Annotated in this window: 116 protein-coding genes, 2 tRNA genes and 1 other RNA gene (2 of these 119 only partly in view); 67 read left to right on the top strand and 52 right to left on the bottom strand. The window is 68.6% G+C overall.

Annotation, left to right across the window (positions count from 1 at the left end; translation table 11 throughout):
- Window positions 1-341: the final stretch of a phytanoyl-CoA dioxygenase family protein gene (locus EV651_RS19540; RefSeq protein ID WP_133786623.1), read on the top strand. It extends 397 nt beyond the left edge of the window; 341 of the gene's 738 nt are visible here — the last part of the coding sequence; the start codon falls outside the window, past its left edge; it ends in the stop codon at window positions 339-341.
- On the opposite strand, the gene EV651_RS19535 is transcribed toward EV651_RS19540, so the two are convergent.
- Window positions 322-1,179: an aminoglycoside phosphotransferase family protein gene (locus EV651_RS19535; protein ID WP_133786622.1), complete on the bottom strand. Its 858-nt coding sequence runs from the start codon at window positions 1,177-1,179 to the stop codon at window positions 322-324. The two genes, EV651_RS19540 and EV651_RS19535, sit on opposite strands and share 20 nt — an antisense overlap.
- An 88-nt stretch (window positions 1,180-1,267) precedes the next feature.
- Between EV651_RS19535 and EV651_RS19530 the strand changes: the two genes are divergently transcribed.
- On the top strand, window positions 1,268-2,068 hold the full coding sequence (locus EV651_RS19530; protein WP_133786621.1) for a methyltransferase domain-containing protein: 801 nt from the start codon (window positions 1,268-1,270) through the stop codon (window positions 2,066-2,068).
- 413 nt (window positions 2,069-2,481) lie between these two features.
- Window positions 2,482-3,234, top strand: a complete 753-nt coding sequence (locus EV651_RS19525) for a hypothetical protein (protein ID WP_133786620.1) — start codon at window positions 2,482-2,484, stop codon at window positions 3,232-3,234.
- 146 nt (window positions 3,235-3,380) lie between these two features.
- Here the strand turns inward: EV651_RS19525 and EV651_RS19520 are convergent, their stop codons facing one another.
- The 3 genes from EV651_RS19520 to EV651_RS19510 all read right to left on the bottom strand — a co-directional run bounded on the left by EV651_RS19520 (window position 3,381) and on the right by EV651_RS19510 (window position 5,539).
- Window positions 3,381-3,704, bottom strand: a complete 324-nt coding sequence (locus EV651_RS19520) for a hypothetical protein (protein WP_133786619.1) — start codon at window positions 3,702-3,704, stop codon at window positions 3,381-3,383.
- Window positions 3,701-3,883, bottom strand: coding sequence for a hypothetical protein (locus tag EV651_RS19515; protein ID WP_130386859.1), 183 nt, complete (start codon window positions 3,881-3,883; stop codon window positions 3,701-3,703). The genes EV651_RS19520 and EV651_RS19515 overlap by 4 nt, the downstream gene beginning before the upstream one ends.
- Window positions 3,884-4,159: 276 nt before the next feature.
- A complete protein-coding gene (locus tag EV651_RS19510; RefSeq protein WP_202870401.1) occupies window positions 4,160-5,539 on the bottom strand; it encodes an MFS transporter in 1,380 nt (459 codons plus the stop codon).
- Window positions 5,540-5,602: 63 nt separating this feature from the next.
- Between EV651_RS19510 and EV651_RS19505 the strand changes: the two genes are divergently transcribed.
- The gene (locus tag EV651_RS19505; RefSeq protein ID WP_133786618.1) at window positions 5,603-6,016 is read left to right on the top strand and encodes a helix-turn-helix domain-containing protein; all 414 of its coding nucleotides are present in this window, start codon (window positions 5,603-5,605) and stop codon (window positions 6,014-6,016) included.
- Here EV651_RS19505 and EV651_RS19500 read toward each other — a convergent pair.
- On the bottom strand, window positions 6,003-7,175 hold the full coding sequence (locus tag EV651_RS19500) for an MFS transporter (protein WP_166658663.1): 1,173 nt from the start codon (window positions 7,173-7,175) through the stop codon (window positions 6,003-6,005). The two genes, EV651_RS19505 and EV651_RS19500, sit on opposite strands and share 14 nt — an antisense overlap.
- Before the next feature lie 62 nt (window positions 7,176-7,237).
- On the opposite strand from EV651_RS19500, the gene EV651_RS19495 reads away from it, so the two are divergent.
- The 5 genes from EV651_RS19495 to EV651_RS19475 all read left to right on the top strand — a co-directional run bounded on the left by EV651_RS19495 (window position 7,238) and on the right by EV651_RS19475 (window position 12,033).
- A complete protein-coding gene (locus tag EV651_RS19495; protein ID WP_133786616.1) occupies window positions 7,238-7,642 on the top strand; it encodes a helix-turn-helix domain-containing protein in 405 nt (134 codons plus the stop codon).
- Window positions 7,643-7,712: 70 nt separating this feature from the next.
- Window positions 7,713-8,489 (top strand): GNAT family N-acetyltransferase, encoded by a 777-nt coding sequence (locus EV651_RS19490; protein WP_133786615.1) that lies wholly within the window; start codon window positions 7,713-7,715, stop codon window positions 8,487-8,489.
- A 176-nt stretch (window positions 8,490-8,665) separates the two neighbouring features.
- Entirely contained in the window at window positions 8,666-9,040 is a 375-nt protein-coding gene (locus EV651_RS19485) for a hypothetical protein (RefSeq protein ID WP_133786614.1), read from the top strand.
- A 110-nt stretch (window positions 9,041-9,150) separates the two neighbouring features.
- Window positions 9,151-11,415, top strand: a complete 2,265-nt coding sequence (locus EV651_RS19480; RefSeq protein ID WP_133786613.1) for a hypothetical protein — start codon at window positions 9,151-9,153, stop codon at window positions 11,413-11,415.
- A 429-nt stretch (window positions 11,416-11,844) separates the two neighbouring features.
- Window positions 11,845-12,033 carry a hypothetical protein gene (locus tag EV651_RS19475; protein WP_133786612.1) on the top strand — a complete coding sequence of 63 codons (189 nt, stop codon included), beginning with the start codon at window positions 11,845-11,847 and terminating at the stop codon, window positions 12,031-12,033.
- Between the two features lie 100 nt (window positions 12,034-12,133).
- Here EV651_RS19475 and EV651_RS19470 read toward each other — a convergent pair whose 3' ends face one another.
- A complete protein-coding gene (locus EV651_RS19470; protein ID WP_202870400.1) occupies window positions 12,134-12,721 on the bottom strand; it encodes a TetR/AcrR family transcriptional regulator in 588 nt (195 codons plus the stop codon).
- 37 nt (window positions 12,722-12,758) lie between these two features.
- On the opposite strand from EV651_RS19470, the gene EV651_RS19465 reads away from it, so the two are divergent.
- Both EV651_RS19465 and EV651_RS19460 read left to right on the top strand, forming a co-directional pair.
- Complete coding sequence (locus EV651_RS19465) at window positions 12,759-13,139, top strand: nuclear transport factor 2 family protein (protein WP_133786610.1); 381 nt, start codon at window positions 12,759-12,761, stop codon at window positions 13,137-13,139.
- Window positions 13,136-13,336 carry a heavy-metal-associated domain-containing protein gene (locus EV651_RS19460; protein ID WP_133786609.1) on the top strand — a complete coding sequence of 67 codons (201 nt, stop codon included), beginning with the start codon at window positions 13,136-13,138 and terminating at the stop codon, window positions 13,334-13,336. Before EV651_RS19465 ends, EV651_RS19460 begins: the two co-directional genes overlap by 4 nt.
- On the opposite strand, the gene EV651_RS19455 is transcribed toward EV651_RS19460, so the two are convergent.
- Complete coding sequence (locus EV651_RS19455; protein WP_133786608.1) at window positions 13,318-13,875, bottom strand: dihydrofolate reductase family protein; 558 nt, start codon at window positions 13,873-13,875, stop codon at window positions 13,318-13,320. The genes EV651_RS19460 and EV651_RS19455 overlap by 19 nt on opposite strands.
- A 58-nt stretch (window positions 13,876-13,933) precedes the next feature.
- Window positions 13,934-16,399, bottom strand: coding sequence for a Tex family protein (locus EV651_RS19450; protein ID WP_133786607.1), 2,466 nt, complete (start codon window positions 16,397-16,399; stop codon window positions 13,934-13,936).
- 146 nt (window positions 16,400-16,545) lie between these two features.
- On the opposite strand from EV651_RS19450, the gene EV651_RS19445 reads away from it, so the two are divergent.
- Complete coding sequence (locus tag EV651_RS19445; RefSeq protein WP_133786606.1) at window positions 16,546-16,962, top strand: hypothetical protein; 417 nt, start codon at window positions 16,546-16,548, stop codon at window positions 16,960-16,962.
- A gap of 6 nt (window positions 16,963-16,968) precedes the next feature.
- On the opposite strand, the gene EV651_RS19440 is transcribed toward EV651_RS19445, so the two are convergent.
- Complete coding sequence (locus EV651_RS19440) at window positions 16,969-18,456, bottom strand: DHA2 family efflux MFS transporter permease subunit (RefSeq protein WP_133786605.1); 1,488 nt, start codon at window positions 18,454-18,456, stop codon at window positions 16,969-16,971.
- A 59-nt stretch (window positions 18,457-18,515) separates the two neighbouring features.
- Window positions 18,516-19,133 (bottom strand): DUF624 domain-containing protein, encoded by a 618-nt coding sequence (locus EV651_RS19435; protein ID WP_238157072.1) that lies wholly within the window; start codon window positions 19,131-19,133, stop codon window positions 18,516-18,518.
- 76 nt (window positions 19,134-19,209) lie between these two features.
- Here EV651_RS19435 and EV651_RS19430 point away from each other — a divergent pair, with 76 nt between their 5' ends.
- From EV651_RS19430 to EV651_RS19415, 4 genes are all read left to right on the top strand, one after another.
- Window positions 19,210-20,292, top strand: a complete 1,083-nt coding sequence (locus EV651_RS19430) for a substrate-binding domain-containing protein (protein ID WP_133786603.1) — start codon at window positions 19,210-19,212, stop codon at window positions 20,290-20,292.
- A 134-nt stretch (window positions 20,293-20,426) separates the two neighbouring features.
- Window positions 20,427-21,689, top strand: coding sequence for an extracellular solute-binding protein (locus EV651_RS19425; RefSeq protein ID WP_238157071.1), 1,263 nt, complete (start codon window positions 20,427-20,429; stop codon window positions 21,687-21,689).
- Entirely contained in the window at window positions 21,686-22,624 is a 939-nt protein-coding gene (locus EV651_RS19420) for a carbohydrate ABC transporter permease (RefSeq protein ID WP_133786602.1), read from the top strand. Before EV651_RS19425 ends, EV651_RS19420 begins: the two co-directional genes overlap by 4 nt.
- Window positions 22,617-23,519: a carbohydrate ABC transporter permease gene (locus tag EV651_RS19415; protein ID WP_133786601.1), complete on the top strand. Its 903-nt coding sequence runs from the start codon at window positions 22,617-22,619 to the stop codon at window positions 23,517-23,519. Before EV651_RS19420 ends, EV651_RS19415 begins: the two co-directional genes overlap by 8 nt.
- 251 nt (window positions 23,520-23,770) lie before the next feature.
- Here the strand turns inward: EV651_RS19415 and EV651_RS19410 are convergent, their stop codons facing one another.
- Entirely contained in the window at window positions 23,771-24,304 is a 534-nt protein-coding gene (locus EV651_RS19410; RefSeq protein ID WP_238157070.1) for a TetR/AcrR family transcriptional regulator, read from the bottom strand.
- Window positions 24,305-24,450: 146 nt separating this feature from the next.
- On the opposite strand from EV651_RS19410, the gene EV651_RS19405 reads away from it, so the two are divergent.
- On the top strand, window positions 24,451-25,302 hold the full coding sequence (locus EV651_RS19405) for a nitroreductase/quinone reductase family protein (protein WP_370353016.1): 852 nt from the start codon (window positions 24,451-24,453) through the stop codon (window positions 25,300-25,302).
- Here the strand turns inward: EV651_RS19405 and EV651_RS19400 are convergent.
- Genes EV651_RS19400 through EV651_RS19385 form a run of 4 tightly spaced genes read right to left on the bottom strand, consistent with a single transcriptional unit; the run spans window position 25,279 to window position 29,540 of the window.
- Window positions 25,279-26,034, bottom strand: coding sequence for a bifunctional 2-polyprenyl-6-hydroxyphenol methylase/3-demethylubiquinol 3-O-methyltransferase UbiG (locus tag EV651_RS19400; protein ID WP_133786599.1), 756 nt, complete (start codon window positions 26,032-26,034; stop codon window positions 25,279-25,281). The two genes, EV651_RS19405 and EV651_RS19400, sit on opposite strands and share 24 nt — an antisense overlap.
- 14 nt (window positions 26,035-26,048) lie before the next feature.
- Window positions 26,049-26,513 carry a nucleotidyltransferase domain-containing protein gene (locus EV651_RS19395; protein WP_133786598.1) on the bottom strand — a complete coding sequence of 155 codons (465 nt, stop codon included), beginning with the start codon at window positions 26,511-26,513 and terminating at the stop codon, window positions 26,049-26,051.
- A gap of 13 nt (window positions 26,514-26,526) precedes the next feature.
- Window positions 26,527-28,842 carry an ABC transporter permease gene (locus tag EV651_RS19390; RefSeq protein ID WP_133786597.1) on the bottom strand — a complete coding sequence of 772 codons (2,316 nt, stop codon included), beginning with the start codon at window positions 28,840-28,842 and terminating at the stop codon, window positions 26,527-26,529.
- Window positions 28,839-29,540, bottom strand: coding sequence for an ABC transporter ATP-binding protein (locus EV651_RS19385; RefSeq protein WP_133786596.1), 702 nt, complete (start codon window positions 29,538-29,540; stop codon window positions 28,839-28,841). The genes EV651_RS19390 and EV651_RS19385 overlap by 4 nt, the downstream gene beginning before the upstream one ends.
- A gap of 141 nt (window positions 29,541-29,681) precedes the next feature.
- On the opposite strand from EV651_RS19385, the gene EV651_RS19380 reads away from it, so the two are divergent.
- The 3 genes from EV651_RS19380 (at window position 29,682) to EV651_RS19370 (ending at window position 32,074) form a co-directional block, all read left to right on the top strand.
- Entirely contained in the window at window positions 29,682-30,470 is a 789-nt protein-coding gene (locus EV651_RS19380) for a sensor histidine kinase (protein ID WP_133786595.1), read from the top strand.
- Entirely contained in the window at window positions 30,467-31,126 is a 660-nt protein-coding gene (locus tag EV651_RS19375) for a response regulator transcription factor (protein WP_202870399.1), read from the top strand. Before EV651_RS19380 ends, EV651_RS19375 begins: the two co-directional genes overlap by 4 nt.
- Before the next feature lie 66 nt (window positions 31,127-31,192).
- Window positions 31,193-32,074 carry a bifunctional 2-polyprenyl-6-hydroxyphenol methylase/3-demethylubiquinol 3-O-methyltransferase UbiG gene (locus EV651_RS19370; RefSeq protein ID WP_133786593.1) on the top strand — a complete coding sequence of 294 codons (882 nt, stop codon included), beginning with the start codon at window positions 31,193-31,195 and terminating at the stop codon, window positions 32,072-32,074.
- Between the two features lie 84 nt (window positions 32,075-32,158).
- Here EV651_RS19370 and EV651_RS19365 read toward each other — a convergent pair whose 3' ends face one another.
- Window positions 32,159-32,722: a GNAT family N-acetyltransferase gene (locus EV651_RS19365; RefSeq protein WP_166658662.1), complete on the bottom strand. Its 564-nt coding sequence runs from the start codon at window positions 32,720-32,722 to the stop codon at window positions 32,159-32,161.
- A gap of 183 nt (window positions 32,723-32,905) precedes the next feature.
- A tRNA-Ser gene (locus EV651_RS19360) sits at window positions 32,906-32,993 on the bottom strand.
- A gap of 70 nt (window positions 32,994-33,063) precedes the next feature.
- On the opposite strand from EV651_RS19360, the gene EV651_RS19355 reads away from it, so the two are divergent.
- Entirely contained in the window at window positions 33,064-33,576 is a 513-nt protein-coding gene (locus tag EV651_RS19355; RefSeq protein WP_133786591.1) for a GNAT family N-acetyltransferase, read from the top strand.
- On the opposite strand, the gene EV651_RS19350 is transcribed toward EV651_RS19355, so the two are convergent.
- Window positions 33,565-34,380, bottom strand: coding sequence for a TIGR03620 family F420-dependent LLM class oxidoreductase (locus EV651_RS19350; protein WP_133786590.1), 816 nt, complete (start codon window positions 34,378-34,380; stop codon window positions 33,565-33,567). The two genes, EV651_RS19355 and EV651_RS19350, sit on opposite strands and share 12 nt — an antisense overlap.
- 45 nt (window positions 34,381-34,425) lie before the next feature.
- Window positions 34,426-34,761, bottom strand: coding sequence for a DUF3140 domain-containing protein (locus tag EV651_RS19345; protein ID WP_133786589.1), 336 nt, complete (start codon window positions 34,759-34,761; stop codon window positions 34,426-34,428).
- Window positions 34,762-34,855: 94 nt separating this feature from the next.
- Here EV651_RS19345 and ffs point away from each other — a divergent pair.
- Both ffs and nadE read left to right on the top strand, forming a co-directional pair.
- Window positions 34,856-34,952: signal recognition particle sRNA small type (ffs, locus tag EV651_RS19340), an RNA gene on the top strand.
- A gap of 34 nt (window positions 34,953-34,986) precedes the next feature.
- Window positions 34,987-35,805: an ammonia-dependent NAD(+) synthetase gene (nadE, locus tag EV651_RS19335; RefSeq protein ID WP_133786588.1), complete on the top strand. Its 819-nt coding sequence runs from the start codon at window positions 34,987-34,989 to the stop codon at window positions 35,803-35,805.
- 1 nt (window position 35,806) lies between these two features.
- On the opposite strand, the gene EV651_RS19330 is transcribed toward nadE, so the two are convergent.
- A complete protein-coding gene (locus EV651_RS19330; protein ID WP_133786587.1) occupies window positions 35,807-36,211 on the bottom strand; it encodes a hypothetical protein in 405 nt (134 codons plus the stop codon).
- Between the two features lie 2 nt (window positions 36,212-36,213).
- A complete protein-coding gene (locus EV651_RS19325; protein ID WP_133786586.1) occupies window positions 36,214-36,690 on the bottom strand; it encodes a MarR family winged helix-turn-helix transcriptional regulator in 477 nt (158 codons plus the stop codon).
- A gap of 163 nt (window positions 36,691-36,853) precedes the next feature.
- Between EV651_RS19325 and EV651_RS19320 the strand changes: the two genes are divergently transcribed.
- Window positions 36,854-38,479, top strand: coding sequence for a long-chain fatty acid--CoA ligase (locus tag EV651_RS19320; RefSeq protein ID WP_166658661.1), 1,626 nt, complete (start codon window positions 36,854-36,856; stop codon window positions 38,477-38,479).
- A gap of 6 nt (window positions 38,480-38,485) precedes the next feature.
- On the opposite strand, the gene EV651_RS19315 is transcribed toward EV651_RS19320, so the two are convergent.
- On the bottom strand, window positions 38,486-39,301 hold the full coding sequence (locus EV651_RS19315) for an aminoglycoside 6-adenylyltransferase (protein WP_133786585.1): 816 nt from the start codon (window positions 39,299-39,301) through the stop codon (window positions 38,486-38,488).
- 40 nt (window positions 39,302-39,341) lie between these two features.
- On the opposite strand from EV651_RS19315, the gene EV651_RS42990 reads away from it, so the two are divergent.
- The 5 genes from EV651_RS42990 to EV651_RS19290 all read left to right on the top strand — a co-directional run bounded on the left by EV651_RS42990 (window position 39,342) and on the right by EV651_RS19290 (window position 45,507).
- Window positions 39,342-42,320 (top strand): DNA polymerase III subunit gamma and tau, encoded by a 2,979-nt coding sequence (locus EV651_RS42990; RefSeq protein WP_370352957.1) that lies wholly within the window; start codon window positions 39,342-39,344, stop codon window positions 42,318-42,320.
- A gap of 676 nt (window positions 42,321-42,996) precedes the next feature.
- A complete protein-coding gene (locus EV651_RS42440; protein ID WP_238157065.1) occupies window positions 42,997-43,623 on the top strand; it encodes a YbaB/EbfC family nucleoid-associated protein in 627 nt (208 codons plus the stop codon).
- A 1-nt stretch (window position 43,624) separates the two neighbouring features.
- Window positions 43,625-44,224, top strand: coding sequence for a recombination mediator RecR (gene recR / locus EV651_RS19300; RefSeq protein WP_130386913.1), 600 nt, complete (start codon window positions 43,625-43,627; stop codon window positions 44,222-44,224).
- Window positions 44,217-44,861, top strand: coding sequence for a DUF5063 domain-containing protein (locus EV651_RS19295; RefSeq protein ID WP_133786583.1), 645 nt, complete (start codon window positions 44,217-44,219; stop codon window positions 44,859-44,861). Before recR ends, EV651_RS19295 begins: the two co-directional genes overlap by 8 nt.
- A 4-nt stretch (window positions 44,862-44,865) precedes the next feature.
- The gene (locus tag EV651_RS19290; protein ID WP_133786582.1) at window positions 44,866-45,507 is read left to right on the top strand and encodes a hypothetical protein; all 642 of its coding nucleotides are present in this window, start codon (window positions 44,866-44,868) and stop codon (window positions 45,505-45,507) included.
- On the opposite strand, the gene dinB is transcribed toward EV651_RS19290, so the two are convergent.
- Window positions 45,504-46,706 (bottom strand): DNA polymerase IV, encoded by a 1,203-nt coding sequence (dinB, locus tag EV651_RS19285; protein ID WP_133786581.1) that lies wholly within the window; start codon window positions 46,704-46,706, stop codon window positions 45,504-45,506. The genes EV651_RS19290 and dinB overlap by 4 nt on opposite strands.
- A gap of 91 nt (window positions 46,707-46,797) precedes the next feature.
- On the opposite strand from dinB, the gene EV651_RS19280 reads away from it, so the two are divergent.
- On the top strand, window positions 46,798-48,009 hold the full coding sequence (locus tag EV651_RS19280; protein WP_238157064.1) for an MFS transporter: 1,212 nt from the start codon (window positions 46,798-46,800) through the stop codon (window positions 48,007-48,009).
- On the opposite strand, the gene EV651_RS19275 is transcribed toward EV651_RS19280, so the two are convergent.
- Window positions 47,892-48,479 carry a dihydrofolate reductase family protein gene (locus tag EV651_RS19275; RefSeq protein WP_133786579.1) on the bottom strand — a complete coding sequence of 196 codons (588 nt, stop codon included), beginning with the start codon at window positions 48,477-48,479 and terminating at the stop codon, window positions 47,892-47,894. The two genes, EV651_RS19280 and EV651_RS19275, sit on opposite strands and share 118 nt — an antisense overlap.
- A 31-nt stretch (window positions 48,480-48,510) precedes the next feature.
- Complete coding sequence (locus tag EV651_RS19270; RefSeq protein WP_133786578.1) at window positions 48,511-48,831, bottom strand: helix-turn-helix transcriptional regulator; 321 nt, start codon at window positions 48,829-48,831, stop codon at window positions 48,511-48,513.
- 161 nt (window positions 48,832-48,992) lie between these two features.
- Between EV651_RS19270 and EV651_RS19265 the strand changes: the two genes are divergently transcribed.
- Entirely contained in the window at window positions 48,993-50,261 is a 1,269-nt protein-coding gene (locus EV651_RS19265; RefSeq protein WP_131292797.1) for an aspartate kinase, read from the top strand.
- Complete coding sequence (locus tag EV651_RS19260) at window positions 50,258-51,364, top strand: aspartate-semialdehyde dehydrogenase (protein ID WP_202870398.1); 1,107 nt, start codon at window positions 50,258-50,260, stop codon at window positions 51,362-51,364. Before EV651_RS19265 ends, EV651_RS19260 begins: the two co-directional genes overlap by 4 nt.
- Window positions 51,365-51,491: 127 nt before the next feature.
- Here EV651_RS19260 and EV651_RS19255 read toward each other — a convergent pair whose 3' ends face one another.
- Window positions 51,492-52,481 (bottom strand): helix-turn-helix domain-containing protein, encoded by a 990-nt coding sequence (locus EV651_RS19255; protein WP_130386921.1) that lies wholly within the window; start codon window positions 52,479-52,481, stop codon window positions 51,492-51,494.
- 580 nt (window positions 52,482-53,061) lie between these two features.
- Between EV651_RS19255 and EV651_RS19250 the strand changes: the two genes are divergently transcribed.
- The 17 genes from EV651_RS19250 to EV651_RS19170 all read left to right on the top strand — a co-directional run bounded on the left by EV651_RS19250 (window position 53,062) and on the right by EV651_RS19170 (window position 71,714).
- Window positions 53,062-53,325: a hypothetical protein gene (locus EV651_RS19250; RefSeq protein ID WP_133786577.1), complete on the top strand. Its 264-nt coding sequence runs from the start codon at window positions 53,062-53,064 to the stop codon at window positions 53,323-53,325.
- Window positions 53,326-53,676: 351 nt separating this feature from the next.
- Window positions 53,677-54,543, top strand: a complete 867-nt coding sequence (locus EV651_RS19245; RefSeq protein ID WP_133786576.1) for an ABC transporter permease — start codon at window positions 53,677-53,679, stop codon at window positions 54,541-54,543.
- Between the two features lie 16 nt (window positions 54,544-54,559).
- Complete coding sequence (locus tag EV651_RS19240; protein WP_133786575.1) at window positions 54,560-55,348, top strand: ABC transporter ATP-binding protein; 789 nt, start codon at window positions 54,560-54,562, stop codon at window positions 55,346-55,348.
- A 3-nt stretch (window positions 55,349-55,351) separates the two neighbouring features.
- On the top strand, window positions 55,352-56,464 hold the full coding sequence (locus EV651_RS19235; protein WP_133786574.1) for a glycosyltransferase: 1,113 nt from the start codon (window positions 55,352-55,354) through the stop codon (window positions 56,462-56,464).
- Window positions 56,461-57,783, top strand: a complete 1,323-nt coding sequence (locus EV651_RS19230; protein WP_238157062.1) for a glycosyltransferase — start codon at window positions 56,461-56,463, stop codon at window positions 57,781-57,783. Before EV651_RS19235 ends, EV651_RS19230 begins: the two co-directional genes overlap by 4 nt.
- Entirely contained in the window at window positions 57,780-58,538 is a 759-nt protein-coding gene (locus EV651_RS19225) for a hypothetical protein (RefSeq protein WP_133786573.1), read from the top strand. The genes EV651_RS19230 and EV651_RS19225 overlap by 4 nt, the downstream gene beginning before the upstream one ends.
- Window positions 58,538-59,731, top strand: coding sequence for a hypothetical protein (locus EV651_RS19220; RefSeq protein WP_133786572.1), 1,194 nt, complete (start codon window positions 58,538-58,540; stop codon window positions 59,729-59,731). The genes EV651_RS19225 and EV651_RS19220 overlap by 1 nt, the downstream gene beginning before the upstream one ends.
- Window positions 59,728-60,339: an acyltransferase gene (locus tag EV651_RS19215; RefSeq protein ID WP_133786571.1), complete on the top strand. Its 612-nt coding sequence runs from the start codon at window positions 59,728-59,730 to the stop codon at window positions 60,337-60,339. Before EV651_RS19220 ends, EV651_RS19215 begins: the two co-directional genes overlap by 4 nt.
- A complete protein-coding gene (locus EV651_RS19210; RefSeq protein ID WP_202870413.1) occupies window positions 60,336-61,427 on the top strand; it encodes a DegT/DnrJ/EryC1/StrS aminotransferase family protein in 1,092 nt (363 codons plus the stop codon). Before EV651_RS19215 ends, EV651_RS19210 begins: the two co-directional genes overlap by 4 nt.
- A 1-nt stretch (window position 61,428) precedes the next feature.
- Window positions 61,429-62,430, top strand: coding sequence for a Gfo/Idh/MocA family protein (locus EV651_RS19205; RefSeq protein ID WP_133786569.1), 1,002 nt, complete (start codon window positions 61,429-61,431; stop codon window positions 62,428-62,430).
- Between the two features lie 2 nt (window positions 62,431-62,432).
- Entirely contained in the window at window positions 62,433-63,485 is a 1,053-nt protein-coding gene (gene wecB, locus EV651_RS19200) for a non-hydrolyzing UDP-N-acetylglucosamine 2-epimerase (RefSeq protein ID WP_133786568.1), read from the top strand.
- 4 nt (window positions 63,486-63,489) lie between these two features.
- Window positions 63,490-64,698, top strand: a complete 1,209-nt coding sequence (locus tag EV651_RS19195; protein WP_133786567.1) for an acyltransferase — start codon at window positions 63,490-63,492, stop codon at window positions 64,696-64,698.
- A 25-nt stretch (window positions 64,699-64,723) separates the two neighbouring features.
- Window positions 64,724-66,025: a nucleotide sugar dehydrogenase gene (locus EV651_RS19190; RefSeq protein ID WP_133786566.1), complete on the top strand. Its 1,302-nt coding sequence runs from the start codon at window positions 64,724-64,726 to the stop codon at window positions 66,023-66,025.
- The gene (locus EV651_RS19185) at window positions 66,022-68,646 is read left to right on the top strand and encodes a glycosyltransferase (protein ID WP_133786565.1); all 2,625 of its coding nucleotides are present in this window, start codon (window positions 66,022-66,024) and stop codon (window positions 68,644-68,646) included. The genes EV651_RS19190 and EV651_RS19185 overlap by 4 nt, the downstream gene beginning before the upstream one ends.
- Entirely contained in the window at window positions 68,647-69,804 is a 1,158-nt protein-coding gene (locus EV651_RS19180; RefSeq protein WP_133786564.1) for a glycosyltransferase, read from the top strand.
- A gap of 67 nt (window positions 69,805-69,871) precedes the next feature.
- Entirely contained in the window at window positions 69,872-70,798 is a 927-nt protein-coding gene (locus EV651_RS19175; RefSeq protein ID WP_133786563.1) for a hypothetical protein, read from the top strand.
- 1 nt (window position 70,799) lies between these two features.
- Window positions 70,800-71,714 carry a hypothetical protein gene (locus EV651_RS19170; RefSeq protein WP_238157060.1) on the top strand — a complete coding sequence of 305 codons (915 nt, stop codon included), beginning with the start codon at window positions 70,800-70,802 and terminating at the stop codon, window positions 71,712-71,714.
- On the opposite strand, the gene EV651_RS19165 is transcribed toward EV651_RS19170, so the two are convergent.
- From EV651_RS19165 to EV651_RS19155, 3 genes are all read right to left on the bottom strand, one after another.
- Entirely contained in the window at window positions 71,690-72,157 is a 468-nt protein-coding gene (locus EV651_RS19165) for a hypothetical protein (protein ID WP_133786562.1), read from the bottom strand. The two genes, EV651_RS19170 and EV651_RS19165, sit on opposite strands and share 25 nt — an antisense overlap.
- Window positions 72,158-72,273: 116 nt before the next feature.
- Entirely contained in the window at window positions 72,274-73,149 is an 876-nt protein-coding gene (locus tag EV651_RS19160) for an NAD(+)/NADH kinase (protein ID WP_133786561.1), read from the bottom strand.
- The gene (locus EV651_RS19155) at window positions 73,146-74,138 is read right to left on the bottom strand and encodes an SPFH domain-containing protein (protein ID WP_133786560.1); all 993 of its coding nucleotides are present in this window, start codon (window positions 74,136-74,138) and stop codon (window positions 73,146-73,148) included. The genes EV651_RS19160 and EV651_RS19155 overlap by 4 nt, the downstream gene beginning before the upstream one ends.
- Before the next feature lie 78 nt (window positions 74,139-74,216).
- On the opposite strand from EV651_RS19155, the gene EV651_RS19150 reads away from it, so the two are divergent.
- Window positions 74,217-74,900 carry an NUDIX domain-containing protein gene (locus tag EV651_RS19150; RefSeq protein ID WP_133786559.1) on the top strand — a complete coding sequence of 228 codons (684 nt, stop codon included), beginning with the start codon at window positions 74,217-74,219 and terminating at the stop codon, window positions 74,898-74,900.
- Here EV651_RS19150 and EV651_RS19145 read toward each other — a convergent pair whose 3' ends face one another.
- Window positions 74,901-76,850, bottom strand: a complete 1,950-nt coding sequence (locus EV651_RS19145; protein ID WP_133786558.1) for a hypothetical protein — start codon at window positions 76,848-76,850, stop codon at window positions 74,901-74,903.
- Between the two features lie 85 nt (window positions 76,851-76,935).
- Window positions 76,936-77,844, bottom strand: coding sequence for a carbohydrate kinase family protein (locus EV651_RS19140; RefSeq protein WP_166658660.1), 909 nt, complete (start codon window positions 77,842-77,844; stop codon window positions 76,936-76,938).
- A gap of 76 nt (window positions 77,845-77,920) precedes the next feature.
- On the opposite strand from EV651_RS19140, the gene EV651_RS19135 reads away from it, so the two are divergent.
- Complete coding sequence (locus EV651_RS19135) at window positions 77,921-79,183, top strand: lipase (protein ID WP_133786557.1); 1,263 nt, start codon at window positions 77,921-77,923, stop codon at window positions 79,181-79,183.
- On the opposite strand, the gene EV651_RS19130 is transcribed toward EV651_RS19135, so the two are convergent.
- The 9 genes from EV651_RS19130 to EV651_RS19090 all read right to left on the bottom strand — a co-directional run bounded on the left by EV651_RS19130 (window position 79,173) and on the right by EV651_RS19090 (window position 85,981).
- On the bottom strand, window positions 79,173-79,802 hold the full coding sequence (locus tag EV651_RS19130) for a CoA transferase subunit B (protein ID WP_133786556.1): 630 nt from the start codon (window positions 79,800-79,802) through the stop codon (window positions 79,173-79,175). The genes EV651_RS19135 and EV651_RS19130 overlap by 11 nt on opposite strands.
- 1 nt (window position 79,803) lies before the next feature.
- Entirely contained in the window at window positions 79,804-80,592 is a 789-nt protein-coding gene (locus tag EV651_RS19125; protein ID WP_133786555.1) for a CoA transferase subunit A, read from the bottom strand.
- A gap of 112 nt (window positions 80,593-80,704) precedes the next feature.
- The gene (locus EV651_RS19120) at window positions 80,705-81,646 is read right to left on the bottom strand and encodes a tetratricopeptide repeat protein (protein ID WP_133786554.1); all 942 of its coding nucleotides are present in this window, start codon (window positions 81,644-81,646) and stop codon (window positions 80,705-80,707) included.
- Window positions 81,647-81,680: 34 nt separating this feature from the next.
- Complete coding sequence (locus EV651_RS19115; protein ID WP_133786553.1) at window positions 81,681-82,379, bottom strand: carbohydrate-binding family 9-like protein; 699 nt, start codon at window positions 82,377-82,379, stop codon at window positions 81,681-81,683.
- Window positions 82,372-82,857: a hypothetical protein gene (locus tag EV651_RS19110; RefSeq protein WP_133786552.1), complete on the bottom strand. Its 486-nt coding sequence runs from the start codon at window positions 82,855-82,857 to the stop codon at window positions 82,372-82,374. The genes EV651_RS19115 and EV651_RS19110 overlap by 8 nt, the downstream gene beginning before the upstream one ends.
- 9 nt (window positions 82,858-82,866) lie before the next feature.
- Window positions 82,867-83,496: a lipoyl(octanoyl) transferase LipB gene (gene lipB, locus EV651_RS19105; protein WP_133786551.1), complete on the bottom strand. Its 630-nt coding sequence runs from the start codon at window positions 83,494-83,496 to the stop codon at window positions 82,867-82,869.
- A 4-nt stretch (window positions 83,497-83,500) separates the two neighbouring features.
- Complete coding sequence (locus EV651_RS41900; RefSeq protein ID WP_202870397.1) at window positions 83,501-84,877, bottom strand: J domain-containing protein; 1,377 nt, start codon at window positions 84,875-84,877, stop codon at window positions 83,501-83,503.
- A 67-nt stretch (window positions 84,878-84,944) separates the two neighbouring features.
- Window positions 84,945-85,021: transfer RNA gene (locus EV651_RS19095), tRNA-Pro, on the bottom strand.
- Between the two features lie 24 nt (window positions 85,022-85,045).
- Window positions 85,046-85,981 carry a metallophosphoesterase gene (locus tag EV651_RS19090; RefSeq protein ID WP_133786550.1) on the bottom strand — a complete coding sequence of 312 codons (936 nt, stop codon included), beginning with the start codon at window positions 85,979-85,981 and terminating at the stop codon, window positions 85,046-85,048.
- A gap of 26 nt (window positions 85,982-86,007) precedes the next feature.
- Between EV651_RS19090 and EV651_RS19085 the strand changes: the two genes are divergently transcribed.
- The gene (locus EV651_RS19085; RefSeq protein WP_133786549.1) at window positions 86,008-86,475 is read left to right on the top strand and encodes a GatB/YqeY domain-containing protein; all 468 of its coding nucleotides are present in this window, start codon (window positions 86,008-86,010) and stop codon (window positions 86,473-86,475) included.
- Window positions 86,476-86,479: 4 nt separating this feature from the next.
- Here EV651_RS19085 and EV651_RS19080 read toward each other — a convergent pair whose 3' ends face one another.
- The 4 genes from EV651_RS19080 to EV651_RS19065 form a co-directional block, all read right to left on the bottom strand.
- Window positions 86,480-88,882 carry a transglycosylase domain-containing protein gene (locus EV651_RS19080; protein WP_133786548.1) on the bottom strand — a complete coding sequence of 801 codons (2,403 nt, stop codon included), beginning with the start codon at window positions 88,880-88,882 and terminating at the stop codon, window positions 86,480-86,482.
- Window positions 88,883-89,015: 133 nt separating this feature from the next.
- A complete protein-coding gene (lon, locus tag EV651_RS19075) occupies window positions 89,016-91,367 on the bottom strand; it encodes an endopeptidase La (protein WP_133786547.1) in 2,352 nt (783 codons plus the stop codon).
- 198 nt (window positions 91,368-91,565) lie between these two features.
- Window positions 91,566-92,684 (bottom strand): ArsA family ATPase, encoded by a 1,119-nt coding sequence (locus tag EV651_RS19070; RefSeq protein WP_133786546.1) that lies wholly within the window; start codon window positions 92,682-92,684, stop codon window positions 91,566-91,568.
- Entirely contained in the window at window positions 92,681-93,631 is a 951-nt protein-coding gene (locus EV651_RS19065; RefSeq protein ID WP_133786545.1) for an ArsA-related P-loop ATPase, read from the bottom strand. The genes EV651_RS19070 and EV651_RS19065 overlap by 4 nt, the downstream gene beginning before the upstream one ends.
- A 49-nt stretch (window positions 93,632-93,680) precedes the next feature.
- On the opposite strand from EV651_RS19065, the gene EV651_RS41410 reads away from it, so the two are divergent.
- The 5 genes from EV651_RS41410 to EV651_RS19045 all read left to right on the top strand — a co-directional run bounded on the left by EV651_RS41410 (window position 93,681) and on the right by EV651_RS19045 (window position 97,103).
- Window positions 93,681-93,842 carry a hypothetical protein gene (locus EV651_RS41410; RefSeq protein WP_165553378.1) on the top strand — a complete coding sequence of 54 codons (162 nt, stop codon included), beginning with the start codon at window positions 93,681-93,683 and terminating at the stop codon, window positions 93,840-93,842.
- Window positions 93,839-94,300 (top strand): RidA family protein, encoded by a 462-nt coding sequence (locus tag EV651_RS19060; protein ID WP_133786544.1) that lies wholly within the window; start codon window positions 93,839-93,841, stop codon window positions 94,298-94,300. Before EV651_RS41410 ends, EV651_RS19060 begins: the two co-directional genes overlap by 4 nt.
- 6 nt (window positions 94,301-94,306) lie before the next feature.
- Entirely contained in the window at window positions 94,307-95,248 is a 942-nt protein-coding gene (locus EV651_RS19055) for an NUDIX hydrolase (RefSeq protein WP_238157059.1), read from the top strand.
- Window positions 95,245-96,012, top strand: a complete 768-nt coding sequence (locus tag EV651_RS19050; RefSeq protein ID WP_133786543.1) for an MBL fold metallo-hydrolase — start codon at window positions 95,245-95,247, stop codon at window positions 96,010-96,012. Before EV651_RS19055 ends, EV651_RS19050 begins: the two co-directional genes overlap by 4 nt.
- A gap of 155 nt (window positions 96,013-96,167) precedes the next feature.
- Entirely contained in the window at window positions 96,168-97,103 is a 936-nt protein-coding gene (locus EV651_RS19045) for a type IV toxin-antitoxin system AbiEi family antitoxin domain-containing protein (protein WP_133786542.1), read from the top strand.
- A 225-nt stretch (window positions 97,104-97,328) separates the two neighbouring features.
- Here EV651_RS19045 and EV651_RS19040 read toward each other — a convergent pair whose 3' ends face one another.
- Entirely contained in the window at window positions 97,329-98,006 is a 678-nt protein-coding gene (locus EV651_RS19040) for a Crp/Fnr family transcriptional regulator (RefSeq protein WP_130386963.1), read from the bottom strand.
- A gap of 243 nt (window positions 98,007-98,249) precedes the next feature.
- Between EV651_RS19040 and nth the strand changes: the two genes are divergently transcribed.
- From nth to EV651_RS19010, 6 genes are read left to right on the top strand one after another with little or no spacing between them, the layout of a single operon-like run.
- A complete protein-coding gene (gene nth, locus EV651_RS19035) occupies window positions 98,250-99,014 on the top strand; it encodes an endonuclease III (protein WP_133786541.1) in 765 nt (254 codons plus the stop codon).
- The gene (locus EV651_RS19030; RefSeq protein ID WP_238157056.1) at window positions 99,011-99,634 is read left to right on the top strand and encodes a TlpA disulfide reductase family protein; all 624 of its coding nucleotides are present in this window, start codon (window positions 99,011-99,013) and stop codon (window positions 99,632-99,634) included. Before nth ends, EV651_RS19030 begins: the two co-directional genes overlap by 4 nt.
- Window positions 99,631-100,401: a CoA pyrophosphatase gene (locus tag EV651_RS19025; RefSeq protein WP_133786540.1), complete on the top strand. Its 771-nt coding sequence runs from the start codon at window positions 99,631-99,633 to the stop codon at window positions 100,399-100,401. Before EV651_RS19030 ends, EV651_RS19025 begins: the two co-directional genes overlap by 4 nt.
- Window positions 100,398-101,579 (top strand): MarP family serine protease, encoded by a 1,182-nt coding sequence (locus tag EV651_RS19020; RefSeq protein ID WP_133786539.1) that lies wholly within the window; start codon window positions 100,398-100,400, stop codon window positions 101,577-101,579. The genes EV651_RS19025 and EV651_RS19020 overlap by 4 nt, the downstream gene beginning before the upstream one ends.
- Before the next feature lie 42 nt (window positions 101,580-101,621).
- A complete protein-coding gene (locus EV651_RS19015; protein ID WP_238157055.1) occupies window positions 101,622-102,128 on the top strand; it encodes a SigE family RNA polymerase sigma factor in 507 nt (168 codons plus the stop codon).
- A 1-nt stretch (window position 102,129) separates the two neighbouring features.
- On the top strand, window positions 102,130-102,828 hold the full coding sequence (locus EV651_RS19010) for a hypothetical protein (protein ID WP_133786537.1): 699 nt from the start codon (window positions 102,130-102,132) through the stop codon (window positions 102,826-102,828).
- On the opposite strand, the gene EV651_RS19005 is transcribed toward EV651_RS19010, so the two are convergent.
- The 4 genes from EV651_RS19005 to EV651_RS18990 form a co-directional block, all read right to left on the bottom strand.
- A complete protein-coding gene (locus EV651_RS19005; RefSeq protein WP_238157086.1) occupies window positions 102,770-103,639 on the bottom strand; it encodes an alpha/beta fold hydrolase in 870 nt (289 codons plus the stop codon). The two genes, EV651_RS19010 and EV651_RS19005, sit on opposite strands and share 59 nt — an antisense overlap.
- Before the next feature lie 50 nt (window positions 103,640-103,689).
- Window positions 103,690-104,127 (bottom strand): phage holin family protein, encoded by a 438-nt coding sequence (locus EV651_RS19000; RefSeq protein ID WP_133786535.1) that lies wholly within the window; start codon window positions 104,125-104,127, stop codon window positions 103,690-103,692.
- A 53-nt stretch (window positions 104,128-104,180) separates the two neighbouring features.
- Window positions 104,181-105,395, bottom strand: a complete 1,215-nt coding sequence (gene nhaA / locus EV651_RS18995) for a Na+/H+ antiporter NhaA (protein ID WP_133786534.1) — start codon at window positions 105,393-105,395, stop codon at window positions 104,181-104,183.
- Between the two features lie 85 nt (window positions 105,396-105,480).
- On the bottom strand, window positions 105,481-106,143 hold the full coding sequence (locus EV651_RS18990; protein ID WP_133786533.1) for a haloacid dehalogenase type II: 663 nt from the start codon (window positions 106,141-106,143) through the stop codon (window positions 105,481-105,483).
- 50 nt (window positions 106,144-106,193) lie between these two features.
- On the opposite strand from EV651_RS18990, the gene EV651_RS18985 reads away from it, so the two are divergent.
- Entirely contained in the window at window positions 106,194-106,775 is a 582-nt protein-coding gene (locus EV651_RS18985) for a TetR/AcrR family transcriptional regulator (RefSeq protein WP_133786532.1), read from the top strand.
- Here EV651_RS18985 and EV651_RS18980 read toward each other — a convergent pair.
- Window positions 106,768-107,715: a glutathione S-transferase family protein gene (locus EV651_RS18980; RefSeq protein ID WP_133786531.1), complete on the bottom strand. Its 948-nt coding sequence runs from the start codon at window positions 107,713-107,715 to the stop codon at window positions 106,768-106,770. The two genes, EV651_RS18985 and EV651_RS18980, sit on opposite strands and share 8 nt — an antisense overlap.
- A 200-nt stretch (window positions 107,716-107,915) precedes the next feature.
- Between EV651_RS18980 and EV651_RS18975 the strand changes: the two genes are divergently transcribed.
- Window positions 107,916-108,674, top strand: a complete 759-nt coding sequence (locus tag EV651_RS18975) for a GntR family transcriptional regulator (protein ID WP_133786530.1) — start codon at window positions 107,916-107,918, stop codon at window positions 108,672-108,674.
- A gap of 520 nt (window positions 108,675-109,194) precedes the next feature.
- On the opposite strand, the gene EV651_RS18970 is transcribed toward EV651_RS18975, so the two are convergent.
- Window positions 109,195-109,869 (bottom strand): sugar isomerase domain-containing protein, encoded by a 675-nt coding sequence (locus EV651_RS18970; RefSeq protein WP_133786529.1) that lies wholly within the window; start codon window positions 109,867-109,869, stop codon window positions 109,195-109,197.
- A gap of 45 nt (window positions 109,870-109,914) precedes the next feature.
- Window positions 109,915-110,547, bottom strand: coding sequence for an NAD(P)-dependent oxidoreductase (locus tag EV651_RS18965; protein ID WP_133786528.1), 633 nt, complete (start codon window positions 110,545-110,547; stop codon window positions 109,915-109,917).
- 73 nt (window positions 110,548-110,620) lie between these two features.
- On the opposite strand from EV651_RS18965, the gene EV651_RS18960 reads away from it, so the two are divergent.
- Window positions 110,621-110,965: a helix-turn-helix domain-containing protein gene (locus tag EV651_RS18960; protein WP_133786527.1), complete on the top strand. Its 345-nt coding sequence runs from the start codon at window positions 110,621-110,623 to the stop codon at window positions 110,963-110,965.
- 50 nt (window positions 110,966-111,015) lie between these two features.
- Window positions 111,016-111,235: the beginning of a MarR family winged helix-turn-helix transcriptional regulator gene (locus tag EV651_RS18955; protein ID WP_133786526.1), read on the top strand. 221 nt of this gene lie beyond the right edge of the window; only the first 220 of its 441 coding nucleotides appear in the window; its start codon is at window positions 111,016-111,018; its stop codon lies beyond the right edge, outside the window.

Here is a 111,235-nt window from a genome sequence, read left to right as displayed (position 1 = left end):
ACGGCGATATCGAGCCGGGCGGTGGCGGGACTCCGCAGGTCGCGGGCTCGCACAAGGTGATCGAGCGCTTCTTGACCACGACCGACGAGCGCGAGTTCAAGGCGGTTCGCGATCAGGTGCTGCGGTCGGATCCGTGGTTCCGAAACCTGACGTCGGAGCAGCGCACGGTGGACCCGATGGAGCCGGCCGACCTCGACGGACTGCCGGTCCGCGTCGTCGAGCTCACCGGTCAGGCCGGCGACGTGTACCTGACGCATCCGTGGATCCTGCACTCGATCGCGCCGAACGCGGCCGACACTCCCCGGATGATGCGCAGCCGGTTCATCTGGAAAGCTCAGTGACCAATCGCGCGCACCGCACCGGGTCCTCGGTGAGGCCGACGGACAGTCCCCAGAGCCAGTAGTCGACGGTTCGCCAGATCACCCAGTCGCGCGCTCGGTCCCGGTCGAGACCCGCTTCCCGGACCGCGATGTCGAAGTACCGGACGATGTCGTCCATCTTGTCGAGGTCCCACCACAGGACCCGGCCGAGGTCGTACTCGATGTCCCCGCGGAACAGCACAGGGTCGACGGCCAGCCACTCCTCACGTTGCCCGGCGAGCACCTGACCGGAGTGGAAGTCGCCATTGACCGCGAGCGTCGAGGTGGTCTCGGACGGCGCGACGTCGAGCGCCTCGCGCAGGATCGCGGCGTCGAACGGGCGGCCGAGTCGCTCCCACTCCGGCTCCAGTTGCGCCGATCGCTTGGTCACGATGTCGGCGGTCGACCGTGCGTCGGCCGGAGCCGGTACGGCGAGTCTGCGCATCAGTTGCCCGAGTACGGCGACCGCCTCGTCGACGGGCCGGCTGGTCAACGGTGTGGACAACCGCTCCAGCAACATCGCGCCGGCCTCGACGTCGACGTCGTACAGCTGGGCCATGCCCCGACCTGCCCACCAACGGAGCGCCCAGGTCTGCTCGGTCACCTCCGCTCCGGGCGGCGACATCCGCAGTACGAACTCCTCGCCGCCCCGCGCGACCGGTACGACGACCGCGTTCGACCCGTGTGCAACCGCTCCCACGACCGTCAGATCCCACCGCCCGCACTGCCGCTCGACCGCCATCGGCAGCTCCCGCAACCACTCCCCGCCCTCGGTCCACCACCGCGGCATCCGCAGAAACTCCTCAGGCAACTCGATCACCCGGTCACCGTAGCGGGGCAACCCGGGGCATTCATCCGATTTGGAAATGCCCTCCCCGGCGGCGGGATCGAGGATCATGATGTTGGGCATGGGCGGAGAGGTTGACCAGGACGGGTTGCAGTTCGACGCGGGAGTTTCCCGGCAGATCGAAGCGGTCTACACCACGTCGGACGTGGTCGAGCAGCGTCGGGCGGTGCGGGCGGCACTGGCGTTGCGGCCCGGCGACCGGGTGCTGGACGTCGGTTTCGGGCCGGGGCTACTGGCCGCTGAGATGGCCGGCGAGGTGGGACCGAACGGGCGGATCTGCGGGATCGACGTCAGCGAGAGCATGCTGGCGATCGCCCGGACCCGCGCCGAGGTCCCCGGCGGACCGCCCCTCGAGCTCGAACTCGGCTCGGTCGCGCGGATCCCGCACCCCGCGGAGAGCTTCGACGTGGTGGTCTCCACCCAGGTCTTCGAGTACGTCGACGACGTCGCGGCCGCACTGGACGAGGTACGGCGGGTGCTCCGGCCGGCGGGTCGCGTCGTACTGCTGGACACGGACTGGGGTTCGGTGGTGTGGCGATCCAGTGACGACGAGCGGATGGCCCGCGTACTGACCGCGTTCGAGGATCACTTGGCGGATCCGCATCTGCCCCGGAGGCTGGCCGACGTACTGGCGAAGACCGGTTTCACGCCGACGCATCAGCAGGTGGTGCCGATCCTCAACACGGCGTACGACCAGCGCACGTACAGCGGCGGACTGATCGACATCGTCTCGGATTTCGTCCCCGGTCATGCCGGCGTGACGGAGGAGGAGGCGCTTGCCTGGGCGGACGATCTGCGCGGTCTCGGCGCGAGCTACTTCTTCAGCCTGAACAGGTACTTGTTCGTCGCGTCGGCGCTTTGAACTTTCCGGACCTCGGCGGGCGCATCCTGGGAGAGACACACCCGCCGGGCCGGTCGTTCTCCCGCCCCTCAGTGGGAGAACTCGCGGCTCGGTGAACACCACCCATGCCCGAATGGCACTGACCGAACCGCGGGACCACCTACAGGTACCCCACTTCGCGGGCCCGCACACACCCCGGCACGCGATCCGGTCGGAAAACTTCACGTTCCTCAAACCTTCGCCCGTCGTAGCTGACCTGACAGCGGCCTAGGCTGGTTCGCGATTTTCGCGGTGCGCGGACACCAAGGGGGAAGGAACAGCAATGCGGGAAGTGTTCGACGACGAGTTGACCGAAGAGCGGCTGGACGAGTTGGAGGCGCTCGGCGCGGCCGAGGACGCGGAGCGGATCCTCGGGTCCGGGTCCGGTGGAAAAGATGCCTGAGGCAAGGATTTCCTGGCGCGGCTTCACGATGAACAGGCGCACCGTGGCGATGGCCGAGGCCGCGGAGCGGCTGTACCACTCGAAGTTCGCGATCCTGCAGGGGTCGTACAACGCCGGCGGCGTGGACGCCTCGGCCGGTACCCACGACGGCGGTGGCGCGGTCGACGTCGACGTACGGACGAAGAGCGCCGCGCAGCGGGTCGCCGTGGTGAAGGCACTGCGGCAGGTCGGGTTCGCTGCCTGGTTGCGGACGCCCGCGCAGGGCAACTGGCCGTACCACGTGCACGCGATCGCGGTCGGCGACAAGGACCTGTCCCGCGGCGCCGCGCACCAGGTGGCGGAGTACCACCGGAAGCGGAACGGGCTGGCCGATCGCGGTCCGGACGACGGACCTCCCGGGTACTACGGGATGACCTGGGAGCTCTACCTGAAGGCGCACCCGCCGAAGGAGCCCGTGCCGGACTCGACGATCTCGCTGGCCGCGATGGAGTACGCGCGCACGCACGACGCGATGACCGGCGTGTGGGGCGCGGACCGGGCCCGGGTGATCGCCTGGGCGGCACACCCGCGGGTCGGTGCGATCACGAAGGCCGAGACGGTGCCGGCGGCCGGCGTACCGTGGCACCTGCATTTCCAGCGGGTGATCCGGAAGGTGCAGCTGCACTTCAAGCTCGAGGTGACCGGGATCTTCAACACCTCCGTGGCCAACGCGATGAAGCGCTACGGCTACACGATCGTGGCTTGAGCATGGACAAGGCCCCACCGGTAGCAGCCGGTGGGGCCTTGGTGGTCCACTACCGCCCGGGCATCCCCGGTGCAGCTGTGGAGGTGGAGAGCGGAACCGACGCCGATGCAGGGGTCAAGACGTCAGCTCCGCTTGCCTGTGTGGAGTTATCTCGAGTCGGCCGCCCAGACGTGCGCCTGGTGGAACTCGAGGTGCTGCCGCATCGCCGCCGGAGTACCGCCGCTGCTGCCGAACCCGAGGTGGCTCATGGTCGGTACGACCACAGCGTGGACCTCGGACCGCTTCACCTCGTCGAGCAGTGCGTGGAACGCCGCCGACTCGGCCGCATCGCGCTCGGTGTAGACGGTCCCGAGGGTGAACCCCTCGGCGCTGGCGAAGGCGACGAGTGAATCGGTCGCCGCGGCCAGCTCCTCCGCGCAGCTCAGCGCGTCGGCCCGTACGTACCCGAGCAGCGTCGGCCGGGTAGTCATCGCTCTGCGTCCACCAGCACCGGCTCGCTCGTCACCCGGAGGGACGCGAACCGGCGGCGCATGGCTTCCTCGTACTGCACTGCCTGCTCCGCCATGGCGGTGTGATCCGCGATCGGGTGAGCGCCGAACCAGACCCGCACGCGACGGTGCGTTGTGGGGGTCTCCAGCGTCTCGGTCATCGCAGTTCCTTCGGCAGTCTAGGTCGTAGGCCGAACGGCTTTGTCCGGCGTTGAGATAAAGAACACCTCACTGGTGGGCACCTTCGGAACAGTTTGGTAGGGACCTTTACAGAGGCCTAACGCAGAGTAGGGAAACCCTACGAACGCGCAGGTCAACGCCCTCTCAGCCGGATCGTCAGGCGGGCCGGAAACTCTGTCAAGAATGGTTGCAGCTATTTGCAGATAACGATTCGGCGTCGCGAATTGTTCGACGGGCAAAGAAATGTGGATGTCCTGCTAACTGTTTGCATTGGCGCGCTCACGCACCGGAATGCATGCCGTCACAACACCGAGCACAGCGGCCGCCAGGGGTACTGCGAGCCCGGTGCGGAATCCGCCGGCAGTCAGTTCGTCGCCCGCCGCCAGGACTGCCGCCACCGCGGCCAGCCCGAGTGCGGACCCGAACTGGAACGACGTCGTCAGTACGCCGCTCGCCAGCCCCTGCTCTTCCTCGGCGACCCGCTCGGTCGCGGCGATCGTCAACGGCCCATAGGCAAGCGCGAAGGCAAGCCCGAGCAGCAGGAACGCCGGAAGCATGGCCGCGAACGTCGTTCCCAGCGGCAGGAACGCTGTGTAGGCGAAGGCGGCGAGCACGAATCCGCCGAAGACCACGTGGCCGTTGCCGAATCGGGTCACCAGCCACGGCGTGAGGGTCGGGGCGAGTACGGCGTCGATGCCGATCACCATCAGGGCCAGTCCGGTCTCCAACTCGGACCAGCCACGCAATTCCTGCAGGTAGAGCACCGCGATGAACTGGAATCCGACGAATGATCCGACCAGCAGGATCGCGCCGAAATTTGCCCGGATCAGGGCGGCGTTCCGCAAGAGTCCGAGCCTGATCAACGGCGCGTCGACCCGCCGCTCGATCGTCACGAAGGCCCCGAGCAACACGAGCCCGGCGGCAGCGGTTGCCACTGTCTGTGCCGCCGGTATGTCGGGCGCCCGCACTACGGTTGCCACCAGCAACAACATCGATCCGGTCAGGGCGACGGCACCGGCCAGGTCGAAGCCTCCGCGGTGCGCGGTCGGCGCGGTTTCCCGGGGGATCAGCGCGACGGCGCCGGCCAGGATGGCGGCCGAGACGATCACCGGCGCGAAGAAGACCCATCGCCAGTCGATCGCGGTGAGCAGTCCGCCCGTGACCATGCCCAGCGAGAAGCCTCCGGCCGCGGTTCCGGCGTACACCAGCAAAGCCTTGTTGCGTTGCGGTCCCTCCGGGTAGGTCGTGGTGATGATCGACAGGCCGGCCGGGGTCATGAACGCGGCCGCGATCCCGGTGACGAAGCGGGCCAGGATCAGGACCCAGCCCTCGGTGGCGAACCCGCCGAGGCCGCTGAACAGCAGGAACACCACCAGCCAGCCGACGAACATTCGGCGCCGGCCGAGCAGGTCGGCGGCGCGACCGCCGAGCAGCACGAATCCGCCGTAGCTGAGGGCGTAGGCGCTGACGACCCATTGCAGTTCGCCGGTGGTCAGGCCGAGCTCGGCGCGGATGGACGGCAGCGCGACGCCCATCATCGAGACGTCGATGCCTTCCAGGAAGATCGCGCCGCAGAGGACGAACAGAACGGCCCAGGCGCGGCCGGTCAGCCGCTCCGGGGTGACGGTTGATGACACGTGAGACTCCCTCTCATGGTTACCTCTTGTAACTGACCCCATCATCAGGAACCATGAGGGATTGTGGAAGAAGGCACTTCAGAGGAACCGAGTCACTCGTGCTGCACCGAGGACGCGTTCCAGTGGGACACGCGAGAGGACTGCGACGTACGCCAGATCCTGGACCGGATCGGCGACAAGTGGTCCCTGCTGGTGATCGCGCTGCTGGACAACCGCTGCATGCGGTTCACCGAGCTGAAGAAGACGATCGACGGCATCAGTCAGCGGATGCTCACGGTGACGCTGCGCCAGCTGGAACGGGACGGCCTGGTCAACCGGACCGTGTACCCGGTCGTGCCGCCGCGCGTCGACTACGAGCTCACCGCGCTCGGCGTCACGTTGCACGCGACGATCCAGTCACTCGTCACGTGGACCGAGACGCATCAGTCGGAGATCGCCACTGCACGGGCCAGGTACGACGCGCTCAGCTCCTCGTGAAACCTGCTGGATGCCTTGGTACGACGAGCAGCGTGAGCCCTGCGGCGCAGACAGCAAGTCCCGCGATGACGTTGAGCGTGACCGGCAGACCGAGCGCAATCGTCGTCGCGGGCGCGGCCAGTGCGCCGATCAGCAGTGCGAGTGAGTCGGCGGCGAAGAAGATCGCGCTCACGCTCGCGAGCACTTCCCGTGCGGCGGCGCGCTGGATGGTGGTCTGGGCAGTAATGAGGAGGATGCTGCCGGGGAGGCCGATGAGGGCCGCGCCGATGATCGCGATCGGGATGTTCGGGGCGTTGAAGAGTCCGAAGTACGCCGCGGCGGTGGCGAGTTGGGTCAGGGTGAGGAGTTCGCGGACTCCCAGGAGGCGGGCGGCTTTCGTGCTCAGGGCGGCGCCGATGAGGTAACCGGCGCCGAGGCCGGAGATCAGGTAGCCGACGACGTACCCGGGCGCTTGCAGGCGGTTGACGGTGAACGGTACGAGGAGTGCGGTCAGGCCGGCGTTCGCGGTGAGGAAGACCGTCTGGCCGACGAGGATGCCGCGCAAGGCGCGGTGCCGGATCGTGGCGCGGAATCCTTCGAGCGGTCGTGGCGGTGCGCCCGTGGTCGAGTGGCGGCGGGTGCGGACCGTCGCGATGGTTGCTGCTGACAACAAGTAGCTGACGATGTCGACGGCGAGCACGAACTTGATCCCGGGGCCGGCCAGCAACAGCGCGCCGAGCGGTGGTGCGGCCAGGCGGATCGCGCTGCTGGTGACGGCGTTGATCGCGTTCGCTTTGGCCAGTTCCTTGCCGGTTCCGACCACGGCCGGGAGCAATGCGCGGGCGGCCGGACGGAAGACCGTCGTCGCGGTGTTCTCGAGGAGGATCGCGAGGTAGATCGGCCAGACGTGGTCGCGGTCGGCGAACAGGATCAGTCCGACCGCCGCCGCGCTGACGAGATCGGCGATCCACATCGCCCGCGCGAGGTTCCAACGGTCCAGCAGTACGCCGGCCCATGGGCCGATGAGGAGCGCAGGAAGGGCCTCCAACGCCAAGGTCAGCCCGGTTGCCACCGCCGACCCGGTCAGCGCGAACACGTGGAACGGGATCGCGACCACCAGGAGCCAGGACCCGATCCCTGAGATCGCGCCGCTGAACCAGAGCCGCCGGAAGTCCCTCACGCCGCCGGAATCTATCTTGTCGAGATAGACAACGGCAAGAATGTTCTGTGAAGATAGGTCATATGGAGCTTGGTGACGTCCTGCGCGATCGGCGGAAGGCGGCCGGGCGGACGATCGCGTCGGTCGCCGTCGACGCCGGCCTGTCCGTGCCGTACATCGCGAACCTGGAGAACGGGCGCGGAAATCCCACGATCGCCGCGCTGGACCGGCTCGCCACTGCGCTCGGGGCGCGGCTCGACGTACGCATCGGCGACGAGCCTCCTTCACCGTCACCGTCGGTCGGCGCCGAACTGGTGGCGGGCTCCGAGCGGGTCGACAAGATTCTCGCCGGGGTGGCCGGTGGGAGGTCGCGGGCCGCCACCCGGCGCGAGTTGATCGCGACTCTCGACGCGCTCGCCGTACTGCTGGGCCGTCCGCCGGGGCCCGCTGACCTGAGCCGGCTTCTCGATCTGGTCCAGCTCGCGTGACCCGTTCGCGCTGTCTCGTTCGCGCTGTCTCGGTCGCGCTGGTTTATCGAGGGGTCGTAGGGTCCTGGGTATGGAGATCGGTGCGCGGATCGCCGCGGCTCAACTGACCGGAGCCGCACGATCGAAACGACAGGTGGTCGCCGGGCCCCTCGCCGGTCTGCTGCACGACAAGGACGACTGGTACTTGTCCGGCCTGCTCGCGGCCGAACCTGGCCAGCCGTTCTCGCCGGACGACCTCCCGTGGGCGCTCGACACGATCCGCCAAGCGTTCGCGGCCGAAGGTCGCTGGCTGAGCGCGGAACTGGTCGAGGAGGCGAACCCCGGTCTCGCCGAGGCGCTCGCGGCGAACGGGATGACGCTCGTGTCTCGCCTGCCGCTGCTCGTCGTCTCACCGGCCGAGTTGGTCGTTCCAGAACTCCCGTCCGGCGTGACCGTGCGGGTCGTGGCGTCGGACGAGGATCAAGAGGTCGCGAACGCGGTGTCGGCGGAGGCGTACGAGATGGATACCGCCGGCTCCGCGTTCAAGCCGGATCCTCTTGATGGTGGAGCAGTTCTTGTGTATGCCGACGACGTACCGGTCGCGACTGCAGCGTGGACCGCGGTCGCCGACGAGGTGTCCGAGGTTGCTGGGGTCGGGACGGTTCACAGTCATCGACGGCGCGGGTTCGGTGGCATCGCGACGGCGTACGCGACGTTGAAAGCGTGCGAAATGGCCGGGGTGACGCTCGCTTGGCTGACACCGGGGGACGACGGCGCGGACCGGGTGTACCGGCGCCTGGGATACGGGCCCAAGGCAACGGCTGTGCACCTTGGCGATCCTGGTGGTCATCTGGCCGACTTGCGCTGATCATGACGGTGCGGGCGGAGATTGTCGCCGAGGACGGCTCGGGGTGGCTCCGGCTTTGCGAGGGCCTGTCCGATGAGCAGGTGGGTCGGCTTGTCGAGCTTTGGGTGGGGGAGGCCGTGCCGCCGCGGGCGTCTGTTGAGCGTCTGTTGGCCGGCGACAGGAGTGTGTTCGGTGGGGTGCGGTTGATCGATGCCGGAGCGCGGGTCGATCCGGGGTGCTGCCTGCTGCTGGAGGACTGGCGCAGTTGGGTCGGGGTCGAGAGCGGCGGTTGGCCGGACGTCGGGCACGACGGTCCATGGCTGGAACGCGACGCTCTCGGGCTGACGATCTGGCCTCGCGGTGCGGAGGACTGGCGTTCGGAACCGGTGCGCGAAGGCCGGCCGGTGCGGGTCCTGTACGGCGAGGTGCCTGAACTGCGCCGCTCGCTCCAGACCGACCTCCTCGGCTTCCGCGACAGCCTCCGACGCTGGGCCAACACCCACTGCCCCGACCGCGCCGCTGCCCTGGTCGCGCACGCCGACCACGTCTTCGCAATCACCGCCCCGGCCTAGTTGACTCCCTGCTTACACGTTTCCTGGCACGCCGATCATGTGATGTTTCCCCTTGTGGATAAGGGAAAACAGCCTGGCAGTTCACCTCCACGAGATATAGAATCGAACGCATGTTCGAGGTAGATCTGGAGTCGCTCGCGACCCGTGACCTGCTGGAGCGGGCCGCCGAATGCCGCGCCGTCGCCAGCCGGGCCGACGCGCGGTTGCTGGAATGCGCCCAGACCTACGCCGACCGCTTCCACCCCTCGACCTGTCACCCCCGCCCGACTCGCCGCGCCCACGACGGCCGCGAACGCGCCGTCGTGCTGGGCGGTGACGGCTGCCCAGAAATCGCCGAGTTCGCGATCGCCGAATTCGCCGTCGTCCTCGGTGTCTCGCCCGGCGTCGGCCGCGACCTGCTTGCTGATGCGTTGGCGTTGCGGCACCGGTTCCCGCGCACCTGGACCCGCATCCAGGCCGGCGAAGCCATTCCCTGGAAAGCCCGCCAGATCGCCCGGGCCTGTCAGAGCCTCGACCACGCCGCCGCGGAGTATGTCGACCGCAAGGTCGCCGCGATCATCGACACCATCTCCCCGTACCGGCTGGAAAAGATCGTCCGCGCCGCCCGCAACCACGCCGACCCCACCCGCGCCGCCGCCGAAGCGGCCGAGGCCGCCGACGACCGCGGCGTCTACGTCGGCCGCGGTGACGGCCACGGCAACAAAACCCTCTACATCAAAGCCCCCGCCGCAGCCGTCAACCGCTGCAACGCCACCATCACCGACATCGCCGAAGCACTGAAGAAGTTCGGCGACGCCCGCCCCGTCCAGCACCGCCGCGCCGACGCCATCGACATCCTCTCCGACCCCCGCTTCACCCAAGAACTCCTCGAACAAGCCCGCCAGCAACCCCACCCAACCCCGCGCGACACCCCACCAACCATCCCCACCAAACCCCAGCCAGACCCCAACTACCAACCGCCCACCAACCACGAACCGCACACCCTCACAACTCCCGACAACCCAACGACGCCGAAGGACGCGGCGGCGCAGGACAACCCGGTGGTGCAGCATCCACTGGTGCGGAACGACGCGGTAGCGCAGCACGAAGCGGCGGTGCCGAACGGTGCGGTGGTGCATGGCAACCCGGCGGTGCAGGACAGCCCAGCGGTGCAGGACAACGCGGTGGGGCATGGCAACCCGGCGGTGCAGGACAGCCCAGCGGTGCAGGACAACGCGGTGGGGCATGGCAACCCGGCGGTGCAGGACAGCCAAGCGGTGCAGGACAGCCAAGCGGTGCAGGACAACGCGGTGGCGCCCAAGCCAGCGGACTCGCTCGAGCCACCGGGCTCTCTCGAGCCACCGGGCTCTCTCGAACGTCCGGGGTCGTTCGAACCACTGGACGTGCCGGGGTCGCTCGATCTGGTGGAGCCGGCGGGTCCGCTGGACGATCCGTGGCTGGAAGCCGCAGCGCCGTACGACCCCGACCCACCAACCGACCCGTTCGACCGACGGACGCCAGCCGAAGTTGCCCCCGTTCGCGACGAACCCGGCGATGGTCAGGCGATGGATGCTGCCGCGCTGCGGTCACTCCGCGCCCGGCTCGCGCAGATCAAACAGGACGCCTACGCCAACCCGAGCTACCTCATTCACCCGAGCTACCCCAACCACCCCAACGCCCAGAGCGGTCAGCCCGAACCAGGCGGTCCGCATGGCCTAGGCAGTTCAGGCGACCCGGGCAGTTCAGATGACTCGGGCACCTCAGGCGAGCCCGCGCGCCCAGAGACTCCAGCGGGACCGGTCGGCGGGACCAAGGAACAGCTGCGCCCGGGGATGGCGCGGGCAGGACGGGCACGTGCAGGACAGGTACGGGCAGGACAGGCGCGTCCGGGGCAGACCGAGGTGGTCGTGCATCTCACCGACCACACCCTGGCCACCGGAACTGGCGTGCTGCGTGCCGAAACCATCGGACCGCTGCTCGCGACTCAATTGGCCGAGGTCATCGGCTACGGTCCCTACACCGTCAAGCCGGTGATCGACCTGAACGATGCGGTCAGCGTCGACGCGTACGAGATTCCCACCCGCATCCGCGAACGCGTCAAACTCATCCACCCAGCCGAACTCTTCCCGTACGGCACCCGCGAAACCACCAACACCATCGACCTCGACCACATCGAGCCGTACGACCCTCACGGGCCCACCGGGCAGACGAGCACCACGAATCTCGCGCCTCTCGGCCGCTTCGGGCACCGGGTGAAGACCCACGCCCGCGGCTGGACCGTCCACCGCGTCGACTACAAGACGCTCGAATGGACCACACCCCACGGCTTCACCTTCCACGTCGACCCCACCGGCACCCACCGAGTCGACCCACCCGAGTCGCCGCGTCCCACCTGAGTCACCCGCGCCGACGCGGACAACCCAGGGGGCAGGACGCCGCGCCGAATGGTGCGGCCCCCCGACGCCGTCGGAGCGCCCTTCGAGCCGCTGGTAGGGCGCCCCGCTCTCCGGGTGAGTCGCCCGCGCAGGCCCGGACAACCCAGGGGGCAGGACGCCGCGCCGAATGGTGCGGCCCCCCCGACGCCGTCGGAGCGCCCCTCGAGCCGCTGGTAGAGCGACCGCTCCCCGGATCAGGCACGGGTCGACCCCGGATGAGGCGCCCGCGCTGACCCGGATGCGTGCGTGCGTGGAGCGGCGTGAAGCCGGGCAGGTGTTATGCGGGGGCGAGGCAGCGGCGGGCTCCGCGGTGGGGCACGGGACTGCTGCCGGCCACCTCGCCCTCCAAGCCGACGATGCCTCACCGGTAGCGGGTGCGGCGAGAGTGTGGTGCGGCGGGACGTCGCACGGGACGGGTTGCTCGCGGCGGGCAAGCGGCGTGGGGGCAGCGCGATGCCGCACGGCGTGGCGGCGTGGGTGGGCGTGACGTGGGCAGGTGTGATGCGAGCCTGGGGCGGCGTGGGTGGTGTGACGTGGGGCAGGTGTGATGCGGGGGTGTGGGGCGGCGCGGGGGTGTGACGTGGGGGTGTGGGGCGGCGCGGGGGTGTGACGTGGGGCAGGCGTTATGCGGGGGCGGGACGGCGCAGGGGCGTGACGTGGGGGCGGGTTTCTTGCGGGTTCAGGTTGGTTGTAGGAGGCGGGTGATGGTTGTGTGGAGGGTTTTGTTGGCGGTTCGGGTGGTGAGGCGGCCGGTGGCTACGGATTCGCCGGCGGCGTGGCCGAGGGTGATGAGGGTGGTGACCAGCCAGTGGGCGGGGAGGTCGCGGGTGATCTCGCCGGCGCGTTGACCGCGGCGGATCAGGCGCTCGAAACGGTCCGCCACCGGGTCGTGGCGTTCGTCGTGAGTGCGGCCCGGCGGCGTGTTGTGGGGTAGGTGTAGCAGGAGCGGGTGGCGTTCGAACGTTCGCCAGGCCAGGTCGATGAGGCGTAGGACGTTGCCGAGCGCCGGGCCTTGGTCGAGGTCGAGAGCGTCGATCGCTTCGAGCGTCTCGGCGGTGAGTTCGTCGAGTGCGGCATTCAGCAGTACGTCGCGGGACGAGAAGTGCGCGTACACGGTCTGCCTGGTGACGTTCGCCGCCTCGGCGATCCGTTCCAGGCTCGCGTCGGGCTGCTCGTCGAGCAGGACGATCGCCGCGGCCAGGATCGCCGTACGGCTTCGGTTCGCGTCCGCTCGGCGCCGGCGTCGTACCGGCTTGTTCTCTGACACCTTGTCAAGGTTAGTGGATCGACTTATCTTTGACAGCATGTCAGATTTAAGCGCACGGGAGTTCGTGGCGGACTTCTTCGAATCGTTCACCCGGGAGGTCGTCGCAGGGGGCGACGCAGCGACGATCGTGGACCGGTACTACACGCCGGACATCGAGCAGGTCGCCGACGGCATCACGCTCGACCGGCAGCGGTTGATCGACCATCTCCGACCGGTGCGGAAGAACGTGGTGTCTTGCTCGTACGACGTGCACGAGGCGATCCGTACGAGTGATCGGGTGGCCGCGCGATTCACGATCCACGCGGAGCTGCGGCGCGGGCGGAAGATCGCGACCGAGGTGTACCTGTTCGGCGAACTGGCCCCGGACGGCCGAATGCGCCGTACGACGCAGGCGACCCGCGACGTGAGTGCGTCATGACGACGTTTCGGGTGCTGGGGATGACGTGCAGCCACTGCGTCGGGTTCGTCACCGAGGAGCTCGAGACGCTGCCCGGTGTCGAGTCGGTCACGGTGGATCTGCCGACCGGAATGGTTGCCCTGGTCACCGATCGGCCCGTGGACCCAACCGCGATCTGGAACGCGGTGGAAGCGGCCGGCTACGAAGTCGAGGGGTGACGAGTCGCGCGACGGTAGGTGAGTAGGGCGACGCCGCTCGGGAAGGACCGGGAGTCGGTCAACGTCAGCGGCAGTGGTGAGTTGTCCGGGAAGAGGCGGCGGCCGGCGGCGATGACGGTGGGGTAGACGAACAAGCGGTACTCGTCGACGAGCCCCGCCGCGATCAGTTGATGGGTGACGTCGATGCTGCCCGTGCAGATGATGTCTCCGCCGGTGGTGTCCTTCAGGCGGCGTACGTCGTCCAGCCCGCGAAGAACTGTGGTCGGTTCCCATCCCGGATCGTCCAGTGTCGAGCTCACGACGTACTTCTGGACTCGGTTCAGGTACGCCGAGATGCCGGACGAATCGTCCGTCTGGGCAGGCCAATACTCACGCATCTGCTCGAACGTCACGCGGCCGGTCAGGAACGCGTCCGCTCGCGTCATCTGTTCGCGAAGCGCGTCGAGTACCTCCGGTCCGCCGTCGGCCGGTCCGAACCAGTCACCCGCCTCGATCACACCGTCGACGGTGACGTTCTGGGTGACGATCAGGTCGCGCATCAGGATCCTCCTTGCTCGATTCCCCCGGTACGTCGGAGCCGATCGTCACCCTTCGACGTCAGCGGACCGTGAAACCGGCCTTGCGGAACGCGTCGGCGAGCGAGGTCTCGTCCATCGGGGTCTCGGACTGGTTGCCGCGACCACCAGACCCCCGGTTGCCGCCGCGACCACCCTGACCACCCGAGCCACCGGCCCCGCGCCCCTGACCGCCCTGACCGCCAGACCCACCCGGGCCGCGACCCTGACCACCTGATCCGCCAGCCCCACGCCCGCGACCGCCGCCCTGAGCACCTTGGCCGCCCTGCCCACCTTGGCCACGGCCTTGGCCGCCCGCCTGACGTCCGCCCGAGCCGAGCTCGTCGTCCAGGCGCAGCGTGAGGGAGATCCGCTGGCGCGGGATGTCGACCTCGAGCACCTTCACCATCACGATGTCGCCCGGCTTGACCACCTCGCGCGGGTCCTTCACGAAGTTCTTCGACAGCGCCGACACGTGCGCCAGCCCGTCCTGGTGCACACCGATGTCGATGAACGCACCGAACGCGGCCACGTTCGTGACCTGGCCTTCCAGCTTCATCCCCGGCTTCAGGTCCGCGATCTTGTCCACACCCTCGGCGAACACCGCGGTCTTGAACGCCGGCCGCGGGTCCCGGCCCGGCTTCTCCAGTTCGGCCAGGATGTCGGTCACCGTCGGCAGACCGAACATGTCGTCGACGAAGTCCGCCGCCTTCAGCCGCTTCAGCTCCGCCGACCCGATGAGCGACTTCAGGTCGGAGCCGGTCGCGTCGAGGATCCGCCGTACGACGGGATAGGCCTCCGGGTGCACGCTGGACGCGTCGAGCGGGTCGTCGCCGTCGGGGATCCGGAGGAACCCGGCCGCCTGCTCGAACGCCTTCGGTCCGAGCCGCGGGACCTCCTTCAGCGCCGTACGCGACGTGAACGGGCCGTTGACGTCACGGTGCTGGACGATGTTGTCCGCCAGACCGGGCGTGATGCCGGAGACCCGGGTGAGCAGCGGCGCGGACGCCGTGTTCAGGTCGACGCCGACCGCGTTCACACAGTCCTCGACGACCGCGTCGAGCGAGCGGGACAGGGAGTTCTCCGGGAGGTCGTGCTGGTACTGACCGACGCCGATCGACTTCGGGTCGATCTTCACCAGCTCGGCCAGCGGGTCCTGCAGCCGGCGCGCGATCGAGACCGCGCCGCGCAGCGAGACGTCCATCCCGGGCAGCTCCTGGGACGCGAACGCCGACGCGGAGTACACGGACGCGCCGGCCTCGGACACGACGGCCTTGGTGAGCTTGAGCTCCGGGTGCTTGGCGATCAGCTCGGCCGCCAGCTTGTCGGTCTCGCGTGACGCCGTACCGTTGCCGATGGCAATCAGCTCGACGTTGTGCGCGGCCGCCAGCGCGGCCAGGGTGGCGATCGACTTGTCCCACTGGTTCTGCGGAACGTGCGGGTAGATGACGCCGGTGTTGACGACCTTGCCGGTCGCGTCCACGACGGCGACCTTCACGCCGGTGCGGAAGCCCGGGTCGAGACCCATCGTGGCGCGGGTGCCGGCCGGGGCAGCCAGCAGCAGATCCCGCAGGTTGGCCGCGAACACCCGGATCGCCTCGTCCTCGGCGATCTGCCGCAACCGCATCCGCAGGTCGATGCCGAGGTGCACGAGGATCTTCGTCCGCCATGCCCAGCGGACGGTCTCCACCAGCCACTTGTCGGCCGGGCGGCCCTGGTTCTCGATGCCGACCTTGCGGGCGATGGTGGTCTCGTACTCCGTCGGGCCGTCCGCCTCCACACCCGCGGGCAGGGGCTCGACGGTGATCGTCAGCACGTCTTCCTTCTCGCCGCGGAACAGCGCGAGGATCCGGTGCGACGGCATCTTCGTGAACGGCTCGTCGAACTCGAAGTAGTCCGAGAACTTCGCGCCGTCGGTCTCCTTGCCCTCGCGGACGGTGGAGGCCAGCCGGCCCTGCTGCCAGAGCCGCTCGCGCAGCTCACCGATCAGGTCGGCGTCCTCGGCGAACCGCTCGACGAGGATCGCCCGCGCGCCGTCGAGCGCGGCCTGCGGATCGGGTACGTCGGCGTTCACGAACACCGCGGCGGCGGCAATCGGCTCGACGTCCGGGTCGGCCATCAGCCCGTCGGCGAGCGGCTCGAGGCCGTTCTCGCGGGCGATCATCGCCTTGGTGCGGCGCTTGGGCTTGAACGGCAGGTAGATGTCCTCGAGGCGCGACTTCGTGTCGGCCTCCAGGATCGACGCCTTCAGCGCATCGTCGAGCTTGCCCTGGCTCTCGATCGAGTCGAGCACGGTCTGCCGGCGCTCCTCGAGCTCCCGCAGGTACCGCAGGCGCTCCTCGAGGGTGCGCAGCTGGGCATCGTCCAGCATCCCGGTGACCTCTTTGCGGTACCGCGCGATGAACGGGACCGTCGACCCCTCGTCCAGCAGCGCCACCGCTGCCCGCACCTGGTTCTCACCGACCTCCAGTTCGCCGGCGATCCGCTGCTCGATCGACTGCACCACCACGTTCGATTCCCCTCTACCGACAACAACCACCGAGCATTCTGCCCCGGTCAGGCCCCATATCCTTCCCCATCCCACCCCCCACCCCGAAACCGCATCTCATCCACCTGTGGACAACCCATGCGATCATCCTCTCGGGGAGGGAACACATGAGCCAGTTCAGCAAGTTCGTCGAGCGCAGCTTTACGCCGCCGCCGGCAGCGGCCCGGATCATCAACGTGCTCTTGCTGGTGGGCGTGACTGTTCAGGCGGTGGGGACGCGTCGCTTGCAGGACCTCCTGCTAGCTGTCTTCCTGTTCGGGATGTTGGTGCCTGCAGGCATCAGTGCAAAGGGCTTCACCTGGCTGATCGGACGCATGCAGGCCCGCCCGGTCCTGGGCTCGGTGTACTCGGCCCTGCTGCTGACCTGCGGGGGCTTTGCGCTCCTGGCCCACGTCCTGCCTCGGCGGACGAGTCTTCTGGTGGCTATCGGGCTGGCGTTGTCGTCCGTGGTCGTCGCTGAGATCCGGCGCCGCTGGCGCGCCGCGAGCTCCCCGCGACCGGATGGGCGCGGGGAGCTCGGATAGTAGGGCTCAGGCGGCTTCGAGGACGAGGTCCTCGTTGTCGGACTGCTCTTCGGGCTGCCGCTTCGCGGGCCGCATGACGATGGCGGCGATGGCTACGGCGGCGGCGACGATTGCTGCGGCGATGGCGAAGGAGAGGTGGTAGCCGTCGGTCAGGGCGTCCAGGGTGGGCTTGGTGTCGGCTACCGCGGCGGTGCGGGTGGCGGACAGGGTGGCCAGGACGGCAAGGCCGAGGGCGGCGCCGACCTCACCCATGGTGCCGATGAGGCCGGAGGCCAGACCGGCGTCCTCAGGCTTCACGTCCGACATCGACAGGCCCATCAGAGCCGGGAAGCAGATGCCGCCACCCAGGCCCAGCAGCACCAGCACCGGCAGGACGTGGACGAAGTAGTTGCCACCGACCGGGGCCTGCGTGAACAGAGCCAGTCCGACCACGATCAGCGACAGCCCGAAGATCAGCGGGCGGCGCGGGCCGAAGCGCATCACGAGCTTCTCGGAGTACCGCACCGACAGCAGCCCCATCACCACGGTGGTCGGCAGGAATGCCAGTCCGATCTCGAGAGCGTCGTACCCGAGCACGCGCTGCAGGTACAGCGAGCCGAGGAAGAAGATGCCGAACATCCCCGAGCTGGACAGTGCCTGGACCAGGTTCGCGCCGGTCAGGGTACGGGAGCGGAAGATCCGCAGCGGCACCAGCGGGTTCGCGGCGGTCGCCTCGCGGACGATGAATCCGGCCAGCAGCACCAGCGTCACCGCGGTGAGCACCAGCGTCCGCGGAGCGGTCCAGCCGAGCTCAGCAGCCGGCTTGACGATGGTGAACACGCCGACCATCAGCGCCGCGGTGATCAGCACCGCACCCGGTACGTCGGTGCCCTTGCCGATCCCCAGGCCCTTGTCCTTCTCGATCAGTTTCACGGCGAAGACGACGGTCAGTACGCCGATCGGCAGGTTCACGAAGAAGATCCAGTGCCAGCTGATCGCCTGCGTCAGTACGCCGCCTGCGAGCAGGCCGATCGATCCACCGGCGGACGCGACGAACGCGTACATGCCGATCGCCTTGGCCTGCTCCCGCGGCTCGGGGAACAGCGTCACGATCATGCCGAGGATGACTGCGGAGGTCAGTGCGCCGCCAACACCCTGGATGAACCGGGCGATGACCAGCACCTCCTGCGACCCGGCCAGACCGCAGAGTACGGAGGCGGCGGTGAAAACGACCAGACCGGCGGTGAAGACGTTCCGCCGACCGAGGAGGTCGCCCAGCCGACCGGCCAGGAGCAGGAGGCCGCCGAACGCGATCAGGTACGCGTTCACGACCCACGCGAGGGAGGAGCTCGTGAAGCCCAGGTCGTCCTGGATGGCCGGCAGGGCTACGTTCACCACGGTCACGTCGAGCACGATCATCAACATGCCCGCGCAGAGGGTGTAGAGCGCCAGCCAGCGCGAGCGGCCGCCCTGCGCAGCCGGCGCAGTCGCCAGGGTGTCGGTCGTCGCGTACATTCCGGTTCTCCTTGAGTTCGTCGTAGTGGCCTTACACCTCTACGTCGAACCAGGAGGGGTCAGATTGACACGTCTTCAGAAGTTTTTTCTCGAGGCCCTCGAGACAGCGCGTACGCCGTGAGTGCGGGGACCAGTCCGGACCCCACAAGGAGCAGTGTCGGCACCTGCGACGCCAGCGCGAACCAGGTGAGCAGTACGACGACCCCGCCGGCCACCGGGAGCGGTCGGCGCAGCAGGAACAGGTTGGCGGACCGGAACAGCGACTTGAACGTGGACGTCTGCGGCGCCGCGGGCAGGATCGCCAGACCGCTCAGGTACAGCCCCAGGATCATTCCGGTGAGCGGGACCAGGACGGCGAGCGCGAAGATCCGCACCGGACCGTGCGCGTTCGCCCAGAAGGAGAGGCCGAACGCCAGCAGCACTCCGCCGACCCACAGCCCGAACGCGGGCAGCCAGAACTGCTTCATCGCCCAGCGGAACTCCCGGAAGAACTGCCGCATCAGCTTCGGCTTCTCCTGGCTGATCGCGTCCGGCACCACCCGCTGCATAGCGAACGCGGCCGGGAACAGCGTCAGGATGCCCAGGCTGATCACCACGAAGACCAGTTGCAGCATCAGCAGGTCGCCGACGACCGCGAGCCTCGAGAGCACGCTGGTCGTCCGGTTGGCCTTCTCCACCGATCGTCTCCTCGTTCCGTACGGGCGGGTCCTGATCGTATGATCACGAACAATCACGTAGAGACCAGGGGACTGCATGCTTGCACAGGAGCGCCACGAGCTGATCCTGCGGAGCCTGCGCCGGCACGGCCGGCTCCGGGTGGCCGACCTGGTCGCCGAGCTGGGCGTCTCCGCGATCACAGTACGCCGGGACCTGGCCGAACTGGACTCAGCCGGCCTGCTCCGCCGGGTGCACGGCGGCGCGATCGGCACCGGGACCGCCGACCAGGGGACGCACGGGAGCCGCCTGACGATCGGCATCGTCGTACCGAGCCCGACGTCGTACTACTCCGACGTGATCCGCGGCGCCGAGGCGATGGCCGACCGGTACGGCGCGCGCCTGGTCCTCGGCGTCTCCGGGTACGACGTGGCAACCGAGCGCGAGCGGCTCGACAAGGTGCTCGGGATCGGGGTCGCCGGCCTGCTGATCAGCACCGCCCTCGGCGACGGCGACGCGGACCGGCTCGACTCGCGGCTGGACGACATCGACGTACCGGTCGTGCTGATGGAGCGCGCGTTCGGGTTCCCCCAGGTGGCCCGCGAGTACGACCACGTCCGCACCGATCACGCGTACGGCGCGATGCTGGCGCTGCGGCACTTCGTGGCGCTCGGGCATCGCCGGATCGCAATCAACCTGCAGGCCACGGTCACGGCGTACTGGCTGCGCCGGGGGATCGAGGCGGCGGCGAAGGCGCTCGGCGTCGAGGTGTTCCTCTCCCCGGTCGACCTGCCGATGCGCGGCGACGACCCCGGGGCGGTCGCCCAGTTGGACGCGTTCCTCGCCGAGTGCGAGTCGTTCGGCAGTCGCGCCGTACTGGTCCACTCCGACGAGCACGGCGCCCGCCTGGTCGAGCGCGCGATGGAGCGCGGCCTTCGCGTGCCCGAGGACCTGGCCGTCATCGCCTACAACGACGTCACCGCCGCGCTGGCCGTCGTCCCGCTCACCGCGGTCTGCCCGCCGCGCCATGCCCTCGGCGAAACCGCCTGCGACCTGTTGCTCCGCAAACTCCAGTCGCCGGCGATGCCTGTGCAGCACCTCAGCCTGCTTCCCACGCTCAACATCCGGACCTCCTGCGGGACCGCGGCGACGGAACAGAATCCAGCCGTGTTCCGGTTCTGATCGAATGTGATCATTCGAGCGCCAAGGTATTGACGAGGAAAGCCCTTTCCCATACTTTCGCTGCACTTGGGGTCGCGGGCCCCGGCTGAACAAGTCAGCGAAGGAGTTCCCCTGTGAGACCGGTGAGACATGGCGTGGGACTGACCCTGCTGGCCGCAGCGCTCAGCGTTCTGGTCAGCAGTTGTGGCAACGGGGTGATCGACAAGAGCACCGACGGGGTGCCGCCGGCCGAGGCGACCGGGACCCTGCGGGTGCTGGTCCCGTCGTTCCCGCCCAGCACCAAGGGCCGGGAGGCGTTCCAGAAGGTCGTCGACGACTTCCACAAGACCTATCCGAAGATGAAGGTCGAGCCGGACTTCGCGACGTACAAGAACCTCAACGAGAAGATGTCCACCTCGATCGCGGCCGGAATCCCGTACGACGTGATGGTCACCGGTGTGGGCTGGGTGCAGCCCTTCGCCTCGAAGAACATCTTCGAGGACCTCGGCAAGTACGGCGTGACGCCCGACGTCATCAAGGAGAAGAGCACCCCAGCGCTGATCCCGGCGGTGACGTACGACAAGAAGCTGTACGCGTACCCGCTGGTCGCGGACGCCCGCGCCGTCGCGCTCCGCAAGAGCGCCTTCCGCGAGGCCGGTCTCGACCCGGACAAGCCGCCGACGTCGCTGGCCGAGATCAAGGTCGCCGCCGAGAAACTCACCAAGCGGGACAAGAGCGGCAACATCACCCGCAGCGGCTTCGACCTCGCCTCGGCGACCGGCTTCCGGCAGTCCTTCACCACCTTCCTCGCGTCGACCGGTACGCCGCTGTACGTCGGCGGCGAGCCGAACTTCGACAACAAGGCCGGCCTGGACACCCTGCTGTGGATCAAGTCGATGATCAACAACGTCCAGCCGTACGGCCAGACGAACGCCGCTCAGCAGCCTCTCGTGCTCACTGGTGAGGCCGCGATGGGCATCGTCAACGGCGGCGTGGACTGCTCGGCCGACGGCATCGGGCAGAAGAACTGTGACGACCTGAAGTTCTTCCGCTTCAACAGTGGCAAGGAGATCGAGTACGTCGGCGGCGACCTGGCGTCGATCGGGTCGCGCAGCCGGCACAAGGACGCGGCCTGGTCGTTCATCCAGTCCATGACCAAGCCGACGAGCCTGGACCTGATCGCCAAGCTGAACAAGAAGGTCCCGGCGTACAAGGACGCGAGCAACTCGCCGCAGGCGAAGTCGAACCCGTTGAGCCAGTTCGTCGCCGACGGGTTGGTCTACGCGGTCAACGAGAACGAAGTGCCGTCCAACTGGCTCGAGATGCGCGGCAACTTCGACATCCAGCTCACCCAGGCGGTCCTCGGACAGAAGGATCCCGCCAAGGTGCTGCACAACCTGGCAGGACAGTCCCGATGAGTACAACTCTTGAACGTCCCGCGCTCGCCGCGCCCCGCAAGGTGACGTCGTCCAAGGACAGCCGGACCCTGATCCGCAGCCAGGCGCGGGCCGGCTGGGCGCTGCTCGCGCCCGCGTTGCTGCACTCCGCGGTCTTCATCGTGATCCCGGTGATCGCGGTGCTGGTCCTCAGCCTGACCGACTACAGCTTCGGCGACACCTGGTCCTGGGTCGGGTTCGGCAACTACGCCGACCTGTTCCGCGACGTCGACTTCCTGGCGTCGCTGTGGCACACCGTGCTGTACGCGATCGTGGTGATCCCGATCTCGATGGCCATCTCGCTCGCGGTCGCGATCGGGCTGAACCAGAAGATCCGCGGCCTGGGGTTCTTCCGGACCGCGTTCTACATCCCGACCGTGACGGCGACCGTCGCGGTGGCGACCATCTGGCTGTGGATCTACAACCCAGGCTCCGGCCTGGCGAACGGGTTCCTCAGCCTGTTCGGGTTCGCGCCGAACCGCTGGCTGGCCGATCCGGCGACCGCGCTGCCGTCGCTGATGGTGGTCGGCATCTGGCAGGGCCTCGGGACCAAGATCATCATCTACCTGGCCGCGCTCCAGGGCGTTTCCCGGGATCTGATCGAGTCGGCCGAACTGGACGGCGCGGGCCGCTGGCAGCGGTTCGCCAACGTCACCTGGCCGGCCATCGGCCCGGTCCAGTTCTTCGTCCTGATCACGTCGATCGTCGGCACCTTCCAGGTGTTCGACCTGGTGTACGTGATGACGCAGGGCGGTCCCGGCTCGGAGACCCGCGTGCTGGTGATGGACATCTATCAGAACGCGTTCCAGGACCTGAAACTCGGCTACGCGTCCGCCGAGACCGTGATCATGATGATCGTGATCGCGCTCTTCATCGGCGTCGGACGCCTGCTCCAGAAGGCGGATGCCAATGACTAGCGCTACGTTGCCGGCGGCGGCCGCGGCCAAGCCGTCCGTACTCCGGCCCGGCCGGATCCTGCTGTACGTCGTCCTCACGGTCGGCGCGATCCTGATGATCACGCCGTTCGTGTGGATGCTGCTGACCGCGTTCAAGAGCAACCTGGAGATCGCGAAGTTCGGGTGGCTGCCGTCGGAGCTGCGCTGGCGGAACTTCGTCGAGGCGATGCAGACCGCGCCGTTCCTCAGGTACTTCCGCAACAGCCTGTTCATCGCGGTCGGCGAGACCGCGTTCACGCTGGCGGTCTGTACGACGGCCGGCTACGCGTTGGCGAAACTGCCGATCCGCGGCGGCAGGACGCTGCTGAACTACTTCATTGTGCTGCTGCTGGTGCCGTTCCAGATCATTCTGGTGCCGCTGTTCCTGATCGTGAAGTCGATCCCGCTGTTCGGCGGCAACAACATCATCGGGCACGGCGGGATCGGCTGGCTGAACTCGTGGTGGGGCCTGATCATCCCGCTCGGCGCGGCGCCGTTGTTCACGTTCCTGGCGCGGCAGTTCTACGTCTCGCTGCCGGACCAGCTGGCGCAGGCGGCGCGGGTCGACGGGCTCGGCGAGTTCGGGATCTTCTGGCGGATCATGACCCCGCTGATCAAGCCGGCGCTGATCACGATCGCGGTCTTCCAGATCGAGGCCGCCTGGAACGGGTTCCTCTGGCCGCTGATGATCACCACGTCGGACGACCTGCGGCCGCTGCAGCTCGGGCTGGCGATCTTCTCCCAGAACCCGGCGGAGATCCAGTGGCCGTACCTGATGGCCGGTACGGCGCTCGCGACGCTGCCGATGATCGTGTTGTTCGTGTTCGCCCAGAAGCGGTTCGTCGAAGGAATGGCGAACGTGGGGATCAAGGGCTAGCGGATCCGGGGGCAGATCCTCGAACAGGTGCTCACCCCGCCCCGGGTGAGCACCTGCGAGGCCCCCTCCACATGCGGTGGTCCCGAAGAAACACCGGAACTTCCCACTAGGTCCCCCCTGCTGGGTCGTTCACCCGTTTATCGGCGGAGTGTGCCGCCCGTTACAGCATTCGTGAGGATTTTTCGCCGGTTCCCCAAATGATTTCCCGAAGCCGGCAGGAAGTACGACGTATCGCGACGACCTGTACACAATCAGTGCATATGGCTGTGGACGACGTACCGGACGATCGGCTCGAGGTTCGTCGTACCGAGGAGTTCCAGGGCGTTGGTGGCGCGGAGCGTGGCGAGGCCGTGGATGTTCGTCCACAGGGCGGTGGCGCGGAGGCCGGCGTCGTCGGGGTGGATCCGGGCGACCAGGTCGCCGAAGTTCTGGAACAGCGGGAGCGAGGTCGCGCGAAGGTTGCCGCCGGCGCCGGCCAGTAGGTCGTGGCGGAAGATCAGGTCGAACATGCCGGGGCGTTCGGCGGCGAACTCCAGGTAGTTCCTGGCAGCCGCTACCAATTGTTCTTCGGGCGGTCCGTCGGTCGTCTCGAGCCGGGCGGCGAGATCCTGCAGTCCGGTGGCGGCGATCGCGGCCAGCAGCGCGCCGTGGGTGGGGAAGTAGCGTCGCGGTGCGCCGTGCGAGACACCCGTACGGCGGGCTATCGCGCGCAGCGTGAGGTCGGCGAGGCCGTCCTCCTCGAGGAGTTCGACCCCGGCCTGGACGAGCCGGTCGGGCAGTGCCACGTAGACATTGTCTCCTGCTGGGGTTGGCCCTGCGGTCCGGGTACGATCTCGGACGTGACTGCCGGGTCGGCCTTGCGCCATTCACGAGTTGGGTCCCCGGCTGCGCGCTGAGCGCCGCGCGGGCCCCGCCGCCCGCTTCTCTCTGTCTGCAAACCCTTTTTCACGACACCAGAGAGAAGAGAATCCTGAACGATTTCACCGCACAACTCATTGCGGAGTTCAAGGCGAACGACGGGCGCGTCGGCGGGCCTTTCGAGAATTCCAGGTTGTTGCTCCTGACAACCACCGGCGCGCGGACCGGGCAACCGCGCACCGCGATCCTCGGCTACTACCCCGACGGTGACCGCGTCCTCGTCGTCGGTTCGGCCGGCGGCAGTCCGAAGCATCCGGACTGGTACCACAACCTGCGCGCTAATCCGGAGGTCGGCGTCGACCTCGGGCTCTTCGACTATCGGGCGACGGCCGTCGTGCTGTCTGGCGCCGAGCGGGACGAGGTCTTCGCCCGACTCGTCGAGGCCGAGCCGGGGTGGGGCGACTACCAGAAGCAGACGACCCGGACCATTCCGGTCGTGGCGCTGGTCCAGCAACCGGGACCGCCTGCTGCCCGCGGGTCTTTTGCTGAGATGTTGAAGACCATCCACTCCGCGTTCCGGCGGGAACTGGCCTTGATCCGGCACGAGATCGCGACCTCCGGGAAGTTGGGCGCGCAACTCCGCATCAACTGCCTGACCGTCTGCCAGGGCCTGCATTACCACCACACCGGCGAGTCGACCGGGTTGTTCCCGGCCCTGGTCGAGCAGCACCCGGAGCTGACCGACGTCATCGCCGTACTGCAGAAGGAACACGACCAGATCGCAGTACTGCTCGCTGAGCTCGAGCAGCTGGTCGATGCAGACGTCCTGGACCAGGTGGACGAGCTGATCGCTCAGCTCAACGCCCACCTGGACCGCGAAGAGGCGGCACTCCTGCCTTATCTAGAGGGGCCTCTGCGCCAGTAGTGCGTAGGAGTTGGGGAGTTGGCCGGACCACGCAGCGGCGTTCGTGTCGTCCTGGGGCCGCCAGAACGGTTCGGCGTACTCCTCGAGGACCTGGAGGTGTAGGCCGGCTTTGCTGACCGCGGTGACGATCTGGCCTAGGGTCCACTGCCACTCCTGGGCGCCGTTGCCCGGGAACGTGTCGTTGACGTGCGACTCGGCGAAGTAGCTCCGGTCCGGCCGGATCCGCGGCTCGTCCTCGTCCCAGGTCCACAGCGGTACGGCCGGGTGGCTCTCGTACACGAAGAGATGTCCACCCGGCCGCACCACACGCGCCGCATCGCGTGCCCACGCGTCGATGTCGCGCATCCAGATCAGCGCGCCCTTGCCCGTGTACACGAGGTCGACGGACGCGTCCCGGACCGGTACGCCGGGAACCTCGGCGACGACGTACCGACAGGCGACCCCCACCTCCTGCGCCCGCCGCTGCGCCGCGCCGGCCGCCACGGAGCTGTAGTCCACGCCTAGGACGCTCTTCGCCCCTGCCTTCACCAGCGCGACGTCATCCAGACCGTGCCCGCTCTGGAAGTGCACCACCACGGGCCCCTCCGCCAGCACGGGCCCCAACAACTCCCGCTCCCGCGCGAACAGTTGCTCGTCGCCGCGGGCCTCCTCCAGCAACTCGTCGTACTCGTGGACGTGCTTCTGAGAAGCCCGCTCCCACACCAGCCGATTGCCCGCGACCACCTCGTCCATGCCCTAAGTCAGCCTCACCCGAGCTGTTCCAGCAACCGCATATCGTGCAGATCCACCGGCCGTAGCTCGTAGCCCTGGTGCGCCCGGAGTTGCGCACTGATCGGCATACACCGCACCACCCGCCCACCGATCCGGCCCTCGACGGCGGGCGGTATGAGATACGTGTTCCCGTCGAAGTCGAGCTGCTCGGTCCCACCGCCGGCGACCGGCGTACTCGGATGCAGGTCCACCCGATGCCCTTCGACGGCATGTGCCAGCTGCACCGTGACCTGCACGAACCGTGCGTCCGTCACGGCGTACCCCAGCCCTTCCAGCACCTCCACGACCTGGTCCAGCTGCGGCCTGACCACACCCAGGTCCAGGTCCCCGTGCGGGCGCGTCTGGCGCCCGACCAACGCATCCACGCCCCATCCGCCGTCCACCCAGACATCCAGCGGCTCCAGTGCGTCGAGCAGTTGCAGTACTCGCTCCGGCGTCACCGTGCGCCTTCCTTTATTCGTTGTGGAGGACCTCGGCGATCGTGGTGCGAGCCGCGGTGCGGGCCGGGAAGTAGGCGCCGGCGGCGGAGATCACGATGCCGGCAAGGACCAGCAGGGCGAGCAGGCCTGCAGGGTATACGTCGAGCATGAAGTCCGGCAGGTCAATTTGAGCTCCGTTGGCCATCGCGGGCACGACCAGGCGGTGGGCGAGGATGCCTACCGGGATGCCTAGCAGGCCGCCGACGGCTCCTAGCGCGATCATCGAGGAGACGACCATCAACGTGACCTGTGCGGGCGTCATGCCGATCGACTTGAGCATGCCCAGGTCGCGGCGACGCTCGCGGGTGTTGAGTACGACGGTGTTGAAGACACCGAGCGCAGCCACGGTCCCCAGCATCAGCGTGAGGAGTACGACGGTCGCGAGTACGACGGCAACGAACGTGCCGGCGTCCTGCCCGTCCGCCTCCTGCAACCCGGAGTCCTTCGCCTGCACGGCTTTGACCACCGCGTCCAGGTCCGTCCCGGGCTTCACATTGACCTCGTAGATGTTCGCCCGCAGGTCAGGTGCGATCAGCGCGAGTGTCGCCCAGTTGGACAGCACCTCGTCGCCGGAGTTGTACATCGCCTTCCCGACGATCTGCGCCCGTACGCTCTTGCCCTTCGACTGCAGCGTGATCGTGTCGCCGACGGCCAGACCGCGTTGCTTCAGGAAGCGTTCCGACACCACCACCTGTCCCGGACCGTCGAACCAGCGCCCGGCGAGCATCCGATAGCCGACCTGCTCGAAGTCCCCGCGGTAGAACGACACACGGAGGTCCGCCTGCGTACCGGCCAGCCGCATCTCCAGGTCAGCCATCGCCGCCACCGACGTGACGCCAGGCGCAGAACGCAGTACGGCCTCGTCCTCGGCATCGGTCAGCTTCGCACCAGGCGGTGCACCCGGTCCTTCGGGCCCGGAGCCGTTCGGACCAGCGAAGATCGCCAGGTCAACAGCACCCGCTCGACTCGCAGCTGTCTGGTACGTCGTCATTGACTTCCCAAGGCCCACGGCCAACGTCACGCTGGTGACGCCGAGCACCACGGCCGCCAGCGTCAACGCCGTACGTCCAGGACGAGCGAACGGCAGCCCCAGCCCCAGACTGACCGACCGGGGCAGCCGGGTCCCGCTCAGCATCCGCTGCACCCGTAGGCCTCGCCCAGCTCGCGGTGCGCTCCCAGCACTGATCGCCTGCGCCGCTGACAGGCTCCGGGCCTTGAGCGCCGGTAGGAATGCAGAGAGTGCAACAAGCGCAGGTACGCCGAGCAGCGTGGCTACGTCGACCCAGATCGGGACGCTGGTCCCGCCGGCACCGTAGTTCTCGAAGGCCCGTGTCAGTAGGGATGTGGCGAGTATGTTGCCTAGGACAACACCACCGGCGCATCCGACGACAGCAGGGATCGAAACCATCCCGAGGTACACGGTCAGGACCTGTGTCGGTGTGAACCCCAATGACTTCAGCACACCGATGTGCTTGAACCCTGCGACCACGGCACCACTGACGACGTTGGCCACGATCAGTACGGCGACAGCGAGCCCCAGCCACCCGAACACCATCAGGAAAGGTATGAAGGTGTTCGGCTGACCCGCTGTGAGCGCCCGCAGCGCCAGGTACGACTGGGTGCCGATGAGCGCATCGCTCGGTAGACCAGCCGTCACAGCCTTCTGCCCAGCTGCGAGCTCGGCGTTGGTGGCGGCGTTGGTGAAGCGGTAGAGCATCTGCGTCGACGTGGGATGCAGTGCGATCAGCTGCTCTGGCGTGACCCACGCGTCGGCCGACTGACTCACGCTGTACGCGAACCCGACGATGGTGAGGGTCTGACCGCCGGCGGACAGTGTCCCGTTCAGCTGCGGCGTACCGCGACCACTGGATTCGGTCGGGTTCCGGTTGAGCACGATCTCGCCGGGTTTGGTCGCCCAGCGGCCCTTCCACACGTTGAGCCGATCGACAGCGCCACCGGGATCCGCACGCCCCACAGCTACCAGTGACCCCATCATCTGAGGCTGAGCGAGGTCGAGCGTCACCTGCGGGAACGGTCCGCCGACAGCCGCCGCACTGCGCGCCGCCTCTGTCAGCTGTGCATCAGTCACCTTGCTGCGGTCGTACGAGGCAGTCAGCTGCGAACCGCTCTGTTTTGCGTACGCACGGTCGAACGGACCGCTCGACGCAGCCAGCAGGCCTAGTGCGACGACGATCATCGTGGTGGAGAGCAGTACGACGACGCCGATCACCACGGTCTGCACACGACGACGCCGTACAGCGGCTCGCGCCACAGGCCACACGGCGCTCACGCCGTACGCTCCAGGCTGCGCTCGCCGGCGATCTGCCCGTCTACGAAGTCGATGACCCGGCTCGCGCAGCGTGTCGCAAGTTGCTGGTCATGTGTCACCAGCAGGAGCGTCTGGCCGATCTGGTTGAGGTCCAGGAGCAGGTCCATCACCTGCTCGCCGGCACGAGTGTCGAGTGCACCTGTCGGTTCGTCGGCGAGGAGGATGGCTGGGCGGTTCATGAGCGCACGTGCGACCGCGACTCGTTGCCGCTCGCCACCACTCAGCTGGGAGGGGTAGGTGTTGCGGCGACCGGCTATGCCCAGCTCCTCGAACAGCTCGAGTGCGCGCTTTCGTGCGTGTGCGGCCGACGTACCGGTGAGCTGTGCGGCCAGTGCGACGTTGTCGAGCGCGGACAGGTCGTCCAGCAGGTTGAAGAACTGGAAGATCATCCCGATCCGCCGGCGCCGGAACAGCGCCAGCCCCTTCTCGTCCAGCGTCCCCAGGTCGTCGCCGTGCACCACGACGGACCCTGACGTCGGCCGGTCCAGCCCGGCAACCATGCTGAGCAGGGTCGACTTGCCACTACCGGACGGCCCCATCACCGCGACCGCCTCACCGGCGTGGATCTCCAGCGACACTCCGTCGAGTGCGGCGGATTCGCCGTACTCCTTGCGTACGGCGGTGAGCTGTACGACTGCCTGTCCGTTGTCGTCCGTCATGCTGCTCACGCTAGGGCCGACAGGCGATCGCTGACGTCACCCTGCCGAGGTAACGTCCGCGCGCTGTCATCCTGGAGATGTACGGCGTGCGTCTGGCGGATGATGCGCTTGGGAGGACGGCTTGGGACAGTGGACCTCGTGATGTGGTTCCTTGTGGCGTTGCCGGCCGTGGCCGCTGGTTCGCTCGCGTTCGCGTATGTGCGGGCGCGGCGTGCCCACACACGGGCGCTGGAGGAGCGCGGGTGGTTGCTGGAGCGCGAACGGGAGACAGCGGCGCGGAACGCGGTGGACGCGGAGCGGGCCCGGATAGCGCACGACCTGCACGACATCGTGAGCCACAACGTCAGCGTCATGGTCATCCAGACCGGTGCGGCCCGGCAGGTGCTGGCAACCGAGCCGGAGCAGGCTGAGGCGGCTCTTCTCGCAGTAGAAGCGGCAGGTCGCGACACCATGGCTGAGCTGCGGCACCTGCTCGGGCTACTTGCACCGAAGGCCGACGGCTTCGAGGACGACGCCCTGACTCCTCAGCCGAGTCTGACTCGTCTGAGCGAGCTGATCGACCGGATCGCGTTCGCCGGTCTCCCTGTCGAGGTGCGGATCTCCGGGGATCCGTACCCGCTCCCGACCGGCTTGGACGTCACGGCGTACCGCATCATCCAGGAGGCGCTGACCAACGCGCTCAAGCACGGCGACGCCGTCAAGGCCGAGGTGACCGTCCGCTACGCGCAGCATGCGTTGCGGGTCGAGGTCCTCAACTCCGGCCCGAGCGTCCTGACCGGTAGCGGTCGTCCAGTGGGAGTCGACGGTGAAGGCCGCGGGCTCCTCGGCCTCAAGCAACGCGTCGCCGTATACGGCGGGCAGCTCGACGCCCGCCGTCGCCTCGGTGGCGGCTTCCGTGTCCGCGCCAAGCTCCCGCTGGAGCGCCCGTGACCACGCGCGTGGTGATCGCGGACGACCAGGCCCTGGTACGCACCGGCTTCCGAATGATCCTCACCGCCCGCGGCATCGAGGTCGTCGGTGAGGCCGCGGACGGTGCCGAAGCAGTCGACGCCGTACGCCGTCTGCACCCGGACGTCGTCCTGATGGACATCCGCATGCCCACCATGGACGGCCTGGAAGCCACCCGCCGTATCCTGGCCACCCCGACCGACTGCCGCGTCCTGATCCTCACCACATTCGACCTGGACAGCTACGTGTACGCCGCACTCGCCGCCGGGGCCAGCGGCTTCCTCCTGAAGGACGTGACGCCCGAACACCTGGCCGCAGCCGTCCGCCTGGTCACCACCGGCGACGCCCTGTTGTCACCCTCCATCACCCGCCGCCTCGTCGAACGCTTCGCCACCCCCGCAGCCGCCCAACCCGCCATCCACCGCGACCTGTCCAACCTCACACCCCGCGAACTGGAAGTCCTCACCCTGATGGGCCAAGGCCTCTCCAACGGTGAGATCGCCACCACCCTCACCCTCAGCGAAGCCACCGTGAAGACCCACGTCGCCCGAATCTTCGCCAAACTAGCCCTCCGAGACCGCTCCCAAGCCGTGGTCCTCGCCTACGAAACCGGCCTGGTCACTCCCGGAGACCGGTAACCCTTGCTGATGACTTCCGGGTGAACTAGATTCGCCATCTTCTCAATCGCGGGGGACGGGACAGCCATGCGTGACGAATCAGTATGCATTCTGTGTGCGGCGCAGGGACCTTTCCGCCCTCGCTTCACCAAGGACGGTTACGGCATCGCCGAGTGCCTGACGTGCGGCCTCGTTCAGCTCCAGCCCACGCCGACACCGGAAACCCTCCGCGCCCTGTACGAGACAGACTCGTACTTCGGCGGCGAGGGCTCCGGCTACTCGGAGTACGAGAGCCAGGAGCAGGAGTACCTCGCAACCTTCCGGGAGGACGTCCGCCGGATCGCCGAGTTCGCCCCGTCCGGCAAGGTGCTGGAGGTGGGCTGCGGCTACGGCTACTTCCTGCAGTGCGCGCTGCAGGCCGGGTACGACGCCTACGGGATCGATCTCTCACCGACCGCAGTCAAGTGGGCGTCGGAGCGGCTGCCGAACCGGGTCTACTGCGGTTCGCTGGAGGAGGTGCCGGAGATCCAGGGACAGCAGTACGACGTGATTTTCGGATCGCACCTCATCGAACACCTCACCGAACCAGGCGCGTTCCTCGAGCGCGCCGCCGGCCTGCTCCGGCCGGGCGGTCTGCTCGTCCTGGTAACCCCCAACATCGCAAGCCTGCTGTCACGGGCGTCCGGCCGACGATGGGTGTCCTACAAGATCCCCGAACACGTCAGCTACTACGACCCCCGCACAATCACAGCTCTCCTGGACCGCGCCGGCTTCTCCGTCCGCGCCGTCGACAGCGCCTACCAGTACTACGCACTCCCGTTCGTAGCCACCCGCATCCGTGAACTCCTGGCCCCCGTCTCCCGCCTCGTCCCGCCCATCGAACGCCTCCGCCCCCTGAACACCCGCCGAATCCGAGTAACCAGCGGCTCAATGCGAGTCATCGCAACCCGAAACGCCACAACCCTCTGACGCAACCTCGCCCAGCAGAAAGGCCCACCGCAAAAGGTGGGCCTGTCAACAACCGCCCTCTCAGGCTTTCAGCTCATGGCTCGGTTACCACTCGTCGGCTACACGCATTGGATGCTTGCGCAGGGAGGCTCTGAATGCGGCGCTGCGAGGACCGACCGATCGTGTCAGGAGGAGGTCGTCGGAGATCCAGGTGCTCCCATCCGCTCCGGCCAGGATCGTCGCACCGGGGGCAAGCTCCCAGCCGGCCCGACTGTAGAACTCGACAAGGTGCGGGCCACAAGTCAGGACTCCCACATCTGCTTGGCCGGCGTCGATGCGGGCAACCGCAGCGGCGACCAGCCGCCCGGCCCAGCCCTCACCTCGAAAGGCAGGAAATGTCATCACCGCTGTCGGGCTCTGCACCACGTAGTGCTCTCCGCCAACTGAGACGGTTGTAGTGATGATCTCAAGGTGGCTCACGAGCTGGGAACCAGCCGCGTACAGCAGGTGGTGAGGCCTCAGGTCAGGATGCGAGGTCCAGTCACGGAACCGGTTCGGTCCGGTGAATCCCTCCGGCCAGATGATGCGCAGGAAAGACAGTACCTGCGCCTTGAGAACCTCCGGCAGATGTTCGTCGGCACACTCGCGGAGTTCGATGTCTGTCTGCACGTCGGCAGGGTCTGGCCTCAGGGCACGCTTCGCAACTCGTTTACGGTGTGGAACGTGCCTGCGCAGGCTGAGACGGAACGACTCCGGGGCGGCTCCCAGATTGGGAGCCGCCCCGGCTGTTGTCGTTCTCCCGAAGGACCAAAATCACGCTCTGACCTGCGGTTTCTCTTCACTCTGGGGGAGTGGCGGAGGATACGAGATTCGAACTCGTGAGGGGTTGCCCCCAACACGCTTTCCAAGCGTGCGCCCTAGGCCTCTAGGCGAATCCTCCAAGCGGAGAGAATACCGAGGCGCAGCGGGAATCCGAAATCGGGGCGTACTCGGACCTTAAGGTCGGTGGTATGGGTGACTTGCTGTTGCGGGCGATCGGCGTGGGGGAAGTGGATGGGCTGCAGGAGTTGATCGAGTCGGATCCGGGGTACACCGAGCGGATCACCGGGTATCCGCCTGGGGAGTCGGATGCGCAGAGTCTGTTGATGATGCGGCCAGAGGGGCTGGCTGAGGACGCCAAGGTTGTGTTGGGGGCGTTCGCGGGGCAGGAGCTCGTTGCGGTCGTTGATCTGCTCAGGGGCTTCCCGAACGAGCGCACCGCGTTCATCGGTCTCCTTGAGGTGCACTCGGGCCACCAGGGGCGCGGCCACGGCAAGGCGACGTACGAGCTTGTCCAGCGGTACGTCGAGACCACGTGGCCCGAGATCCGGACGATGCGGCTGGCCGTGGTGGACACGAACGCACAGGTCGCTACCGGGTTCTGGCAGCGGCTGGGGTTTGAGGCGACTGGTGAGGTGCGTCCGTACCGCTACGACAAGCTCGAGTCGAGCGCGCGCCTGTACGAGAAGCAGCTACCCGAGTAAGGCAGGAGCTAGGGCGCGCCACTGGTCGGTCGGCTGGGGGCCTGTGACTCCGGTGATTACGTTGACGGCCACGTGGTCCGCGCCGGCGTCGAGGTGCTCGGTCAGCTTGGCCTTGATGTCTGCGGGCGTGCCCCAGGCGGCGAGTGAATCGACCATGTGGTCAGGTAGCTCGGACAGGTCGCTCTCACTGAACCCTTGCCGCTTTAGCGAGGCGGCGTACCCAGGGATGCGCGGGAAGAAGCTGATGGTGTCCCGTGCGATCGCCCGAGCCCGGTCCGCGTCTGTCTCCAGTACGACGAGGTGGCTGACGGCCAGGAGCTTGTCCGGACCCAGGACCTTCCGCGCCTCAGCGGAGTACGCCGCACTGGTCAGGAACGGGTACGCACCGGCGGACCGGTCTGCGGCGAGCTTCAGCATCCGCGGACCGAGCGCAGCGAGCACGCGACGCTCCACGGGTACGTCCAGCTCGTCCAAGTACGCGTTGAGCGTGGCAATCGGTTTGGCGCCGTGCGCCCCACCCAGACCGACGGTGAACCGTCCCGGCGCGGATGCCTCCAGCTGGGCGTACGTCGTACTCACGTCGGCCGCGCTGTACTTCACCACCGCCAGGATCCCGCTGACGAACTTGATCGCCGTCGTCGCGCTCACCAGATCGGTGATCGTCTGCAGCCCGGGCAGCGGACCGCCCGACAGCCAGATCGCCGGGTACCCGAGTTCTTCGGCCGCCCGCGCCGCCGCAATGGACTCCGCACTGCTGTCGAGCCCGGTCGTGATGCCGAAGGGCCCGAATTGATGATCCGTCACTGAACCAGAGTGATCCTGATCCGGTCCGGCCGCCAGGGTGTTCGCTCAGAGCGTTCGCAAGGGATCGTGGCCCACCGACATCAGCCGGTGCCGCCAGTGCGCGTCGCCGGCCGTGGGCTCCGGTTCGTCACCGCGCTGCTGACGAACCCGCCGTACGACGCGTTCCATCGCCGCCATGTCGTCGCCGGTGAGATCGGCTCGCCGCTTGCCGAGGATGTGCACCATGTGCTCCCCGAGCTCGTGGCCCGTCTCGTCCGGCGTCGGCTCGGTCGCCTCGCCCGCGGCATCCGTCCGCAGCCAGTCCTCGAGCTCCCTCGACGTCATGTTCACCAGTTGGTGGAATTCGTTCCACAGGTCATCGCTGACCCGGTTCTCGGCCATCACTACCTCCTCCGTAGGCGGGTACCCACAGCAGCAAGCCGAAATCAGACGCCGGCCGATTCCCGGTTGGCGAGGGGGATCCCGTACACTTCTTGCTGGTTCCCCGCGTGGCGGTATCTCGCCCAATCCCCCCAGGGCCGGAAGGCAGCAAGGGTAAGTGAGCTCTTCCGGGTGCGCGGGGAATCCTCATGTCTAGGCTTGGTCCTCCCGAGACAGAGGAGCGCGATGAACCCCGAGAGTCGTTACCTGCAGGAACTGATCATTGCGGAGCTCGGTGTGCCCGGGGCGTTCGAGGTGGACAACGAGATCGAGCAGCGGGTCGAGTTCCTCGCGGACCGACTCCGGCGGACCGGCGCGACGGCGTACGTGCTCGGGATCAGCGGCGGCGTCGACTCCGCCACGGCCGGCCGCCTCTGCCAGCTCGCGGTGGAGCGGGTCCGGTCGGAGGGCGGTCAGGCGACGTTCGTCGCGATGCGGCTGCCGTACGGCGTGCAGGCCGACGAGGCGGACGCCCAGCGCTCGCTCGAGTTCATCAAGCCCGACGAGACCCTCGTGGTCGACGTGAAGCCGGCCACCGACGCCATGGTGGAGGCGGTGCGGCACTCCGGTCTTGGCGACCGTGAGGACTTCCACGTCGGCAACATCAAGGCCCGTCAGCGCATGGTCGCGCAGTACCTCGTGGCCGGCGCCCGCGGCGGTCTGGTGGTCGGCACGGACCACGCGGCGGAGGCGGTGATGGGCTTCTTCACCAAGTACGGCGACGGCGCCTGCGACCTGACGCCGCTGTCCGGGCTCACCAAGCGGCGCGTCCGCGCCGTCGGCGAGCGGCTCGGCGCGTCACCGGACATCACCGGCAAGGTGCCGACCGCGGACCTGGAGACGAACAACCCGGGCGTCCCGGACGAGACTGTGCTGGGCGTGACGTACGACGAGATCGACGACTTCCTCGAGGGTCGCGACGTGGACGAGAAGGCCGCGAGCACGATCATCGCGACGCACCGCCGTACCGCCCACAAACGAGCTGTGCCCCTCGCCTTCAGCTGAGTCAGGCGGTGTGAGCGAGCTGTAGCTGGCGGACGCGGTTGGCGAGGCGGGCCAGGCGGATCGTGGCGATGTTCCGGTACGCCGGGCGTAGGACCGTCGCGAGCGGGCCTGACTGCTCGAACGTGTGGGTGACGCGGCTGTCCGCCCCGATGGTCCACACGCCGACCTCGCGGAACCCGGGGACCTGCCAGACGATCTCGACGCGGTCCGCCTCGACCACGGTGTACTGCAGCTCGCCGGAGAAGCCTGGACGCACGCGGAGCGCGTAGCGGGTCCCCGGGTTCGTCTCGCGGGGCCCGTCGATGGCGATGAACGCCTCGTTCCACTCCGGCAGGCCCAGGGCGTCCAGCAGCACCTGCCGGATCGCCGCCTGGCCGGCGTGGATGGTCTCGGTGGCCTGTTCCATGACTAGTTCTCCTGGTGGGCGAGTGCGGGACCCCGACGGCGGGCCAGGGCAGCCCCGGTCGGGAAGGCGTCGGCGAGCGAGCGCAGGGTCGAGATCGTCTCGTCGAGCGGCTGGCCGGCGAGACGGTCGTCCATGGTGCGGTGCAGCCGGTTCTCCGCGGTGATGATGCGGCGGTGCAGCGCGCGGCCCTGCGGAGTCAGGCTGAGCGCGAGATAACGCCGGTCGATCTTGTCGATGCCTCGTTTGACCAGGCCCTGCGCGACGAGCCGGTCGACGAGCCGGCTCGGACTGTTGCCGGTCTCGCAGACGAGCAGCCCGCCAAGAGCGTTCAGCGTCAGTGGGCCGTGGTCGCGGAGCACGCGCAGAACCTCTGCCTGGGAAGGCGTTATGCCGAGCGGGCGCAGCTCCGCCGCGAGCAGACGGTTGCCCTCACGCTGGATCGCCAGCACGAGATAACGAAGCTCCTCGACAACCTTCATGGCAGATATATTACACGACACGTGTGTCATGTCATCTGTTGGTCGTGAGTGTCTCGGTGCTTGTTGCCTGAGGCGACAGTTCCGGATGAGTTCCGGGAGAGTGCCGGAGAAAGTCCGGTTGAGGTCATGGTCAAGGTGACATCGCGACTGGCACAGTGTCTGCATGAAGGGTCTGATGCAGAGTTACCAGCTGTCCCTGGACACGATCTTCCGGCGGGCTGAGCAGTTCTACCCGGACAAGACCGTCTACACAGGCGGTCCGGCACCGACGAACGTGACGTACGGCGAGTGGGCGGACCGGACCAGACGCCTGGGCGGGGTTCTGGACACGCTCGGCATCAGCTCGGACGGCCGCGTCGCCACCTTCGCGTGGAACTCGGGACGACACCTCGAGCTGTACTTCGCCGCGCCCTGCACCGGCCGGGTGCTGCACACGCTGAACATCAGACTCTTCCCCGATCAGGTCGTGTACATCGCGAACCACGCCGAGGACGAGGTCGTGTTCGTCGACCGCTCGCTGCTCGGGTTGTTCCTGCCGTTGCTGGAGCGGCTGCCGGAGGTTCGCCACGTCGTCGTGATGGACGACCTGCCGGCGGGGGCGCCGTCGGCGGAGATCCCGGACGACCCGCGCTTCCACGACTACGAGGAACTGGTTGCCGCGGCCCAACCGGTGGAGTTCCACGTCGAGGACGAGAACCAGGCCGCCGCGATGTGTTACACGAGCGGTACGACGGGAAACCCGAAGGGCGTCGTCTACTCACACCGGTCCACCTGGCTGCACTCGATCGGTGTGCTGACCAACGCCGGGATCGGGCTCGCCGAGACCGACACCGTGATGCCGGTCGTGCCGATGTTCCACGCGAACGCCTGGGGCCTGGCGCACGCGGCGCCGATGGCGGGTGCGTCGCTGGTGTTCCCGGGGCCGGACATGAGTCCGCAGGGGATTCTCAAACTGCTCCAGGAGCAGGAGGTCACTCTGTCGGCGGGCGTACCAACGATCTGGCAGGGTTTGCTGCCGCTGCTCGACGGGGTGGAGTTGCCGAAGTTGCGTCGGATCCCGTGCGGTGGGTCCGCGGTGCCGGAGGCGCTGTCGGAGGCGTTCCGTAAGAAGTTGGGCCGGCCGATCCTGCAGGCGTGGGGGATGACGGAGACCAGCCCGGTGGCGACTGCGGCGCACGTTCCCGAGCGGAACAAGGACCTTCCGGAGGAGGAGCAGGCGCATCTGCGGGCGCGGGCGGGTCTGCCGTTGCCGGGTGTCGAGGTGCGGATCGTCGAGCCCGGTTCGATCACGCCGTTGCCGTGGGACGACGAGACGACCGGCGAGCTGCAGGTGCGTGGGCCGTGGATCGCCGCGGAGTACTACCGGCCGGACGACGGGGTGCAGCTGAACACGGAGGACGGGTGGATGAAGACGGGAGACGTCGCCGCCATCGATCAGTACGGGTCGGTGCGGATCGTCGACCGGACGAAGGACCTGGTGAAGTCCGGCGGCGAGTGGATCAGCTCGGTCGAGCTGGAGAACCTGCTGATGGCCCATCCCGCGGTGAAGGAGGCCGCGGTGATCGGCGTGCCGCATCCGAAGTGGGACGAGCGGCCGCTGGCGTGTGTCGTTCTTCAGGAGGGTGCGAGCGCGACGGGCGAGGAGATCCTCGAGTACCTGCAGCCGTTGGTCGCGAAATGGTGGCTCCCCGATGCGGTCGAGTTCATCGACGAGGTCCCGAAGACGTCAGTCGGCAAGTTCTCGAAGAAGGACCTCCGCAGCCGCTTCGCCAACTACCACTTGAAGTAGGGGTGATCAGGCGAAGCTGACGTGGAAGTGGTTCTGGAGGTGCGCGAGGGTTACGTCCACGAACTCTTGAGGCCACTCGCCGCCGGTTCGTTCGGCGAGGGCGGTGCCGCGGGTGATGAACTGGCGGCAGATGTACTGGTTCGCCGCGATGATGTCGGCGAGCTCGGTGCCGGCGGCCGGGATGGACTCCAGAGCGGCGCGTTGCTCGTCGGACAGGAAGGCGTTCAGGCGCTTGGCTCCGCCGTTTCGGCGTACGCCGCGTTCGGCGAGCATGAGCGCTATGAGCTGGTCGCGGACGACGCCGACGCCCTGGTTGCCGACGATCCGCTCGTCCCGCCCGAGGACCGTGACCAGATTTCCGAGGAAGTAGAAGAAGAGGTTCACGGTGGCGGCCGGCCAGTACGGTTCCCCGGGCCGCCCACCCTTCGGTGCGAGATCGCCCTCCGGGAACAGGGTCCCGTCCCGGTCGAACAGCACCCGCACGCCGTCGTACTGGAACCGGTCGAACGACGCGAGCGGATGCACGATCAGATCGACATGCAACCAGTCCGCCGTGATCCCGACCCCGCCGATCATCCCCGGCAGTCGATCCGCCAGCACGGTCGGCCCGACGAGCTCCCGCAGTACGTCGTCCCAATGCTCCGTGAACCATTCGGTGCTGTCGTCCGTCACCACCAGATGTACGTCGACATCGCTGAACCGATCAGATGCGCCTGTCGCGTAACTGCCGATCAGGTACACCGCCAGGACCCGCTCGTCGCCGCGCAGTACCTCTGCCGCGCGCGCGATCACTGCCTGCTGCCGCTCGTCCCCAGTCGTCACCGGACCACCCTAGGACGCTCACCAGGGCGGGGGCGGGGAATTGTCCGCGGGCGGCGCTAGGGTTGCGGGCGTGGAAGCGCCCCTTGCCTTGTACCGCCGGTACCGCCCGGACACGTTCGCGCAAGTGATCGGGCAGGACCACGTCACCGCGCCGCTGCGGAACGCGCTGAGCAACAACCGGGTGAATCACGCCTACCTGTTCTCCGGGCCGCGCGGGTGTGGAAAGACCACCAGTGCGCGGATCCTCGCCCGGGCGATCAACTGTGAGAAGGGACCGATCGCCGAGCCGTGCGGGGTGTGCAAGTCCTGTACCGACCTGGCGCGTGGCGGGCCCGGCAGCATCGACGTGATCGAGATCGACGCGGCGTCGCACGGCGGTGTCGACGACGCCCGTGACCTGCGCGAGCGGGCGTTCTTCGCGCCGGTCGAGAGCCGCTACAAGATCTACATCATCGACGAGGCGCACATGGTGACCACGCAGGGCTTCAACGCCCTGCTGAAGCTGGTCGAGGAGCCGCCGCCGCACCTCAAGTTCATCTTCGCCACCACCGAGCCCGACAAGGTGATCGGGACGATCCGGTCGCGGACGCACCACTACCCGTTCCGCCTGGTGCCGCCGAAGGTGCTCGCGGACTACATGGCGACCCTGTGCGAGTCCGAGGGTGTGTCGATCGAGCCGGCCGCGCTGCCGCTGGTCGTGCGGGCCGGCGCCGGGTCGGTGCGTGACTCGCTGAGCGTGCTCGACCAGTTGATCGGCGGCGCGGGGCCGGCCGGGGTGACGTACGAGCTGGCGGTCGCGCTGCTCGGGTTCACGCCGGACTCGCTGCTCGACGCGTGTGTGGACGGGTTCGCGGCGCATGACAGCGCGGCGGTGTTCGAGACGATCGAGAAGGTCATCGAGACCGGTCAGGACCCGAAGCGGTTCGCCGAGGACCTGCTGCGGCGGCTGCGGGACCTCGTCATCCTGTCCGCCGTACCGACGGCTGTGACCTCCGGTCTGATCGAGGCCGCCGAGGACCAGGCGGAGCGACTGCAGACGCAGGCCGCTGGGATCGGTCCGGCGGAGCTGACGCGGGCGGCGGACATCGTCGCGGAGGGTTTGCTGGACATGCGTGGCGCGACCGCGCCCCGTCTGCAGCTCGAGCTGATCTGCGCGAAGGTACTCCTTCCAGGGGCGGACGACTCCACGAATGGCATCCAAGCTCGCCTCGACCGCATGGAACGCCGCCTCACGATCGGAGTCCCCGCGGGCTCGACGGATGCTGCGGCGGTCAGCGCAGGTACGCCGGACGTCGCCCAAGCACCTGCTGGTACGCCGGGCGCTGCCGCCACGAGCAGAGCAGCCGCACGAGCCGCCGCAACTACAGGCAACCGCCCGGGCTCCACCGAGCCGCCCACTGCGCCGCCGGCCCAGGCTGGCCCAGATGTGGCAGCTGCTCCGGGCAGCACGGCCGGTGCGAGTGATGGGGCTGGCGGTGGTCAGTCGGCGGGCAGCGGTGCGGAGGGCGCGTCCGGTGGTGACACGGCTGTGGCTGCTGCGTCCGGCGCTGGGGCTGGTGGCGATGTGGCTGCGGCTGCTGTGTCCGGTGGTGGGGTTGGTGGCGACGAGGTCAGGCGGTCTGGAGCCGGTGCCGGCTCTACGGCGCGGGGCTCTGGTGGGGGTGACGGCCCCGCGGCGCACGGCTCTGGTGGTGGGGCGCGTACCGGTGCCTGGGGTGACGAGCCTGCTGCACAGGCCAGTTCACCTGCACAGTCCAGCGCCCCGGCGCAGCCCAGTAGCCCGCCACAGTCCAGCACTCCGGCACAGTCCAGTGCGCCTGGGCAGGCTGCGGTTGGTGGGGTCGGGGCCGTTGGGTTGGGGGATATTCGGCGGTTGTGGCCTGAGGTTTTGGAGGCTGTGAAGGCGCAGCGGCGGTTCGCTTGGATCATGCTGAGTCAGAACGCTCAGGTGATCGCGATCGACGATCAGACGCTCACTCTGGGGCTGGTGAATGCTGGTGCCCGGGAGAGCTTCGCGCGTTCGGGAAGTGACGAGATTCTTCGCCAGGCGATGATCGACACCATTGGCGTCGATCGACGGGTCGAGGCCGTCGTCGACCCGTCGACCGACCCGGGAGCGGGGGGCGGCTCCACTGGGCGCTCTGGCCCGCAGACCGGCGGACCGGGTCACTCGGGCGGTTCCGGCCCACAGCCCGGTGGCACCGCAGGCTCCGGCAGCCCTGGCGCTACAGGCCCCGGCGGCCCTGGGGCTGCGGGTCCCGGTAGCCCGACCGCCGATGCGGGCGGCGCAGGCTCCGGCGGTCCAGGGGCAGGCGGACCGAGTGCAGGCGGCGCAGGCACGAGCGGTCCCGGTGCAGATGGGCCGGGTGCAGGTGGGCCAGGAGCGAGCGGTGCCGGTGCAGGTGGGCCGGGAGTGGGCGGTCCCGGTGTAGGTGGATCGGGTGTGGGTGGGCCGGAGACGGACGGGCCCGGAGGGTCGGGGGCAGGTGGTCCCGGCATGAGCGGTCCGGGCGCAGGCGCTTCAGGTGCGGGCGGTTCCGGTGTGGGTGCGGGTGGATCGGGTGCGGCTGCAGTAGGCCGAGTAGGCGCGGGCGGGGCTGATTCTGGGGCGGCGGGGGTTGCGGCTCGGGGGACTGTGGATGAGGGGCGGACCGGGCAGTGGGGGGATGGGCCTGGGGCGGTTGCTTTGCAGGAGCCGCCTGATTCTGAGTTCGACGTACCGCCGGAAGATCCTTGGATGGACGGGCCTGCCACACGGCCTGCGAGGCAGCAGTCTGCGGCGGAGCGGCGGGAGCAGGCCGGGAGTAAGCGTCGGGCGGCTGAGGCGGCGGTTGCCGCTGAGCAGGCGCGGCTGGCAGCTTCTGCGGCCGCGGCCGCTCCTGAGGTGCCGCTGACTCCCGAAGAGGAAGCCGACTCGATCGGCGAGGACGACATCGTGCTGGAAGAGGACTCCCGTTCGCACACGGACCTCCTCCGAGAAACCCTCGGAGCCCAGATCATCACCGAAGAACCCAACTAACCCCACCCGAAACACCACCACCGCCCACCGCGAGCACCAAACCGCCCGCCCCGAGCACCAAACCGCCGCCCCGGGCACCGCCACCGCCCGACCCGAACGCCGCCACCGCCCGCGCCGAGTACCAAACCGCCCGCGGCGAGCACCAAACCGCCCGCCCGGGCACCGCAACCGCCCGACCCGAGCGCCGCCACCGCCCGCGGCGAGCACCAAACCGCCCGCGGCGAGCACCCCAACCGCCCGACCCGAGCGCCGCAACCGCCTGCGGCGAGCGGCAGGGCGGTTCTGCGCGACACGCAGGGACGGGGTTCGTGGGGGATGGTCACGTGACCGACGCGCATGTTGCAGGTGTGTACGACGAGTCGCGGAACCCGACCGGCGCAGCACACGAGCGGATAACCCCTCGTGTTCAGGGTTCTCCCGTTCTGTATTAGCAGAGAACCCCTCACACGAGGGGATAACGGCTGGTCTTCTGGTTGGTGTGCCGGCTGGGTGGAGTCAGGTGCGTTGTGCGGGGAAGTCCACAGTGGGTGGGGATCGGTTGCGGAGGGTGTCCACAGGATTCACCGGCGTGTGGACGAAGCTGTCCACAGGGGTGTGGACAAACTGGGGAGACTGGTCGGTTTCTGGGGGTGGGTGGGCTTGTCCGCGGGACCGGCTAGTGTTGAGGCTCGGGTTGTTGGGCGGTTCGGACGAGGAGATCGCAGTGTTCGACGGTGGCGGTGCTGGGGGCTTCGATATGTCCAACCTGCTCGCGCAGGCACAGGCGATGCAGAACCAGTTGATGGAAGCGCAGGCCGACCTGGAGGGTCAGGAGATCGAAGGATCCGCCGGCGGCGGTCTGGTGACCGCCCTGGTGTCGGGCACCGGCGAGCTTCTCAGCTTGGACATCAAGAAAGAGGCCGTGGACCCGGACGACACCGAGACGCTGGCCGACCTGATCGTCGCCGCGGTCCGGGACGCCTCGGAGAACGCGAAGCAGGCCGCGGCCGCCGCGATGGGACCGCTGGCCGGTGGGCTGGGCGGCGCGTTCGGGGGTGAGGGCGGCTTCCCCGGCTTCGGTGGCGCGCCCGGCGGCGGTTCGTCCGCGCCGGCCGGCTTCGGCCTGCCCGGCGCACGGCCCGCGGTCGAGTCGGGCGACGACGCCGACGAGAACGACGCCACCCAGACCGACCGGCCGAGCGGCCCCGCCACCCCGGGCCCGGCCAACGAAGGTCAGGCACGCCCAGGCGCGGACGACCGCGGTGGAGTCGGGTTCGTGAACCCGGGCAGCGCGGCCGGCGAGCCCGGCCAGAACCCGGGCTGACGTGTACGAGGGGGCCGTTCAGGATCTCATCGACGAGCTGGGGAGGTTGCCTGGTGTGGGGCCGAAGTCCGCGCAGCGGATCGCGTTCCACCTGCTGGCGGCCGACGAGACCGACGTACGGCGGCTCGCGCATGTGCTCGTGCAGGTGAAGGAGAGGGTCAAGTTCTGCGAGATCTGCGGCAACGTCTCCGAGGAGACGCAGTGCCGGATCTGCCGGGACCCGCGCCGCGACCTGAGCCTGATCTGTGTGGTCGAGGAGGCCAAGGACGTGGTCGCCATCGAGCGCACCCGCGAGTTCCGCGGCCGGTACCACGTGCTCGGCGGGGCGATCTCGCCGATCGAGGGCATCGGGCCGGACGAGTTGCGGATCAAGGAGCTCATGCAGCGGCTGGCGAGCGGTGAGGTGACCGAGATCATCCTGGCCACCGATCCGAACCTCGAAGGTGAGGCGACCGCAACGTACTTGAGCCGCCTGCTGCGGCCCATGGGGTTGCGCGTCACCCGATTGGCTAGTGGACTTCCAGTAGGCGGTGACCTCGAGTACGCCGACGAGGTGACCCTCGGACGGGCGTTTGAAGGGCGACGATCGATCGATGACTGAACCAACAGATATTGCAGAGCGGGCACTGAGCACGGACTCCGAGGACCTCGAGGAGTTCGCCGAGCAGATCGCCGACCAGGTCCGGAGCTTCCTGATCTCGGTCCGCGACATCGCCGCGCAGCCGGACGAGGACGGGGTCGACGAGGGCCTCGCCTCGCTGCCGTACCTGCTGCTCGAGGTGAGCCAGTTGCTGCTCGCCGGCGGCCGGCTCGGCGCGTTCGAGGACTTCGTGCCGGAGGAGCGCTTCGAGAGCGACGCCGGCCCGGACCCGGACCTGGACGCGATGCGGGACCGGCTCGCGGCGCTGTTCGAAGGCCTGGACGAGTATGCGGAGGTCTTCGATCCGTACGCCGCTCCGCCGGAGATCACCGTCAACCGGCTCTCCGACGACCTGACCGCGATCGCGACCGACCTCGTGCACGGCCTCGCGCACTACGAGGACGGTCGGGTGGTCGAGGCGCTGTGGTGGTGGCAGTTCTCGTACGTGTCCACGTGGGGTGCCGCTGCGAGCGCCGTACTGCGGGCCATCCAGTCGCTGATCGCGCACGACCGGCTGGAGCCGGCGCACGACGCGGAGACCGAGGCGACCGACCGTGAGCTCGTCGAGGTCGCCGAAGAGGTCGTGCAGCGCCGCTGACGCGATGTCTGTTCTCGAACTCGTACGGCGGTTGCCCGAGCCGGCCGTCGTACGGCGGGTGAGCCGGGCGCTCGCCGTACTCGATCTGGTGCTGAACGACGACGCGTCGACCCGGTACTACGAGTTCGACGCGCGCTGGTCCGGGACCGAGGAAGCTGCCCTGATGCGGGACGGGTCGGGGAACGAGTACTCGATCGTGTTCTCGCCGGACGGGACGTTCGCGTACGGATTCGATCACGAGTCGCCGATGTCGCCGTACGTCAACGGGATGAAGCCCTGGCCCGGGCTGCTGGACGGCGTACCCGAGGTGTTCCACGCGCAGCGGGACGACAAGGCGTTCTGGGACGAAGCGCCGCGGGCGACGGTGTGCTTCTGGCGTACGACGGACGACACCGCCTGGCGCTGCGGTCCGGTGGAAGGCAACGACGGGGCGGACTGGCTGTTCGAACTGGTGGCCGACGGTCGTCCGGAGGCGTACCTGACCTTCGCCGAGGACTACTACGAACAAGCGCTGGACCTCGAGGCCGTCCGGCACGTGTACGCGCTGATGCCACTGACGGAGTACGTCGTCACGTCGCTCAATCGCCAGCGCCGCTTGGCCGATCTCAAAGAAGCCATCGCCGAGATCGGCTACCCGCGTAGTTAGTCCGGCAGCATCGGCATCTCCAGGCCCTGGGACTTGCCGAGGAGGATGCCCCGGGTGATGGCGTTGGTGCCGAACTTGTCCTTGACCTGGTCGAGCGCGGAGTCGAGCTCGTTGTTGGCGGCCTTGTCGAAGGGGAGCGCCAGCTGGAGCGCGGCCTCGTTCTCCAGGTTGCCGACGGAGATGCCGATCATGGTGAGGCCCTGGGCGGTGATCAGCGGATGGGCCGCGCGGAGCAGCGCTCGGGCGGTGATCAGGATCGCCCTCGTCTGATCTGTTGCCTGCGGCAACGTGTGGGAGCGGGTGGCCCGGGTGAAGTCGTCGAAGCGCAGCCGCAACGTCACCGTCCGCCCGGAGCGGCCCGCGGAGCGCATCCGCCGACTGACGCGATCGACGAGACCTGCGAGTACGGCGTCCAGCGTGGCCGGCGACTTCGGTGAACGGCCCAAGGCCCGCTGCGATCCGATCGACCGGCGTCGTCGGCCAACCTCGATCGGACGCGGGTCCCGGTTGTGTGCGAGGGCGTGCAGATGCCGCCCGGAGGCCCGGCCGAGCATCGCGACCAGCGCGGCCTCGGGCAGCATCGCGACATCGCCCACCTTGGTCAGCCCGCGATTCCGCAGCTTCTCCGCCGTCACCTCGCCGACGCCCCACAGCCGGGAAACATCCAACGGGTGCAGGAACTCCAGCTCCCGGTCCGGCGCGACCTCGAGCAGGCCGTCCGGCTTCGCGACGCCGCTCGCGACCTTCGCCAGGAACTTCGTCCGCGCGACCCCGACCGTGATCGGCAGCCCGACCCGCGACAGCACCTCCGCACGGAGATGTCGCGCGATCTCCAGCGGCGTACCACGGATCTTCCGCAGGCCGCCAACATCCAGGAACGCCTCGTCGATCGAGAGCCCCTCGACCAGCGGGGTGGTGTCCTCGAAGACCTTGAACACCGCCTTGCTGGCCTCGGAGTACGCCGACATCCGCGGCTCGACCACGATCGCGCCCGGGCACCGGCGCAACGCCTGCCCGCCGTTCATCGCCGTCCGCACCCCGAACGCCTTGGCCTCGTAGCTGCAGGCGAGCACGACACCGGCGCCCACGATCACGGGCCGGCCGCGCAGGCGTGGGTCATCGCGCTGCTCGACCGATGCGTAGAACGCGTCCAGGTCGGCATGCAGGATGGTCGCTGCCTGCGATTCGGGCACGAACATATGTTCGCATAGACCGTGGACAAGATGGGAGAAGCAGGATAGGGAGAATTCCCGAGGCGGCGGACATCGATGTCAGGAAAGAATGAGCTTTATGGACCTGACGGCATACCGCGATCTCTGGAAGACCCAGGGCGTGATGGCGCTGCTCGCCTCGGCCTTGATCGCGCGGTTGCCGGTGCTGGCGACGATGGTCCCGCTGGCGTTCCTGGCCAAGGACGCGGCCGGCAACTTCGGCTGGGCCGGTGTGGTCGCCGGCGCCTATTCGGTCGGTACGGCGGTTGCGAGCGTCGTCTGGTCCCGGATGGCGGACCGTAAGGGCGCACGCAAGGTAGTGATCGGCACCGGGATGGCCTGGGGTGTCTGGATGGCAGTGCTCGCCTTGCTGCCGTACAGCTGGTACCGGCTGTTTCCGATCGCGGCTGCGCTGGCTGGTGTGTTCGTCGCGCCCGTCACGTCCGCACTGCGCGCAAACTGGCCGCGGATCGTGCACGGCTCCCGCCTGCGTGCGGTCTACTCACTGGACGCCACGGCACAGGAGCTGCTGTTCGTCTTCGGTCCGATGCTCGGCGCGGTCATGGTCAGCTTCGCGAGTCCGCGGGCCGGTCTGCTGGCCTGTGCGGTCACGGCGGCGGCAGCGATCTGGTGGTTCGGTCTGAACCAGCAGTCCGGCGTACCGCACAACGAGGGCGCCGGTCCGCGTCCCACTGCCTGGCAGTTGGTGTTCCATCCGCACCGTACGCCGATCCTGTTCGCCTGGGCGTGCCTGGTGATGGGGTTCGCGTCGATGTCGCTCGGCATGGTCGCTGTCGCGGACGAGCACGGGAACCGGCTGATCGCGGGCATCCTCGAGACCGTCGCAGCGGTCGGCAGCGTGACCGGCGGTGTGATCAACGGTGCCCTGCCCGGCGGACGTACGTCGGCCGTGTGGCGGCGGATGCTGTTGTTCGCCGGACTGGTCGCCGCCTGCATCTTCGTGACGTCGTCCGTGGTCGCGCTGGCGATCGGGATGTTCGCCGCCGGCTGCATGATCGCTCCGACGGTCGCGGCGCTCTACGAACGCGTCGGCGCACTCACCCCGACGTCAGCGCACACCGAGATCTTCGGGTGGACGCAGAGCGGCGGAATGGTCGGTTCGGCCATCGGCTCCGCCGTCGCGGGCGCGGTGGTCGAGGCGTTCGGCGTTCGCTACGCGTGGGTCCTGACGGCAGGCCTCACCGTACTCGCGACCCTGTCCCTGCTCCGGGTTCCGCCCCATCGGCCGGTCGACACCAGTGCCGTCGACGGCGCCGCGGTCGCGGCGTAGCGCACGCGGTAGTCCGCCTCCAGTACGCCGCCGTCGCGGGCGCACATCGAGATCAGTTGCAGGTGGCGCCGGTCCAGGAGCATGCCGCGACCCGCGGCGACCGGGTGGATGAGCAGGGAGATCTCGTCGACCAGGCGCCACCGCAGCAGCGCGCGGACCAGCGTCAGGCTGCCGATCACGCGCAGATCGTCACCGGGCACGGCCTTGAGGGCGGACAGCACCCGCCGGGTGTCGCCCTGCAGTAGCTCGGTGCCCGGGCGCGCGACCACGGGACGGGATCCGACCACGAGGTTCCGGGTGTGCTCGAGTCCTTCGAGCGAACCGGCGTACCGCTCGAACGTACGCCGTCCCCACAGCACGGTCCCGCTCTCGGGCAGCAGTTGCTCGATCGCCGGCCGCGCCAGCCATTGCTCCGGCCGCTCGACGATGCCGTCCTCGGACATGCACAACCTGGCCACGATGTTCCGCATACCAACTGAGATGCAGGTAATGCCCCGAAGGTTATGCCCGGCGGCCGCGGTGCAGTTCGGTCTCCAGGGCGTCGAGCCGGTTCGTCCAGAACTTGCGGTATCGGTCCAGCCAGCTGTCGATCTCCCGCAGCGGCTCGGGATCGACGGCGTACAGCCGCCGCGTGCCGTCGACGGTCACGGTCGCGAACCCGTTGTCGCGCAGCACCCGCAGGTGCTGGGACACGGCCGGCTGGCTGATGCCGAACTCCGCGCCGATCGTGCCGGCGATACTGCCGGCCGGCAGCTCGCCGTCGGCGAGCAGCTCCAGGATCCGGCGCCGGACCGGGTCGCCGAGAATGTCGAACGCGTGCACCGGTACAGTATTTCAGCGATGACTTATATGGACAAGTGCGGCTGACCGGTTGCTGGTCAGCCGGTAGGCAACGGTCAGGTCACGGCTAGAATGATCGACGAGACTACGCCTGGTGCAACGCCGCACGGCGTACCGCAACCAGTGGTTTGAGGAGAAACACTGTGGGACGCGTCGTACACAAGTACGGCGGTTCTTCGGTCGCCGACGCCGATTGCATCAAGCGCGTGGCCCAACGGATCGTCGCGACAAAGAAGGCCGGGAACGACGTCGTGGTGGTCATCTCCGCCATGGGCGACACCACCGACGAACTGATGGACCTGGCCCAGCAGGTCTCTCCGCTGCCCCCGCCGCGCGAGCTGGACATGCTGCTCACCTCCGGTGAGCGGATCTCCGCCGCGCTGCTGGCGATGGCGATCGCCAACCTGGGGTACGAGGCCCGGAGCTTCACCGGCTCGCAGGCCGGCGTGATCACGACCGCCGCGCACGGCAACGCGCGCATCATCGACATCACGCCGGGCCGGATCGAGGACGCGCTGGGTGAGGGCCACATCGCGATCGTGGCCGGTTTCCAGGGCGTCGCCCAGGACACCAAGGACATCACCACGATGGGCCGCGGCGCCTCCGACACCACCGCGGTCGCGCTCGCCGCCGCGCTGGAGGCCGACTACTGCGAGATCTACACCGACGTGGACGGCATCTTCACCGCGGACCCGCGGATCGTGCCGGCCGCCCAGCAGATCCCGAAGATCTCCTACGAGGAGATGCTCGAGATGGCTGCCTGCGGCGCCAAGGTGCTGCACCTGCGCTGCGTCGAGTACGCGCGGCGTTACAACGTCCCCGTCCACGTGCGTTCCTCCTTCTCGCAGAAGGAAGGCACCTGGGTCGTCGATGCGAAGGAACTGGATCAGATGGAACAGGCGATCATCTCCGGCGTCGTGCAGGACCGCGGCGAAGCCAAGATCACCGTGGTCGGCGTGCCCGACAAGCCGGGCGAGGCGGCCCGGATCTTCGAGACGGTCGCCGGTGCCGACACCAACATCGACATGATCGTGCAGAACGTGTCGGCGGTCGCCACGAACCGCACCGACATCTCGTTCACGCTGCCCCGCGCCGACGGCGCCCGGGCGATGTCCGCGCTGGCGCGGATGAAGGACGAGGTCGGCTACGAGCAGTTGCTGTACGACGACCAGATCGGAAAGGTCTCCGTCGTCGGAGTCGGAATGCGCTCGCACCCGGGCGTTTCCGCGAAGTTCTTCTCCGCGCTCGCCGACGCCGGCGTGAACATCGAGATGATCTCCACCTCGGAGATCCGGATCTCGGTGGTCGTGGACGAGAACCTGGTGGACGCCGCCGTGACCGCGGCGCACACCGCATTCGACCTGGACGACGAGCACACCCAGGCTGTCGTGTACGGAGGAACGGGACGGTGACCCCTGTGAGCGCTGTGGAGAACACGATCGAGGACCGGGCGGGTCTGCCCTCCCTGGCGGTGGTCGGTGCGACCGGCGCCGTCGGGTCGGTGATGCTGACCTTGCTCTCGACCAGGCAGAACGTCTGGGGAGAGATCCGGCTGATCGCCTCCGAGCGCTCCGCGGGCAAGCGGCTCAAGGTCCGCGGCGAGGAGGTCGAGGTGGTCGCGATCAGCGACGCCGCCTTCGACGGCATCGACGTGGCGATGTTCGACGTACCGGACGAGGTGTCGGCGCACTGGGCGCCGATCGCGGCCGCCAAGGGCGCCGTCGTGGTGGACAACTCCGGCGCGTTCCGGATGGACCCGGACGTGCCGCTGGTGGTCCCGGAGGTGAACGCCGAGGCGGCCCGGAACCGGCCGAAGGGCATCATCTCCAACCCGAACTGCACGACGCTGTCGATGATCGTCGCGATGGGCGCGCTGCATCACCGCTACGAGCTCGAGGAGCTTGTCGTGGCGTCGTACCAGGCCGCGTCGGGTGCCGGGCAGTCCGGGATCGACGCGTTGTACGACCAGCTCACCAAGGTGGCGGGCAACCGCGAGCTGGGGAGTACGCCGGGTGACGTGCGGCGCGTGGTGGGCAACGACCTCGGCCCGTTCCCGGCTCCGTTGGCGCTGAACGTCGTACCGTGGGCCGGCTCGCTGAAGGACGACGGCTGGTCGTCGGAGGAGCTGAAGGTTCGCAACGAGTCCCGGAAGATCCTCGGGCTGCCGGATCTGAAGGTGTCCGCGACGTGTGTGCGGGTCCCGGTCGTCACCACGCACTCGCTGTCGGTGCACGCCCGGTTCGTCCAGGAGGTCGACGCCGACGGCGCTCGTGAGGTACTGCGGGACGCTCCGGGTGTGCTGCTCTTCGACAACCCGGCGGAGGGCGAGTTCCCGACGCCGGCTGATGTTGTTGGCACCGACCCGACGTGGGTGGGGCGGATCCGGAAGTCGCTCGACGACCCGAACGCGCTGGAGCTGTTCGTCTGCGGCGACAACCTCCGCAAGGGCGCCGCCCTGAACACCGCCCAGATCGCCGAAGTCGTCGCCAAGGAGTTCAGTCCCGCCAAGGCCTGACCTGGCACTCAGGCCTGCCCAGCGCACCGTCGTCGGCCCCCAAACCGGTTCGGGGAGTTCTACTGGTCGTTTCGGGCGGGTAGCACTCCCCAAACCGGTTTGGGGCGCCTCTGCGGCAGACGCGTTTTTACAGCCAGTTTTCTCGGGCGGCGTGTAGGGCCAACTGGAAGCGGGTGCTGGCGCCTGTGCGGTTCATGAGGCGTTCGAGGTAGCGGAAGAAGGTTCGGCGGCTGATGCCTAGGGTGCGGGCGATGGTGTCGTCCGCGGCGCCGGTTGCCAGCAGGGCCAGGAGGCGGCGCTCGATCGGCTCCAGGCGGTCGTCTTCGGCGCCCACCGACGCGTGCAGCGGCAGCGCGTTGCGCCAGCACAGCTCGAACATCCCGATCAGCGCGGACAGCAGGCTGCTCGGCCGGATGATCAGCAGCGACCGGTTCACGTCAGTGTCGCGCGCGGACATCGACACGAACGCGATCGCCCCGTCGATGATCGTCAGCTTCGCCGGTACGTCGGGTAACACCCGCGCCTGCTCACCGGCCTCCACGCAGGGCAGGATGTTCTCGGTCAGGTACCCCGGCACCTCGACCGACTCCGGCGAGTACACGACCCGGTAGGACACGCCGCGGCGGAGCTGGTCGATCTCCTCCTGGTTCGGTCCGCCGATGTAGTACGGCGGGGAGTCGATGGCCAGGATCTCGCGCTGTACGCCGCTCTTGATCTGGTGGATCCGCTCGACGATCGCGCTGCCGGTGACGACCTCGATCAGGTGCGTGGTCGACTCGTTGTGCACGGTCCGGCGGAACTCGTCGTACGCGTTCAGGACCTCGATCCGGGCCTGCTTCAGCTCGGACTCGCGGCGCAGCGTCATCGCCTCCAGGCCGGCGTCCGGCGGCACCGGCAGGTAGCGCGAGTGGTCCGAACCGGATCGCCGCGCCAGCCCGGCCTGCACCAGGCCGCCCAGAGTGGCGTCGATCGAGCGTTCCCGGTCGGGGACCGCCTCGCCCAGTTCGGTGATCGACGACGGACCGGTCCGCAGCAGATGCTGGTAGACCTTGATCTCGTCGTCGTTGAGCCCGAGCACCTTCAAATGGCCGACACGCTCCGTGTCCGTTGTGCTCACAACGCTCCCCTCCCTTCCGACTGCTGTCACCGTCCGCTACCGCCCCTCCAGCCTAGACGGGGCAATCCAGCGCCGTCGGCACCGAACGTGTCGACCCAAATGCACGCAGCGATATTTGTTGTCCTGTCAGCATTATTGTGCCGTGTCACCATCTGGCCACCATTTCCGCGCAGTCGTGAGCGAGAATTGAGGTCCAGCAGCCCGGCGACGGACCACCTGAGCGCCGCCGGGCTGCTGTTCCAATTCTGGCCTGAGTTGACTGTCTCGTCAGCGGAGCCTGTTTCGGTTGGGTCTCGATCCCGGCGCATCGGTGCCCTCGCACTTCCGTGCCATCACTGGCTGTGCTGGAGGGTGTACAAAATGTGGCATCTCCAATCGTGAGGCCGATGAGGAGGAGTGCCCGATGCGACCGGTTCCGCCCTGTGCCGCCGACCGTACCGGTGCCGCCGTCCCCAGCGTCCGCGGGTCCTCGCAGGGATCCCGGCGGGCGTTGTCCTCCTGCGGTCTCCGGTCCGTCCCCACACCTGCTGCGCGCACCTGCCGGCGAACGCAGCACCTCTGGGGACGGACTCGAGGCGCGATGACCGCCGCCCTGGTCATCGTGCTGCCCGATCCGGCGCGGCTGTCCGCCACCGCCCAGTGCGGACGTGCTCCCGGATCGACGGTGGAACCCCAGGGGGTGCTGAAGGGTGCTCCGTGGATGGTGAGGCTGTCCATGGGGAGCGCGGATGTGATGTTGCGTGTCACGTCCGCCGCCCGGCACGCCCCGGCCAGGACGCACTTCCTGGGGTCCCGCCCGCATCACCCGTGCTCGCTGACCTCTCTGGTCACGCGGGCGGTGTGACACGTCACGTCAACTTCGCACGGCGCAGTAGCGTCGTACATCGTGAATTGACCGCGATTTGACTTGGCTGGAAGGCGTTTTGGTCGTCCCAGGCTGTCAAATGTATATTCCGGATAACGATCGGCGAAGGACGACGCAGGTGTTGTGGAAGCAGCGGGGTACGACGTTTGGTAGCCGTCCGTACGTCGTTGCTCACTAAGGAGGACCGCTGTGTCGTCGGCGTCCGTGCCGATCCGCTACTCTGCTTCCCGGTCTGCGTGGCACGTCGCCGTACCCCGGGCGGCTACCGCCGAAACCCAGGTGATCGGCCATCGTGGATCCAACTTTCCGGCAGAGAGAGGCATCGCCTGAATGAACGCGACTAGCGTCGACGAGGAGTTCAACCCGTCGGTGCACGTGTACGAACCACACAAGGTCGGTCTGCCGGCACTGCGCCCGTACTTCAAGGCGCTGTGGCAGCGGCGGGAGTTCGCAGCGGAGATGTCCCGGACCAACATCCGGGCCGCGAACACGAACACCTTCTTCGGCCAGGTGTGGCTGGTGCTGAACCCACTGCTGCTGGCAGCGGTCTACTACCTACTGGTCGACATCATCGCCGGTGGGAGTTCCAAGATCGACGCCGGCGAGCGGTTCGCGCACATGTGCGGCGGCCTCTTCGCTTTCTACTACTTCTCCGGTGCGATGACAGCGGGCGCGGCCAGCGTCGTCGGCGGCGGCAAGCTGCTGATGAACCAGTCGTTCCCGCGGATGTTGCTGCCGCTGTCGGCGGTGCGGACCGCGTTCTTCCGCTTCCTGCCGACCTTGGTGGTCTATCTGGTCATCCACCTGGCGATGCGGCAGCCCCTGCACTGGGCGATGCTGCTGGCGCCGGCGTTCCTGATCATGCTGACGGTGTTCGCCGCCGGCATGGGCATGATCTTCGCCGCCCTGCAGGTGTACTTCCGCGACACGACCAGCTTCCTGCCGTACTTCGTGCGGATCTGGCTGTACCTGTCGCCGGTGCTGTGGTTCGCCGAGCAGGCTCCGGCCAAGTTCAAGGGCTTCATCCAGTACAACCCGCTCTACCCGCTGATCGGCGGCTGGGCGGACCTGCTGGTGCGCGGCGACATCCCGAAATGGCAGATGTGGGCCGGCGGTGGGTTCTGGGCGGTCGTCGCCTTCGTGATCGGCTCGCTGTTCTTCATGTCGAGGGAGCGTGAGTTCGTTGTCCGTCTCTGACACTGAGAAGAAGCCGATGCAGAAGAGCCCTTCGGACATTCCGGCCGTCAAGGTGCAGGACGTGTCCATCACCTACCGGACCACGTTCGAGCGGGTGCCGACCTTCAAGAGCGCCCTGGTGCGTTTCGGTCGCGGCGAGCGGGCGGTCCGGGAGGTCAAGGCCGTCCAGAACGTCTCGTTCGACGTCAACCACGGCACCACGATCGGCATCATCGGCGCGAACGGCGCCGGCAAGTCGACGCTGATGCGCGCGGTCGCCGGCATCCTGCCGCCGACCACGGGCCGGATCGAGGTGCACGGCCGGGTCTCCACGCTGCTGTCGCTGGGCGTCGGCTTCAACGCCGCCCTGTCCGGCAAGGAGAACGTGGTCCTCGGTGGACTCGCGGCGGGTCTGAGTCGCAAGGAGATCGAGGCCCGGTACGAGGAGATCGCGGAGTTCGCCGAGCTCGGTGACTTCATGGAGATGCCGATGCGGACGTACTCGTCCGGCATGTTCAGCCGGCTGGCGTTCTCCGTCGCGGTGCACATGGACCCCGACATCCTGCTGATCGACGAGGCGCTGTCCGCCGGTGACGCGTCGTTCAAGACCAAGGCCGCGGCCAAGATGTCGGAGCTGGTCACCAACAGCCGGACGATGTTCCTGGTCAGCCACGCGATGAGCAGCGTCCGCGAGCTGTGCAACGACTGCATCTGGTTGCACAAGGGCAAGCTGATGATGCGCGGCGAGCCGAACGAGGTCATCCAGGCGTACACGAAGTTCCTGCAGGTCGGCGAAGCAGAATCTGTCTCACTCGAGGACCTCTGACCGATGTCACGCAGCACCGCGCCGGACGTGGGGATCATCACGACCGGCCACGACGTGGCCGATGCGCGCCTGCACAAGATCACCGCTGCCCTGCAACAGCGTGGTCTGTCGGTCGAGCTGTGGGGCCTCGGCGACGCCGACGGTGGGCCGGCGGGTGCGATGGTGCACGCCGGTCCGCGCGGGAACCTGGTGCAGCGGCTGGCTCGCACCGCCGTACTGCCGTGGCGGACCAACGCCAAGGTGGTCATGACGGTCGACCCGGACATGATCCCGGTCACCCGGCTCGTCACCGCGCTGCGGCGACGCAAGTTCGTGGTCGACGTGCACGAGGACTACGAGCGGCTGCTCGCCGATCGCGCGTGGGCGCAGGGTCCGGCGGGTCTGCCGGCCCGGCTGATCGTGCGCGCCGGGTCGAAGCTGGCCGCGGGCGCCGACCTCACCGTGGTCGCCGACTCGCACCTCGCACCGCACCAGGCCAAGCACCGAATCGTGGTGCAGAACCTTCCCAACCGCGGCTTCCTGGCCCCCTCCCCGCCGACCGGCGCACCGCGTGCCGTGTACGTCGGGGACCTGCGCAGGAGCCGCGGCCTGTTCGACATGGTCGAGACCGTCGCCGCGGCGCCGGACTGGTCTCTCGACCTGATCGGACCGGTCGCACCGTCGGACCGGGACGAACTGGAGGCCCGGGTCGCCCGGCCCGACCTGAGCGGTCGGGTCCGGCTGCACGGCCGCCAGCCACCGGCGGACGCGTGGCAGCTCACCAAGGGAGCTTGGGCGAGCCTGGCCATGCTGCAGCCGACCCCGGCGTTCGTGGAAGCGATGCCGTCCAAGATCTACGAGTACCTCGCCAGCGGTCTTCCCGTGCTCTCCACCCGCCTGCCCCGGCAGACGAAGGTGATCGAGGAGTCCGGTGGCGGAGTCCTGGTGGACACGGTGGCGGAGGCGTCCGAGATCCTGCGGCGCTGGTCCGCGGACCCCGGTGAGCTGGAGAAGCTGCGCGACCACGCGCTGCAGTGGGCGGCGGACCATCTGCCCGCGAACACGCCGTACGACGATCTGGCCGACGCGATTCTCAATCTTTTAAGAGACTCTGCTTCCCCGAAAGGACGTGCATGACCGCCCGCCCACACCTGTTGTACGTCGCCTGGGGCTTCCCGCCCTGCCGTGGCGGCGGTGTCTACCGGGCCCTGGCCACGGCCAACCGGTTCGCCGCGCTCGGCTGGAAGGTGACCGTGCTGACGGCCGACCGCGACACGTTCTTCCGGTTCACCGGTGCGGACCTGACCCTCGAGGAGCGGGTCGATGAGTCCGTCGAGGTCGTCCGGGTCCCGTTCGAGTGGCCGATTCTCGAAGCCGACCTGCGCCGCTGGTCCAAGCGCCGGGCGTCGAACCCGAAGCTCTGGGCCAAGTGGCGCACGAAGCAGGACCAGATCCCGTTCCCGGAGAGCGGCTACGGGCCGTGGCGTTCGGTGATCGAGAAGGCCGCCGAGCGCATCCACCAGGCGAACAAGGTCGACCTGACGGTCGCCACCGCCAACCCGCACGTCGCGTTCACCGCGGCGTACCACCTGCACAAGAAGTTCCAGGTGCCGTACGTCATGGACTACCGCGACGCGTGGCTGCTGGACGTGTTCACCGGTGACCGGCTGCACGAGCCGAACAGCCGCGCCGCCAAGTGGGAGAAGAAGCTCGTCGAGTCCGCTCGCGAGGTCTGGTTCGTGAACGACCCGATCAAGGACTGGCACGAGAAGCTCTACCCGGCGCAGGCCGGCAAGATGCACACCGTCGCCAACGGCTTCGACCCCGACCTGGTGCCGGACACGCAGGACCGGGGCGCGGTCACCGACCGGCCGCTGGTCTTCGGGTACGTCGGAACGGTGTCGCCGAAGGTGCCGCTCGCGGACTTCGTCAAGGGCTGGCAGCTCGCCAAGGAGCAGTCCGAGGAGCTCGCCGGCGCGAAGGCGAAGATCTACGGCTACCTCGGGTACTACGCGCAGCCGCGGGCGGACATGCTCGCGACGATCAACGCCGCAGGAGAGGACGGGGTCAGCTACGAGGGCCCGGTCGGCAAGGCGGAGATCGCCAAGGCGTACGACGAGTTCGACGCGCAGCTGCTGATGCTGGGCAAGGGCCGGTACGTGACGAGCGGCAAGGTGTTCGAGTACCTCGCCACCGGCTTGCCGATCGTGTCGGTGCACGACCCGGAGAACGCGGCGTCCGACGTACTGCGTGGGCATCCGTTGTGGTTCCCGGTCGCGGACGTGACACCGGAGGCGATCGCGGCTGCGCTGATCGAGGCGGCGCACGCGGCCCGCACCGCCGACGAGGGGATCCGGGCGAAGGCCCGCGAGTTCGGTGCGTCGTACCGGCGGGACCTGCAGCTGGATCCGCGGATCGAGTCGCTGGCCGCGAGCGTGAAGGGGGTGGCGGCATGAGCAACGTCGTACTGCTGTCGACCCGCAAGCTGCCGCCGACGTACTTCGACCAGGTCCGTGAGGATCTCGGCGACCAGAACATCACCATCGACGTCGTCGGTTGGGTGGCTCCGTCCGCCTGGGTGGCCGACAAGGTCAACAGCTTCACACTGATCGGCCCGGGCCGCATGCCGGCCGCGCCGGTCGTGGAGCCCGAGCCGGAGCCGGCCACGAAGCCGACGGACGAGGCCCAGGACGCCGTCATCGCCCCCGAGGCGGTTGCAGATCCCGAGACCGTCGTCGACGACGAGGCCAAGGTCGCCCCGGCGGCCGCAGACGTGGCCGCCGCGGGCCCCGCACCCACCGCGGGCGCAGCCGCGTCGACCGCCGGTGCCGCCTCTTCTACTCCGGCTGCCGCGGCGAAGCCGCGGCCGACTGGGGCGAAGCGGGTTGTAAAGGCAGTCGAGTGGCGGGCACGCAAGGCTCGCAAGACGGCCGGCCGGATGTTGCCTAAGGCAATCAAGACGTCGGCGCCGGTGAAGTTCCTGCGCGGCCAGCGGGCGACCAGCGATCTCGGCAAGACGTACTGGGAGCGGGTGCTCAGCCGTCGCGACGTACTGGAGACCATCGACCGGGCCGACGTCGTGATCGCGCTCGACGCCGGCGCTATCTGGGCCGGCTGGAACCTCGGTCAGCGCAAGGCCAGCACCCCGGTCGTGCTCGGTCTGCCGGCGGCCCGCCGGGAACTCGACATGATGAAGGTCCCTTCTACGTAATGGGTGACACAGCGACGATGACGATCCGCGAGCACCTGCCTGCGCCGTTGGCCCGGACCGCAGGAGCGGTCCGGCGGCGCCTGCGGGGCTTGCGGTACTCGTACGCGCAACTGCCGGCGTTTCCGCCGGCAGCGACGACGCCGGTGCGGATGCTGGTCGGACCGACCAACTCCGCCGGTCAGGGACACGCCTGGGCACAGGCCGCCAAGACCCTGCCGGACGTCGACGCCGTCGCGTTCTCCCTGCACCGCAAGGGCCAGTTCCAGTTCGCCGACGACTACGGCGTACCGCTCGCGTGGTTCGGCCAGCCGCGCTGGCAGCGCGCCCAGCAGCAGTACGTCGTCGAGAACTACACGCATGTGATGGTCGAGTCGCTGCGCCCGATCTTCGGTGCCCGCGGCTTCTCGGACGCCTCCGCCGACATCGAGACGATGCTCGCCAAGGGCATCAACGTGAGTCTGCTCTTCCACGGCTCCGACATCCGCCTGCCCAGCCGGCACGCGAAGCGCGAGCGCTGGTCGCCGTTCACCCCTGGTGACGAGCTGACCGACCGCCTCGAGTCGCAGGCCCGCCGGCATGCCGAGCTGGTCGCGTCGCTGCAGCTCCCGGTTTTCGTGTCCACGGTCGACCTGCTGGACGACGTACCGAACGCCCAGTGGCTGCCGGTCGCGATCGACCCGGCGCCGTGGCAGCAGGCCGCGCGGCCGTTGTTCTCCGGCGCGAAGCCGGTCGTCGCGCATGTTCCCTCGAACGCGAAACTCAAGGGCACCGAAGAGATCGACGCGGTGCTGACCGGACTGCACGACAGCGGCGTGGTCGAGTACCGGCGGATCACCGGCGTACCGCACGAGCAGATGGCAAGCGTCATCGGCGATGCCGACATCGTTGTCGATCAACTCCGGATCGGCTTGTACGGCGTGGCAGCCGCCGAAGCGCTCGCCGCCGGGCGGATCGTGGTTTCGTACGTCGGTGACGCGGTGCGCCACCAGGTGCGTAGTCTGGCCGGGCGAGAGGTGCCGATCGTGGAGGCGGATCCCGACACCCTGGGTGATGTCGTCGCGGGCCTGATCGCGGATCGTGACGCCGCCGCCGAGCGGGCGGCCGCCGGCCCCGGTTTCGTGGCGGAGCTGCACGACGGACGCCGCTCGGCCGAAGTACTGAGAAGCTGGCTCATTTCGAAGGAGACCCTGTGACGTCCCGCATCGCGCCTTCCGCCGACGTCGACGACAGCGCCCAGATCGGCGACGGTTCGTCGGTCTGGCACCTGGCCCAGATCCGCGAGAACGCGGTCCTCGGCAAGAACTGCATCGTCGGCCGCGGTGCCTACGTCGGGACCGGGGTCCGGATGGGCGACAACTGCAAGATCCAGAACTACGCGCTGGTGTACGAGCCCGCCTCCCTCGAGGACGGCGTGTTCATCGGCCCGGCGGTGGTGCTCACCAACGACTACTTCCCGCGCGCGGTGAACCCGGACGGTACGCCGAAGAGCGGGCACGACTGGGAACCGGTCGGGGTGACGATGAAGGAAGGCTGCTCGCTCGGTGCGCGCAGCGTGTGCGTGGCCCCGGTCACGATCGGCCGCTGGGCGACCGTCGCCGCGGGTGCGGTGGTGACCAAGGACGTGCCAGACTTCGCGCTGGTCGCCGGGGTCCCGGCACGCCGGCTCAAGTGGGTCGGCAAGGCCGGGGTTCCGCTGCTCTCCGTCGGGGACGGCGAGTGGAAGTGCCCGAACACGGGCGAGATGTACATCGAAACCGACGGACGGCTGCGGCCGGCCGGTGAAGCAATGGAGGAGAACTGATGGTGCAGCCGATTCCGGCCGCGAAGCCGATCATCGGGAAGGAGGAGCGCGAGGCTGTCGACCGTGTCATGCAGTCCGGCATGCTCGCCCAGGGTCCTGAGGTGGCGGCGTTCGAGCAGGAGTTCGGCGCAGCGCTGGTCTCCGGCCGGGCGTGCGTCGCGACGAACTCGGGCACGTCGGGTCTCCACCTCGGCCTGCTGGCCGCGGGCGTCGGACCGGGCGACGAGGTCATCGTCCCGTCCTTCACCTTCGCCGCGACCGCGAACAGCGTCGCGCTGACCGGTGCCACCCCGGTGTTCGTCGACATCGAGCCGACGTACTTCTGCCTGGATCCGGCCGCGGTCGAGTCCGCGATCACCGAGAAGACCAAGGCCGTCATGCCGGTGCACCTGTTCGGTCACCCGGCCAACATCACCGCGCTGCAGGCGATCGCCGACAAGCACGGCATCCAGATCTACGAGGACGCCGCGCAGGCTCACGGCGCCACCTGGAACGGCGCGCCGGTCGGTACGTTCGGTGAGTTCGCGATGTTCAGCCTCTACCCGACCAAGAACATGACGTCCGGTGAGGGCGGCATGAACTCGGTCGCGAACGCCGACCTCGAGCGCCGGATGCGGCTGTACCGCAACCAGGGCATGCTCAAGCAGTACGAGAACGAGGTCGTCGGCCTGAACAACCGGATGACCGACCTGCACGCCGCCATCGGCCGCGTGCAGCTGACCAAGGTCGGCGGCTGGACCAAGCAGCGGCAGGAGAACGCGGCCTTCCTGGACGCGAACCTGCAGGGTGTCGCCGTTCCCGCCGTCGCCGACGAGGCGACCCACGTGTACCACCAGTACACGATCCGCGTGACCGAGGACCGTGACGGTTTCGCGAACGCGCTGCGGACCGAGTACGGCGTCGGCTGCGGCGTGTACTACCCGATCCCGAACCACCGGCTCCCCTCGTTCCAGCGCGAGCTGGACCTGCCGGAGACCGAGAAGGCCGCGGCCGAGGTGCTCTCGCTGCCGGTCCACCCCTCGCTGTCCGAGGAAGACCTGAACCGGATCGTGGCCGCGGTGAACACCGTGGCGAAGGCGGGTGCGTGAGATGGCGAACCTGCGTGCGGGCCTGATCGGCCTGGGCATGATGGGCCGGCACCACGCCCGGGTCCTGGCGTCCCTCGAGGGCGTCGACCTGGTCGCGGTCGCCGACCCGGGTGGTGACAAGTTCGGCGTCGCCGGCGGTCGTCCGGTGCACGAGAACATCGAGCAGCTGATCGCCGAGAAGCTCGACTACTGCATGGTCGCGGTGCCGACGCAGTACCACGCCGAGATCGCGAAGGCGCTGGCCGAGGCCGGCGTGCACGCGATGATCGAGAAGCCGCTGGCCGGCTCCTCGGCCGAGGCGACCGAGATCGCGAAGGCGTTCGAGGCGGCCGGTCTGGTCGGCGCGGTCGGCCACATCGAGCGGTACAACCCGGCGCTGCAGGCGCTGCGGGTGCGGCTGGAGGCCGGCGAGCTGGGCGACATCTACCAGATCACCACCCGCCGTCAGGGCCCGTTCCCGTCCCGGATCGCCGATGTCGGCGTGGTGCTCGACCTGGCCACCCACGACATCGACCTGACCGCCTGGGTGACCCAGTCGCCGTTCGTCTCGGTGTCCGCGCAGAGCGCGCACAAGTCGGGCCGGCAGTTCGAGGACCTGATCGCGGTGACCGGCAAGCTTGCCGACGGCACCGTCACCAGCCACCTGGTCAACTGGCTGTCCCCGATGAAGGAGCGGCTCACCGTCGTCACCGGTGAGAAGGGCGCGTTCATCGCCGACACCCTGCTGGCCGACCTGACCTTCCACTCCAACGGCACGGTCGCGACCGCGTGGGACGACGTCGCGCACTTCCGCGGTGTCAGCGAGGGCGACATGATCCGCTACGCGATCAGCAAGCCGGAGCCGCTGCGCACCGAGCACGAGGCGTTCCGCGACGCGGTGCTCGGCAAGGAGGCGGACATCGTCACGCTGCAGCAGGGTCTGCAGACCGTGAAGGTGGCGGAGGCCGTTCTGCAGTCGGCGTCCGAGGACCGAACCGTCAAGGTGGCGGGGGAGTCCCAGTAGCCATGAAGGTTCTGAGCGTTGTCGGGGCGCGCCCGCAGTTCGTGAAGCTGGCGCCGGTGGCGGAGGCTTTTGCCGCTACCGAGCACCAGCACGTGATCGTGCACACCGGGCAGCACTACGACAAGAACATGTCCGACGTGTTCTTCGCCGACCTGCGGATCCCGGCCCCGGACGTCCACCTGGGCGTCGGGTCCGGCAGCCACGGTGTCCAGACCGGCGCGATGCTGGCCGCGATGGACGCCGTACTGGACGAGCACAAGCCGGACTGGGTGCTGGTGTACGGCGACACCAACTCGACGCTCGCCGGCACGCTGTCCGCGGTGAAGATGCACCTGCCGGTGGCGCACCTCGAGGCCGGGCTGCGTTCGTTCAACCGGCTGATGCCGGAGGAGCACAACCGGGTACTCACCGACCACGCGGCGGACCTGCTGCTGGCCCCGACCCAGGTGGCGATGGACCACCTGGCGAACGAGGGTCTGAAGGACAGGTCGCGGCTGGTCGGCGACGTGATGACCGACGTGTGCTTCCGGGTCCGCGACGCGGTCAAGGACAACGACCTCGACCTGCCGTTCAAGCGCGGTGAGTACGTCGTCTCCACCATCCACCGGGCCGAGAACACCGACGACCCGGAGCGGCTGGCCGCGATCGTCGACGGTCTCGGCGCGGCCGGTACGCCGGTCCTGCTACTGGCCCACCCGCGGCTCGTCGCGAAGTGCGCGGAGCACGGCATCAAGCTGGAGCGTCCGGACGGTTCGCTGCACGTCCGGGAGCCGCTGGCGTACCCGGAGATGGTCGCGGCCGTCCTCGGTTCGGCAGGCGTCGTGACCGACTCCGGCGGTCTCCAGAAGGAGGCCTTCCTGCTCGGCCGGGTGTGCACCACGCTGCGCACCGAGACCGAATGGGTCGAGACGCTGGACGACGGATGGAACGTGTTGACATCCGACGTGAGTAAGCTTCCCGAGTTGGCTGCCCGGCCGACGCCCACGGGGGACCGCCCGATGCCGTACGGCGACGGCCACGCTGCAGAGCGTGTCGTTTCCACTCTCGCGGAGTAACCACATGACGAAGGCCGCCGAAGAGAACCAGACGCAGCCGACCCAGGAAGCCCAGGGGTCGGCGGATGCGTCGACTCCGCCTCCCGGCGCGCCGGTCAGTGCCTTCCCGGGGGAGTCCGGCGCACCGCCGCGCAGCCCCGGCAAGAGGCTGCCACGAGTCGAGTCGCTCACCGGTTTGCGCTGGTGGGCGGCCTTCTTCGTGTTCTGCCACCACATGACCAACCTGGCGCCGCTGCCGGTGTTCGACTTCCTGAAGTACGGCACCTCCGGCGTCACGTTCTTCTTCGTGCTGTCCGGTTTCGTGCTGACCTGGTCGGCGCAGCCGGGGACGAAGATCCGGACGTTCTACCGGCGCCGGTTCGCGCGGATCTTCCCGCTGTACTTCCTCACGCTGATCGCGGCGATCTTCGTCTTCTACCGCTTCGAGCCGCCGGCCGGGATGTCCTGGATCAAGCCGGTCTCGTACGGCGTGCTGCTGGCGTCGGCGTTCCTGGTGCAGGGCTGGTCGAACAACGCGACCGTCCTGTACGGCGGTAACCCGGCGGGCTGGACGCTGTCGGTCGAGGCGTTCTTCTACGCGTACTTCCCGTTCGTCTGGCGGGCCACGCAGCGGCTGAAGACGGCCGGCGGCCTGATCCTGTGCGTCTCGGTGCTCGTGCTCGGCGGGGCGTACCGCCTGGCGCTGTTCCACTACAAGGCCGACGTACCGGTGCTGCCGCAGCCGGTGCTGCACTCGGTGGCGTTCCTGTTCGGTATCGGCCTGGCGATCTCGCTGCGGTCCGGCTGGAAGCCGCGGATCCCGGTGTGGTTCGCGTTCCTGGTCACCGGCGGCGGGCTGTACCTGCTCTGGTACTCCGGCTCGCACCCGACCGAGGTCCCCGGCGCGGTCACGATGGGGCTGTGCCAGAAGGAAGTCCTCACGTTCCTGTACGGCTTCCTGATCCTCGCGGTCGCCGCCCGCGACACCCGCGGCGGCCGGTCGGTGCTGCGCAGCAAGCCAATGGTGGCGCTGGGCCAGTGGTCGTACGCCTTCTACCTGGTGCACGCCACGATCCTGTACGCGATCAAGGAGTACCACGGTGTCGCCGGCCCGATCGGCTGGTCCAACCTGACCTGGTACGCCGGTGTCCTGGTCATCTCGATCTTCGCCTCGTGGCTGCTCTACAAGTTCGTCGAGCACCCGCTGGAACGGAAGCTCCGAGGCCCCCGATGAAGAATCACTACCTAGTGGAGTTCCTGTGCGTGTCAGTGTTGTTGCCTTAGGCAAGATCGGACTGCCGTTGGCGGTCCAGTTCGCGGCCAAGGGCCATCAGGTCGTCGGCGTCGACATCAACGAGAAGTTCGTCGAGCTGGTGAACGCCGGCCAGGAGCCGTTCCCGGGTGAGGCCCACCTGCAGGAGCTGCTCGCCGAGACCGTGGCCGACGGCCGCCTGCGGGCGACCACGGACTACGCGGACGCGATCCCGAACAGCGACGCGGTCGTCGTGGTCGTGCCGCTGTTCGTGGACGAGCAGACCGGTCAGCCCGAGTTCGGCTGGATGGAGAACGCGACCCGTTCCCTGGCCGAGCACCTGACGCCCGGCACGCTGGTCAGCTACGAGACCACGCTCCCGGTCGGCACCACCCGGAACCGGTGGAAGCCGATGCTGGAGGAGATCTCCGGCCTGACCGAGGGCACCGACTTCCACCTGGTGTTCTCGCCGGAGCGGGTGCTCACCGGCCGCGTCTTCGCGGACCTGCGCAAGTACCCGAAGCTGGTCGGCGGCCTGTCCGAGGAGGGCGCGAAGCGCGCCACCGCGTTCTACGAGGCCGTGCTGGACTTCGACGAGCGCCCGGACCTGGACCGCCCGAACGGCGTCTGGGACCTGGGCTCCGCGGAGGCGGCCGAGCTGGCGAAGCTGGCCGAGACCACCTACCGCGACGTGAACATCGGCCTGGCGAACCAGTTCGCCCGGTTCGCCGGCCAGAACGGCATCGACGTCCACGCCGTCATCGAGGCGTCGAACTCGCAGCCGTACAGCCACATCCACCGGCCGGGTATCGCGGTCGGCGGCCACTGCATCCCGGTCTACCCGCGGCTGTACCTGTACACCGACCCGGACGCCACCGTCGTCCGGGCCGCCCGCGAGGCGAACGCCGGCATGCCCGACTACACCATCGGTCTGCTCGAGGGCGCCTTCGGTGACCTCAAGGGCGCCAAGGTCGTCGTACTCGGCGCGTCGTACCGCGGTGGCGTCAAGGAGACCGCGTTCTCCGGGGTGTTCCCGGCCGTCGAGGCGTTGAAGGCGCGCGGCGCCGAGGTGTCCGTGCACGACCCGCTGTACACCGACGAGGAGCTCCAGGGTCTCGGCTTCACGCCGTACACGCTGGGCGCGCCGGTGGACGCGGCGGTGCTGCAGGCCGACCACGCGGAGTACGCGCAGCTGAGCCCGGCCGACCTGCCGGGCGTGAAGGTGCTCGTCGACGGTCGCGACCGCACCGACCCGGCCAAGTGGGCGGGCGTGCGTCGGATTGTGATCGGAAGGTCGGTCAGCCAGTGACACATGCCGACCTGCGGGTCGTGATGATGGTCGCCAACGACGTCACCAACGACAGCCGGGTCCGCAAGGAGGCCGCAGCACTGGCCGAGACCGGAGCAGAGGTGACTGTGCTCGGGGTCTCGGCCAGCGGTCTGCCGTCGAGGGAGATGCTCGACGGAGCGCTGATCGTCCGGGTGGCAGTGCCTTTCACACTGCGTGAGGAACGGAAACGAAGCCGCACGGCGCGCCGCAACTGGCGGCCGCCGCTGGTGGGGTACCGGTACCGAGCAACCTATGTGGCGCGCAGCCAGCGGATAGCGGCCGAGCTCAAGGAGCTCAAAGCGGACTCCGGGCACGCGATCGCGCGCGCCAAGGCGGGCCAGGGGAACCCGGTCAAGTTCAAGGCCGGCGTCGCCACCCGGCTGCTCCGGCGCGCGCGCTGGCAGGCCGCCGAGCGCGCCGCCTGGGTCCGCAAGGGCGTCGGCAACAAGGCGGACGGACCGTTCAAGTTCGGCTGGCGGGCGTACGACGGGGTGCTGCACCGCCTGCCCTGGCCGGCGCCGTGGCGCAAGCTGCACCCGGAGGCCCTGGACCTCGAGATCGCGTTCGGCGATCTGATCGACCGCCTCGAGCCGGACGTGGTGCACGCGCACGACATGCACGTGATCGGGGTCGCGACCCGCGCCGCCGGCCGTGCCAAGCTGCGCGGCCGCACGCTGAAGGTCGTGTACGACGCGCACGAGTACGTCGCCGGACTCTCGCAGTACGGCGCCCGTACCCGGCGTTCGATCGCGGCCTGGGCCAACCACGAGCGTGAGTACATCGGCGACGCGGACCGGGTGATCACCGTCAGCCCGGCCATCGCGACCCGGTTGCAGCGCGAGCACAAGCTGCGCCACGAGCCGACCGTGGTGATGAACACGCCGAACCCTGCTGACGTGTCGGTCGAGGTGTCCGACATTCGCAGCCAGATCGGCCTGGCATCCGACGTACCGCTGCTCGTCTACAGCGGCGGGGTGACGCGCGCGCGTGGGATCCACACCGCCGTACAGGCGCTGGTGGATCTGCCGGACGCGCACCTGGCCGTCGTGTGTGTGCCTGGCGTGGCCACGGACGCTGTCCGTGAGCTGCAGGCGCAGGCAGTGCAGCTGGAGGTGCAGGACCGCCTGCACTGCCTGGACCCGGTGAAGCCGGACGAGGTGGTCGCGTTCCTGCGGACCGCCGACATCGGGCTGATCCCGATCCTGCGCTACCCGAGCCACGAGATGGCGCTGCCGAACAAGCTGTTCGAGTACGCGTTCGCGGGGCTTCCGGTGGTGGTCAGCGACATGCCGAGCATGAAGGAGTTCGTCGACCGCACCAAGATCGGCGAGGTGTTCACCGCGGCCGACGCGCATGACCTGGCGTCAAAGGTCCGCACTGTGCTCGGCGACCTGGACAGCTACCGCGAGCGGGTTGCGGATCCGGCGTACCAGCAAGAGGTGTCCTGGGCCGGGCAGGCGACCAAGCTCCGTGAGCTGTACAGCGATCTCACCGGGCAGCAGCTCGACGTCACGCGGCCGGGCGGCAAGGCGCGCAAGACCGGGCGACACCTGCTGCTGGGGCCGGTCAACAGCGCCGGTCAGGCGTGGTTGTGGGCGACCGCGCTCGAGCGTGAGGTGCCGGACGTCAAGGCGGAGTCGCTCACCACGGGCAGTGGCGCGTTCGACTTCCGCGTGCACCGCACAGGCACGTACCGCCAGTACCGCTCCGATCTGCGCTGGCAGCTGGAGCTGACGGCGTACGCGTTGCGTGAGGTCACCCACGTGCTGTTCGAGGCGGGCCGGCCGATGTTCGGCCAGCAGCGCGGGCAGATGTGGACGACCGACGTACCGATGCTGGACCAGGCCGGGATCAAGCACGGTCTGGTGTTCCACGGGTCGGAGATCCGCGATCCCGCGATGCACCGCGAGCGGTACCGGTACTCGCCGTTCCGCAACCCGGACGACGAGCTGACGGTGCGCCTGCAGGCCGCGAACAACCTGATGCGCCACCACCTCGAGGGCTACAAGGGACCGGTCTTCGTCACCACGCCGGACCTGCTGGAGTTCGTCGACAACGGCATCTGGTTGCCGCTCGCGGTCGACGTCGACAGCTTCGTGTCGACGCAGCCGGTGCTCGAGCGGGAGGTCCCGGTGGTGCTGCACGCGCCGTCGGCCTCCGCTCTGAAGGGTTCGGCGTACGTCGACCCTGTGCTGACGGACCTGGATGCGCGCGGCCTGATCAAGTACAACCGGGTCCAGGGCGTGCCGCACGCGGAGCTCGCCGAGATGGTGAAGAGCGCCGACATCGTGGTCGACCAGCTGCTGCTCGGTTCGTACGGCGTGTTCGCCTGCGAGGCGATGGCGGCCGGCCGGGTCACCGTCGGGCACATCGCGGACCCGGTCCGGGACCTGCTGCCGACCGACCTGCCGATCGCCGAGGCGAACCCGGACGACCTGGCGGAGGTGATCGAGCGGCTGGTCGCCGAGCGCGACACGGCCCGCAAGATCGCCGACGCGGGACCGTCGTTCGTGCGTGACCTGCACGACGGGCGGAAGTCGGTCGCGGAACTGCTGCCGTTCCTCAACAACGAACTGGTGTCCGAGGACGAGAGCGATTAAGTGCGGATTCTGATGATCGCGCAGTCCCCGATCGCTGGGGACTCGCGGATCCTGCGGGAGGCGACGGCGCTCGTCGCGGCCGGTCACACGGTGCATGTGATCGGCCGGGACGTCCCTGAAGGCTTCGAAGTGGGGCCTGGGATCACGGTGGAGTCGGTCTCCCGCTCTTCCGGTCTGCGGGCCGGGAACGGCGGGCTGACGGTCGGGCACGGGCATTCCGGGCCCAAGGTGCTGGCGAAGCGGTTCGGGCGGTGGCTGTTGCTGCCCGAGCACCGGAACCGCACCGAGAAGCAGTGGCGGATCGCCGCGGCCCCGCGAGTGGCTGCGGCAGGTCCGGTCGATGTTGTGCATGCGCACGACTTCAACACGTTGGAGCTCGCCGCGGAGTACGCCGCTTCATGGTCAGCCTCGCTTGTGTACGACAGCCACGAGCTGTGGTTCGATCGGGCGCTGCCGGGGCGGCCGACGCCGTTGTGGCGGGCGCGCGGGCGGCGGTACGAGGTGGCGCTGGCGTCCAAGGCCCGGGTCGTCTTCACGGTGTCGGACGGGATCGCGGCGCGGCTGCGGTCGCGTGGGTTGACCGATGTGCGCGTCGTACGGAACACCTTCCCGCGTGCGGACGACGTACCGCCGGCACCTTCGCAGCCCGAGGGCTTGCTGTACGCCGGACGCGTCGGAGCGGGGCGTGATCTGCCGACTGTGGTTGCCGCGGCTCGTGAGCTGGCGCCGTTCCGGACGGTGCTGATGGGGTCGGTGGATCCCAACTATCGCTTGGATCTGGGGCCGGTGGAGACCGTCGCGGAACGGTCCATCGACGAGGTCGACGACACGCTGCGCGCGTACGGCATCTCGCTCGTCACCCTGACCAACACCTGCGAGAACCATCGCCTCGCGCTGCCGAACAAACTCTTCCACGCGGTCCGGGCCGGCGTCCCGGTCGTCGCGGCCGACCTGCCCGAGCTGCGGGCAGTCGTCACGCAGTACAAACTCGGCGGCCTCTACGAGCCCGGCAACGCGCACTCGCTGGCGATGGCGGTCCGCACGGTGATCGACAACTACACGACGTACACCGACGGAGTCCGCGCAGCCGCCGCAGAACTCAACTGGGAACACGACGCCGCCACCCTCGTCGCGGCCTACTCAACCCTCGCCCGGTAGTTCGTACGCAACTTTCGGTGGCCGCGCCGTATCAAGGGGTGTGAGATTCCTCCGAAAGGACAACCTGATGTTCCATAAGGTCCTTGGGCTCGCCGGTGCTGCCGGACTCGCGCTCACTCTTGGTCCGTCGCTTCAGCCGGCCGTAGCCGCACCCGTGACCAAGAGCGCGGTCGCGGCGGCCTGTGCACTCGGGCTGGGCTCGTTCGACTCGGCCTCCGGCGTCAACAGCCGGATCGTCAGCGCCACGGCGCCGCCGACGGTCAGCCCGGTCCTCAACACGCCGAACGTCTACACGACGCCGTACGCCGTGAGTAATCCGACCGCGTTCACCGCGGTGCCGGCGGGCAACGGCCGGACGACCCGCAGCGGCAAGGTCGTCTGGGGCGCCGGTTATCTGATGGAGAGCACCTACACCATCGGCAGCGACGGCAAGATCGTCGGTACGCCGGTGTTCCGGCGGATCGGCAACGGGTGGGGCGGGCGGTTCCTCATCCAGTCGCAGTACAAGGCGTCCGCGACCAGCAAACCGACCCGGACGATGCTGTACTCGCAGGACATGTACGGCAAATTCGGACGCTGGACCGATGTCGGCAAGGGCTTGCGCAACACCGGGTACGTGACCGGGATGAGCACGATGAAGTCGTTCGCACTGATCGCCACGACGCCGACGTACGACATGTTCCTGGCGAACAACCGCGCGGGCGGTCTGTACACGGTCAAGATCCCGACCAGCGTCCCGCTGAAGCCGATCATCACGCCGGTGCGGACGTCGAGCTGGCAGATCTTCGAGCAACTCGTCGCGGCCCCGTGCGGCCGGACCGGTTCGATCCTGCTCGGCATCGACAAGGACACCAAGACCGCCCACCTCTACGCGGTCGGCCACGCGAACGGCACGTCAACCGTGATCAAGAGCCTCGGCAAGGCCCCGGGCGCCTTCACGGACTGGGAGCACTTCCGCTTCACTCCGGCGTACGACCCGCTGAACGGAGGCTGACATGTGGTGGCGAGCGGCAGCAGTAGCGAGTTGCGCGCTGCTGGCAGCGGGCCTCGTGCCGACGTCTGTCGAGGCCACGGGGCAGGCGACGACCGAGGCGTGCTCGGCAGGGATCGGCTCGGTGACGGCGCAGGGTGAACATGTCATCCGCGGCCTGAAGGCGACGAACCCGCCGTCGATGAGTGCGGGGTCATCGGCCGTGAAGCTGTACGCGCCCGGGGTGGTCCGGCTGAGCACGTACTTCGAGGACTATCCGGGGTCCGGTGGCGGCACCTCGCGGATCGGGAGCGTCGTCATCGGGGACAGCCTGTACGGCAGCTCCTACTACCTCGACGCCGGTGGCGAGTCCATGGGGCCCCAGCTGACCCGGATCGGCGGCGGCTGGTCGAACTTCACCCAGCTGGAGCGGGCGACGTTCGACAAACCGGTCGGGTCGGGGATCGTTCCGCGGGCCGAGCTGTACGCGCTGCGCAAGGACGGCGTGCTGTTCCGCTGGCACCACACCGACGCCGGCTGGCGCAGCACCGGGTCGTACCCGGGGTTCGCGGTGGTCAAGTCGATGGCCGTGATCAGCAAGACGCAGACGTACGACACCTTCATCGCGAACACCCGCGGCGGCGCGCTGTACACGATCCGGATCCCTACGACGTCACCGATGAAGCCGATCGTCAGGCCGATCCGGACCAGCACGTGGCAGGGCTTCGAGACGTTGATCGCGGCGGCGTGCGGTCAGTACGGCACGCTCCTGCTCGGCATCGACAAGGACACCGGCAACGGCTACGCGTACGCCGTCGGCCACGCCAACGGGACCGCCACGATCATCAACGGCCTGGGCAAGGTCAACAGTTCATTCACCGACCCACTCCACTTCCGCCTCGCCCCAGTCTCCTTCTACGACTCCCTCAACGGCGAGTGATCGCGGACCAGTACGGTCGCGAGGCGCGCCTTCGTGGTGTCGTCGGACGGCGTGTACGTGATGACGAACTGCCCGTCGTCGCCGGGTAGCTGGAGTGATTCCAGCGAGAAGGTGAGTTGCCCGGCGACCGGGTGGTTCAGGATCTTCGGGCAGTGGGAGCGGTTCTGGACGTCCTGGGAGGTCCAGAACCGCTCGAACTCGGGGCTGGCGGGGCGGAGTTCGTCGACCAGGGCCGCCAGTTCGGTGTCGTCGGCGTACTCGGCCGAAGCCTTCCTGAGCAGCGCGACAGCGTCTTGTGCCACGGTCTCCCAGTCGGCGTAGTACTCGCGGGCTCCGGGGTCCAGGAAGCACGGCCGTCCTCGGTGGTCACCGACCTGGAGCCCGGGCTGATCGACGGCACCGAACTCGCCGCCAGCCGCCCCCGAAACGTAAACCTCCCGCACCTGATCATCCAACCGTCCAAGGAGATCTGATATGAGCCGGGCTTGGGGAGGACTTCTTCCCAAATCGGGCACACAACCCTCCCCAAGTCCCCTCCGCCCGCGTGGCACGCCGCGGGTCAGAGCACCAGGTGCAGCTTGATCGGGGCGACGGCGATCTCGAGTTGCTGACCCCAGCTGATGTTCAGGGTGTCGGACTCCATTCCGTCGCCGAACACGACCAGGTCCGACTCGGCGGTGATCGTCAGCGAATCCGGTGCCTTGAGCAACCCTTCGGTGTTGTCGGTGCCGGTCGCCGGGGACGGCCAGGCCTCGCGGACGAACCAGCACAGCACCGGATCAGTCGGCGTTGGGAGTGCCAACGGACTGCGCCGTTCCTGCCACGCCGATCGGCACCAGCCGGTGGATCCGGTCCCGGTGCCGATCAGGATTCCGGACGACGACTGCCGCTCCGGTAATCCGTCGGGCGGACTCAGCCGGTAGCGCGCGGACTGGTGCGTCCGGTGGCCGACGTACACCTCGTTCAACGCGACCAGCTGCTGCCCGTCGTCGGTGCTCGCGGCAACCATCGTGCGCTCGGCGACCTGGCGTTCGGTCAGGAGATCGGCGATCGCGGCGGGTTCGTGCGGCACGAGTACGCCGGGGTTGCGGGACGGCTCGGGATTGATGCCGATCACCGGCTGGCCGTCCAGGTACTTCGCCACGTTCGCGACCAGCCCGTCCTGGCCGACCGCGATCACCACATCCTCCGGGCCGAAACCGAACCGGTCGAGGTCGTTGCGCTCGGCAACCGCACGGCGCCAGTCCAGCGGGATCGCCGCCGAGACCGTGGCAAGCGCGTCCTGCTGGGCCTGGTGCCGGGCGTCGAGTTCCGCCAGATCCCGCCCGCGGCCGGCCAGGAAGAACCCGGCCTGCTGCCGCGTCCCGTGCCGGGCGATCAGCTCGGTGAGTTCGGTCGCCCGGTGCACGATCACCGCCCGTGGAGGAAGCGTCATCGCTGCTCGGCCAGCCTCGTGAGAAGCGGCGTGATCAGGTCCGGTGTCACGTTGAGCGTGCCGATCTCCGGTAGTGCGCCCTGCTTGATCGCGAGCGCGAGGATGGTCGCCTGGTCGAGTTCGGCGTACGCCTCCAGCAAGGCCTTCTCGGCAGCGGCCTCCGCCGCACCGATCACCCGCTTGGCGTCCGCCTCCGCCTCGGCCATCGCGCGCTGCCGACTGGCTGCGGCCTGCGTCTCGATCTGACCGGCCGCCGCGGCCTCGGTCGCACGCATGCGCTCGTTCTGGCCGCGCTGGTTGACCAGTTGCTCTTCGCGCCGGGCGAGCTCGATCTGGTTCTGCAGCTCGTTCTCCGCGATCGACCGCTCCCGCTCGACAGCCATTGCCCGGCGTTCGTACGTCGCCTTGTCGGCGGCCTGCTGCACCATCTCGCGCGTCGGTGTCTGCAGCGCCTTCTCCACATCCCGCTCTGCGCGTACGGCGACCACGCGCACGTCCTCGACGCCGATGCCGAGCCCGGTCAGCCGCTGGTCCTCCCGCAGACCGGTGCCGACCGCCTGGCGGAGCGCGGTCATGCCCTCGGACAGCGTCTCGGTGAGCGTCATGCGGGCCAGCAGATCGAGTGCGGTCTGTTGTGCCAGCTCGGTCAGCAGCCCGCCGAGCTGCTCGAGCGGGGTCGACCGCCAGAGCCCGGTGTCCGGGTCGATACCGAAGTCCAGCCGGCTCGCTGCGAGCGCCGGGTCGGTCACCCGGTAGGTGACGGTGGCCTGCACCACGACGTCCTGGAAGTCCTGCGTGCGGCCGTGGAACAGCAGCGGCTGCTCGCGGTCGTCGACCGGGATCTCGCTCAGCGACGAGTTCAGGGCCCGGAACCAGAACGCCTGGCCGGCGCCGTCGTGCGCGACCTTGCCGTTGCGCAGGTGCCGCACGTGGGTGGTCGGGTTGGCCCGCAGGTGGCTGATGAAGCGGAACCGGGTGATGTCTGCCATCTCTTCGTTCTCCTTGTCGTCAATATGACGATAAGAGGTTGGGTGACTTCTCGTCAAGGTGACGATTAGAGTGGGGTCATGGACTTCGAGCCACTCGGCCTGGCCACGGACCTGGTCATCCTGACCGTCCGCGACGGCCGCCTCCAGGTGTTGCTGATCCGCCGCGGCATCCCGCCGTACCAGGGCCGGTGGGCGCTGCCCGGCGGGTTCGTGCGGCCGGACGAGGACCTGGAGACGACCGCACGCCGCGAACTGGCCGAGGAGACCGGGCTGTCCACGGAGCGGATCCACCTCGAACAGGTTGCGACGTACGGCGCTCCCGATCGCGACCCGCGCGGCCGGGTGGTCAGCGTGGCGTACCTGGCCCTCGTGCCGGACCTGCCCGCACCCGTCGCGGGCTCCGACGCCGCGTCGGCGAGCTGGGTCGACGCCACCGACGTACTGGACGACGCGGGTCGGTTGGCGTTCGACCACCACCGGATCCTGGCCGACGGCGTGGAACGCGCCCGCGCCAAACTCGAGTACTCACCCCTGGCCACCGCGTTCTGCCCCCCGGAGTTCACCATCTCCGAACTCCGCGGCGTCTACGAAGCAGTCTGGGGCCTCCCCCTCGACCCCCGAAACTTCCACCGCAAGGTCACCAAAACCCCCAACTTCGTAGAACCCGCCGGCGGCACGACGACCCGAGACGGCGGCCGCCCCGCCCAACTTTTCCGCCGCGGCACAGCCACAACCCTCCACCCCGCAATGGCCCGCGGTTGATCAACCGCTCAGCGGGGTGACAGTCACCACCCGGACCTTCGCAATCGTCATGGAGGCCGGGGCACCGCCTGGGTGCTGAACGGCCCAGACCTGCTGGCTCAGCCAATCGGTGACCGGGAAGGGATCAGTATCCGTGATGTCGAAGTCCCGGCGAATGCGCTCACGAACGAAGTCGATGAACCGTGCGTTCCGCTGCAGGGCGGCGAGATCGGGGTCTCGCCCGATCCACTCCACGGCCCGTGGGTTCGCCGGGTCTTCGCTGACCTGTTGCAGAAGTGAGATCACCAGATCCACGTCCGCCTCCTGCAGGGCCGGCCGATCGGCGTCCGGGGCGAGGCCGAGCGTCAGCGCGCAGGCGTAGTTGTAGGTGGCCTGCCAAGGAAGCGACCGGTGACGTCGCCGTGGCGAGGTTTCGTCGACCACATCGCGGGCGTGTTGCCGAGCAAGGTCGAGATCCGGCGCTGGGCCTGGCCTCTGTTCGAGGTAGGCGCGCCGGGTCGCGCAGAGGAATAGTGCGGACTTCACGATCGTGCGTGCCGTCCGCACCGACCGTCCTTGGGCCAACAGACCGGTAGAAGACGAGCGCTCGGCCCGACTGAAGCACTTCCTCGCGGTCCAGCGCGCCCAGCCGACAGACCGTTGATACGCTTCGAGCTCTCTGCGGGCGACGTCCAGGAGTTGCAGCCGGAACCGCGTCGTGTCGGGGTCGTTCAGGAATTGCTGGTGACCCTTGCGGTCCAGCAGTCCGGCGCGCCGGAGATAGTCGGCGATGTCCGCGACCTGGGTCGGCCGCGCTCGCCGCGATTGCTGGTCGCGTCGAGCTGACTGCCAGTCGGCTTCGAATGAGTCACCGGCCGCCATCGTGAGCGAGATCCCCAGCCGGTACCGCGCCGACAGGAACTTCGGAAAATCGGCCCGGGTGCGTGCATGCAGCCGCAGGGCCTCCAGGGGACGGCTCTGGAGGTCGTACAGACTGGCAAGCTCGTACCGCACGATGCCACTGGCTGGACCATCGCGTGCCACCGGCTCCAGCAGGTCCCGGCTCGTGTCGTGATTCGCCAGCACCTTTTGGAACGAGTGTCCGTAACCAAGGGACGGCGGGCAGAGCAGGAAGGCAGCAAGATCGTCCGCGCGTTCGGCGGCCGGTTTGCTCCACTCTGGCGTTGACTTGTCGTCGCGCAGCAGGACAGATGCCAGGTACGCCGCCGCGTGCTCGGCCGCATCGCTGAGCCTGACGCGGTCGAAGGTGGTCACCCCGGCGCTGGCATCCGTGCGGCGGTCGCGCAGGTCGACCGTGACCCAGAGTTCCGGATTGCGCGGGTCGCAATCGGTCGTCTCAGGTTCCCAGTCCGCGCACCGCTCGGCGTACAGCCTCGCGACGTAGCTCCGCGGTGAGGGCAGCACCATGGTGAAGAATCGGAGTACGCCCGCTACCAGCTTGCCGCCCTTCACCTCGCTTTGTTCCACCACTGTGGCGACAGTCTCGCCGCGGCTCGCGCCAGGCAGCGGGCCCGGTTTCCGGAGCGCCACAGCAGGAAGCCGGAAGCGCAGCTCGGCCAGAAGGTTCTGCGTGATCTCGCTGTCGTGGGGATCGGCGGCGGCAATGTCGACCCGCGGCGACTCTCGGTGCGCCGCCAGCATCTCGAGCCCCAGATAGCCGACCACGACGATGGCCAGGAACGCCACCCAGGCCGCGGTGTTCACCTCGATGTCTCTTCCCAGCAGGAGCTTCCAGAACCAGCCGACCACTGTCCGGAAGGAGTCCGTGAACCTCGTGGCAAGATCCTGCTTGCCTGCTCCCGCATCCCATCGGATGAAGATCAGCGCCGTAGCGCCGACGATCAGGACCGCCACGATCCGCAGTGTCCGCCTGGTGAAGCTCCAGGCGATCGCCGCCAGAACGAAGACCGCCGCGACAGTCACCAAACTCGCACGCCAGGCCCAGTCCATGACGCCCCCCTCGGTCCCGACACCCCATCCGCTCTTATCTGACCGCAGGTTGATCGACGGCGACAGGGACCTTGGTCACAAAGGGTCAGGGCACGGTTGCTCTGCTGCGAACAGCGAGTTCCTCGGCTGTGATCAGGTTGGTGTGGGTACCGGCGGTGCTGCACGCCCAGGCGCCGGCGATCGTTCCGGCGGTGGCGGCGGCTTGCCAGGGGGCTCCGTCGAGGTAGCGGGCCAGGAAGGCGGCTACGTAGGCGTCGCCGGCGCCGTTGGTGTCGACGACAGGGCGGTCGGGGAACGTGATGGCGGGGAAGTGGCGGACCGGTTCGCCGCGGACGTGGAGGTAGCTGCCGTCTGCGCCGGCCATGGCGACCACGACGTCGGCGCGCCCGTTGGCGAGGATCCAGTCCACGCCGTCGGGTGGCAGGGCGGCGGCGGAGACGAACACGATGTCGGAGGCGGTGGCGAAGTCCTTGTGGTGGTCGTTGCGGCCGTCCCAGTCGTGCAGGTCGGTGGAGATCGAACGATCGGCGGCGATCGCGTCCCCGAGGGCGTCGCGGGCGAAGTCCATGATCGAGACGTGGACGTGCTGGGCGTGCCGGATCACCGGGCGCCACAGGTTCGGGTCGACGCGGAGACCGCGCGGGTGGCGGCCGTCGTACATCGAGAGCCGGCGACCGTCCGGGGCGACCAGGTTGACCGATCGGCGGGTGCCGCTCGGGTGCAGGACGACCCGCAGCGGGATGCCGAGTTCGTCGTACGTACGGCGGATCCGCGCACCCTCGGGATCGTCGCCGATCACGTCCACCAGCCCGGTGTTCAGCCCGAGCAGGTGACAGCCGAGCGTGACGCCGTGCCCGGTGTGCGCCAGGTACGACTCGATCGGTTCGACCGGAACCGTGTCCACATCCGCCAACGGCAGGCTGGGCACCCGCACGATCGTGTCGATGCCTACTCCGCCGATCACCAGCACATCCAACTCCACCCGTCCCGTCATACCCGACTTTCGCCAGGGATCACAGGTGTCTTTCGCAAGCTGAACGGATAGTTGGTCTCCGGGCACAGTCGGGTCCATGCTGAACCGACGAATTCTGCTCACCTCCGCCGCCGTATCCCCACTCGCCGCCCTCCCCGCCCTGCGAACAGCAGAAGCAAGCACCGCGGTAGCGGTCCCCACGCGAGGCGCCGCGTCGTCGGCGGGACGCACGCGTGCGGTGCCCGTCCAGATTCGGCTTCCGCGGCCGACCGGTCCCTATCCGGTCGGCACGACCGAGCTTCACCTGGTCGACGCCGGCCGTGACGACCCGTTCGTTCCCGGGCGCCCACGCGAGCTGATGATCAGCATCTGGTACCCGGCGAGCCGGCTGACCGCGCCGGCGCCGTACCTCCCGCCGTTGACCGCCGAGGTGTTCGGCGAAGGTGCGGCGATCGCCCTGCAGCAACCCGTCGGGACGATCGACTGGGTCGGCGCCAAGAGCCACGCCGGCCTGCTCGCCCCGGTCTGCCCTGGGAAGCGGCCGGTCGTGCTGTTCTCGCCGGGGTTCGGCGTGCCGCGCGGACTCGCGTCGATCAGCGTCACCGAGCTCGCCAGCCGCGGGTACGTCGTGGTGACCGTCGACCACACGTACGAGGTCTCAGCCGTCGAGTTCCCCGGCAACCGGATCGAAGTACAGACCTTGCCGCCCGCGCCGTACGCGATGCTCGCCCGCACGACCCGCTTCGCCGACCTGCGCTTCGTCCTGGACAGCCTCACCCGGCTCGCCCGCGGCGAGAACCCGGACGCGGACCGACGCCGCCTCCCCAAGGGTCTCGGCAACCTCCTCGACCTCGACCGGATCGGGTCGTACGGCCACTCCGCCGGCGGCCTCAGTTCGATCGACCTGCTGGTCGCCGACCCGCGGATCCGCGCCGCGATCGACCTCGACGGCGAGCTCGGTTACGGGTACGACGACCCGGCCGACGCACCGACCGTCGCGAAGGGCACGAACCGCCCGTTCCTCCTGATGGGCTCGGGCGCGATCGGCCCGGGCCCGCACGACCACCGCACGGACCCGTCCTGGGGCCTGTTCTGGGACCACTCGTCCGGCTGGAAGCGCGACCTGAATGTCCCGAACGGCCGCCACTACAGCTTCGTCGACTACCAGGCGCTGATCCCGTGGTTCCAGCGGTTCTTCATCGTCCCGCCGGACCTGATCGCGAACACCGTCGGTACGGCGAACGTCGACCAGGTACTGCGCGCCATGCGCACCTACATCCCGGCGTTCTTCGACCAGCATCTCCGGCACCGCCCGTACGACTGGACCCGTGCGCTGCCGGAGACGAGGTTCATTGCTTGATCGGGGCGCCGGTCTTCTCCTGGAGTTCGTCGAAGGTGACACCCTCGGCGAGCTCCACCAGCTGCAGACCGTCGTCGGTGACGTCCAGGACGGCGAGGTCCGTGATGATCCGGTTGACCACGCCGCGACCGGTGTACGGCAGGTCGCACTCCTCGAGGATCTTGTGCGAGCCGTCCTTGGCGACGTGCTCCATCAGCACGATCACCTTCTTCGCGCCGTGCACCAGGTCCATCGCGCCGCCCATCCCCTTGACCATCTTGCCGGGGATCATCCAGTTCGACAGGTCGCCCTTGGCCGACACCTGCATCGCGCCCAGGATGGCCGCGTCGATCGCGCCGCCGCGGATCATCCCGAACGACAGCGACGAGTCGAAGAACGAGGCCCCGGGCATCGTCGTGACGGTCTCCTTGCCGGCGTTGATCAGGTCCGGGTCCTCGTCGCCCTCGACCGGGTACGGCCCGACGCCGAGGATGCCGTTCTCGGACTGCAGTACGACGGTGACGCCGTCCGGAATGTAGTTCGGGACCAGGGTCGGCAGGCCGATGCCGAGGTTCACGTACGAACCGTCCTCGAGTTCGGCGGCGGCCCGGGCGGCCATCTGCTCACGGGTGAGTGGCATGTCAGGCCTCCAGCTTCTCGCGCTGAGCCTCGTAGGACTCCCGCGGTTGCACCGTGCGCTTCTCGATCCGCTTCTCGATGTCCTTGCCGACCGCAACAACGCGCTGGACGTAGACACCGGGCAGGTGGATCGAGTCCGGGTCCAGCTCACCAGGCTGGACCAGCTCCTCGACCTGCGCGATGGTGACCCGGCCGGCCATCGCGGCCAGCGGGTTGAAGTTGCGCGCACTCCGGTCGAACACCAGGTTCCCGTGGGTGTCGCCCTTGAGCGCGTGCACCAGCCCGAAGTCGGTGGTGATCGATTCCTCCAGCACGTACGTCGTACCGTTGATCTCCCGCGTCTCCTTGGGCTCCGACGCCTTCGCGACCGAACCGTCCGCGTTGTACTTCTGCGGCAGTCCGCCCTCGGCGACCTGCGTCCCGACGCCGGCCAGCGTGTAGAACGCGGCGATCCCGCAGCCGCCGGCCCGGAGCTTCTCGGCCAGCGTGCCCTGCGGGGTCAGCTCGACCTCCAGCTCCCCGGACAGGAACTGCCGGGCGAACTCCTTGTTCTCCCCGACGTACGACGATGTCATCTTGGCGATCCGCTTGTCAGCGAGCAGGATGCCGAGGCCCCAGTCGTCGACGCCGCAGTTGTTCGACACGACACTGAGCCCGGAGACCCCCTTGTCGTGCAGAGCGCTGATGAGCTGCATCGGGTTTCCGCACAACCCGAAGCCGCCGACGGCGAGGCTTGCGCCGTCCCCGATGTCCGCCACCGTTTCCTGCGGCGACCCGTACGTCTTGTCCATCAGCTGCTCCGTTGCAGAGTCGAGGCCCGATCCGCTCCGACTCTAACCAGCGGACCCGTGTCCCGCGATGTGAGTGGTACCACTCGGGTCTCTGGTCAGGTGTAGTCAGGTGCTACGCGGACGCTTCGGACGCGTTCAGTGCCGTCAGTTCGTGCAGGGCCTCGTAGTGCGCGTCGTCCAGCTCAGGGATGGCGAGTACGGCGGACAGGTGCGCGCGGGCGGCCTGAAGATTGCCGATGCCGCGCGCCGTACGCGCCAAACCGACTCGTGCCGCCGCAACGGTCTCCGGCTGGTCTGTGTGCTCTCCGATCGACAGGGCCCGGCCGTAGTCCGCGTGCGCGTCCTCCAGCTTTCCCTGCCGTCGGTAGAGCTCGGCACGCTCGCACAGCAGCAGTGCGGTCTCGTCTGCGAGGCACAGCTGCTCGGCGAGCTCCAGTGCCTCTGTGGTGGCGTCCAGCGGCTCGTCGACGACCTGTCGGAGCGCGCTGAGGGCAAGGAACATGCCCCACCGGTCTTCCAGCATCCGGAAGCGGCCCAGCGCCGTACGTAGGCTCTGTGCCGCGTCACCCGGCGCGGCTGTCGTTAGACCCGGGTAGCCACGGCACAGCTCCACAGCTGCCCGTGTCCACGCGTCACCGGCCTCGTTGCGCTCCAGCACGTCCTCGACCACAGCAGCCGGCTCGAACGGCCCGAACACGAGTGACCACAGCAGCACCGTCACGGAGTACCGGAACGGGCCGGTGGTCGTCAGCACGATCTGCTGGGCCAGCTCCACCTGCTCCTGCTCGGCCGACGCCGCGCCATGGATGACGGCCAGCAGGTACTCCTCGTCCAGGCCGACCGGGACAGTCCGGCCGAGCATGCTGAGCACCCGCTCCGCCGCGGCGGCAGCCTCGTCCTGGAGCCCGTTCGACCACCAGTACGCCGAATAGCGCGCAACCAGCCGTAAGGCGGTCCGCAGGTCGCTCTCACACGCGCGCTCGATCGCGCTGACGACCTGGTCCGCCTCCAGACTGTGTGGTTCGCCGGAGCCCCCCAAGTTCACGTGCTTCATTGTCGCTCCCCCGTGTTAACGCCGTGTCACGGGGTCAAAAACGGAGGACGCCCCAGGTGGCGGGTCGGTGCATGTCCGCGATGCCCTGTGGTGACCAGACCCAGAACTCGCAGTCGTCGCCCTTCACGTACGCGCCGTCGACCACCTCATGCGTCCACTCGCAGCGCATCAGGTTCATCCGCCACTCGTCACCCGGGTTCGGCGGCGTCGCCCGACCTTCGTTGTACGGCGCCAGCTCGGCCCACGGTACGGCGATCTCCGCCGACCACCCGGTGTCCGTGTCGGACGGGTCGTTGAGCGTGCCGTCGACGTGGACCGCGGTCCGCAGACCGGGCAGGTTCGTCGGGTCGATCGGAACGCCGCCGTCGACGTACGGCTTCGGCAGCGTGAGCTCCCAGATCGTCCCGAGCGGGTTGATCTCGAACTCGTAGTAGTTCTGCCCGTCGCCGTCCGGGTCGAGGAACAGTTCGAAGTTGTTCTCGTGGAACAGCTTGCTGTTGTGCTCGGTCATCGTCGACCAGACGTGCGGCTCCTCGAGCAGACCGCCGACGTACAGGTACTGGTCGTCGTACATCAGCTTCGCCCGGGTCAGGAACCGTGGCGTGGGGCCGTCGTGGATCGGGACGAAGGCGGTCGTCCACGGCGCGGCGTCCCAGGCCGGGTCGGTCAGGGTGCCGTCGAGGTTCGGCGCGGTGGCGGTCCGCGGGCACTCGTAGACGGGCAGGTCAGGCATCGGCACGCTCCAGCAGTCGGGCGAGAAGGTTGGCGAGCAGGAAGGTGACGGCGGTCAGGACGGGTACGACGGCGAGGATCCAGGGCGAGTCCAGGTGGCCGGTCAGGAATGCCACCACCAGCGCGACCATGAACGCGACGCCGAGGAACGGGATCAGCTTCGGGTGCGGCATCGCCAGCCGGCTGAGCGCCGTACCGCCGAGCACCATCGTGACGGCCACGATCACGATCAGCAGCGGCAGTCCGAGGGCGCCGCAGTTCGTGGTGTCCCGGAACCGCTCGCAGCCGCGCTCACTCAGCCACACCAGCGCGATGGTCGCGAACCCGCACAGCAGCCCGACGACGGCCAGGATCAGCCCCGGCGGCAGCGGCGGCGCGTCGTACCGGCCCGGGCGCTCCTCCTCCGCCTCTTCGTCGGCAGCCTCCAGTACGGCTTCCAGATCGTCCGGCATCCGGTCGCCGTCGTCCTCCTGACTCATTGCGGCAGGCTATCGGGCTCCCAGGCTGTTCGCGATGGCATCGCGCACCTCGGCGTCGGTGGGCGCGGCGAGGCCCTGCTCCGCGGCCAGTTCGGCGAGCGAGACCATCGTGACGTCGTGCAGTCCGCAGCTGGTGAACGTGTGAAACACGGTCATGTCCGGGTCCACGTTCACCGAGAACCCATGACTGGTCACACCGCGCCGGATCCGCATGCCGATCGAGCAGAGCTTCCGGCCGTCCTCGGTCCAGACCCCGACGAGGCTGCTGGCGCCCTTCGGCGTGTCCCGGCGTACGAGCGGGAAACCGAGCGACCCGAGAGCCTCGATCAGGCCGTTCTCGGCCCAGCGCACGATGTCGACCGGTCCGCGCTGATGCAGGTCGATCACCAGGTAGCCGACCAGCTGGCCAGGGCCGTGGTACGTCGCGAAGCCGCCGCGGTCGACCTGCACCGTCGGGATCGCGGCCGCCGCCGCGGGCAGGTCGTCGAGGACGGTCCTTGGCCCGTAGGTGATCACCGGCGGATGACTCAGCAGGAACAGACGGTCCTCGGCCTTGCCTTCGACGCGCTCCTCGACCCAACCACGCATGTCCTTCGCGGCGACGTCGTACTCCACCTCACCGAGATCAACCCGCTGCATGGGTTCAGATTAGGCCGTACGGTGCGCGGCGCAGGACGTCGTACAGGAGTCGGCGGTCGAGAACGTTGCCCTCCGGCTCCAGCCAGTTGAGGAGTTCGCGGTCGGCGGACCGGGCGGACAGGCACGTCACGGCGGCCTCGGAGCCGGACTGCGTCATGATCCCGCCCTGGCCGTCCACGGTCGGGTGAACGATCAGGAAGCCACGTACCTGAGCCGTCCGCAGCCGTCCGCTCCAGGCAGCGACGGCGGCCTTCAGCGCGGGTACCGGGCTGTCGATCGGCTGGCCGTTGAAGACGAGGGATCCGTAGGCGTCGAGGGAGTACGCGCCGGGTGGTCCTACCAGCGACACGATCAGCGCGACGCGGTGCCCGTTGATCAGCATGTGATCGACGGCGACGGCACCGAGCTGCGCACCGTGCACCAGCTTCGCCGCGGGCAGTGCGCCGACCACGGGGTCGAGGAGGTTGGCCGTACGCCGCTGCAGCAGCACGTCGTACGCCGAGATCGGCGCGGCGAGCGCATCGTCGACGAGTGGCTCGCCGGGACGGCCCCACAGGTTGAACTCGTACGCCGCGGTCCGGTCGATCGCCAGATCCAGCGCGTGCGCCTTCGACCAACGGCCGGTGAGGATCCGGACCACCACCAGGCCGACAACGACCGCGCCGATCACAACGCGGCCGATCGCGGACGCGTCGTCCAGCAGGGAGGGAACGAAGCTCAGTACCAGCGCCAGCAGGAGGAAGGCTGCAGTGAGGACGCCCAGCGTCTTGAACAGGCGGCCGAACGGCACCCGCCTGCTCCAGTGCGGTGGCATCGCCACCATGATCATCGCGGCGATGCCGATGCCGGAGATGACGTCCCAGAAGCCGTGGTAGCCGGAGGTGACAACGATCCAGACGACCAGCGCCGTGAAGCCGGCCAGCGCCACGAGCGCGGGGACCCGCCAGCGGCCGAACGGCGGACCGACGAGGATGGGCCCTGCATCCACCGGTTGGACCCGCTCACCGGTCGTCCTGGGCTGCTCCGGCTGCTCCGCCTGCGCGCTCGACGAGCTCGACGTGCTGGACCAGGGCTGGTCGGTCGACCAGGTCCAGGTGGGCTCAGGTTCGGGCTGTGGATCGGGCTGTTGATCGGCGTAGGGCTGCGGATCCGGCTCGCGGCTGGTCGTCGTCGACTGGCCGGCGAGCAGGCGGTCGTAGGAGGCGCGCTTGACCGGGTCCGAGAGCGTGTTCCAGGCTTCCTGCACGAGGCGGAAGAGCGCCGCGTTGCCGCCCTGGTCCGGATGGACCTGGCGAACGAGCTTCCGGTACGCGGTCTTGATCTCGGCGGCGCTGGCCGTGCGCTCGACATTCAGCACTTCGTAGTGATCGGCCCCGCTCACCCCAGCACCTCCGCGACACGACAGAACGCACTGAGGGCCAGTCACCGCAGTGACTGACCCTCAATGGTGGTCGGGCTGACAGGATTTGAACCTGCGACCTCTTCGTCCCGAACGAAGCGCGCTACCAAGCTGCGCCACAGCCCGAAGTCGCGAGTAGCTTACATGGGCTCAGCGTCCGGACGAAATCGGGTTATTGCGCGGGACGAGAGTGAGCAAGGTCGCCTCCGGGCGGCAGGCGAAACGGACCGGCGCGTACGGCGACGTACCGAGCCCTGCCGACACGTGCAGGGCTGCCTGACGGCCGCCGTACTCCCAGGTCGACAGGCCCTTCACGCGCGACGTGTCGAGGTCGCAGTTCGTCACCAGCGCGCCGTACAACGGCACTGCCAGTTGACCGCCGTGTGTATGACCGGCGAGGACCAGCGGATAACCGTCGCCGACGAAGCCGTTCAGGACCCGCTGGTACGGCGCGTGCGTGACGCCGATCGCCAGGTCCGCCGTCGGGTCGATCTCGCCCGCGATCTCGTCGTACCGGTCGCGCCTGATGTGCGGGTCGTCGGTGCCGGCGAAGTCCAGGCGCAGCCCGTTGACCTTCAGGGTCGCCCTGGCGTTGTTCAGATCCGTCCAGCCGGCGCCGCTGAACGCCCGGCGCATCTCCTCGTACGGAAGGTCGGGGCCGTGCGGCTTGTGGCGCTGCTTGTTCGCGGGCAGCAGGTACTTGCCCGGGTTCTTGAAGTGCGGCTTCCAGTAGTCGTTGGAGCCGAACACGAACACGCCGGGAAGATCGAGCAGATCGCCGTACGCACGCAGCAGCGGACGAACCGAGTGCTCGCTCGCGAGATTGTCGCCGGTGTTGACGATCAGGTCGGGCTCGAGCGCGGCCAAGTCGTTGACCCAGCGGATCTTCTTCTCCTGCTTGGGCATCAGGTGCAGGTCGGACAGGTGCAGCACCCGCAGCGGCGCGGTCCCCTCCGGCAGCACCGGCACTGTCACTCTTCGCAGCGTGAACCAGCGCACCTCGATACCGGCCGCATACGCGACACAGGCGGCGCCGATGGCGCTGACAATGCCCGTAGTCTTCAGGGCGGTCCTGACGATGCTCATTTCACAAGCCTGCCACAATCTCAGGTATGTCCAACTCCGGAATGAAGCAGCGCCTGCACGACGACATGACCGCCGCCCTCAAGGCGCGCGACGAGATCCGCAAGTCGACCCTGCGGATGGCGCTCACGGCAATCACCAAGGCGGAGGTGGCCGGTAAAGAGGCCCGCGAGCTCACCGACGCCGAGATCGTCGACGTCCTCAGCTCCGAGGCCAAGAAGCGCCGCGAGTCCGTCATCGCCTACCGCGACGCCGGCCGCACCGAGCTCGCCGAGAAGGAGCAGGCCGAGGCGGACATCCTGGCCGACTACCTCCCCGAGCAGCTCACCGAGGACGAGATCAAGGCCCTGGTCACCGAAACCATCGCCGCCACCGGCGCCGCCGACCTCGGCCCCCGCGGCATCGGCAAGGTCATGGGCGCCCTCCAACCCAAGGTCAAGGGCAAAGCCGACGGCGCCGTCGTCTCCGCCGAGGTGAAGCGCCAACTCGGCGCCTGACCGGTCAGCCGTGGCCGCGGCCGCCGCAGTTCGGGTACTTCGGGTTCCAGGGCGGGCAGTTCGGGTTCAGCGTGGTCGGCGTCCCCGGTGGTTGCACGGTCTGTGTGGTCGTCGGCTTCCCGGGCTTGACCTGCTTGCTGCCGTTGGAGACGTAGATCGTCACCAGCGAGCCGGCGGGGGCGCCGTCGCGTTGCCTCGGGTCGGTGTAGGCGACCGTGCCGGCGGTCTCCTCGGAGTTCACCGTGCCGGAGGCGATGGCGACCTCGAAGCCCGCCTGGCGAAGCTTGTTCGCGGCGTCGTCCGGGTTCATGCCGTTCACGAACGGCAGGTCCTTCACGTTGCCTCGCTGGATGACGGCGGACGGCGCCACGAAGCGCGTCGTCGGATAGCCCTGCAGGGCGGCCTTCATCGCCGCCTCCCAGATCGGACCGGCGGTGCCCGAACCCGACGCGTCGTGGATCGGCTTGCCGTTCAGGGTCTGGCCCTGCAGCTCCTTGTACGGCGGTGACGCGTCGGCCACCGTGGCGGCTGCGGCGAGCTTCGACGAGTAACCGGCGTACCACACCGCCTTGGCCTCGTTGATGGTTCCTGTCTTGCCTGCGAGATCGCTCTTGCCGAACTTCAGCTTGCTGCCGGTGCCGCCGGTCTCCATGACCTGGTGGAGTACCGCGTTGACGCCGTCGGCGACCTCCTGTGACAACACCTGCTTGCACTGCGCGCCGGGGATGCTCACCGACTTGCCGGCCGAGTCCTTCACCGAGGTGATCAGCCACGGCTGGCAGTACATTCCGCGAGCCGCGAAGGCGGCGTACGCGTTCGACAGTTGCAGCGGCGAGATCTGGTTGATGCCCAGCGTCATCGAGGCGACCTGCTCGAGCGGTTCGCCGTTCTGGGCCTGGTACAGCCCGAGGGATGCAGCGATCTTGGCGATGGGGCACAGACCGGTCCGCTGTGAGAGCTGCAGGAAGTAGGTGTTGGTCGACTTCTGTGCCGCCTGGATCATGGTCGGGACCGGAACGTTCGTCGTCGAGTTCTTCGGACTGTAGCCGTCCGGGGTCTTGTAGGTTCCGTTGCAGGTGCTGAACTTCTGGCCGCCCATCGGCAGCGGGTCGGGCGAGTTGATCTTGTAGTTGAGCGGAATGCCCTTCTGGATCGCGGCCGCGATCGTGAACGCCTTCATCGTCGAGCCGTTCTGCCAACCGCCGAACCCGCCGGGGTAGCTCTTCGGGACGTTGTAGTTGTAAAAGGTCTGGCCACGCTTCTTGCCGTAGCCGCGGCTCTGCGCCATCGCTTTCACGAGTCCGGTGCCGGGCTCGACGATGGTGATCGCCGCCACCGCCTGGTCGGTCGTCTGCGAGTGTGTGTCGATGGAGCGCTGCGCGTCGGCCTGGATCTTCCGGTCGAGGGAGGTCTTGATGGTCAGGCCTGCGGTCTTGATGTAGTTGGCGCGGTCGATCTTGGTCTTGCCGAAGGCCGGGTTGTCCTCGAGCAGCGAGACGATGTACTCGCAGTAGAAGGGGTACGGGCCGTTTGCGCAGCCGAGTTTGTTGGGGCGGACCTTGTTGGGGTCGATGACCGGGGTCTTCAGGGCCGAGTTGGCCTGGGCCACCGAGATGACGTGCAGTTCGAGCATCCGGCGGATGACCACGTCGCGGCGGTCCTTGGCGCGCTTGGCGTTGTTGGTCGGGTCATAGCCGGTCGGGTTCTTGACCAGGCCGGCCAGCATCGCGGCCTGCGGGAGCGTCAGCTGGGACGCGTTCACCGAGAAGTAGTGCTGTGCAGCGGCCTGGATGCCCCACGCGCCGTCGCCGAAGTTGGCGAGGTTGAGGTACTTCTCCAGGATCTCGTTCTTCGAGTACTGCTTCTCGACCGCGACCGCGTACCGCAGCTCGGCGACCTTGCGCTGGTACGTGTCGGCGGTCGCCGCGGCCACCTCGGTCGGCGTCTTCGCCTTCTCGACCAGGCTGATCTTCACGTACTGCTGGGTGATGCTCGAACCACCCTGCTGCACCGAGCCCGAGGACTGGTTCTGCAGCAGCGCGCGCAGCGTGCCCTTCGCGTCCAGCGCGCCGTGCTCGTAGAAGCGGTCGTCCTCGATCGCGACGATCGCCTTCTGCATGATCGGCGCGACGTCCTTGAGCTTCACCGGCACCCGGTTCTGCTCGGCGAGCGTGGCGATCACCGTACCGTCGGCGGCCAGGATGGTGCTCTTCTGCTTGAGCGGCACCTCGTCGAACTGCTGCGGCAGGTCCTGCAGCGTGTCGGAAGTCTTCTCCGTGGTGAATCCGGCGAGGCCGGCGAACGGGATGGCGAGACCGGCGGCCAAGGCCCCCGACAGCACGCTCACCCCTAGGAACAGAACCACAGATTGGACGACGCCCCGGTCGCCCTTTTCCTTGACGCGCATGGTTGTTAAGACTACGGGACCGCAGATCAGGGTTACCGCTCCGCGTGTGAGTTCGGTCACCCTGGCTGGACAAAGTTCATCCAAAAGGACGAGGGCCCGAGCAGATGCTCGGGCCCTCCTCCGGTACGCCGGGTCAGGCGGCGAACTGGTGTGCGCCGACCTCGGCCGGCTCCAGTGCCAGATCCAGCACCTCACGGACGTCACTCACCGGGTGCACGGTCAGCTCCGCGAGCACGGACGCCGGCACGTCTTCCAGGTCCGGCTCGTTCCGCTTCGGGATCAGGATCGTGGTCAGCCCGGCCCGGTGCGCGGCGAGCAGCTTCTGCTTGACCCCACCGATCGGGAGCACCCGTCCGGTCAGCGACACCTCACCGGTCATCGCGACCTCCGAGCGGACCGGCCGCCCGGACAGCAGCGACGCCAGCGCCGTCGTCATCGTCACACCCGCGGACGGTCCGTCCTTCGGGACAGCACCGGCCGGAACGTGGATGTGCGCGTTCCGCTCGGCCAGGTCACCGACGGGCAGTCCCAGCTCCGCGCCGTGCGAGCGCAGGTACGACAGGGCGATCTGCGCCGACTCCTTCATCACGTCACCCAACTGCCCGGTCAACGTGACTCCGGTCGGACCGGTCTCCTTGTCGGCCAGCGACGCCTCGACGAAGAGCACGTCACCACCCGCACCTGTCACCGCAAGTCCGGTCGCCACACCCGGAAGCGCCGTACGCTCCGCGGACTCCGGCGTGAACTTCGGCGAACCCAGGTACCCCTTCAGCCCACCGCCGTCGATCGTGAGGTTGCCAACGTCCTCGCCCAGGGCGAGCTTGGCGGTCACCTTCCGCAGTACCCGCGAGATCGACCGCTCGAGCTGCCGTACGCCGGCCTCCCGGGTGTACTCACCCGCGAGCACCCGGAGCGCCGACTCCTCGATGGTCACTTCGTCCGCCGTCAGGCCCGCCCGCTCCAGCTGACGCGGGAGCAGGTGGTCACGGGCGATGACGACCTTCTCGTCCTCGGTGTAACCGTCCAGCTGCACCAGTTCCATCCGGTCCAGCAGCGGCGCCGGGATGGAGTCCAGCACGTTCGCCGTGGCCAGGAAGACCACGTCGGACAGGTCCAGCTCGACCTCCAGGTAATGGTCCCGGAAGGTGTGGTTCTGCGCCGGGTCGAGGACCTCGAGCAGCGCGGCCGTCGGGTCGCCCCGGTAGTCCGCACCGACCTTGTCGATCTCGTCCAGCAGTACGACGGGGTTCATCGAGCCCGCCTCGGTAATGGCCCGGACGATCCGGCCCGGCAGCGCACCGACGTACGTCCGCCGGTGACCGCGGATCTCGGCCTCGTCCCGCACGCCACCCAGGGCGACCCGGACGAACTTCCGGCCCATCGCACGCGCCACGGACTCACCCAGCGAGGTCTTACCCACACCAGGAGGACCGACCAGCGCCAGTACGGCGCCACTGCGGCGACCGCCCACGACACCGAGACCACGGTCCGCACGACGACGCCGTACGGCGAGGTACTCCGTGATGCGCTGCTTCACGTCGTCCAGGCCGGCGTGGTCCGCGTCCAGCACGGCCCGCGCCTCACGGATGTCGTAGCTGTCCTCGGTCCGCTCGTTCCAGGGCAGCTCGAGAACGGTGTCCAGCCAGGTCCGGATCCAGCCGACCTCGGGAGACTGCTCGGAGGTCCGCTCCAGCTTGTCGACCTCGGCCAGCGCGGCCTTCTGCACGTGCTCCGGCAGGTCGGCCGCCTCGACGCGGGCCCGGTAGTCCTCTTCCTCGGACTCGGCCTTGCCGTCGAGCTCGGCCAGCTCCTTGCGGATCGCGGCCATCTGCTGGCGCAGCAGGAACTCCCGCTGCTGCTTCTCCATGCCTTCCTGGACGTCCTTCTGGATCGTCTCGGAGACCTCGAGCTCGGCGAGGTGGTCCTTCACCCAGCCGATCAGCTTCTCCAGGCGCTCGGAGACGTTCGCGTTCTCCACCAGCCAGGACTTCTGCTCGTTGTTCAGGTACGACGCGTAGCCGGCCAGGTCGGACAGCTCCGCCGGGTCGTCGACCTGCTTGATCGAATCGATCACCTGGTAGGCGCCGCGCCGCTGCAGCACCGAGGTGGTCAGGGTCTTGTACTCGCGGGCCAGCTCGACGGAGCGGTCGTCGGTGATCTCGTGCATCACCGTCGCGCCCACCCACAGCGCCGCACCCGGGCCGGTGGTCCCGGCGCCGATGCGGACCCGCTGGGTCCCGCGGATCACGGCCGCCCGGTCACCGCCCGGCAGCCGGCCGATCTGCTCGATCTCACCGAGCGTCCCGGCCTTGGCGTATTTTCCGTCCAGCCGCGGGACCAGGAGCACCTGGTCCTGACCGGCGGCCTGCGCGGCATCGATCGCCGCCCGGGCCTCGCTGTCGGCGAGTCGGACCGGCACGACCATTCCCGGCAGGACCACGACGTCGTCCAGCGGCAGTACAGGAAGATTCAACGTATCGGTCACGCTGTCACACCCTTTTCCAAGTTGAGTCTGATGGGCTCAACCACAGGTGTAAGCAAGTAATTCCCGGCGCTTCCCAACGTTCGCTGACGGTGAAATCTGTGTTGAATGCCGCGACTCCGTCGCGGCGAGTCATGGGGCTGTAACTCCCGGCCTTCCCTCGTCGCTCCGCTCCTCAGTCCAGGCCGGGAGGCCCCATGACTAGGCGGTGAGCAGCTCGCCGATCTGGCGTAGGCCGGTCAGGTCGTGGACGTCGTCGGCCAGGGCCGGGACCTCGACGGTCCGGATCGCGCGGTGACCTCGCCGGAAGCGTTCGGCCCGCTTGTGCTCGCCTACGACCTGCTGCATCTTGTCCGCGTGCAACCGCAGTACGGCGGCCGTCAGCGGCGACTTGTCCGCTTCCTCCAGCTTCTCTGCTGCAGCGAGTGACCGCTCCGCCGACAGCTCTGGCGCCTCCGTGTTCGTCACGCGGTTCAGCACGACGCCCGCGAGCGGCATTCCCTCGGCCCGCAGCCGCTCCGCGAAGTACGACGCCTCCCGCAGCGCATCGTTCTGCGGCGAGGCCACGACGAGGAACGCGGTGTGCGACTCCCGGAGCAGCGCGACCGTCTGCTCGGCCCGCTGCCGGAACCCGCCGAACAACGTGTCGAACGCCGCCACGAACGTCTGTACGTCGGTCAGCACCTGAGCGCCGAGCACTTTGTTCAGCACCGACATGGCCATGTTCACCCCGGCCGACATCAGCTTGAACGGGCCACGCGCCGGCGCCAGCAGCAGCCGGAGGAAGCGGCCCTCGAGCAGCGACGCCAACCGCTCCGGCGCGTCCAGGAAGTCCAGCGCCGACCGCGACGGGGGAGTGTCCACCACGATCAGGTCCCACTCGCCGGTCCGCTCGGCCTGCTTGTGCAGCTGCCCGAGCTTCTCCATCGCCATGTACTCCTGCGTGCCGGCGAACGACGAGGAAAGCGCTTGATAAAAGGGATTCGCGAGAATCTGCTCGGCCTTCTCCGGCGTCGCGTGCTGCAGGACGACGTCGTCGAACGTCCGCTTCATGTCGAGCATCATGGCGTCCAGCCGGCCGCCGTTCTTCGCGTTCACCTCCGCCACCGCACGCGGGGTGTTGTCGAGCTCGGTCAGTCCCAGCGACTGCGCCAGCCGCCGGGCCGGGTCGATCGTGAGTACGACGACCTTCCGGCCGCGCTCCGCCGCGCGCAGGCCGAGCGCGGCCGCGGTCGTGGTCTTCCCGACCCCGCCGGAACCACACGTGACGATGATCCGCGTTTCGCCGTCATCGATGAGCGCGTCCAGGTCCAGGTTCATGCCCGGAACTCCTCAGCCAGGTCGATCAGGGTGCCTTGGTCGATCCCGTCCGGCTGCAGCGTCAGCTCCGTCACCTGTTTGCTCAGGGCATCGATCCGGTCGCGGTTCTCGCGTTCGAGCCCGACCCGGATCGCGTGGTCGTGCGCCTCGCTCGCGAGCGTCTTCACCAGGTCGTCGCCGATCGTCAGACCGGCCGCCTTCAGGCCCCTGGTCAGCTCGGCAGCGGGCAGTTTCTCCTTCACCGCAAGGGCGAGCGCGTCGTCGTCGAGCGGGCTGTTGCGCACCATGTTCACCACGATCGACCCGATCCGCAGGTCCAGCGCCTCCAGCTGCCCGACCGCGTCGAGGGTCTCCTGGACCGGCATCTCCTCGAGCAGCGTGACCAGATGGATTCGGGTGATGTCCGAGCGCAGCATGCCCATGATCGCGTCCGCCTGGTTGCGGATCGGCCCGACCTTGGCGAGTCCGGCGACCTCGGTGTTCACGTTCAGGAACGGCGCGATCCGCCCGGTCGGCGGGGCGTCCACCACCACGGCGTCGTACGCGAGCTTCCCCTGCACCTTGCGGCGGGTGGCCTCGTACACCTTGCCGGTGAGCAGTACGTCGCGCAGCCCGGGGGCGATCGTGGTGACGAAGTCGATCGCGCCGACCTTCTCGAGCGCCTTCCCCGCGCGGCCGAGGTGGTAGTACATGTCGAGGTACTCCAGGAGCGCGGCCTCGGCGTCCACGGCCAGCGCGAACACCTCACCCCCCGCGGGGCCGTGCGCGATCCGGCGTTCGACGTACGGCAGGGGTGGTACGTCGAAGAGCTGGGCGAGACCCTGACGGCCCTCGACCTCGACCAGCAGGATCCGTTTGCCCTGCTCGGCCAGCGCGAGCGCCATCGCGGCCGCGACGGTGGTCTTCCCGGTGCCGCCCTTGCCGGTCACCACGTGCAGTCGCGCCATAGGTCCCAGGGTAGGACGTGTCCCGCGACACACCGTTAGAGTCCCCTTCATGAAGAAGTTCGAGTACTTCACCGCGCCGCTGCTGGTCCACTCGACCAAGGAGATCCTGGACAACTTCGGCCAGGACGGCTGGGAGCTGGTCCAGGTCGTCCCGGGCCTCAACCCGGAGAACCTGGTCGCCTACTTCAAGCGGGAGATCGAGGACAAATGAGCCACCCCGAGGAGAAGCTCGCCGAGCTCGGCCTGAAGCTGCCCGAGGTGGCCAAGCCGGTCGCGGCGTACGTCCCGGCCGTCCGGACCGGGGACCTGGTCTACACGTCCGGCCAGCTGCCGCTGCGCGAGGGCACGCTGATCGCCACCGGCAAGGTCGGGGACGCGGTCACGCCGGAGGTGGCCAGCGAGTGCGCCCAGCAGTGCGCGCTGAACGCGCTGGCCGCGGTCAAGGCGGAGATCGGCGACCTGGGGAACGTGAAGCGGATCGTGAAGGCGGTCGCGTTCATCGCCTCCACGCCGGACTTCACCGGTCAGCCGCAGGTCGCGAACGGCGCCTCCGAGCTGTTCGGCCAGGTCTTCGGCGGCGCCGGGCAGCACGCCCGCAGCGCGGTCGGCGTCCCGGTCCTCCCGCTCGACGCCCCGGTCGAGATCGAACTGATCGTCGAGGTCGGCTGACCGCTCGTGCGGGACCTGAAGTCGCAGCCGATGACCGGCCGGATGGCCGAGGTGGCCCTCGAGTACGCCGAGGGCACCCGGACGCCGGCCGATCCCCGCCCCGCCTCCACGGTCATCCTCCTCCGCAACCCACCACCAACCGCCCCGCCCCGCCCCGCGACACCAGCGACCGCGCCGGCCGACCCACCCCGACCCGCCGCACCAGCGACCGGCCCGACCGACCCAGCCCGACCCGCCGGAGCGGAGACCGGTCGACCGGAGGTCTATCTGCTGCGCCGGCAGCGGACGATGGCGTTCGCGGCGGGGATGACGGTCTTTCCCGGCGGACGGGTCGACGCGACGGATTCCACCGTCGCGGACTCCTGGTCGGGGCCCACGCCCGAGTGGTTCGGCAAGCGGCTCGGCTGCTCCGCGGAGACAGCAGCGGCGTACGTCGCCGCCGCGGTCCGCGAGACCTTCGAGGAGTCGGGCGTCCTGCTCGCCGGACCGTCGAAGGACTCGGTCGTCGGCGACACCACCGGAGCCGACTGGGAGGCCGACCGGGTCGCCCTGGAAACCCGTGAGCTGGGATTCTCGGAGTTCCTGCACCGCCGTGGGCTGGTCCTGCGCGCCGACCTGCTCGGCCCCTGGACGCACTGGATCACCCCGGAGTTCGAGCCCAAGCGGTACGACACCGCGTTCTTCGTCGCCGCGCTCCCCGCGGGGCAGGTCACCCGGGACGTGACGAGCGAGTCCGACCAGGTCACGTGGATCCGCCCGGCGGACGCGGTGGCGGCCGTCGACGCGGGCGAGATGCTGATGCTGCCCCCGACGTACATCTGCTGCCACGAGCTCTCGCAGTACGACGATGTCGCGGCGATCCTGGACGCGGCCGGCGAGCGGGAGATCCGCGCGATCATGCCCACCGTGCGCATCGACGGCGACCAGGCCTATCTGGAGACCACATGAACGTCACCGAGTACGCCAAGCTGGTGCGGGCCGACAATCCCGGCCTGATGACGCTGGACGGCACCAACACGTGGATCCTCCGCGCCCCGGACGCCGAGCGGTCTGTGGTCGTCGACCCCGGCCCGATGCTGGAGGACCACCTCCGCGCGGTCCTGGACGCGGCCGGCAAGGTCGCCGTCGTACTGCTGACCCACAAGCACCCGGACCACTCCGAGGGCGCCGCGTGGTTAGCCAACCAGGCCGGTTGCGGCGTACGGGCTGTGGATCCCGAGTTCCGCATCCCGACCGATCACGCCCACGGCCTGGCGGAGGGCGACGTGATCACCGCCGATGGCCTCCGGATCGAGGTCCTCCCGACGCCCGGCCACACACTCGACTCGGTCTGCTTCTGGCTGCCCCAGGACGGCTCGCTCCTCACCGGAGACACCGTCCTCGGCCGCGGTACGTCGGTCGTCGCGCACCCGGACGGTGCCCTGGGCCCCTATCTCGACTCCCTCGAGCGCCTCCGGGCCTTCGCGAACTCCCCGGCCGACGTACTCCGCCTACTCCCCGGCCACGGCCCCGTGATCGACGACCCGTCCGGCGTCCTCACCTACTACCTGGAACACCGCGAAGAACGCCTGGCCCAGGTCCGCGAAGCGATAGCCCAAGGCCACACCACCCCGGAGTCCATCGTCGAACACGTCTACGCCGACGTACCCCAACCCCTCTGGCCCGCCGCCGAACGCTCAGTGCGAGCTCAGCTCGACTACCTGGCTGGCTGACGGCTTACCCTCTCACTTGGAGGGTTGCCTGCTCGTATTTTCGGTGGGCAACCCTCCAAGCGAGGGGATGCCCACTGAGTTGGAGGGTTCGCGGTTATCCACAGGCGACGGGTTGACGGCAGCGGGAGGCGGTCGATTCGGCTGATGCTTGGTGGGTGAACCCGAAGTTGAAGCTGCTCGCTGAGAGCCAGGGCGGGGTGTACAGCCGCGGTCAGGCCGCGGAGTGCGGTTATACCGCGGGGCAGATCCACGACCGGATCCAGGACGGACGCTGGCAGCGGATCCGCCGCGGGCAGTACGCCGAAGCGGTCGAAACGAGCCACCTCCCGCCGTGGGACCAGCAGAGCCTGAACCATCGGCGACTCGTCCACGCGGTGATGAATTCGATGAGACCCGGCAGTGTCGCTGTCAGTCATCAGTCAGCCCTGGTTCTACACGGCGTACCGCTGTGGGGGCCAAATCTCGCAGAAGTTCAGGTCAGTCGTCTCGACCGGCACCGCGGGGGTCTCATTGCGGGGGTCCGTCATCATCGCGGCAAGCTTGCGGACGTCGATCTGACCTTCACGGACAGTCTGCCGGCCACGACGGTGCCACGGGCCCTGTTCGAGACGGCGTGTACGTCGTCCTTCGAAGCGGCCGTCGTCAGCGCGGACGCCGTACGTCGTCATCATCCGATCAGCGAGGTCGAGCTGCAGCGTTTGCTGCGGGTCACCGAGTTCTGGCCGGGTAGTGCGACAGCGAGGGCGGCCCTGGGCTTCAGCGATCCGTTGTCGGAGTCGGTCGGCGAGTCGCGATTCCGGGTGCTGGCGCACACCTACGGCCTGCCGGTACCGGTGCTCCAGGCCGTCATCACCGACGCCGCCGGATTCGTCGGCCGTGTCGACTTCTTCTTCGCCGCCGAGCGGACGGTGGTCGAGTTCGACGGTTTGCTCAAGTATGGCGACGGGGCACGGGAGACGCTGATCCGGGAGAAGCTGCGAGAAGACCGTCTCCGCGCCCTCGGACTGCAGGTCATCCGCGTCACGTGGGCGGACCTCGACCACCCGGCCCGCCTCATCGCGCGCATCCGTGCAGCCTTCGCCCGCGCGTGACCGCCGCGCCTGACCGCCGCGCCTGACCGCCGCGCCTGACCGCCGCGCCTGACCGCCGCGCCTGACCGCCGGGGTTGCCCACTCAACTGGACGGTTGCCCCCTCGTGTTTCCAGTAGGCAACCCTCCAGTCGGGGGGATGCCCACTGAGTTGGAGGGTTCGCCGTGGGCGGCTGGGTGGGCCTGGCCGGGAGCGGGGGGCGGCGAGGGAGCTGGGCGGGAGCGTTTCAGCGGGCGCGGCGTTGGAGGCGGTCTACGTCGAGGAGGACCACCGAGCGGGGTTCGAGGCGGACCCAGCCGCGGGAGGCGAAGTCGGCGAGGGCCTTGTTGACGGTTTCGCGGGAGGCGCCGACCAGCTGGGCGAGCTCCTCCTGGGTGAGGTCGTGGTGGACGTGGACGCCGTCGTCGGCGGTGCGGCCGAAGCGGCTGGCCAGGTCCAGGAGGGCCTTCGCGACCCGGCCCGGTACGTCGGAGAAGACGAGGTCGGCCACCACGTCCGAGACCTTGCGGAGCCGGCCGGCCAGCTGCAGCAGCAGGCCGCGGGCGACCGCGGGGCGGCCGTCGAGCCAGCGGAGCAGTTCGTCGTGGGTCAGCGACATCAGCTGGGCGTCGGTGACGGCCGTGACGGTCGCGGACCGCGGCCCCGGGTCGAACAGCGACAGCTCACCGAACATCTGTCCCGGCCCGAGCACGGCGATCAGGTTCTCCCGGCCGTCGGCGGAGGTGCGGCCCAGCTTGACCTTGCCCTCGACCACGACGAACAGCCGGTCACCGGAATCGCCCTCGTGGAACAGCACCTGACCGCGGCGCAGCCGGCTCTCGGTCATCGATGCGGCCAGCGCGTCGGCCGCCTCGTCGTCGAGCTGACTGAACAGCGGTGCCTGTCGGAGCACTGCGGCATCCACTTCTGGGCCTCCTAGGACCTTCGACCACGACTACGAACGTGGGATCCGCCACGTCCGTCGACCGATATGTGTACACCCGGTCGCCCCAAAACCGTAGCTCCTCGGGTGTCGGCACCGCCATGTAGGCTCGCCCCGACTCGCCGGAGCACCACACAGTATGCCGTTCAGCACCCTCAGTAACCCCCGATTGCTGTGCCGCAGCGGCAGCGCGGGCTGTCGGTGGGCGGACGTAGGCTGGCCTCCATGCCATCCCCGCGCGTCGCGGAGCCCCTCGTGGCGGTCCCGCTCAAGCTCCCCCGCAAGGCCCCGGTGTACGTCGACGAGACGCATACCCAACTGGTCCGCCGGGCCCGGAAAATGCACAAGGTACTGACCGAGACCTACCCCGACGCGCACTGCGAGCTGGACTTCACCACCCCGCTCGAGCTGCTGGTGGCCACCATTCTCTCGGCCCAGACCACCGACGTCACAGTGAACAAGGTGACGCCGGAGCTGTTCGCCAAGTACCCGACCGCGCAGGCGTACGCCGAGGCCGACCGGGACGAGATGGAAGCGATCCTCAAACCGACCGGCTTCTTCCGGGCGAAGACGAACAGCGTCATGAAGCTCGGCCAGGCGCTCGTCGACGACTACGACGGCGTCGTACCGAACAAGCTCGAGGAGCTGGTGAAGCTCCCCGGCACCGGCCGGAAGACGGCGAACGTGGTGCTCGGCAACGCGTTCGGCGTCCCGGGGATCACTGTCGACACGCACTTCGGCCGCCTGGTCCGCCGGTTCGGCTGGACCGCCGAGGAGGACCCGGTCAAGGTCGAGCACATCATCGGCGACCTGTTCCCGAAGAAGGACTGGACGATGCTGTCGCACCGGCTGATCTTCCACGGCCGCCGGCGCTGTCACGCGAAGAAGCCGGCCTGCGGCGCCTGCCCGATCGCCCAGTGGTGCCCGTCGTACGGCGCCGGCCCCACCGCCCCCGACGTCGCCGCGAAGCTGGTGAAGGCCCCAGCGTGAGATCCGGTACGTCGTCCCGCGGCACGCGATCGCGCCTAGGGCATGCCCTCGTCGGGGCGGTCGCGTTGGTGCTGTCGGTGACACTGGCGGCGTGTGGATCGGAGCAAGCAGGTGACAGCGGTACGCCGTCGTCCGGGCGGAGCGCGGTGCCGGGCGCGGACCGTCTCGAGGTCTGCCCGTCCGCGCCCTCGAAGCCACCGGTCAGCAACGGACTACCGGACATCAGCCTGCCGTGTCTGGGTAGTGGACCGGACGTCCGGCTCGCCGATCTCCGGGGGCCGCTGGTGATCAACGTGTGGGCGCAGTGGTGCGGCCCGTGCCGCGACGAAGCGCCGTACCTGGCCGCGCTCGCGAAGTCGGGCAAGGTGACGATGCTGGGGATCGACTACGACGACCCGCGGCCGGAGCTCGCGGTGAAGTTCGCCGACGCGGAGGGCCTGGCCTATCCGCATGTCGTCGACCAGGACAAGGCGATCCAGCGGGCGCTGAAGGTCGGCGGCCCGCCCTTGACCGTCTTCGTCGACGACAAGGGCACGGTCGCCTACGTGCACCGCGGCGTACTGACGTCCCAGCAGCAGTTGGATCAGTTGCTCGAGGAGAAGCTGGGAGTGACCCGATGATCTTCTCCGACGTCGGGATCCCCGAGTGGCTGCGGCCGCTGGCGAAGGCTTCCGAGGACGTGGATCCGAACGTGTTGTCCCGGTTCCTGCCGCCGGACGACCCGTCGGTGCGGAAGTCCGCCGTCCTGATCTTGCTTGCTGACGGCAACGACGGGCCCGAGGTGCTGCTCACCGAGCGGGCTTGGACGCTGCGCAAGCATGCCGGGCAGATGGCGTTCCCGGGCGGCGGCGCAGACCCGGAGGACGGCCCCGGAGAGAGTGGTCTGGTCCGCACGGCCTTGCGCGAGGCCGAGGAGGAGACCGGCCTCGACCCGGCCGGCGTCGTACCGTTCGCGATCTGGCCGGCGCTCTGGGTGCCGGTGAGCAACTTCGGTGTGTCGCCGGTGCTGGCCTGGTGGCGGGAGCCGTCACCGGTCGCGGTGGTCGACCCGGCCGAGGTCGCGTCCGTGCACCAGGTGCCGGTCAGCGCGCTCGCCGACCCGGCGAACCGGGTCAGCTGCCTGCACCCGAGCGGTTTCACCGGCCCGGCGTTCATCATCGGCGACCTCTACATCTGGGGGTTCACGGCCGGATTGCTGGACAAAATGCTGCAGCTCGGCGGGTGGTACCGCGACTGGGACCCCTCGAACGTCGTACCGTTGCCCGACCGACTGGTCGAGGCGGCCTGGCGGAGCGAGGGACGACGACCGGAGGACGTGCGGCGGATGACCGCCATCGAGCACGATCTCGGCCGGACGCCAGGTGACAAGTCGGAAGGCGTGGAATGAGCTTGCTCGACTGGGTGGTCGTGGGTGCGGCGGTAGCGCTGGCCATCTCCGGGTACGTCGAGGGCTTCATCGTCGGCGCCTGCGCCACACTCGGCCTGCTCGGTGGTGCGGCGCTCGGTGTCTGGGGAGTCCCCAAGGCGCTCGACCACTTCTCACCGAGCGTCACCGTGTCGTTCGTCGCGTTGTTGCTGGTGGTGGCGCTCGCGTCGTTCGGGCGATGGCGTGCCGCCGTGATCGGCGCCTGGTTACGCAACAAGATGTCGTGGCGGCCGGTGCGCTTCCTGGATGCACTCGCCGGTGCGGCGCTGGCCGCCGCGTCGGCCCTGATCGTCGCGTGGGTGCTCGGAGTCGCGGTGAGCGGCGCCCGGATCCCGAGCGTCACGTCCGCCGTCCGCGGGTCCCAGGTGCTCGCGAAGGTCGACGAACTACTGCCGAACAGCGCCGACCGCGCGTTGCAGTCGTTCAACGACGTGGTGAACACGGACCTGTTCCCGCGGTTCCTCGACCCGTTCGTCCCGGAGCGGATCCGGGACACGCAGCCGCCGGACAGTGCCATCGCCCGCCAACAGCCGGTCCGGGACGCGTACACCCGGATCGCCAAGGTCACCGGCGTCGCCAGCTGCTCCCGCGGCCTGGAGGGCAGCGGGTTCGTTTACGCGCCGAAGCGGGTGATGACGAACGCTCACGTCGTCGCCGGGGTGAGCTCGCCGCAGGTCGAGGTGAACGGGAAGAAGTACGACGCCAAGGTCGTGGTGTTCGATCCGGAGACCGACATCGCGGTGCTGTACGTGTCGAAGCTGACCGACCCGGCCGTGAAGCCGCTGGCCTTCGACCTCACCGGCAAGGCCGACGACCCAGCGGTCGTGCTCGGCTACCCGGAGAACGGCCCGTTCGACTCCGAGCCGGCCCGGATCCGCTCCGAGGAACGGCTCCGCGGCCCGGACATCTACGGCGACAAGACGGTCACCCGCGAGGCGTTCTCGATCTGGGCCTCGGTCCGCCCGGGCAACTCCGGCGGTCCGCTGCTGTCCGCGAAGGGCGTCGTGTACGGCGTGGTCTTCGCGGCCTCCGTCGAGGACAACCGCACCGGCTACGTCCTCACCGCCCAGCAGGTCGCCGACGACGCCCGCGCCGGCGCCTCCGCCACCCAAGAGGTCTCCACCCAATCCTGCACCTGATGCAGCAGGTCGTACTGGTCACCGCGTTGAAGGATTGTGGCGGTGACTGCGAGTGAGGTGGGGCGTGAGTTGTCGTTCGACGAGCTGGTAGCGGCGAACGAGCAACGGTTGCTGCGGTTCGCCGTCATGCTGACCGGCGGACGGCACAGTGCGGAGGACCTGGTCCAGACCGTCTTCACGCGGGCGTACCGCAAGTGGAGCCGGATCAGGGAGGTCGACCAGCCCGAGGCCTATCTGCGCCGGATGGTGCTCAACGAGTTCCTCAGCTGGCGCCGGCTGCTGAAGCACGGCGAGCTGCCGGTCGCCGAGACCCGCGACGTACCCACCGACGAGGACATCGGCAACCGGCACGCCCAGCGCGATGCGGTATGGCGCCTGCTCGCCGGCCTGCCCCGCAAGCAGCGCGCCGTGCTCGTCCTGCGGTACTACGAGGACCTTCCGGACGACGAGATCGGCACGCTTCTCGACATCACCCCGAGCACCGTCCGATCCAACGCTTCCCGAGCCCTCGCGGCTCTTCGTGACCAACTGCCCGCAGAGGAGGCCTGACATGACCAAGCCGACCCGGCTGACCGACGAGGAACTCGGCGACCTCCTCCGCGAGACCTTCACCGAGCGTGAGACCCTGGCCGATCACTTGCCCGAGGCAACCAAGCGGCGGAACCCGGTCCCGGTCCTGCTCGCGGCCGCCGCGGTCCTCGTCGTCCTCGTCGGCGTCCTGTACGGCGTCCACCGGCCCGACCGCCCCAGTCAGCCTCTGACAGCGACCCCGGCGGCGACGTCGCAGGGCTCTGATGACGGCCGCATCTGGGCTGCCGCCGTCGTCTCGATCGCACGCCGGGTCGAGCCTGCTGACGGCTGGCAGGTCGTGCAGGTATTCGGCCAAGGCCAGCGTGCAGAAACTCAAGCGTTGAAAGCATCCCCGGCCCCGGTCGTGACATTCTCGGCCACCGCGAAGGCGCGGATCGAGATGGCGGTCCGGCCGCTGGCGCCGGTCACGTTCGACGGCGAGGACCCGTCCTGTGCCGACCGACGGGTTGCGACCGTCACCCTCGGCCCCGTGGTCAGCAAGACCGACCACAAGGAAGTACACACCAGCATCTTCTACGACTGCGGCCGCGGCTCGATCCTGACCTACCGGATCGAGCAGGCGGCCGGCATTTGGAAGGTCACCGGCATTGTCGGCCACGTCATCGGCGTCGCGCCTGCGGGTGGATGTCCTTCAGCCAGTCCACGAGAAGGGTGTTGAACAGGTCCGGGGTTTCCTCATGGGGGAAGTGACCGGCGGGGGTGATGAGTTCGTGGCGCAGCGGTGCCGTGACCAGATCCGGGGGTGTGACCACGGTGGGGGACACCGCTGCGTCCCGGGCGCCTTGGATCTGCAGCACGGGTACGGCGACCGGCGTACGCATCCTGGCCGAATACTTGCGCCCGTCCGGCCGCAACCGGGACCGGGCGAACCAGCGGTGGTACTCGAGCGCGCAGTGCGGTGCCGGCCAGACCTGGAGAGCGGCCCGGTAGCGCCGCGACGCCTCCGCGTCCGGGAAGGTCCCGCCCGGCGCGGCCCAGGCGCGGAGCAGGCGCTCGATGTGGATCCCGTCCTGCGCCAGCAGCCGGCGCTCGGGCAGGATCGGCAGCTGGAACCACGCGCTTCGCGTCAGCGCCTTCGCCCGCCCGGACTGGGTCAGCAGCAGCGGGTGCGGTGCCGACACGGCAGCCAGTCCTCGGACCTGCCGCGGCGTCAGTACGGCGGCTGACCACCCGATGAACCCGCCCCACCCGTGTCCGACGACGACCGCATCGGTCGCGCCGAGCGACCGGATGACCCCGGACACGTCGGCGGCCGCGGTGTAAGGGTCATAACCACGGGGCGTCTTGTCGCTGGCGCCGTACCCCCGCAGGTCCATCGCCACCGCCCGGTATCCGGCGGCCGCGACCACGGGAAGTTGGTGCCGCCAGGCCCACCAGAACTCGGGGAAGCCGTGCAGGAACAGGACGAGCGGATCCTGCGCCGCGCCACACTCCGCGACGTGGAACCGGGCCCCGTTGGCCGCGACCAGTGAGTGCGACCAGGGGCCGTCGACCAGGAGGTCGACGACTCCTGCCGGGCTCAGCGCCCTGCGCCCGGCTCAGGCAAGGCCAACGTCTCGTCGTCGCCCTTGCCGATCGACTTGAGAACCTCGACCGACTCCTTCGAGGTCTCGATGGCCCGCGTCGGACCCTTCGCGCGCTTCAGCGCCCGCATCCCGATGAAGACCAGGATCGCGCCGATCAGCAGGAACGCGCCGGCCACGATCAGGAACGCGATGGCCGGGTGCAGCCCCGCCGCGGTCAGGCCGTACGCCGCGGAGATGCACAGCAGGATGACCGCGAGCAGCGCCAGGAACGCGGCCGCCGCGAACATCCCGGCGCCGGTTCCGGCCGCGACCGCGGTCTTCTTCAGCTCGGTCTTCGCGAGTTCGATCTCGCTGCGGACCAGGCTGGACAGCTCCTTGCTGGCATTCGCCACCAGCTGGCCGACCGTGGGCTCGTCCCCATTCATCGACATCGCGACTCCTTCCCGCACGTCCGTGCTCTGACACTACCGCCCAGGCCCGCGGGTCAATCGGTGTACGCGCGGTTCCGGCGAGCCAGGAGCAGTGCGGCGACCACCGCGGCCAGCACCGAGGCGATCAGTACGGCGGCCTTCGCGCGCTCGACCTGGGCGGCGTCCGACCCGAACGCGAGCTGCGCGATCAGCAGCGCGACCGTGAACCCGATCCCGGCCAGCACCGACACCGCGGCGACGTCCCGCCAGGCCAGGTCGGAATTCAGCTCGGCCCGGGTGAAGCGCGCGGTCAACCACGATCCGCCGAACACCCCGATGGCCTTCCCGGCCAGCAGCCCGGCGACGATGCCGATCGCGACCGGGTCGGTCAGCAACTGCCGTACGGCGCTGCCGCTCAACGTGACCCCGGCGGCGAACAATGCGAACAACGGTACGCCGACCCCCGCGGACCACGGCCGCAGCCGGTGCTCGATCCGCTCGGCCGGCGCCTCGTCCTCACCCGGATCCGCGACCACCCGCGTGACGAGCCCGAGCGCGACACCGGCGATCGTCGCGTGGATCCCCGACTCGTGCATGAACCACCAGGCCGCGATCGCAATCGGCACGTAGAGGAACGGCGTACGGACGCGGCGGCGCTGGAGGACGTACCAGAGCGCGACCAGGGCGACCGCGGCCAGCAGCTGGAACGGGTGGAAGCCGTGCGAGAAGAACACGGCGATCACCAGGATCGCGCCGAAGTCGTCGACCACGGCGAGGGTGAGCAGGAACGCCCGCAGCGCGCTCGGCAGCGACGAGCCGACGATCGCGAGGACAGCGAGTGCAAAGGCGATATCGGTTGCCGTGGGCACCGCCCAGCCCTGCGGCTTGCCGTCGTTCGTCACCAGGTTGATGATCAGATAGATCATTGCCGGGAGCACCATTCCGGCGATTGCCGCGACCACCGGGACGACGGCCTCGTTGAGCTTCGACAGCGTGCCGACCACGATCTCGCGCTTCAGCTCGACCCCGGCCAGGTAGAAGAACAGTGTCAGCGCGCCGTCGGAGGCCCAGGCCTCGACGGTGAGCGGGCCGAGCTGCGTCTCGCGGACGTGGTGGTACGCGTCCTGCCAGGGCGAGTTCGCCCAGACCAACGCGACCACGGCCGCGGCGAGCAGCAGCAAACCACCGGTCGTCTCTGCGCGCAGCGTGTCGGCGAGAAATGCCCGCTCACGGCCGAGAATGCGCGGAAATGCGCGCCTACGCTGCCGGATCCGTGGGTGCTCGCTCATGGACGGCCCTTCGTTCGGGGTCGGTCGGACGGACTGCCGACCAGACTTCCCGGCGCACCACCGCCATCCTAACGTGTTCCGACCGCTACTCCGGGATCAGTTCGGCCAGGGCCTCGAAGTCCGCGGCGGTGTGGTCCGGCGCGGCGAACACCTTCGGGTACGGCGTTTTCCGGCGGTCGATGTAGAAACCCTGGAGCCCGGCGCGCTGGGCGCCGTCGATGTCCCACGGGTGTACGGCGGCGAGACCGATCCGTTCCACGGGCACTCCGCAGACCTCCGCCGCGTACCGGTAGGCGTCGGGGTGCGGCTTCCAGCGTTGCGGCACCGACACGTCGAGTCGGTGCTCGAGCAGGGGCAGAATGCCGCCGTCCCGGAACACGTTTTCGGACATCGCTGCCGAGCCGTTGGTCAGAGTGACGATGCGTACGCCGGCCTCGTGGATCTTGTGCAGACCCGGTGCGACGTCGGCGTGCAGCGGGAGGCGGGTGAATCCGGAAAGTACGTTCTTCGTGGTTTCCGCGGTCGGCTCGATGCCGGCCGTGACGAGCTGCGCCTCGAGGAGTTCGGCGGCCAGATCGCGGAAAGCGGCGTACGCACCGACCGCAGTCAGCGCGAACCCGTCCCGCAATGTCGCGGCGAACCAGGCGTCGAGGCTGTGCCGGGGCAGCCCGGCCGCCTCGAACCCGTCCCGCAGCGGCTCCATATCGGTCAGCGTTTCGTTGACGTCGAGCACCAGCACGTCGATCATCACGGCTCCTCGCTATCTTGGATCGGTCGTTCCAAGATATGATGCGGGGTATGCCCGATGTCAAACACTTCGACGAGGCGGAGGCGCTGGCTGCCGTCGAGCAGTTGTTCTGGCGTCGTGGGAGCGCGGCGACCGGGATCCAGGATGTGGTCGCGGCCACCGGGCTGAGCCGGTCGAGCCTGTACAACGCTTTCGGCGGCAAGGACGACCTGTATGCGGCCGCCGCGCGGCGGTACCTCGAACACCGGTCGCGGCCGATGTTCGACGAGCTGGCCGCGGACGACCGCGGTCTCGTCGCGGTGCGGGCGTTCTTCGAGCAACTGCTGCGGCTGCGGTGTTCCGGGGAGTACGCCGGGTGGGGGTGCATGATGGCGAACGCGAACGCCGAGAACCCGCCGGACGCCGTACGGGCGGTGTTGTCCGAGCATCACGCCGTACTGCGGGATTCGCTGGCCGCCGCCCTGAAGGTTGCTCAGGGCAACGGGGAGTTGCGGTCCGGGACCGAGGTGCCGGGCGCGGCGGAAATGCTCACACTGCTCGCGTACGCGATCAACCTGCGTTCGCGATCAGGGGCGACCCGGGCGCAGTTGAGGTCGGCGGTCGACGCGGCACTGGCCGCGCTCGCTAGCTGATCCAGGCCAGCGGGTCCGGGCCCTTCGGGACGATGCCGGTCGGGTTGATGTTGTCGTGGGTGACGTAGTAGTGCCGCTTGATCTGGTCGAAGTCGACGGTCTCGCCGAAGCCGGGGAGCTGGTACAGGCGGCGCGCGTACGACCACAGGTTCGGGAACTCGGTGAGCTTCTGCCGGTTGCACTTGAAGTGCCCGTGGTAGACCGCGTCGAAGCGGACCAGCGTGGTGAACAGCCGTACGTCCACCTCGCGCAACATGTCGCCGAGCAGATACGTGCGATCCGCGAGCCGTTCCTCCAGTACGTCGAGCCGCGCGAACAGGGCGTCGTACGCCGCGTCGTACGCCTCCTGGCTGGTCGCGAAACCGCACCGGTACACGCCGTTGTTCACGTCCCGGTAGATCTCCTCGATCAGCTGGTCCATCTCCGCGCGATCGGCCGGGATCAGTTGCGGGGCGTCGGGCCGGTGGAACTCGGTCCACTCGGTGGAGAGGTCCAGAGTGATCTGCGGGTAGTCGTTCGTGACCACTTCACGCGTGGTGGTGTCGACGATCGCGGGCACCGTCACGCGGCCGTCGTACGACGGGTCGGTGCGCAGGTACGCCTCGGACAGGTACTCGATGCCGAGCACCGGGTCGCGACCGTCCGGGTCGAGCGTGAACCGCCAGCCGCGCTCGTCGCGGATCGGGTCGACGACCGCGAGGCTGATCGCGTCCTCGAGGCCGAGCAGCCGGCGGACGATGATCGAGCGATGGGCCCACGGGCAGGCCAGGCTGACGACCAGCCGGTACCGACCCGGCTCGACCGGCCAGCGGCCCTGGTCGTCCGGTCCTTCGCCGGGTGCTGCCGTGGAGTCGCGGGAGATCCGGCCCGTGAATCTGTTGCCCTGCCGCTTCCACTCACCGGTCGACGACGTCTCCTGCACGAACTGTCCCGAGGTCATAGCGCTAAAACTACCCCCGGCGGGAATTGCCGGGCCTGTGGATCGTCGCTGGCCGTGAGGCGGCACCGGACGTTACAGTCGGCCTGACAAGGTCGTCCGGGACGAAGTGGTCGCGGGGGCCTTACGCGGCCAGGACCCAGCCGCGGCCCGCGTTCCCCGGCAACCGGTTTGCCGGGCAGATTCCCAGGGATACTGACCTCATGGCCCGCCCACGGAACAACCCCGGCGACCTCGCCGAGCTCCCTACCGCGCTGCGGCCCGATCGTCCGAAGGGTGACCAGATTCGCGAGATTCTGGAGAACCTCACCCGTTCGCTGGCCGTCGGTACCGTGCTGCCGTCCGAGCGCGTCCTCGCCGAGCGTTTCGGCGTCGCCCGGATGACCGTCCGGCAGGAGGTCGACCGCGTCGTGGCCGAGGGTCTGGCCAACCGCCGCCCCGGCGGCGGCACCTTCGTCGCGGAACCGCGCCCGTCCCGGATGCTCGCGTCCTCGTTCAGCCAGGACATGATCAACCGCGGCATCGAGCCCGGCGCCAAGGTCCTCGAACACCGCGTCGGTGCCGCGGACGAGCACCTCGCCCGCGAGCTCGAAGAGGCCGTCGGCGCCCCGGTCCTGCACCTGGTCCGCCTGCGCACCGCCGACGGCGACCCGATGGCGATCGAACGCACCGCCCTCTCCCTGAACCGCTACCCCGGCCTGGAGGAGATCGACTTCGCCGAGAAGTCCCTCTACACGATCCTCGCTACCCGGTACGGCGTCACGCTCGGCATGGTCTCCGCCTCCATCGTCGCCGCCCCACCCGAACCAGGCGACGCCGAACTCCTCGAGATCGACAGCTCCACCCCCTGCCTGATCATCACCTCGGCCCCCCGAACCGCCACCGACCAGGTCATAGAGTTCGGCCGCTCCATCTACCGCTCAGACCGCTACGACATAACAGTCGCCTACCGCGCCACCTGAGCCACTGGGCCTGCGTGGGTGGTGAGGGAAGCCCGCGCACCCCACCCCGGCCAGCGCCGGATCTTCTAGCTGCCGGCTGTCGCCCCTTCCCCGACCGGTGGCTGTGGTTGTGAGCGAGCGTTCATGGGCGCGAATGATGAACTCGGAACAGGCGACGGTGACCTCGAACAGGTAATACCGGGTCTCCAGTCCCCATCGAGTGTCCCGTGTTCCCCGGCGGACCGCACAACGGGCTGTTTCGGCGGTGGACCTGACCGTGCCACGCAGATGTGGTGCGCCGAGCTCATGTAGACGACGATCGCCCGGGATGCGGGTCTCCTGCCGCAGACCGCCCATCGAGAGGCACCGGGCTAGCTTTCGCACGCGAGCGGCAGCTCGCAGCTCGTCGGCGTAGCCGACAACTTCGGCGTCAGCCGGAAGCAGGTGCTTCGGCGCCAAGCCGAGGGCGGGTGGGAGCGCGCGGAGCGGCCGCGCTGAGGAGCGGAGCGACGAAGGAAGCGGCTGCGCAGCACGCGTGGGGCTAGACGTTCAGGCTGCGGAGGACGTTGGGGGGTTGGCCGCGGTCGGTCAGGCGGGTTACTACTTCTACGGTTAGGGCCTGGAGGAGTAGGGCGCCTACCAACGTGGAGGTGGCGCCGGTGGGTTCCGGCGTACCGGGGATCTTGATGAGGGCATCGCCGGGTACGCCGCAGTTGTCGATGACGACGTCTGCGGTTTCGAAGAGGCGTTGGCCGTTGGGGGCGCGGGACGTGGTGGCGTTCGAGTGGGCCAGTGAGGTGAGGGCGATGACCTTCACGCCGCGGGCGCGGGCGCCGAGGGCGAATTCGACGGGTACGGCGTTGCGGCCGGAGTTCGACGCGATGAGCAGTACGTCGCCGGACGCCAGCGGATTGATCTCCAGCAGGACGTCGGCCAGGCCGGGGAGGCGTTCGAGGAGCGAGCTCTTCTGCAGGCCCTCGTGCAGCATCAGTCCCGGTTCGAGGATCGCCCGTACGTCGGCCAGTCCGCCGGCGCGCCCGTACAACTCTTCGGCCAGCGTGTGACTGTGCCCCGTCCCGAACACCCAGAACGTCCTCCCGTCGGCGAGCGCGTCGGCGACCAGCCCCGCCGCTACCCGGATCGCGCCGAGTTGCGTCTCGGCCGCCTGCTGCGCGATCGCCAACGCCTTGCCCAAGTACTCCTCCGCCCCAGCCATACGCCGAACCTATCGTCCGTACGTCGGCGCCCGCGACCCACCCGTCTAGACCACTACCCCGATCGCGGTGCGATGGTGCTCCGGACGGTCGACCTCGTCGACGAGCGCGACCGCGAAGTCGGCGTACGAGATCAGGTCCTGCGCGTTCCCGGGTGCCACGCGATAGGCGCCCTTGCGGGACGGATCGGCGTGGTCGAAGTCCCCAGTGGGTGCGATCGAGACCCAGTCGAGGGACGACCGCGCGAAGACGTCAAGCGCTGCCTGGTGGGCGAGGAAGAACGAGCGATACTCCCGCGGGTATCCGTCGGTGTCCATCAGCAACGTCCCGTCCGCGGTCGGCAGGATCGACGCCAGCCCGACCCACACGAGCCGTCGTACCCCGGCCTTCTCGAGCCCGTCGACGAGGGCGTGGGCAGCCCGCGGGAAGAACTCACCCGGGTCGCTCCCGCCGTCGTACACACCCGCAATCACCGCATCGCACCCCGCCGCCAACTCCGCAAGCCGCCCCGCATCCGTCACATCCCCCACGACCAGCCCCGCGTCCGTCCCATCTCCAACGACCGGCCCGGCAGTCGTCGTACGGGCGACGCCAACGACGGAGTGCCCGCGGGTTCGGGCCTCTGTGACGGCCGCCGATCCGGCCCGTCCGCGCGCGCCGATCACCAGAATCTTGCTCACCGCAACCTCCTCGACAAAGTGGTACGGCGACCGTAGGAGGAAGGATGGTTACCGATTGGATACCGTGGTGAGCATGGCGGCGCTGCGTGCGGACATGTTCGAGGAGATCTGCCCGTCGACGCTGCTCCCGTTCCGGATCGGCACCGACAAATGGGCGGGCTTGGTCCTGCGCTGCCTCGAGGACGGCCCGCGCCGGTACTCCGAGTTGCGCGTTCCGCTCGCCCGGATCAGCCCGAAAATGCTGACCCAGTCGCTGCGGGCGCTCGAGCGTGACGGGTTCGTTCGGCGGACGATTGGCGAGCGCCGCGTCACGTACGAGCTCACCGATCTCGGCCGCAGCCTGCTCGAACCGCTGAAGCTGATGTGCGCCTGGGCCGAGGACCACTGGGACGAGCTCCTGGACGCCCGCGAATCGTAGGTGACGCCAACATCGGCGGAAGCGAACCGTTGACGACCTAGACTGCGCGGGTGGATGAGCAGACCCCGACCGCCCTGTCCGAATTGCCGAGCTGGTTGCTGACCCAGAGTGCGAGCCAGGCACACCGGATCGTCACCGAGTCGTTCGCCGCCGGAGGTGCGCGGGCCTACCACTTCCGGCTGCTCGCGACGCTGGTGGAGTTCGGGCCGGCCAGTCAGGCGACCCTCGGGCGGCGCAGCTCGATCGACCGCAGCGATGTGGTTGCCGCGC

Origin of the sequence: Kribbella sp. VKM Ac-2571 (assembly GCF_004362255.1) — a bacterium.
Taxonomy (GTDB): domain Bacteria; phylum Actinomycetota; class Actinomycetes; order Propionibacteriales; family Kribbellaceae; genus Kribbella; species Kribbella pratensis.
The sequence above is the reverse complement of the archived record's forward strand: the minus strand, read 5'-3'. Positions and strand labels throughout refer to the sequence as shown.

Bases quoted from the DNA above. Each gene is read 5' to 3' on its own strand.
- EV651_RS19530 (WP_133786621.1), top strand. From the start codon at position 1,268: ATGGGCGGAGAGGTTGACCAGGACGGGTTGCAGTTCGACGCGGGAGTT.
- EV651_RS19525 (WP_133786620.1), top strand. From the start codon at position 2,482: ATGCCTGAGGCAAGGATTTCCTGGCGCGGCTTCACGATGAACAGGCGC.
- EV651_RS19520 (WP_133786619.1), bottom strand. From the start codon at position 3,704: ATGACTACCCGGCCGACGCTGCTCGGGTACGTACGGGCCGACGCGCTG.
- EV651_RS19515 (WP_130386859.1), bottom strand. From the start codon at position 3,883: ATGACCGAGACGCTGGAGACCCCCACAACGCACCGTCGCGTGCGGGTC.
- EV651_RS19495 (WP_133786616.1), top strand. From the start codon at position 7,238: ATGGAGCTTGGTGACGTCCTGCGCGATCGGCGGAAGGCGGCCGGGCGG.
- EV651_RS19490 (WP_133786615.1), top strand. From the start codon at position 7,713: ATGGAGATCGGTGCGCGGATCGCCGCGGCTCAACTGACCGGAGCCGCA.
- EV651_RS19480 (WP_133786613.1), top strand. From the start codon at position 9,151: ATGTTCGAGGTAGATCTGGAGTCGCTCGCGACCCGTGACCTGCTGGAG.
- EV651_RS19465 (WP_133786610.1), top strand. From the start codon at position 12,759: ATGTCAGATTTAAGCGCACGGGAGTTCGTGGCGGACTTCTTCGAATCG.
- EV651_RS19460 (WP_133786609.1), top strand. From the start codon at position 13,136: ATGACGACGTTTCGGGTGCTGGGGATGACGTGCAGCCACTGCGTCGGG.
- EV651_RS19455 (WP_133786608.1), bottom strand. From the start codon at position 13,875: ATGCGCGACCTGATCGTCACCCAGAACGTCACCGTCGACGGTGTGATC.
- EV651_RS19445 (WP_133786606.1), top strand. From the start codon at position 16,546: ATGAGCCAGTTCAGCAAGTTCGTCGAGCGCAGCTTTACGCCGCCGCCG.
- EV651_RS19440 (WP_133786605.1), bottom strand. From the start codon at position 18,456: ATGTACGCGACGACCGACACCCTGGCGACTGCGCCGGCTGCGCAGGGC.
- EV651_RS19430 (WP_133786603.1), top strand. From the start codon at position 19,210: ATGCTTGCACAGGAGCGCCACGAGCTGATCCTGCGGAGCCTGCGCCGG.
- EV651_RS19420 (WP_133786602.1), top strand. From the start codon at position 21,686: ATGAGTACAACTCTTGAACGTCCCGCGCTCGCCGCGCCCCGCAAGGTG.
- EV651_RS19415 (WP_133786601.1), top strand. From the start codon at position 22,617: ATGACTAGCGCTACGTTGCCGGCGGCGGCCGCGGCCAAGCCGTCCGTA.
- EV651_RS19400 (WP_133786599.1), bottom strand. From the start codon at position 26,034: ATGGACGAGGTGGTCGCGGGCAATCGGCTGGTGTGGGAGCGGGCTTCT.
- EV651_RS19385 (WP_133786596.1), bottom strand. From the start codon at position 29,540: ATGACGGACGACAACGGACAGGCAGTCGTACAGCTCACCGCCGTACGC.
- EV651_RS19380 (WP_133786595.1), top strand. From the start codon at position 29,682: ATGTGGTTCCTTGTGGCGTTGCCGGCCGTGGCCGCTGGTTCGCTCGCG.
- EV651_RS19370 (WP_133786593.1), top strand. From the start codon at position 31,193: ATGCGTGACGAATCAGTATGCATTCTGTGTGCGGCGCAGGGACCTTTC.
- EV651_RS19355 (WP_133786591.1), top strand. From the start codon at position 33,064: ATGGGTGACTTGCTGTTGCGGGCGATCGGCGTGGGGGAAGTGGATGGG.
- EV651_RS19345 (WP_133786589.1), bottom strand. From the start codon at position 34,761: ATGGCCGAGAACCGGGTCAGCGATGACCTGTGGAACGAATTCCACCAA.
- nadE (WP_133786588.1), top strand. From the start codon at position 34,987: ATGAACCCCGAGAGTCGTTACCTGCAGGAACTGATCATTGCGGAGCTC.
- EV651_RS19330 (WP_133786587.1), bottom strand. From the start codon at position 36,211: ATGGAACAGGCCACCGAGACCATCCACGCCGGCCAGGCGGCGATCCGG.
- EV651_RS19325 (WP_133786586.1), bottom strand. From the start codon at position 36,690: ATGAAGGTTGTCGAGGAGCTTCGTTATCTCGTGCTGGCGATCCAGCGT.
- EV651_RS19320 (WP_166658661.1), top strand. From the start codon at position 36,854: ATGAAGGGTCTGATGCAGAGTTACCAGCTGTCCCTGGACACGATCTTC.
- EV651_RS19295 (WP_133786583.1), top strand. From the start codon at position 44,217: ATGACTGAACCAACAGATATTGCAGAGCGGGCACTGAGCACGGACTCC.
- EV651_RS19290 (WP_133786582.1), top strand. From the start codon at position 44,866: ATGTCTGTTCTCGAACTCGTACGGCGGTTGCCCGAGCCGGCCGTCGTA.
- dinB (WP_133786581.1), bottom strand. From the start codon at position 46,706: ATGTTCGTGCCCGAATCGCAGGCAGCGACCATCCTGCATGCCGACCTG.
- EV651_RS19280 (WP_238157064.1), top strand. From the start codon at position 46,798: ATGGACCTGACGGCATACCGCGATCTCTGGAAGACCCAGGGCGTGATG.
- EV651_RS19275 (WP_133786579.1), bottom strand. From the start codon at position 48,479: ATGCGGAACATCGTGGCCAGGTTGTGCATGTCCGAGGACGGCATCGTC.
- EV651_RS19250 (WP_133786577.1), top strand. From the start codon at position 53,062: ATGACCGCCGCCCTGGTCATCGTGCTGCCCGATCCGGCGCGGCTGTCC.
- EV651_RS19245 (WP_133786576.1), top strand. From the start codon at position 53,677: ATGAACGCGACTAGCGTCGACGAGGAGTTCAACCCGTCGGTGCACGTG.
- EV651_RS19240 (WP_133786575.1), top strand. From the start codon at position 54,560: ATGCAGAAGAGCCCTTCGGACATTCCGGCCGTCAAGGTGCAGGACGTG.
- EV651_RS19235 (WP_133786574.1), top strand. From the start codon at position 55,352: ATGTCACGCAGCACCGCGCCGGACGTGGGGATCATCACGACCGGCCAC.
- EV651_RS19230 (WP_238157062.1), top strand. From the start codon at position 56,461: ATGACCGCCCGCCCACACCTGTTGTACGTCGCCTGGGGCTTCCCGCCC.
- EV651_RS19225 (WP_133786573.1), top strand. From the start codon at position 57,780: ATGAGCAACGTCGTACTGCTGTCGACCCGCAAGCTGCCGCCGACGTAC.
- EV651_RS19220 (WP_133786572.1), top strand. From the start codon at position 58,538: ATGGGTGACACAGCGACGATGACGATCCGCGAGCACCTGCCTGCGCCG.
- EV651_RS19205 (WP_133786569.1), top strand. From the start codon at position 61,429: ATGGCGAACCTGCGTGCGGGCCTGATCGGCCTGGGCATGATGGGCCGG.
- wecB (WP_133786568.1), top strand. From the start codon at position 62,433: ATGAAGGTTCTGAGCGTTGTCGGGGCGCGCCCGCAGTTCGTGAAGCTG.
- EV651_RS19195 (WP_133786567.1), top strand. From the start codon at position 63,490: ATGACGAAGGCCGCCGAAGAGAACCAGACGCAGCCGACCCAGGAAGCC.
- EV651_RS19175 (WP_133786563.1), top strand. From the start codon at position 69,872: ATGTTCCATAAGGTCCTTGGGCTCGCCGGTGCTGCCGGACTCGCGCTC.
- EV651_RS19170 (WP_238157060.1), top strand. From the start codon at position 70,800: ATGTGGTGGCGAGCGGCAGCAGTAGCGAGTTGCGCGCTGCTGGCAGCG.
- EV651_RS19160 (WP_133786561.1), bottom strand. From the start codon at position 73,149: ATGACGCTTCCTCCACGGGCGGTGATCGTGCACCGGGCGACCGAACTC.
- EV651_RS19155 (WP_133786560.1), bottom strand. From the start codon at position 74,138: ATGGCAGACATCACCCGGTTCCGCTTCATCAGCCACCTGCGGGCCAAC.
- EV651_RS19150 (WP_133786559.1), top strand. From the start codon at position 74,217: ATGGACTTCGAGCCACTCGGCCTGGCCACGGACCTGGTCATCCTGACC.
- EV651_RS19145 (WP_133786558.1), bottom strand. From the start codon at position 76,850: ATGGACTGGGCCTGGCGTGCGAGTTTGGTGACTGTCGCGGCGGTCTTC.
- EV651_RS19140 (WP_166658660.1), bottom strand. From the start codon at position 77,844: ATGACGGGACGGGTGGAGTTGGATGTGCTGGTGATCGGCGGAGTAGGC.
- EV651_RS19135 (WP_133786557.1), top strand. From the start codon at position 77,921: ATGCTGAACCGACGAATTCTGCTCACCTCCGCCGCCGTATCCCCACTC.
- EV651_RS19130 (WP_133786556.1), bottom strand. From the start codon at position 79,802: ATGCCACTCACCCGTGAGCAGATGGCCGCCCGGGCCGCCGCCGAACTC.
- EV651_RS19125 (WP_133786555.1), bottom strand. From the start codon at position 80,592: ATGGACAAGACGTACGGGTCGCCGCAGGAAACGGTGGCGGACATCGGG.
- EV651_RS19120 (WP_133786554.1), bottom strand. From the start codon at position 81,646: ATGAAGCACGTGAACTTGGGGGGCTCCGGCGAACCACACAGTCTGGAG.
- EV651_RS19115 (WP_133786553.1), bottom strand. From the start codon at position 82,379: ATGCCTGACCTGCCCGTCTACGAGTGCCCGCGGACCGCCACCGCGCCG.
- EV651_RS19110 (WP_133786552.1), bottom strand. From the start codon at position 82,857: ATGAGTCAGGAGGACGACGGCGACCGGATGCCGGACGATCTGGAAGCC.
- lipB (WP_133786551.1), bottom strand. From the start codon at position 83,496: ATGCAGCGGGTTGATCTCGGTGAGGTGGAGTACGACGTCGCCGCGAAG.
- EV651_RS19090 (WP_133786550.1), bottom strand. From the start codon at position 85,981: ATGAGCATCGTCAGGACCGCCCTGAAGACTACGGGCATTGTCAGCGCC.
- EV651_RS19085 (WP_133786549.1), top strand. From the start codon at position 86,008: ATGTCCAACTCCGGAATGAAGCAGCGCCTGCACGACGACATGACCGCC.
- EV651_RS19080 (WP_133786548.1), bottom strand. From the start codon at position 88,882: ATGCGCGTCAAGGAAAAGGGCGACCGGGGCGTCGTCCAATCTGTGGTT.
- EV651_RS19070 (WP_133786546.1), bottom strand. From the start codon at position 92,684: ATGAACCTGGACCTGGACGCGCTCATCGATGACGGCGAAACGCGGATC.
- EV651_RS19065 (WP_133786545.1), bottom strand. From the start codon at position 93,631: ATGGCGCGACTGCACGTGGTGACCGGCAAGGGCGGCACCGGGAAGACC.
- EV651_RS41410 (WP_165553378.1), top strand. From the start codon at position 93,681: ATGAAGAAGTTCGAGTACTTCACCGCGCCGCTGCTGGTCCACTCGACC.
- EV651_RS19060 (WP_133786544.1), top strand. From the start codon at position 93,839: ATGAGCCACCCCGAGGAGAAGCTCGCCGAGCTCGGCCTGAAGCTGCCC.
- EV651_RS19050 (WP_133786543.1), top strand. From the start codon at position 95,245: ATGAACGTCACCGAGTACGCCAAGCTGGTGCGGGCCGACAATCCCGGC.
- nth (WP_133786541.1), top strand. From the start codon at position 98,250: ATGCCATCCCCGCGCGTCGCGGAGCCCCTCGTGGCGGTCCCGCTCAAG.
- EV651_RS19025 (WP_133786540.1), top strand. From the start codon at position 99,631: ATGATCTTCTCCGACGTCGGGATCCCCGAGTGGCTGCGGCCGCTGGCG.
- EV651_RS19020 (WP_133786539.1), top strand. From the start codon at position 100,398: ATGAGCTTGCTCGACTGGGTGGTCGTGGGTGCGGCGGTAGCGCTGGCC.
- EV651_RS19010 (WP_133786537.1), top strand. From the start codon at position 102,130: ATGACCAAGCCGACCCGGCTGACCGACGAGGAACTCGGCGACCTCCTC.
- EV651_RS19000 (WP_133786535.1), bottom strand. From the start codon at position 104,127: ATGTCGATGAATGGGGACGAGCCCACGGTCGGCCAGCTGGTGGCGAAT.
- nhaA (WP_133786534.1), bottom strand. From the start codon at position 105,395: ATGAGCGAGCACCCACGGATCCGGCAGCGTAGGCGCGCATTTCCGCGC.
- EV651_RS18990 (WP_133786533.1), bottom strand. From the start codon at position 106,143: ATGATCGACGTGCTGGTGCTCGACGTCAACGAAACGCTGACCGATATG.
- EV651_RS18985 (WP_133786532.1), top strand. From the start codon at position 106,194: ATGCCCGATGTCAAACACTTCGACGAGGCGGAGGCGCTGGCTGCCGTC.
- EV651_RS18980 (WP_133786531.1), bottom strand. From the start codon at position 107,715: ATGACCTCGGGACAGTTCGTGCAGGAGACGTCGTCGACCGGTGAGTGG.
- EV651_RS18975 (WP_133786530.1), top strand. From the start codon at position 107,916: ATGGCCCGCCCACGGAACAACCCCGGCGACCTCGCCGAGCTCCCTACC.
- EV651_RS18970 (WP_133786529.1), bottom strand. From the start codon at position 109,869: ATGGCTGGGGCGGAGGAGTACTTGGGCAAGGCGTTGGCGATCGCGCAG.
- EV651_RS18960 (WP_133786527.1), top strand. From the start codon at position 110,621: ATGGCGGCGCTGCGTGCGGACATGTTCGAGGAGATCTGCCCGTCGACG.